Here is a 115343-nt window from a genome sequence, read left to right as displayed (position 1 = left end):
TCCGTTGACTAAGCAAAAAATAGACTGTATAATAAAATCAGCAAGTGAAACAAATTTGCAAACGGCAACACAGTCCTTAAAAAGAATTAGAGAGACTGTAACTTACGAGAATAGGAGAGTTGTTTATGTTTGTCAGAGAAGTAATGGTAAAGAATCAGGTTGGACTTCACGCAAGACCCGCAACCTTCTTTATTCAGAAGGCTAACGAGTTCAAGTCATCGATCTGGATCGAAAAGGAAGAGCGCAGAGTAAATGCAAAGAGTCTGCTTGGCATTCTTTCGCTCGGTATTGTTGGCGGTACAAACGTTAAGGTTATCGCTGACGGCGCTGATGAAAAGGCTGCAGTTGATGCTCTTATCGAGCTTGTTGACAGCGGTTTCAGCGAGGAAAATAGATAATCAGACAAAAAACTCGGGGCGTTACCAAAAGTAACGCCCATTTATTTTTTTACAGCTCAGAAGCCATATTTTCCGCAAAAATACCGTATCCCTTTGCTGGCTCGCCCACAAAAACATGAGTTACCGCACCTATGAGCTTGCCGTTCTGGATTATAGGACTGCCGCTCATGCCCTGAACTATGCCTCCTGCCGCGTCAAGAAGCCGCCTGTCGGTTATGCGTATCACCATGTTTTTCGAGCTTGTGCCGCTGCTGTAGTCAACACTGACTATCTCGGCAGAATACCTCTCGGGAGTATTTCCCGAAACTGTGGTGTATATCTCGGCTTCGCCCTCGGTTATCTCCTGACGGAAAGCCATGGGGAACTCCTCGCAGTCCGCGGTCATCTCCGCAAGAGCCTCGCTATTGAGCCGCCCGTAGATACCGCTGGGCTTGTTCCGTTCAAGAACGCCGAAGCTGTCAGACATGGCGAATTTGCCCCGAAGCTCCCCTGCCAATCCGCGGGCGCCCCGCTTTACCTCGGTAATTTCCACAGGCACAGCCTCACCGCTGTGAACAGGAACTACTCCGCCCGTATCGGAATCGCAGATAGGGTGTCCAAGTCCTGCAAAACAGCCTGTTTTCGTGTCAAAAAAAGTCATCGTACCAATTCCTGCTATGCTGTCACGGACCCACATACCGCCTTTCCAGCCGCCGCTTCTGCGCGAGAGCACGGGCTGGAGCTCCATGGCTATATCCTCATCGCCGCGGCGCACCGAAAGTTCAAGGACGTTTCCGCCAGAATCGGCTATTTTCTGCTGTAACTGGTCGTTTGAGGTGAGTATCTCGCCGTCTGCAAGACGTATTATATCTCCCTTTTGCAAGCCTGCGTCCTCGGCAGGACAGGTCAGCGAGCCATCCTGACACTCCACGTCGCCAAGTCCTGTGACCATGACGCCCTCCATGAGCAGCTTTATGCCGAAGGGACGCCCTCCCACAGCTAAAACGGGAGCTTCTGTTTTTCGGACTTCAACATTTTTGACGGGGATAGCGCCGAAAAGCGAAAAAGTCACCTGCTCCCCGTCTGAGCAGGTACCTGCGGCAGGTATGGCGAGCTCAGGCGCAGCAGAGCAGCTGAGCTGCGGAAAAGACGCTATTTTCAGGTCATCTGCCGACGAAGCGCTTATCACCGCAGGCAGTTGTGCGGAATAATAGCCTGCTGTTCCGAATAATCCCACAAAAGCTGCAAATAATAGCGTTGCAGCAGATCTTACAATTTTTCTTTTAAAAAACATTTTGTTATCCTTTCCTGTTCCGTGGAACATATTGCTCCGCAAATACGGGAGCAATAATTATTATGCTTCGGCTGAGTGCTTTTATAGATGTGAATTCCACACAGCCGAAAACTACATAGGGAGTAAAAAATGAGCAAAAAAAACACAAAAAAGCTTCCTGAAAGGCGCTCGCCCCTGATGACGGTATGCAAGGTCGTGACTTTGCTGCTGAGCTTATGGTTTTCGGGAGCTATGACCGCACTTTCGGGGGCAGGTCTCATATATAACGGAGAAAGCTACGGCGCAGAGCTGAAAAATACGGGAGTTTTTCTAATAATATCCGCAGTTCTTATGGTTTTCGGAGCTTTTCTGTGCCTTTTCAGGAAAAAAACGCCGAATATTCTGGCAATTATTCTTGCTCTGGGCGGACTTGTCCTGTGTCTGGTGATGCTGAAGCAGCTCACAGACCACGCCGATTCAAGCGGCTGGACGGATAAATACACCATGCTGCCCGTCAGCGATATGTATATGCGGAGAATTCTGCCAAGTATAGCGCCCTGTGCGCTTACGGCAGCCATAGCCGCAGTACAGCTTAGGCGCTTTGGCGCAGTTGAGAGTTGAGAGTGCAGAGTTGAGAGTTAATGTGTTTTATTCGCTCATTTTATTAAAATCTTGTCGCCAACGGCGACTCCATAACTTTCAACTCTCAATTCTCAACTCTCAACTTTTTGCCCGTGCAAAATAAGATTATACAACAAGGTCGGTCTCGAAAACCGTCCTTTTTTGCGCTTAGCTAAAATTATGATATCTCCGAACGTCATTTTTACCAATTTTCCGTGATTTCTCTTGCAAAAACTATTTTTTTGTGATACAATGTTATCAACATTACCGAAAGGAACACTCGACTATGAACGTAAAATCCGAATTGCTCGCCTCCCTTGCAGGCGCAGAGGGCGATTATATCTCGGGAGCTGCCCTTGCAGACAAGCTCGGCGTAAGCCGCAATGCTGTGTGGAAAGCCGTAAAAGCGCTTGAAACTGAGGGATTTTCCATCAGCTCAGTGACCTCCAAGGGCTACAAGCTCAACGATGACAACAACAGACTTTCGGCAGACCTTATCACTCCGTTTCTGAAAACAAAAGAGCTGGGACGCAACCTCAGCGTGTATGATACAGTTGAGTCCACCAATAATATCACCAAGGAACAGGATTCAAACAACGTTCCCAACGGTACTACCTCCGTTGCCGACCGACAGACCGCAGGCAGAGGACGTATAGGCAGGAGCTTCGTTTCACCTGCCGGCAAGGGACTATATATGAGTACTCTTGTACGCCCCGAATTCAGCCTTGAATACGCTCCAATGATAACAGGAGCGGCAGCCTGCGCAGTTGCAGAAGCTATAGAATACTGCTGCGGTCAGCCCGTTATGATAAAATGGGTGAACGACCTCTACATGAACGGCAAAAAAATATGCGGCATACTGACAGAGGCTTCATTCGGACTTGAAATGCGCACTCTTGACTGCGCCGTTATCGGTATCGGCATAAACGTCCGCAGTATAGGCGACAGCTTCGATGAGGAGCTACGCAAAAAGGCTACATCTATCGAGGACGAGACGGGAGTTGCCGTAAACAGGAACAGGCTCTGCGCAGAGGTGCTCAACCGCCTTGAAATATATATGCATAAAATAGAGAACCGCAGCTTTCTTTCCGCATACAGAGAGCGCGAGCTTCTCACAGGAAATATAATAACCGCAAATGTGGGAAACAAGCAGATAATCGGTGAAGCTACGGGCATTGACGACAATGCCAACCTCATAGTGCAGCTCCAGTCGGGTGAGACTATCCACCTCAACTCGGGAGAAGCCAATCTGTGCAGGATAAAAAATGTTTAAAAGCGGTAATTCCGCTGAATATAATAAAATGTTAAGGAGGGTATGTCTGTATGAGATATACGATTATTGGTCAAACAGTACCGGCAGTAGAATGCGAGCTTAACGCAGGAGAATCAATGTTCACACAGTCAGGCGGAATGATCTGGCAGTCACAGGGCATCAAGATGAGCACAAATGCAAGAGGCGGTCTCGGAAGAAGCCTCGGAAGAATGTTCACAGGCGAATCCATATTCATGGCTAATTACACAGCTGAAGTTCAGGGCGCAAAGATAGCTTTCGGCGCTACAGTCCCAGGTTCTCTCGTTCCTGTAAATATCTCCAACGGCGGTCTTATCTGCCAGAAGGGCGCATTTCTATGCGCTGAACAGACAGTAGACCTCAAGGCAGTTTTCACAAAGAAGATACTCTCGGGATTCTTCGGCGGTGAGGGCTTCATTCTCCAGCAGCTCTTCGGAAGCGGCATGGCTTTCCTCGAAGTTGACGGAGATATGGTAGAGAAAACTCTCGCTCCAGGCGAAATACTCAAAGTAGATACAGGTAACGTCGTTGCTTTCGAGCCCACTGTACAGTACGAGATAGAGACTGTAAAGGGACTGGGAAATATATTCCTCGGCGGCGAGGGACTTTTCCTCACAAAGCTGGTAGGTCCGGGTAAGGTAATACTCCAGACACAGAACTTCAACGACTTTGCAGGCAGAATTCTTTCTCTCGGCGTAAAGAAGTAAATCATGAAGCACTGGCTCATCGCTGCCGCCGTTGCGGCAGTATACCTATTATTCAGCGTATTCACAGGACTCTGGGCAATATCATGGATAATATGGGTATTCTACGGAATATACAGGATAGCTGACTATATAAAGTCGCAGCAATAGCAATGAGGTGACGTTTATGTTTATATTCGGTTTTCCCGTTGTGGGCTTGCAGTATATGACCAACGGCGAAGCGCTTTTCCGCATGGCTGCGGAGAACAAGGCTGCTCCCGTGTGGAACGGCGATAAATGGCGCTGTGTATGCGGAACGGAAAACAGTACCAATTTCTGTCCCGAATGCGGCATGAAAGCGCCCGTAAAGCCGTGGAAATGCAGCTGCGGCAGGGACTGCACCAGCAATTTCTGCCCCGACTGCGGAAGTAAAGCTCCTTGAGCTGTAGGGGCGAATTCCGCTCGCCCGAATAAAATGACACAAATACTTACGGGCGCCTGTTAGGCGCCCTCCCCTGCAATTTCAATTTGCAAAATTTATGCAAATGCTTGACAAATGCTGTTTTTCATTGTATAATACAGTTAATAAATTGAAAATGCTATGAAGGGAAACAAAGCTTGTGTGAGTTTTCACAGAGAGCCGACGGCTGGTGAAAGTCGGCAGACAAATACAGGTCATAACTCCTCCCCGAGCAGCCGTCCCAAAGGCGCAGACCGCGTCAAGTAGGCACGGACGGGCTCTCCCGTTACAGAGATATGCGTTGATCCGACGCAGATGAGTGGGTGTATTCTTACATCAAGAAGAGTGGTACCACGGAGTATATTGCAGCTTCGTCTCTTCCATGCCGTGCATGGAGGAGATTTTTTATTACCCTCCTGCGAGGCAAACGGATCGGAATGGAGGTTTTGACATGAATAACGTAAAAAAGTACACAAGACAATTCTTTGAAGCGCCGAAAACTGCCATGAAATGGACGGAAAAGTCCTATATCGACAAGGCTCCACAGTGGTGCAGCGTCGATCTCCGCGACGGAAATCAGGCTCTTATAATACCCATGAGCCTCGGCGAAAAGCTGGAATTCTTCCGCAGACTGGTTGATATCGGCTTCAAGGAGATAGAGATCGGCTTCCCTGCCGCTTCCGAGACCGAGTACGACTTCTGCCGCACTCTTATCGAGCAGGATCTCATTCCCGACGATGTGGCGATACAGGTTCTCACCCAGTCCCGTGAACACATCATCGAAAAGACGTTTGAAGCCCTCAAGGGCTGCAAGAACGCCATAGTTCACCTTTACAACTCCACCTCTGTGGCTCAGCGCGAGCAAGTCTTCCGCAAGAGCAAGGAGGAGATAATAGATATCGCGGTCAGCGGAGCAAAGCTCCTTAAAGATTACCGCGAGAAGTACGAGGGCAATTTCCGCTTTGAGTACTCCCCCGAGAGCTTCACGGGTACAGAGCCCGAATTCGCGCTGGAGATATGCAACGCCGTTCTGGACGTGTGGCAGCCCACACCCGAGGACAAGGTCATAATCAATCTCCCCGTAACGGTACAGCTCTCAATGCCCCATGTTTACGCAAATCAGATAGAGTATATGTGCGAGAACCTGAAATACCGCGAAAACGTCATAGTCTCCCTCCACCCCCACAACGACCGCGGCTGTGCGGTGGCTGACACGGAAATGGGACTCCTTGCAGGTGCAGAGCGCGTCGAGGGAACTCTCTTCGGCAACGGCGAGCGCACAGGAAACGTGGATATCATTACTCTCGCCATGAATATGTACTCGCAGGGCGTTGATCCCGAGCTGGATTTCAGCGATATACCGTCGCTGTCCGAGGACTTCTCCCGTCTGACGAGAATGGGTATCTACGAGCGTCAGCCCTATTCTGGAAAGCTGGTATTCGCGGCGTTCAGCGGCTCTCATCAGGACGCTATCGCAAAGGGCATGAAATGGCGCGAGGAACACGGCGATACTGTCTGGAACGTGCCCTATCTGCCTCTTGATCCTACGGATATCGGCAGAGAGTACGAATCCGACGTTATCCGCATCAACAGCCAGTCGGGCAAGGGCGGAATCGGCTACATACTGGAGACTCGCTTCGGCTACGACCTGCCAAAGAAAATGCGCGAGAGCGTGGGCTACCTTGTCAAGGGCATTTCAGACAAAAAGCACAAGGAGCTTCTCCCCGACGAGGTCTACTCAATATTCAAGAGCAACTATGTGGATATAACCTCGCCTATAAACATCACGGAAACTCACTTCGTACAGCGCAACGGTATCGAAGCAACTGTAAGCTTCGATTACAGCGGCAGACGAGTTACTGTCACCGATACAGGTAACGGTCGTCTTGACGCCGTCAGCAACGCTATACGCTCATATACAGGCGCAGACTACAGTCTCAACAGCTACACCGAGCACGCTCTGGAAGTAGGCTCGGCTTCAAAGGCTGTATCCTATGTTGAGATAGTCACAAAGGAGGGCAAAAGCTTCTGGGGAACGGGTATCGACAACGATATCATCACTTCTTCAGTCAAGGCTCTTGTCAGCGCGGTAAATAATATGCTCAACAAGCAGTAATGTAAAGGAAGTGTGGAAATATGGCAATGACAATGACTCAGAAGATACTTGCGGCTCATTCGGGCAGGGAGTCAGTCTGTCTGGGAGAGCTTATCCTGACAGACCTTGACCTCGTTCTCGGCAACGATATAACCTCTCCCGTAGCTATCAAGGAGTTCGCAAAGCTGGGTAAGGACAGCGTGTTCGACAGAAACAAGGTCACCATGGTCATGGACCACTTCGCTCCCAACAAGGACATAAAGGCGGCAGAGCAGTGCAAGATGTGCCGCGATTTCTGCACGGGAAAGGACATAACACACTTCTACGACGTTGGAGAAATGGGCATCGAACACGCCCTGCTCCCCGAAAAAGGTCTGGTCACCGCAGGAAACGTGGTCATCGGCGCTGATTCCCATACCTGCACCTACGGAGCTTTGGGAGCTTTCTCAACAGGCGTTGGCTCAACGGATATGGCTTGCGGAATGGCTACAGGCAAGGCGTGGTTCAAGGTACCCGAGGCTATCAAGGTAGTCCTCACAGGAGAGCTCCGCAGATTCGTGTCGGGCAAGGACGTTATCCTCCACATTATCGGCGAGATAGGCGTGGACGGAGCCCTTTACCGCTCTATGGAATTCACAGGCGAGGGACTTGCCTCCCTGACTATGGCTGACCGCCTTTGCATGGCGAATATGGCTATCGAGGCAGGGGCAAAGAACGGTATTTTCGAGGTTGACGATATCACCCTCGACTATATCCGCACACACGGCGGCGCAGAGCCTGTTATATACAAAGCTGACGAGGACGCAGACTACGACGAGGTGCTCACCGTTGACCTGTCGGAGATAGAGCCTACTGTGGCTTTTCCTCATCTTCCAGAAAATGCACGTACCTTCGCCGAAATAGGCGATGTAAAGATAGACCAGGTGGTAATAGGCTCATGCACCAACGGCAGGCTTGAGGACCTTATCGCCGCCGCTGAGATAATGAAAGGACGCAAAGCCGCAAAGCACGTCCGCGTTATCGTGATACCTGCAACTCAGCAGATATACCTTGACGCTATGGAAATGGGGCTTATCCGCACATTTATCGAGTTCGGCGCAGTAGTGTCAACTCCTACCTGCGGACCGTGCCTTGGCGGATATATGGGCATTCTTGCCGCAGGCGAGAGAGCCGTAACGACTACGAACCGCAACTTCGTGGGACGTATGGGGCACCCCGAGTCCGAGGTATACCTTGCAAGCCCCGCAACTGCGGCGGCAAGCGCCGTAACAGGCAGGATAACAAGTCCGTGGGAGGTAATGGAGCTATGAAATACACAGGAAACGCTATAAAATACGGCGACAACGTGGATACAGACGTTATTATCCCTGCACGTTACCTCAATACAAGCGACCACAGGGAGCTTGCGAGCCACTGTATGGAGGATATCGACAAGACCTTCGTGAGCCGCGTAAAGCAGGGCGATATAATGGTTGCAGGACAGAATTTCGGCTGCGGCTCGTCCCGTGAACACGCTCCCATAGCCATAAAGGCAAGCGGAATCTCCGTTGTCATCGCCAAGAGCTTCGCCCGAATCTTCTACAGGAACGCTATAAATATCGGACTTGCTATCGTGGAATGTCCCGAAGCTGCCGAGGGTATCTCCGAGGGAGATAATGTGGAAGCTGACCTCGATAACGGAATTATCCGCAATATCACCACGGGCAGAGAGTACAAAACAGCGCCTTTCCCCGAGTTTGTACAGAAAATAATCGAAAACGGCGGACTTATGCAGGCTATCGCCAATGGCATGATATAATTGTAGGGGACGGCGTCCTCGACGTCCCGAATTGAGAATGTATGGGCGGCGTTCCGCCGCCCGTATCAGGATTTCCAACACTCCCCAAAGGAGATAAAATGATAGCAAAAATAATCGTAAAATGTATAATATACAACCCCAAGCTCAACAGATTCCTTCTGATAAAGCGATGTGAAAATGACGATATCGGCGCCGGTTCATGGGAGAATACAGGCGGAAACATCGAAAGCGGCGAAACTCCCGAGGACGCTGTTATGCGCGAGATACAGGAAGAAACAGGCATTACGGATATCAGGATAGGAAATATCGCTTATGTTGCCGTTCTGGAACGGGAGCTCCCCGACCTGCTCATAGTATATCTCTGCGAAACAACGACAGAAGCCGTAAAGCTGAGCTTTGAACATCAGGACTATGTGTGGGCGGACGAACAGCAATGCAGGACTCTTCTCCCCGACGCCATAATCCGCGATTTTGAAAAGAACAATGTATTTGATATCCTGCGCCGCAATGAGCATTGAGAATGTAGGGACGCGCATTGCACGTCCGCAAAAACGGTCAAATTAATATAAACTTTGTTTTATGGGAGCTTCACATGGATAAAAATAAAGTAAGAGTAATAAAAATAAGCAAACAAGCGTTAATGGAATTCATTTATGAAAAGTTCGTTGAAAATCAAAGCGATTATTTAGATATCAACGCAGCAGAAGCAGCAGATTATTTTGAATTTGACCTTGAAAACGGTGAATTTATTTTCTGTGCCATAAAATCGGAAGATGAAAATGGGAACTTTTTATCATTGCCAAAGGATATTGACTTGAAAAAAGTTATAAAAAAGATTCCTGACACAACTGACTCTATGTTTTCTCCAAACAAAACATATTATAAAGAATACACTAAAGAAGAACTGATAAAAATATCGGAAGTTTGATTTATTCTGCATTCCAAATTATGCTAACGGCTAAAGGCTAAATGAAAAGGACGTTTTAATATGAAAATATCAGGTGCAAAGATAGTCGTAGAAACCCTCATCGAGCAGGGCTGCGACACTATATTCGGCTACCCCGGAGGTCAGGTCATCGACCTCTTTGACGAGCTCTACATCGCCCGTGACCGCATAAAGCACATACTCACTGCCCACGAGCAGGGAGCTGCCCATGCTGCGGACGGCTATGCCCGTTCAACAGGCAAGGTGGGAGTTGTAATAGCTACCTCGGGCCCGGGGGCTACAAACCTCGTAACAGGCATAGCTGCGGCATATCTGGATTCAGTGCCAATGGTTGCTATCACGGGAAACGTCTCCTGCGACCAGATAGGCAGGGACAGCTTCCAGGAGGTAGATATTGTCGGCGTGACCATGCCTATCACCAAGCATAATTTCATTGTCAAGGACATAAACGAGCTTGCGGACACTCTTCGCACAGCCTTTAAAATAGCCAAATCGGGCAGACAGGGACCTGTTCTTGTGGATATCCCCAAGGACGTCCAGACGGCGCTCTGCGAGTACGAATCCAACGCACAGCCTGTTATCCCCTATCCTCTGACCTTTGCTTCGGAAACAAAGCTTCAGAAAGCGGCAGAGCTCATAAACAGCGCCCAGAGACCGTATATCTACTTTGGCGGCGGCGTTATCAGCGGCAAGGCTTCACAGCAGGTGACAGCTCTTGCGGAAAAAATAGACGCACCTATGGGCTGCTCACTCATGGGGCTCTCAGCCGTTCCCTGCGACCACCCGAGATTCCTCGGTATGCAGGGTATGCACGGTCATTACGCTTCAACTGCTGCCGAATATGAAGCCGACCTCGTCATTGCTCTCGGAGTACGCTTCAGCAACAGGTCCACAGGCGAAAACAGCCGATTTACCAAGAATTACCGCATTATCCACATAGATATCGACGGCGCGGAGCTCAACAAGAATATCCCTGCCGACCTCACTATACGCGGTGACCTCCTCGACTCCGTGGAGCGCCTTACCGCCATGGTAGAGGAGAACAGACACCCCGACTGGGCGAAGCATATCGCGGAGCTGAAAGCACAGGAAGAAAAACTCACAGAAGAAGCAGCTGACAGCACAAGGAAAAAAATAACAGAAAAGGGCGGCTCTCCAAAGCTCAGCCCATATGAGATAATCGACATAATCAGCGCCCGTGCAGGCGAGGACGTTATCATCGCCACCGACGTGGGACAGCACCAGATGTGGACGGCTCAGCGCTATCCCCTCAAAAAGCCCCGCACATTCCTTTCCAGCGGCGGTCTCGGAGCTATGGGCTACGGACTGGGCGCAGCTATCGGAGCTTCAACAGCTACGGGTAAGCGCGTTGTACTGTTCACAGGCGACGGCAGCTTCGGCATGAACTTAGGCGAGCTTGCAACTGCGGTATCTCAGGATATCCCCGTGGTCATCGTCGTTATGAACAACGGCGTACTTGGAATGGTTCGTCAGCAGCAGACGCTTTTCTACGACAAGCACTACTCCAATACCACTCTTGACCGCAGGACGGACTTCGCAAAGGTGGCTGAGGCATTCGGTGCAAAGGGCGGTCACGCTTCAACGGCTGAGGAGCTGAAAAAATTAGCAGAAGCCGCTTTCGCAAGCGACGTACCTTTCGTTATCGACTGCGCAGTTGACTGCGACGAGCTGGTACTGCCAATGCTGCCGCAGGGCGGTTCGGCAGAGGATATAATCACATCAGTAAAGTGAGGTGACATTAATGGAACAGCAGTACGTAATAGGAGTTATAGTTGCCAATGTTTCGGGTGTTCTTTCCAGAGTTTCGGGAATGTTCACACGCCGCGGCTTCAACATCGACAGCCTTACCGTGGGCGAGACAGAGTCCAGCGGCTTTTCAAGAATAACTATCGCCTTTCACGGCGATGACGACATGAAAGAGCGTATATTGCAGCAGCTGCAAAAGCTCCATGATGTCAGAGAGGTCGAGGTGCTGGACACCAAGGACAGCGTTATCCGCGAGCTCCTGCTCATAAAAGTGAGAAACAAGGCTGAGATACGTCAGGATATAATGACCGCAGTTGAGATATTCCGCTCAAAGATAGTGGACTACTCCCCTACCTCCCTCACCTGCGAGCTTACGGGAGAGACCTCAAAAATAGACGCATTTATAGAGCTTTTGAAGCCATTCGGAATCATGGAGATGTGCCGCACGGGTATCGTAGCTATCGAGCGCGGCGAGAACTGTCTGAAAACAGTCAAATAATTGAGATCATGGTATCGCTGACGCGATAAATCTGTCCGCGAAGCGGACACATCCATTCTCAATTCTAAATTCTCAATTCATGCAAGGGAGGATTTGTATGGAGCTTAATATCGCACTTCTCAAGGGCGACGGCATAGGTCCCGAAATAGTGGACAGCGCCGTTGCCGTACTGGAAAAAACCGCAGCTAAGTTCGGACATAAATTCAATTTCACACCGTACCTCATAGGCGGCTGTGCAATCGACGAAACAGGTCTGCCCCTGCCGCAGGAGACCGTGGACGGCTGTTTAGCCTCCGACAGCGTTCTCCTCGGAGCTGTAGGCGGTCCGAAATGGGACGGTCTCGCAGGAGATATCCGCCCCGAAAAAGCCCTGCTGGGCATACGCTCGGCTATGGGACTGTATACCAATCTCCGCCCTGCAAAGCTCTATCCTGCCCTGAGAGGAGCTTCTCCGCTAAAGGACGAGATAGTGGGCGGCGGCTTCGATATACTCATAGTAAGGGAATTAACAGGCGGTATATACTTCGGCGACCGCGGCTACCGCGAGGGAAAATACGGCACAGAAGCTTTCGACACCGAGGCTTACAGCGTAACCGAGATAGAGCGCATAGGCAAGGCGGCTTTTGAAGCCGCAATGAAGCGCGGCAAGCGGCTTTGCAGCGTGGACAAGGCTAATGTTCTGGAGTCCTCACGGCTCTGGCGCAAGACCATGCATGAGATGGCTGAAAGCTATCCCGAGGTTGAATACAGGGATATGTTCGTGGACAACGCCGCTATGCAGCTTGTACGCGATCCCAAGCAGTTTGACGTCATCGTTACGTCCAATATGTTCGGCGATATACTGTCAGATGAAGCCTCGCAGATAACGGGCTCCATAGGTATGCTGGCTTCGGCTTCGCTGGGAGCTTCAAAGCGCGGACTCTACGAGCCTATTCACGGCTCAGCTCCCGACATTGCAGGCACAAACGCCGCAAACCCAATAGCTACCATACTTTCGGGAGCTATGATGCTTCGGTATTCATTCGGTCTTGCAAAAGAAGCCGATACCATAGAAGCCGCAGTTGACAAGGCTCTCAACGACGGTCACAGAACCGCCGACCTCATGGGCACTGACAAGGGTAAGCCCCTGACCTGCACGGAAATGACAGAAGTAATACTGAAAAATATTTAGGAGGAATCTATCATGATAAAGATCCACACAGAAAAGGCACCTGCGGCAGTAGGACCTTACTCACAGGCTATAGTTTCAAACGGAATGGTCTACACAAGCGGTCAGATAGCCATTGATCCCGTTACAAACACGGTAAAGGGCACTACTATCGAGGAGCAGACCGAGCAGATAATGCACAACCTGGGAGCTGTTCTTGCTACGGCAGGCTCAGGCTTTGACAAGGCTGTGAAAACTACCTGCTTCCTTGCAGATATGAACGATTTTGCCGCATTCAACGAGATATACGGCAAGTATTTCATATCTCTGCCTGCAAGAAGCTGTGTTGCGGTAAAGACTCTCCCAAAGGGCGTTCTTGCCGAGGTAGAGGTAATTGCAGAGAGCAATCTATAATGCATAATTGCAGGGGCGGATACTATCCGCCCTTTTTTGCTGCGATTTCGGGCGCACACTGTGCCCCCCTGCAAGCTAATGGCTAAAGGCTTGAAATTTTATCCCTTTTGTGTTATAATCAATAAAATGGGCAAATTGTATATTGATATAAATTTTACAACAAGGAGACCGCTATGAAACTTCTCGCAATCGACGGAAACAGCATACTTAACCGCGCTTTTTACGGCATAAAGCTGCTTTCAAATAAAAAAGGACAGTTCACCAACGCCATTTTCGGCTTTATGAATATCTATCTCCGCAATATCAGCGACGTAAAGCCCGACGCTGTGGCTGTAGCCTTTGACCTGCGCTCTCCTACCTTCCGTCACAAGGCTGTGGCGACCTACAAGGCTAACCGCAAGGGTATGCCTCCCGAGCTTGCAGAGCAGCTCCCCCGCGTAAAGGAGCTCCTCACCCTTATGGGCGTTAAAGTCGTGGAGTGCGAGGGCTTCGAGGCTGACGACGTACTTGGTACACTCTCAAAGCTCTGCTCCGACAGCGGCAACGAGTGCTTCGTGCTGACGGGAGACCGCGACAGCTTGCAGCTCATCGACGACAAGGTCACTGTTATCCTTGCCACAAACAAGGAGAATATATACTACACTCCTGAACGATTTACCGAGGATTACGGCTTCGAGCCCATAAAGCTTATCGACCTGAAAGCCCTCATGGGCGACAGCTCCGACAATATCAGCGGAGTTGCAGGCATCGGTGAAAAGACCGCTTCCGCTCTTATCAAGGAGTACGGAAGTATCGAGAATCTTTACGAGAATTACGAGGATTCCACCCTCACCAAGGGCGTTAAGGCTAAGCTTGCCGCAGGCGCAGAAGCCGCCAGGGAGAGCAAATGGCTGGCGACTATCGTCCGCAACGCACCCATAGATACAGACCTTGACAGCTACAAGCCGAAAGCTCCCGACAACGGCGCTATCGGACGTATGCTCAGCGAGCTGGAGATGTTCAAGCTCCTTGACAAGCTGGGTATCAGCGCGGCTGAGAGCACAAATTCCGCCCCCGAGGTCAAGGCTGAGGAAGTCCCTGTTATCGCGGCAAAGGTCAGCGAGCTTACTGCGGATATCATCGGAAAGCTCAGCGAATGCGAGTACCTTTTCCGCGAGGATAAGCTCTCTGTACGGGACGGGGACAACGTTTACACGACTGATAACGAAGATATTATAAAGACGTTTTTCGGCTCTGAATGCGCTAAGTCCACCGATGACGGCAAGGCGCACTACCGCTGGGCAATGGCTCACGGCGGCGAGCTGAAAAATCTGAAAAGCGACGCGGCGATATGCGGCTATCTGCTGAATACCTCCGCTTCTGACTACGCCGTGGATAAGCTCTGCGCCGAGTACGGAGTGCATTTCTACAGCGAAAACGACGACTTGGCGGAGCTCCTTTCCCTTAAAGGGCTCATTGCAAAGCTCCGCGCAGAGATAGAGTCCGAGGGCATGACGGAGCTCCTTGAAACAGTGGAAATGCCCCTGACGGAAGTCCTCGCTTCAATGGAAGACACAGGCGTTCTTATCGACAAAAAGGGCGTTGAAGACTTCGGCGTGTACCTGTCGGAAATGATAGAGGAAACTCAGCAGATGATATACGACGAGGCAGGTCACGAGTTCAATATCTCCTCGCCGAAACAGCTCGGCACCGTCCTTTTCGAGGAAATGGGACTGCCGGCAAAAAAGAAAACAAAGAGCGGCTACTCCACCAATGCGGAGGTGCTTGAAGAGCTCCGCAATTACGCTCCAATCGTGGACAACGTGCTGAAATACCGCCAGTACACAAAGCTTAACTCCACATACGTTGTGGGACTTCTTGATAAAATCGCTCCCGACGGACGTATCCACACATGGTTCAGACAGACCGAGACCAGAACGGGACGTATAAGCTCCACAGAGCCAAATATGCAGAATATCCCCGTCCGCACGGAGCTTGGCGCACAGATGAGGAAGTTCTTCACCGCCGACGAGGGAAAAACTCTTATCGACGCCGACTACAGCCAGATAGAGCTGAGAGTTATGGCTCACCTCTGCGGCGACGAAAACATGACCGAGGCTTTCACATCGGGGGAGGATATCCACACCTCAACTGCGGCTCAGGTATTTGATATGCCCATATTTATGGTGACTCCCGAAATGAGAAGCGCCGCCAAGGCGGTAAACTTCGGTATCATCTACGGTATCGGAGCGTTCTCCCTCGCAAAGGATATCGGTACTTCCGTGGCAAAGGCCAAGAAGTACATCGCGGACTACCTTGCGAAATACCCCAAGGTAAACGAGTTCATGGAGACCACCGTGGACAACGCCTTCAAGGAGGGCTATGTTACAACCATGTTCGGCAGAAAGCGCCGTATCCCCGAGCTTTCATCGTCCAATAAGATGTTACAGGCGGCAGGCAAGCGCATAGCCATGAATACTCCCGTGCAGGGAACAGCCGCTGACCTTATAAAAATAGCCATGATAAACGTCTACAACCGCCTGAAAGCCGAAAAGCTCAACGCTAAGCTCATATTGCAGGTACACGATGAACTCATCATCGAGTCGGATATCGCCTGTGCGGAGAAATGCGCGGAGCTTCTCAAAGAGGAAATGCAGGGCGTTTACGATATGAGAGTTCCTCTTGCAGTGGACGTTCACACAGGACACTCATGGTATGACGCCAAAGGCTGAGCCCTTAGCCGTTAGCTTGTAGGGGCGCACATTGTGCGCCCGAGAAATACATTGCTGATAACAACGGGCGAACACTGTTCGCCCCTACAAATCAAGCATAAAAAGGAAGAAAATGAATATTTCTCAATTCTCAATTTTCAATTCTCAATTCAACTATGATGAGCTGTCCGAACTGGATAAGCTCTGCGTAGGCGCGGACGGCTGGTCTGCGGATTCCTTCCGCGAAGAGGCACAGCGTCCCGAGAGCATTATCCTTGCCGCCTACGACGGGGACACTCTTGCAGGCATGATAGCAGGCTTCACCGCCGCCGATACGGGAGAGATACTCACTGTTTGTACTGCTCCCCAGTACCGCAGGCAGGGTGTTGCAAGAATGCTTATGGAGGCTTTTTTAACAGCCGTGCCCGAAGATGTTGAAAGTATAGCCCTTGAAGTGCGGCAGTCCAATACCGCCGCCATAGAGCTGTACAAGAGCTTCGGCTTTGAAAAGGCAGGCGTGCGGAAACGTTTCTACCAGAATCCTGCCGAAGACGCAGACGTTATGGTCTGCAAGCTGAAATAAATAACGAAAGAAGATATAGTATGCTTATACTCGGAATAGAAAGCTCCTGCGACGAGACCGCCGCAAGCGTGGTGCGCGACCAGCGAGAGATACTCTCGTCGGTGATATCCACGCAGATAGAGGAGCACAAGAAATACGGCGGAGTTGTCCCCGAGATAGCCTCGCGCCGACACTGCGAGAATATCCTCGGCGTTGTCCGTCAGGCTCTCGACGAAGCGCAGGTAAAGCTCTCAGACCTTGACGGTATCGCCGTTACATACGCCCCCGGGCTTATCGGTGCTCTCCTTGTAGGAGTAAGCTTCGCAAAGGCTCTTGCAATGTCCTCGGGAAAGCCTCTGATACCTGTTCATCATATCGCAGGTCATATCGCTACCAATTATCTGACCTTCCCCGACCTTGAACCGCCTTACCTCTGCCTTGTGGCAAGCGGCGGACACAGCCATATAATCGAGGTGCTCAGCTATACCAAGTTCCGTGTAGTGGGAAGGACTCACGACGACGCGGCAGGCGAATGCTTTGACAAGTGCGCAAGAGCTATGGGATTCCCCTACCCGGGTGGAGTCCACATCGACAACGCCGCACAAACAGGCGACAGGAACGCATTCAAGCTCCCACACCCTGCCGTTGCAGGCAGCGAGTTTGATTTCAGCTTCTCGGGACTGAAGACCAACGTGATAAATCTGCTCCACAACGCCGAGCAGAAAGGCATAGATATCAACAGGAACGACCTTGCGGCAAGTCTCCAAGCAACTATCGCGGAGATACTCACTGACAAGACTATCCGTGCCGCCGAGGCTCTCGGCTACAAAAAGGTAGCTCTTGCAGGCGGAGTTTCCGCAAATACGGGAGTCCGCGAGACCTTGTCCGAGGCTTGCAGAAAGCGCGGCTTTGAGTTCTATATGCCATTGAAGAAGCTCTGCGGCGACAACGGCGCCATGATAGCCTGTCAGGGCAGCTATAATCTCCTCGCTGGCATAACCGCCGACGAGAGCCTGAATGCAATTGCGACATTATCAATGGAAGACATTTAATGTAGGAGAGCACATTGTGCGCCCGAGAATACAGCAACATTAGAAGCCGTTAGCTGTAGGGGCTGATGCCTACATGAGCCCGATTGGATTTGGAATTTAACGGGGCGATGTGGGCATCGCCCCCTACAAGATAAATGAAAGGAATATAAAAATGACTGTTCGTGAATTACAGGATAAGATAATCCAGCTCAAAAAGGAAACAAACACCGCAGTTCTCGCACACTGCTATCAGGCTCGCGAGATATGCGAGGTTGCCGATTTTGTAGGCGACAGCTACAAGCTCAGCGTTGACGCAAAGGGCGTATCACAGGAGAATATCCTCTTCTGCGGAGTTCATTTCATGGCTGAGACTGCAAAAATGCTCTCGCCCCAGAAGCGCGTTTACCTCTCCAACAAACACGCAGGCTGTCCAATGGCTGAACAGATGGACAAGGAGCTCATCAGCGCTATCCGCGCTCAGGAGCCTGACCGCACTGTTGTTGCCTATGTTAATACAACTGCGGCTCTCAAGACCGTCTGCGACGTCTGCGTAACATCGTCAAGCGCTCTGCGTATCGTCAAGGCGCTCGACAACGACAAGATACTCTTTATCCCAGACTGCAATCTCGGCGACTACATAAAGAAGCAGTGCCCCGAAAAGGATATAAAGCTCCTCAGCGGCGGCTGTCCAACACACGCAAGGATAACCGCAAAGGAAGTCCTCGCCGCTAAGGAAGAGCACCCCGACGCTCTCTTTCTCGTACACCCCGAGTGTACTCCAAAAGTAGTTGAGCTTGCGGACTACGTAGGCTCTACCACAGGTATCATGGACTTTGCAAAGAAGTCCGACAAGACCGAGTTCATTATCGGTACGGAAAATTCTATCGTGGAACACTTGCAGTATGACTGCCCCGAGAAGAAGTTCTATCCCGTGAGCCGCGACCTTGTCTGTCACAATATGAAGCTGACCACCCTGCCCGATATTTACAACACTCTCCTCGCTATCAGCGGCAAGGGCGGCGAAGCCTTTGAGATACTCATGGACGACGAGCTCATCGCTCAGGCAAGAAAGTGCATAGACGAAATGATAAGGCTGGGCGGCTGACATGACGGAATTAGTCGAAAAGCTGTACCAAACAGGCGACCTGTCCGACGGAGAGTTCAAAAATCTCATCGAGACCGACGATAAGGAGTCAGCGGAGCTTCTACGCCGATACGCCGACGAGACAAGGCAGAAAAGCTACGGTAAAAAGGTCTTTCTCCGCGGACTTATCGAGGTCTCCAGCTACTGCAAAAACAACTGCCTTTACTGCGGTATCCGCCGCGGCAATAATGAAGCCGACCGCTACCGTCTGTCCCGTGAGGACATACTGAAATGCTGTGAAAACGGCTATGAGCTGGGCTTCCGCACATTCGTAATGCAGGGCGGCGAGGATTCGTTTTTCACTGACGACTTCCTCTGCCCCCTTATATCCGAGATAAAGGAAAAGTACCCCGACTGCGCGGTTACGCTGTCCCTCGGTGAGCGCTCCTATGAGAGCTACAAGCGTCTGAAAGAAGCAGGGGCGGACAGATATCTGCTCCGTCACGAAGCGGCTTCACAGGAGCTTTACTCAAAGCTCCACCCCGAGGAAATGAGCCTTGAAAACCGCAAGGACTGCCTATTTCAGCTGAAAGAGCTGGGCTATCAGGTGGGCGCAGGCTTCATGGTGGGAGCTCCGCACCAGACCACAGAGCACATAATAGCCGACCTGCGATTCTTGCAGGAGCTACAGCCCCAGATGATAGGAATAGGACCATTCGTCCCACATCATAAAACCCCATTTGCCGATGAAAAAGGCGGCACACTTGAGCTCACGCTGAGACTTTTAGGCATACTGAGACTGATGTTCCCGAAAGTCCTCCTGCCTGCCACGACAGCTCTCGGAACTATCGCTCCCAACGGCAGGGAGCTGGGACTGCAAACGGGCTGTAACGTTGTAATGCCCAATCTTTCGCCTGTTATGGTGCGTAAGAAGTACGACCTGTACGACAATAAGATATGCACTGGCGAGGAAGCCGCAGAGTGCCGATTCTGCCTGCAAAGAAGAATAGAGTCCGCAGGCTACGAGATAGCGCAGGAGCGCGGAGACTGCATAGATTAAATCAAATTTTGCAAGGCAAAATTTGAAGCCGTTAGCCATTAGCCTGTAGGGGGCGATGCCTACATCGCCCCGTTTAATAAATCACGGGCTGATGTGGGTGACTCCCTACAGTGTAGGGAGATGTCGCAAAGCGACAGAGGGTATGGGTGCCTGTTAGGCATCAGCCCCTACAATTTGAATCCGTCGCCGCAGGCGACACCATAACTCTCAACTCTACACTCTAAACTTTCAACTTATCATAATTTAAGGAGAATACTATGCGAGTACGTTTTCATCTGCCCGACTTTTCGGGAAATTTCAAGCTTAACCTGCTCTTTGCAGAGCTTCTGGAGCACCGTCCCGACCTCTTCCGCGAGGGCGTTGAGATAGCTTCGTTCTACGGCGTTTTTCCGCCGTCTATCTGGAACGGCGGCAGAACTCAGGGCGGCGTCTGTGACAAGACATTCGTGAAAAGCGTCATCAAGACCTTCAACGAAAAGAGCATTCCACTGAGATTTACCTTCACAAATCCTGCCCTCGAAAAGAAGCACCTCAGCGACCAGTTCTGCAACATGGTGCTGAATTTAGCCAATAACGGGCTCAACGAGGCTATCGTTATGTCTCCCATACTGGAGGACTATATCCGCAGGAATTTCCCGAAATACAAGCTGACGAGCTCCACCTGCAAGCGCCTCAATACAATAGAAGGACTTCTCGACGAGCTGAAAAAGGACTACCACATAGTCGTTATGGACTACGACCTCAACAACAGATTCGACCTGCTGGAGCAGATACCTATGGCGGACAGACCGCGTATCGAGTTCCTGTCAAATGCCTGCTGTGAGCCTAATTGTCCGCGCCGTTCTGCTCATTACCACTCTATCGGCGTCCAGCAGATAGCCTACAACGAGCATATCAAGAAGTACCCGAATCTGCCATTTGACGCTTCAAAGTACGATCCCGACCACTTCCGCGACTGCCCGTACTCACAGAGAGGTCTATTTGAGATAAGAAACCTCCGCACACATATCTCTCCCGACGATATCTGGGAAAAATACGTGCCTATGGGCTTTGAGCAGTTCAAAATAGAGGGACGAACAGCAAGTCCGCTGAACGTACTCGAAACATATATGTATTACATGGCTAAGCCCGAATACCGCGACGAAACGCGCTTCATGCTCCTCAAGGCTATGGAGAATTCGGGTGCGCTCTCATTCAAATAAACCACCACGACTTTCAATGAACTGAGGTGAATCACCATGAAGGCTGCTGCTGTTTTCAGCGATAACATGGTGCTGCAAAGAAACAGGAATATCCGAGTTTTCGGCACTTGCAGCAAAAACGAAAAGATAATAACCGTCCGCATACCCGAGCTTGAAAGCTTTGCCCGTGCCGTTGTCAAGGACGGCAGATGGGAAGCTGTTCTGCCGCCGCGAAAGGAGTACAGCTCATGTACTCTGGAAATATCCTGCGGCGCTGTGAAAAAGGTATTCCACAACGTTGCCATAGGCGAGGTCTGGCTGGCAGGCGGACAATCCAACATGGAGTTCGAGCTCCAGCACGAGCGCAAGGGCGCTGCGGCGCTGGCGAGCTGCTACAGCGAGAACGTCAGATTCTATTATACCCCCAAATGCTCAATACTCGGTGATGAGCTTGAACAAGCTGAAAAAGAGAGCTGCTGGCGCACGCCCTCTCCCGATAACGCAAAAGCATGGTCGGCTGTAGGCTACTACTTCGCAAGGGAGCTGAGCCGAAGGCTGGGCGTTACCGTAGGCATTATCGGCTGCAACTGGGGCGGCTCCTCTGCTTCTGCGTGGATAAGCCGCGACTATCTCAGCTGCGACAAGCGCCTGAGCCCCTACCTTGACGAATACGACGAAGCTATCAAGGGCAAGTCCGACGAGGAAATGATAGCCGAGTACGACGAATACAGCACCTATCAGTGGGCTTGGGAGCAGCGCATGATAAAATTCTGCGCCGAGAATCCCGGAGCAAAGTGGGACGAGGTGCTGAAAAACTGCGGCGAGAACCGCTACCCCGGACCTCACAGCATAAAGAACCCCATGCGTCCCTGCGGTCTCCATGAGACTATGGTGAAGCGTATCGCTCCCTATACTCTTGCAGGAGTGCTGTGGTATCAGGGCGAATCCGACGACCACCGCCCAAACACCTATGAGGTTCTGCTGAAGCTCCTTATCGAGAACTGGCGCGACCTCTGGAAAGACAAGGAACTGCCCTTTATGATAGTGCAGCTGCCCATGTTCAGATATATAGACGATCCCGACACCAAGAGCTGGGCGCTGATACGCGAGGCTCAGGAGAACGTTTTCAAGAGCGTAAAAAATACAGGTCTTGCAGTCTGTCTTGACTGCGGAGAGCTGAACAATATCCACCCCACAGACAAGTCTCAGGTAGCTCACAGGCTCTATCTTCAAGCTATGAGCGAGGTCTACGAGGTCATCACACGCCGCGATTCCCTGCCGCCTATGTACGATAACTTTGAGGTCATCGGAAACGCCATGCTGATACACCTGACCAACTGCGAAATGGGACTGGGAGGCAAGGACGAGCACTGTCTCGACGGCTTTGAGATAGCAGGCGAGGACGGCGTTTATTACCCTGCAAAGGCAACGGTAAGACTGCCCTATATCGAGCTTCGCAGCGACAAGGTGAAAATGCCTGCCGCCGCACGATACAAGTGGACAAATTACGCAGATGTGGGACTTTTCGGCATAAACGACCTGCCCCTGCCGCCTTTCCGCACGGACAAATACTAATTTCAAAGGAGATATAATATGCTTTTAGCAGTAGACATCGGAAATACCAATATCGTTTTCGGCTGTGTTGACGACAATGACGAGGTAGTGCTCTTTGAGCGCATAAGCACCAACCACAATGCAACTGCTGCCGAGTACGCTGTACTTATCAGGACTATCCTTGAAATGAACCGCTTCGACCTCTCGGATATCCATGACGCTATCATGTCATCTGTCGTTCCCTCGGTTACAAACACTGTAAAAGAAGCGATACGCAAGCTCTTTGACGTTGACGTAATGATAGCAGGTCCGGGAGTAAAGACAGGACTCAATATCCTCATCGACAACCCTGCACAGCTGGGAAGCGATCAGGCAGTAGACGCTGTTGCGGCTATAAATCAGTACCCTGTGCCCATGATAATCATCGACATGGGAACTGCTACAACTCTTTCAGTCGTTGACAGCAAGAAGAATTACCGCGGCGGACTTATCCTCACAGGCATGAAGGTAGCGGCTGACGCTCTTACAGCTCGTACAGCACAGCTCCCCAAGGTGAATTTTGAGGTGCCTGCACACGTTATCGGCACAAACACTATCGACTGCTTAAAGAGCGGTATCCTCTATTCAAACGCAAGCGCACTTGACGGTATCATTGACCGTATCGAGGAGGAGCTTGGCGAAAAATGCACAGCCGTTGCTACAGGAGGTCTCTCCGAGCTGGTAGTACCGCTTTGCAAGCGCGAAATTATCCTTGACAATAATCTCCTTATCAAGGGACTTGCTATTATTTACAAGAAGAATAAGAAATAAACGAGAAATCTTGCTTTTCCATGAACGGAATTCCAAAGGGACTGTGTTCCTTTGGAATCCCGTTCTTTGGTAAGGCAGCCTTTTATACATACTACAACGAGAAAAGCTCTGTTTCATTACAAAACAGAGCTTTTTTCGGTAATTGGAGAGAAAAATCCTTTTTTTATAAAGTGAGGTCTTTAGTTTATTTTTGTCCGTAATAGGCATTATCACCATGTTTACGGAAAAAATGCTTATCAAGCAATCGCTGAGGCATATTCGGAGTGTCGCTGCGGAGAGTCTTTGTTATCCACGCCATGGCGGAAAGCTCCTCCAGCACCACTGAATTGTGCACAGCCTCCATGCAGTCCTTGCCCCACACGAATGGACCGTGATTGGCAACAAGAGCCGCAGGGATATTTTCATAGTTCTTGCAGCACTCAACGATGACCTTGCCTGTTTCAAGCTCGTATTCACCGTTTACCTCTGCGTCTGTCATCTCGCGTGTACAGGGTATCTCGCCGTAGAAGTAGTCGCCATGAGTCGTACCGAGGGGCGGTATGCCCATGCAAGCCTGCGCAAATGATGTTGCGTAGCGGCTGTGTGTGTGGACTACTCCGCATATTCCGTCGAAGTTCCTGTAAATTTCAAGATGTGTAGGTGTATCACTTGACGGAGAGAGCTTACCCTCTACCTTTTTGCCGTCAAGCGTCAGGACAACTATATCGTCAGCCGTCATGGTGTCGTACTCGACGCCGCTTGGCTTAATGGCAATAAGTCCCGATTCGCGGTCGTATTCGCTGACGTTGCCCCATGTAAAGGTAACAAGCCCGTACTTCGGGAGAAGCAGGTTTGCTTTCAGGACACGTTCTTTCAGCTCCTTAACGTCCATAGATAACATCTCCGATCATGATATCGCGCTCAAGACCGTTCACTGTTGTATCCTTGTTGATAACAACAAGCTCTATGCCCATGATACGGGCAAAGCTTCTTACAGCCTCGTCTGATATGTCATAGGAGAGCACTGTATGATGAGCTCCGCCTGCAACTATCCAGCATTCGAGACCTTCAAGGAATGAAGGCGCAGGTCTCCACATAGTTCTTGCAACAGGGAGATTCGGCATGGACTGGAATGGCTTTACGCACTCAACGTCCTGTGAGATAAGTCTTAATCTTCCGCCGATATCGATAAGGGAGAGAGCCTTTGCAGAGCCTGCCTTGCCCTCGAATACTATTCTTGCAGGGGGCTCCTTGCCGCCGATACCCAGCTTGTGAACCTCTATGCGAGGCTTGTCAGCTGCGATAGAGGGGCAAACCTCCAGCATATGTGAGCCCAGAATGAGCTGCTGCTTGTAATCGTATGTATAGTCCTCCATGAATGAGGTATTTCCGTCGGGATACATTGCCTTGACAATAGCTGTCATGCCTGCTGTTTTCCAGTCACCCTCTGCGCCGAAGCCGTAGCCCTTGTGCATAAGGTGCTGTGTAGCAAGTCCCGGGAGCTGCTTCATGCCGTGAAGGTCCTCAAAGGTATTGGAGAATGCCTTTGCGCCCTCGCGGACAAGTATCTTCTCGATAGCTATCTCCTCACGAGCCTGATATCTGATAGTCTCTTCGTCTTCCTTCTTGTAGTCGTAGAGCTCAGCGTACTCCTTCATGAGAACGTCTATCTCTGCGTCTGTAACAGCGTTCATTATCTCAACAAGGTCGCCTACTGCGAAGGTATTTACCTGCCAGCCGAGCTTCAGCTGTGCCTCTACCTTGTCGCCCTCGGTAACAGCTACCTCGCGCATATTGTCGCCGAAACGAACTATCTTCAGGCTCTTGCTGAACATAACGCCTACAGCGGCACGCTGCCACTCTGCTATCTTAGCCTGTACCTCGGGATCCTGCCAGTGACCTGCAACGACAGCTCTCGGCATACGGAGTCTTGCTCCGATAAAGCCGTGCTCTCTGTCGCCGTGAGCGGACTGGTGAAGGTTCATGTAGTCCATATCTATAGCTTCATTTGGGATAGTCTCATTGAACTGTGTGTGGAAATGGAGCCATGGCTTCTGGAGAAGTGCAAGTCCGTTTATCCACATCTTAGAGGGCGAGAATGTATGGCAGAAAGTGATGATTCCTGCGCACTCGTCATCATAGTTGGCTTCCTTGATGATACGCTCGATCTCTCTTTCTGTCTTTACCGTACTCTTGTACTCAACAGGGAAAGGCAGCTTCAGTCCTGCAACTATCTTCTTTGAATCCTCGTCTACCTGTCTGAGAGTCTCCTCGCCGTATAAGAACTGGGAGCCTGTAATAAACCAAAATTTCATCCTTTATCAATCCTTTCAATCCTCGGAGGCTGCCGCTCTTACAGCTGAAAGTCCCGAGAGGTATTTCTTCATATAAGCATTGAGACCGTCAACGTCCTCCTTGTCGGGAGAAACCGTGCTGCCCTTCATATCCGCAAATACTCTGCCGCTGAGATAGTCGGTCAGCTTTTCGCCGCTGCTCCTGTTAGCCATATATGAAGCAAGAAGCGCTATTCCCCACGCGCCGCCCTCGCCTGCTGTCTGCATGAGAGTAACATCTGCTCCCAGTGCAGCTGCAAGGAATTTCTGCGTAGGTACAGGCGTCTTGAAGAAACCGCCGTGAGCATATATCCTTTCAAGGCTTACGTGCTCCTGTTCGGTGAGTATATCATTGCCTGCCTTTAATGCGGCAACGCATGAATATACAAGACTGCGCATAAAGTCTCTGATATTGAATGCAGTATCAGGGCTGCGCATAAGCAGAGGAAGTCCGTTTTTCACGCCTGTAACGGGCTCGCCTGCATAGTAATTGTAGGATATTACGCCATTGCAGTCGGGAGCGCCCTCTGCTGCAAGGCTGTAGAGCTTGTCGTAGAGCTGTCCCTTTGGCATATCCACGCCTATCTCCTTGAGGAATCCGCCGAAGATACCGAACCATGCGTCAAGGTCTGAGGTACAGCTGTTGCAGTGTACCATAGCCACGGGATCGCCGCAGGGAGTTGTAACGATATCTATTTCGCGGTGTACCGCCGAGAGGTCCTTCTCCAGAACTATCATGGAGAATATGGACGTACCTGCGGATACGTTTCCTGTCCTTGGAGTTATGCTGTTTGTGGCAGCCATACCTGTCTGTGCGTCGCCCTCAGGGGGACAGAAAGGAATATCGCCGCCGAATGTTCCCGTAGGATCAAGGAGCTTTGCTCCCTCAGCCGTAAGTCTGCCTGCGCACTCGCCTGCGGGGACTATACGGGGAAGTATATCAGCAAGCTTCCTGTTGAGAGCAGTGCCCTCTGCAAGCTTGTCGAACTTCGACATCATTGCGCTGTTGTAATCGCAGGTCTTTGAGTCTATTGGGAAGATTCCCGAAGCGTCGCCTGCGCCGATGACCTTTTCACCTGTGAGGATATAGTGAACATATCCTGCAAGGGTAGTCATAAATGCGATATCGCCTACATGAGGCTCCTTATTGAGCATTGCCTGATAGAGATGAGCTATGCTCCAGCGCTGGGGTATATTGAAGCTGAACTCCTCTGTAAGCTTGTCGGCAGCCTCCTCGGTCATGGTATTGCGCCATGTCCTGAAAGGTACAAGCTGCTTATCCTTTTCGTCAAATGCCAGATAGCCGTGCATCATAGCCGATATGCCTATTGCAGCGGCTGTCTCCAGCTTTATCCCGTATGCTTCCTCAACATTTTTCATAAGGTCGGCAAAGCATTCCTGAAGTCCTTTTCTGACGTTATCAAGAGAATATGTCCATACTCCGTCAAGCATTTCGTTCTGCCAGTCGTGAACGCCCGATGCCAGCGGTGAGTGGTCCTCTCCTATGAGGACCGCTTTGATACGTGTCGAGCCGAATTCGATACCGATGACCGCTTTGCCGTTCTTTATTTCATCTGCACTGCTCATGTCTTAACTCCTTTTGCTGCTGTAGGCTTTGTTGCTGCAAGATTAGCCTTCTTGCGGCGGGCGATGATGATACTCTGAACGATAAGGAATATGCAAAGCATAGAAGCGTTTGTGATTCCTGTCCACCATGCCTGGTCAAGTCCTACCGATGATACGATATTCTGAATAAGAGCAAGTGAAAGTACGCCGAAAAATGTTCCGATGATATTTCCGACGCCGCCCGTCAGCATAGTTCCGCCGATGATAGACGAAGCTATGGCGTTCATCTCAGCGCCTGTTGCGTGAGAAGCTGAACCCGAACCGACGTGCATAAAATAAACAAATCCGCCAATTCCGCCTAAGATTCCGCACATAAGGTATGCAAGGAATGTAGTTCTCTTTACGTTTACTCCAAGCATAAGTGCGCTCTGCTTATTGCCGCCTACTGCATAGAAGCTGCGTCCTGTCTTGGTCCATTTGAGGAAAACGAAGAGTGCGGCAACACAGATAAGTGCGATAACAACGCCGATCTCTATGTAAGCGTCGATATAATCGCCTCTTTTGTTGATAGAGCCCATTCCGGGGATTATTATTCTTGTTTCCTTGAGCTTTACGAAAGCCTCGTTCTGAACGTTGAAGGGGTTTGTGTTTACAATGGTGGTCATACCTCTTGCAAAGAACATACCCGCCAGCGTTACGATAAAGGGCTGTATGTCAAGGTAGGCTACAAGGAAGCCCTGTACCAGTCCGAATGCCAGACCGATACCAAGTGATATCATTATCGCGCCGAACACGCTGCCGCTGTGCATATCAAGAAATACGGCTGAGCACATACTTACCAGTGCAGCCATACCGCCAAGAGAGATATCAATTCCGCCTGTTATCATGACCAGTGTCATTCCGCAGGCAAGTATGATAAGCGCGGCATTTGCATTCAGCATATTGAAAAATGTCTGTGCCTTGAGAAATCCCTGTCCAAGACCGAAGATAGCGAATACATACATAAGTATGAACACTACTATGGTTATGGACATCAGTAAATTGGTATCAGAGATACCCTTTAACAGATGTCGGCGCGGTTTGCCGACAGCCATATCTGTTTTCGGCATATTTATTCCTCCATTCCACGCTTTGGTCTTCAGCTTTTACTCTCTGCTTTTGCAGGAGAACGCAGCTTCTTGAAGAGAGCTGCAAGTTTTTCTCTTACTATCGGTGCGCTCAGTACTACCAGAGCGATAACTACTACAGCCTTGTATGCAGGCAGAGCATCCGATTGTACCTGAAACTTGTAAAGCGTTGTGGTAAGGAACTGGATAACATATGCTCCGAGAATGGAAGCAGATATGTTGAATTTACCGCCGCTGAGGGAGTTGCCTCCGAGAGCGACTGCTAAAATAGCGTCCATTTCGATGTCCTTTGCAACTACCGAGTAGTTGATGGTGGACAGTCGGCTGACCTTGATGAATCCTGCGATAGCTACGCACAGACCAAGTATAACGTATGTAACGAACTTGATGAGCGCAGGATTAAGACCATTCAGACGCGAAGTCTTTTCGTTGATACCGACGGACTGAACATACAACCCGAGGTTGGTGAACTTCAGTGCCAGCCATGTCAGAATGAAGCAGGCTATGGCAATGAAAAACGGCGTCGGTATCGGTATGCCTGGTATATATCCCCCGAAATATGTGAATGTCCTGTCACTAACAACAGGCAGCTCATTGTTGTTTATCCAAGCGGCGATAGAACGTCCCGCTGTGAAGAGTATGAGAGTTGCTACCATTGGCTGTATCTTGAATACGGAAACGAGGGTTCCGTTAAAGGCGCCGAACGCCATTGCAACGAGACAGCTGATAAGGAATGCAACTATTATAGGAGCCTGCAATGTATCGGGGCGGGAGTTTGTTCCGCAGAGAACTCTGAGGACCACGCTTCCGCTGATAGCTATGGCAGCTCCCACGCTGATATCCTGTCCTCGTGAAGCCGCTGTTACCAGCGTCATTCCGATAGCAAGGATAGCAAGCTCTGAGCCGTAGTCGATGATAGATATGATATTTCCCGAAAGGATAGGATCACCCTCGCTGTTGTGTCCCAGCGTTACCTTAAAGAAGGACGGATCCACGATAAAGTTGAATATTGCAAGAATGAGCAGCGCAGCTATCGGTATGAATATCTGTCTTCTGACTATGCTTGCAAGAAACGAGCTTTTCTGTGCAGTCTGAGTCTGTACTTTCATTCCCGCTCACCTCCTGCTATAGTGTTCATGATGTTATTCTGCGTGAGCTCATCGCCCTTAAGCTCTCCTACAAGCTTTCTGTCACGCATAACAAGAAGTCTTGAACAGGTACGGAGCATCTCGTCTGTTTCCGATGATATGAAGGTAATGCTCATACCCTCGGAAGCAAGCTTGAGAACCAGCTTCTGGATGTCCACCTTTGTACCTACATCGATACCGCGGGTGGGCTCGTCGAGAATGAGATATTTCGGGTGAGTAAGGAGCCAGCGTCCAAGAATTACCTTCTGCTGGTTTCCGCCCGAAAGTGACTTTATGGGCGTATTTACAGAGGCTGTCTTGATATCGAGGAGCTTGATGTACTCCTCTGCGAACTTATTAGCCTCTGCCTTTGAGAACGGCTTGAAAAAGCCCTTCTTTACCTGTAATGCAAGGATGATATTGTCCTTTACGGAAAGGTCGCCGACGATTCCGTCGCGCTTTCTGTCTTCAGGAAGATAAGCAATACCGTTCTTCATTGCGTCCATCGGCTTGTTTATCTTGACTTCCTTGCCTTCTACTCTTACGATTCCGCCTGTTACCTTATCGGCGCCGAAAATAGCTCTTACGCACTCGCTTCGTCCTGAGCCGAGAAGTCCTGTGAAACCGTTTACCTCGCCCTTGCGGATATAGAAATTGAAGGGCTTGATGCCTTCAGAGCTGCAAAGCTGTGAGGCTTCATAAACGTATTCTTTGTTTTTGTCGTTGAATACGGGGATATCGTTCTTGATATCAGCCATATCGTCAAGCTCCTTGCCGAGCATTTTCGATACCAGCTGAACTCTGGGGAGATTTTCGATCTCATACTCTCCCACAAGCTGTCCGTCACGGAGAACGGTTATCTTATCGCAGACCTCGTATACCTGATCGAGGAAGTGGGTAACGAAGATTATACCGACTCCTCGTGATTTGAGCTGACGCATAAGGTCAAAGAGCTTTGCTACCTCTGATTCGTCCAGTGAAGAGGTAGGCTCATCGAGAATGAGCACGCTGCAGTCCATGTCAACGGCTCTTGCTATAGCTACCATCTGCTGTACAGCGATAGAGCAGCTTGCAAGCTGCTGTGTGGGCTTTACAGCTATGCCGAGAGAATCGAGTAGCTCTCCTGCCTTTTTGTTCATGGTACGCCAGTTGACCAATGCACTTTTGCCTCTGCCGAGGAAGATATTCTCTGCCACTGAGAGGTTGGGGCAAAGGGATATCTCCTGATAAACCGTACTGATGCCTAAATTCTGTGCCTCCTGAGGGGAATGTATCTGTACGGGACCTGAATGTCCTTTTATGTATATATTTCCCTCGTCCTTGATATGCACACCTGTGAGGACCTTGATAAGAGTAGATTTGCCCGCGCCGTTTTCGCCCATGAGCGCGTGTATCTCTCCTTCACAAAGCGTAAAATCAACATTCCTGAGCGCCTTAACTCCGGGAAAGGATTTATATATCCCACGCATTTCCAGCAATGATCTTTCCTGCATTGCTTTTCCTCCTAAGTGAGTTATATGTAGGGGATCTCCCTGTTTTCCGTTGGAAATCCCAATATTTTCTTAAAATTTATGCGGTGACACAGATCATTCACGAATGCGTCACCGCACTTATTTAATCTTTATAGTTTAGTGTCCTGTATACTAACTATCAGATACCGTACTGCTCAACGTCAGCGTCGGTGATTGTCTTTGCGTCAAAGCCCTTTTCGTCCATGATGATAGTCTTCTGAGAGAGAGTCTCACCCTTTTCGAGCTTGTCGATGATGTCCTTGATGTAAGATGACTGGAAAGGATTGCACTGTCCGTCGTAGTTCCAGTTGCCCTTCTTGAGCTCCTCAAGCGCCCACTTGTTGCAGTCGAAGCCTATAACGACTACATCCTTGTCAACGCCGTGTGAGATGTTAGCTCTGTCGAGAGCAGCAACTGCACCCTTTGCCATATCGTCGTTCTCTGCATAGATAACATTGAACTTCTTGTTAGCGTCGATAGCTGACTGAACGATCTGCTGTGCCTTTTCAGCATTCCACTCAGCTGTCTGCTGTGTAACGATGTTCCAGCCAAGCTCCTTAGCTGTAGCGTCGAGAGCGCCTGAACGTCCCTTCTGAGCTGCTGTGCCCATTACGCCCTGAAGGTGTATGATATCATATGTCTTGAGATCCTGACTCTTGAGCCACTCAACAGCCTGCTCGCCTTCCTTAGCCATATCGGAAACGATAGAAGCGTCATAGAGGCTCTCGTCAGCGTCGATAGTACGGTCAAAGAGGATAACTCTTACGCCTGCGTCCTTAGCGTCCTTGAGAACTGAATCCCAGCCTGCTGTATCAGCAGCAGAGAGGAGAAGATAGTCAACCTCGTCCTGAATGAACTTCTGAGCGTAGTTGATCTGCTCTTCATTCTTAAGGCTGTAAGCGAATGAAGCATCAAAGCCGTTTTCCTTTGTGAATGTAGCCTTGAGGTCGTTAACGTTTGCTGTACGATAGCCGGACTCGTTAGGATCGTTGTTGATGATACCTACCTTGATAAGTGAGCCCGATGAACTGCTGTTGTTGTCAGCTGTATCAGCCTTTGAAGATGCCTCAGGCTTCTTTGCCTCGTTATTTGATGATGATGAGCCCGAAGCTCCGCAGCCTGCGAACATTGCGCCGCAGAGAACTGTGCTTGCTGCCATTGCTAAGATCTTTTTGATAGTCATAATTAAAATTCCTCCATCCAAATTTACTTATCCCATTAACGTATACTCCGTTAACTTGTATTTACATTATAATCAATTTGTACATACATTGCTACCGAAATTATTTCACAAAATGTTTATTATTTTTTGAATATTATTTCCAGTATACAAAATTACGGACAAATATTTGCGCTGTTCTGGAATTGTCTGGGCGTCTGTCCCGTGTATTTCTTGAAAATCTGGCTGAAATAGCGGTAATCCCTGAAGCCTACATCATAGGCTACCTCATAGACCATTTTGGATGTACAGCACAGAAGCTCCCTTGCGTGGGAAATACGCGCTACTGCAAGATACTCGAACAGGTTCTGACCATACTCCTTTTTGAACTGTGTGCTCAGGTAAGAGGGACTGAGCCCCACAGCGTCGGCAACTACAAGGAGCGAAAGCTCGTCGTTCATGTAGTTCTGGTCGATGTAGTCCTTTGCCTTGGCGATTATGCTCCTGCCGCTTTCTTTTGCCGATTCTATGCGCCATTTGATACAGCCGCGGACAAGGTCATGGAGGAATTTTTTTGTATCCTCATTTGTCATCAGCTCAGCGCCTATCTCGTCGGCAGTTCCGAAGCACTCAAAGAACTTCTCGCTGCTTATGCCTATTTTCTGAGCAAAGGCGTGGGCTGCCACATAGATGTCCATACAGACGTAAAGCCTCAGCATAAGAGACTGTATCTCTGCGAACCCCACCTCGCCGAGCACAGAATCCAGCATAGCGTCGCAGTTTTCGAGACTTCCGCTCTGTAACAGCTCTTCTGTTTTCTTTATGTCAAGACGTTTGACGTCCTGCATTATCTTCGACTCTTTATTCATTTTAATACCCCACTATGATCGTCGCAAAACCTGTATCAAATGCTTTTTACAGAGTCGCGGAGCTTTAGCTCGGGAGTAAATATGATGTCTCCGTTGTCCGAAGAATAGGAGTTTATCATATCTATGAGCTTTTCCGCCGCCGCTTCGCCGAGTCTGCGCTGAGGGTGAGCCACCGAGGTCAGCGGTACGTCGCATATGGAAGCGTATTTTGAATCGTCTATACCCACGACTGAAAGGTCGTCGGGTACGCTTATATCGCGCTCCTTGCAGAACTGAAGAAGCTTGATAGCTATATTGTCATTGTAGCAGACAAACGCCGTAGATTCGCTGATAAGCTCCAGCAGTCTGTTGCTGCCCGAGGTAAAAACAGAGTTTTTATCCGAGGTAGCGAACCATAGTACGTTGTCCTCTGCGTTTCTGTGTCCGTGAGCGATACAGCTCTTGGTGAAGCCGCTGTAGCGCTTATGTCCCTGTATATCGTCGAGTGCGAATATTCCTGCCACTCGCCTGTGTCCCTGAGAAAAGAGATAATCCGTAGCTATCCTGCCTGCGGCTTCGTCGTCCATTGCAACACAGGGATAGTCCGACCATGGGTACTTCGCATTGAAGAAAACAACGGGGATATTCTTTCGTCTGAGTTCCTCATACAGCGCTGTATTGGGATTTGGCAGGGCACTCTTGGAGGGCTCGACGATAAGCCCGTGAACTCCGCCCGATATCATGCTCTGGAGAGCCTGCTGCTCCTCAGCTACCTTATTATGAGTAATGGCGAGCTGCATGGAAAAGCCCGAATCATTGAGCACGCTCTCGATGCCCGTTACTATATGTGGAAAAATGTAATCAGTAAAATATGTGGAAATTACGCCGATATTCCTTATCTGACCGACTGTATCGCCCTGTGCGTAGCCCGAAGCCACAAAGGCGCCGCTGCCCCTTACGCGGCTGATGACATTCTCATTTTCAAGGCACATCAGCGCCTGTCTGACGGTCTGTCGGCTGACGCCGTGTATCTCGCAGAGTTCCTTTTCGGTGAGGAAACGGTCCTTTGGCTTCAGTTTATGGGAGCTTATGAAGTTCTTGGACCATTCCACTATCGTCATATATTTATAGTCTTCCATAGATTCCTCCGATGGGATTCCGATATTATTCGGATTTTTCTTCATAATAACACAATAGTTCAGATTTGTAAATACAACTTTTGAAAAATGTTCACAAATTTGTATGTACAAACAAAACAGTCTTTCCCTCTTTGTGCAACCCGACAACAATTTGAATACAACTTCTTTCAACCAACAATACAACTTTGCCGCCCTTGACATTAAACGGGCAATGTTGTATGATTTTAGTAGCTTACATTCACACTTATCAAAGGAGCAAAATATGAAGAACAACATTCTTATTATAGACGACGATCAGGATCTTTCATTTGTAATTTCAGATATGCTTGAGGGCTACGGCTACAATGTGACCGCCGCCGAAAGCGCAGAGGAAGCCTTTTCACTGCTGCGTGAAAACAACTTTGACCTGCTGCTTCTTGACATAAATCTCCCCGATTCCACGGGCTTTGAGATATGCAGGGAGCTTCGCCGCGTATCCGACGTGCCTGTTATTTTCGCAAGCGCACGTACAAGCGAATCTGACAGGATAACAGGCTTCGACATAGGCGGCGACGACTACCTCCCCAAGCCCTACTCCATGGCAGAGCTCTTCTCCCGTATCAAGGCGCTCCTGCGCCGTGCCTACGGCGATTCCGACGAGAAGCCGACTATATCATTCGGCAATGTAAGGGTGGATATCTCCGCCCGTTCAGCTACAAAAAACGGCGAACCCGTACCGCTGTCACTCAAGGAATTCGACCTCCTCGCCTGCCTTTGCGAGCACATGGGCACAGCCGTGCCAAAGGAGACACTGCTGTCCGAGGTATGGGGAGCTTTCTCCGAAACAGAGCCCTCAACACTGACTGTACATATACGCTGGCTACGCGAAAAGCTGGAGGACGAGCCTGCTTCACCGCGATACATCAAGACCGTCTATAAGGTGGGCTATATACTGGAGGGAGACAAATGAAAAGCAGGATAATCGGCATTACAGTACTGTTTATGGCGCTTATCATAGGCGCTTCGGCGCTTTTTATACACAACGACAGGACAAATTACGTTCCCGACTCAAACGGCGAGCTCATAGTCGATGTAAACGAGATAGAGCAGCTTATAAAAACGGGTAAAACGGAAGAAGCTGCCGAAAAAGCCGCCGACTTCAAGGAGACTCTCCGCGGCTTTGAGCAGCCTGCTCCTGACAGCTCAAAGGCTTTACTTATATGTATAATGGGCTGTGCTTTCACGGCAGTTGTATTCGGGTATGTGTACTTCTCAATACTGCGCCCCTTCGACAAGATGAAGAACTTTGCCGAGAAGATAGCGCAGGGCAACTTTGATATTCCCCTTGACTACGAGCGCTCAAACTATTTCGGCAGCTTCACATGGGCTTTCGACAGTATGCGCCGCGAGATAACAAAGGCGCGAGCCTGCGAGCGCGAGGCTATCGACAACAACAAGACCGTCATAGCTACGCTTTCACATGATATAAAGACACCAGTTTCCTCCATAAGAGCCTATGCAGAGGGACTTGACGCAAATCTGGACAGTACCCCCGAGAAACGCAGGAAATATCTGTCCGTTATCATGCGCAAGTGCGACGAGGTCTCAAAGCTGACAAACGACCTGTTCCTGCACTCTCTTTCCGACCTTGACAAGCTGAAGATACAGCCCGAGAGGTTCGAGCTCACAGAGTTCATGGAAAGCGCTGTTAAAGAAATAGCCGCAGAGCATGACGACGTACACTTCATACGGGGCAGCTTCACCGCCGAGGTAAACGCCGATAAAAACAGGATAATGCAGATAACCGAGAACCTCATCAACAACGCCCGCAAATACGCTCAGACCGATATCACCGTTTCCATGGATAAGCAGGAAAACAGTGTTGTCATGCGCTTTACCGACTCCGGCAGCGGTATCCCCGACAGGGATATGCCCTTTATCTTTGAGAAGTTCTACCGCGGCAAAAACGCAGGTACACAGCAGGGCTCGGGACTCGGTCTGTACATAGTCAAGTATCTTACCGAAGCTCAGGGCGGCGATGTAAGCCTCAGAAATCTGCCCGAGGGAGGTCTTGAGGTCACGGTCTCCCTGCCGTTGTGCGGCACTGAAAATGTCTTAAGTACTTCTTAATAACTTTCGCTGTATAATAATGACAACAAAGCGAAAGGAAACTGCTAATATGAAAAAATCTATCATGACCGCAAAAGGTCTTTCAAAAAGCTTCGCCCACAACGGCGGACAGGTGCATATCCTGTCGGGAGTAGACCTCGATATCTATGAGGGCGACTTCACCGTTATAATGGGAGCTTCGGGCTCGGGAAAATCCACCATGCTCTACGCTCTCAGCGGAATGGACAGGGCTACCGCAGGCTCTGTGATGTACGGCGGAAAAGACATCGTAAAAATGAGCGAAAGGGAGCTTGCAGGGCTGAGACATTCCGATTTCGGATTCATCTTTCAGCAGATGCACCTTGTAAGCAATCTCACTCTCATTGAAAACGTCTCTGTTTCGGGCTATCTCAACAAGAAGCGCTCCGCCGCAGAGGTAAGGGAAAAAGCGGAGGGGCTCCTCAAACGCATGAACATAGACCATGTAAAGACAAATCTCCCCTCACAGGTATCGGGCGGCGAGCAGCAGCGCTGCGCCATTGCAAGAGCCGTTATCAACGAGCCTAAGCTCCTCTTTGCCGACGAGCCTACAGGCGCTCTCAACCGCAGAAATACCACCGAGGTTCTTGACCTGCTCACAGACCTTAACATAAACGGTCAGAGCATACTCATGGTAACTCACGATGTCCGCGCAGCCGTAAGAGCTACACGTCTGCTTTATCTCTCCGACGGAAGCGTTATGGGCGAGCTGAATCTTGCACGCTATGACTCCGCAGAGGAAAAAAGCCGCGAAGCTCAGGTGAATGCATGGCTGGCTTCTCTGGAATGGTGAGGTGAGAGCTATGGATATACTCACTCTGCTGAAAGCGAATATCCGCCGCAGAAAAGGCACATTTATAAGCATTGCCATTCTCACGTTCATCATCTCAATGGCGCTGACACTTATACTCAGCGTCAGCAAAAGCTGTATAACTTCATTCAATGCAGCTCATTCCGACGCCAAAAGCGGAGATGTCACCGCTATGATACGTGATATCGCTTTCAATGACGAAATGAAGCAGAAGCTGGACAATGAAACTATCATTGACCACTATGAGGCTACACCTGTGGCTGTTATGTCCAACGGAATGACAGCCGATAAAAGCAGCAATCATAATTCCTGCTTTTTCTCGGTCCTGCCCGACGGCTTAAAGCTGGTAAACAGAAATTGTACGGGCTATGAGGACAATATCCCTCAGCTCTCAAAGGGCGAGATCTACCTGAGCTACGGCTCAAAAACCGTACTCAAATGCGATATCGGCGATAAGGTGACAGCTCACTCAAACAGCGGCGACTACGACTTCACCGTAAAGGGCTTCGTCGTTGAGCCTACCTTCGGCGCTTCAAATATCGGCTGGAAATGGCAGTTCATCTCACAGGAGGACTATGACAGCATATACGCCGCAAACTTAGCGGCAAGCGATGATGACAAAAGAAACAACGGCTATATGGTAAAACTCTGCAAAGCCGACGGCTGCGGACTCTCCGACGGAAAATTCCGCAGACAGGTTAATCTTGACACGGATATCATCTCCAACTCATGGGGCTCTCTCACAAAGGATATGTCCATACACTATACAAATATCTATTCTGATAATGTACTGGGGATACTTCTGGTGTTCATTCTTATACTTGCCATAGTTGTGCTGATAGTTGCGGGGCACAGCATATCCACAGGCATCGAGCTGGACTACACGAACCTCGGCATACTAAAGTCGCAGGGCTTCGGCAGCGGCAGGATAAGACTTTCCATACTGCTGCAATACCTGTTAGCTGAGCTCGTCGGCAGTATCATCGGTATCTTTGCCGCGATCCCCCTTATCAGCGTCATTGCCAGCGTATTTGATCCCATATCGGGCTACATAACCGAAACTCACCTTGCTCTGGGACAAACTCTGCTTTACCTGCTGTGTATATTCGCAGCAAGCGCAGTATTCATAATCTTCATCACACATAAGGTTTGCAAAATATCTCCTATCCGCGCTATCTCGGGCGGACGCAGAGAGATATACTTCGACAGCAGATTAAAGGCTCCCATAAGTGCGAAGTTCCTGTCATCGACTATTGCACTGAGACAGTTCACCTCAGCCAAGAGAAGATACCTCGCCTCTATAGTGATAGCAGCTATACTGGTGTTCTTCATGCTCATGGTAAACGCTCTCAGCAGCGCCACAAACTCCAAAAAAGCCGCAAAAATGATGGGCATAGACTACTGTGACCTGTTCATAAACTTCGACAAAGCAAAAAGCAAGGAGGAGCTCGACGGCATACTTGACACGGTCAAGAACGACATAAAGACAAGATACTTCCACGGCGGCCGTTATATATCCATTAACGGCGAGGAGATACACTGCAATATCACCCTTTACCCCGAGGATATATACGTGACAAAGGGCAGAGCTCCCATATATGACAACGAGATGCTCATTACCGAAATAGCTGCCGATGAGCTCGGTCTGAAGCTCGGCGACAAGGTGGACGCAGCGAGATACGACAAACACGAAGAATTCATCATCTGCGGCTTCTATCCGTCTCTCAGCGATACCGGCATGGCTACCGCGATAAACGGAAAAGCAGGCGAAAAGCTGGGTGTCAAGCAGGAGACAGGCGGCGGAGCTTTAGAGCTGAAGGACGCCGAAAGGTCAAATGCGGTAATAGAAGCCCTTGAAAAGAAATACGGCGATGATATAGAGGTCACCATAGCCGATGACGACGAAGCAATGGACATTTACGACTCGGCGATATTCGCTATGAAGGCTGTTATCTACTCATTTTCGCTGTTCTTTGCGCTGATTGTAGTTATCATGGTCAGCTCAAAGGCTTTCACTCAGGAGAAAACAGACATCGGCATATTCAAGTCTCAGGGCTTCACCACAGGCAAGCTGAGGATACAGTTCGCGGTGAGATTCCTTATCGTATCCATAATAGGAGCAATACTTGGAACGCTCCTAGGCAGGCTGTTTATAAACAAGCTGCTGTCGGTAATGCTCAGAGGTATCGGTATCACGAATTTCTATTCAAGCTTTACCTTTGCAGGAGTGGCGGTCCCCGCGGCAGCGATATGCGTTTGCTTCTTCCTGTTCGCACTTCTTGCGTCGCGTAAGATAAAAAAAGTCGGCATACGCCAGCTTGTAACCGAATAAAGCAACAGCCGTACAGGAGCCAAACTCACTGTACGGCTGTTTTTATTTGCCTGTGCCCGAATCTCTCCTTATATCCTGATAGAAAAATCCGTGCTTTGTGCAGTACCATACCAATCTTCCCGAGCGGTAATACGGCAGCGTTATCTGCAAATTCCACTCGGGATACTGCTTGAATATCATGGCGGAGCTGTCCGTCACATACGCTGCAAAGGAGATATAGTGCTCCTTTTTCATCTCATGGTCCGAGGATATGAACCACTCGCCGCCGAGGTCCTCGGTTCTGAGCATATCCGCTCCCTCAGCCTTTACGGGCTCAAGGGCGGTGAGCTTGTTTCCGCAGCAGGTCACAGCCGCCTCTGAGGTAGCCGTGATGATATTGCCGCACTCCTTACACACGTAAAATTTCAGCTTTTTCATGTTGCCTTTCTCGCTTTCGTTTTTATTTATACCGCCCGACAGCAAAGTCTGCACGTCCGTGCCGAATACAGCGGAGAGCTCCGCAAGCAGGGATACGTCGGGACAGCCGTTGCCGCACTCCCATTTTGATACCGCCTTGTCGCTGACGCAGATAGCCTCTGCAAGCTGCTTCTGCGTCATTCCCGAATCCAGACGAAGCTGTCTGATAAGGGCTCCTGTTTTTATCTGATCCATGATAATCACCTCTGCCATAGTCTGTTCTATGCTTTAATTGTAGCGTGATATCGTGAAAAAGTCAATCTACGCTCCGTAGATAAAACAAGGCGGTGATATATCACCGCCTTAGTTGAGAGTTGAAAGCTATGGAGCCGCCTGCGGCGGCATTATATTGTGAGCAGAGCGAACACATAAACTCTCAGCTATTATACGTATAATTATTCAGCCCTGCGGAAGAAAAGTCCCTCGGCGCTGACAAGCTGTGAGATAAGCTCCGCGGCTTCGCCATGTGCATTGTAGACTGTCATATACAGGTCATCGCTGTTGAGCGTCAGCAGTACCTCACATTCGGGAAGAAGTATATTCACATAGCTGACACCGCCGCTGAAGCAACTATACAGAAGCGTGACAAACTCCTCTGTATCGGGATTTTTCACGGAATTGTCCGCTGTAACTGCGGTCATGTCGTAATAACAGTAAAGCTTTAAAATTATATTTGTGAGCTTGCGGTCAAGGTCAGCCCTGTTTCGCTGAAAGTATTTCTCCGCGTCAAAATATCGGTCGTCTTCTTTCTGCGGAACTGTCATGGGGAAGATGTCTATAATGTGTGGTTTTTTATTCAGAAGCTCTTCAATAAGCGGATATATATTCATTTTTACACTCCTTTTCCTGCGTTTTTTCACTGATAACATTATACTCCGCCACGGATAAAATTTCAATACTTCTGTGATATTACAAAAAGCTTATTGTTTTGTGAATAATGTGTAAAAATTTTCGATTCCGTTGACATTTGTTTGTTGTCATGGTACAATTACAGTAGGATATTATTGGAAAGGTTGTAATAAAATGGAGAAAACAAAAATTATTGAAGAACTAAAGCAAAAAAATGAGATACAACCTACAGAATTTGACGGAACTTACAGCTCGGTGTGCGAAGCCGTGGAGTGCTACGCAAAGCTGAAAAAAACCGCTCTCATAGACTATAAGGACCTCGACCTGCTGTACTATCTCTCGCTGGGATTCTGGACAGGCGATAAAAACGAGCTGAAACAGCATATCCAGAACAGCCACCTGCTCCACATTGACAAGCATATGCTTTATGAGACTGTCGAAAAAATATGGAACAAGGGCGCAAGAATGCTGTTCACTCACCTTGTGGACCAAAACGAGATGAGCTTCCTTACAAAGCCCATTACGTTCAAAAACTCGCTCATCGCCGAAAAGCCCGAAGCCATACAGTTCTTTTTCAAGATGTGCATAAACCTCTCGGGACTGGAAAACGACAGCAAGGTACTCGATACTGCACATAAAATGCTAAATCCCCTGATAAAGGAATCGGGAATGCCTGTTTTCGCTTTTTCGAGGATACTTCACTGCCTTAAACCTGCTACTTTCCCGATACTCGGCGAAAGCATGACCAATTCTATGGTTTTCAGGGAGATAGGTGTAGGAATAAAGAATGTTGACGATATTTCCCATTATATCTTCAACTGCCGAAAGATAATAGATTATCGCAATTCTCATTTCAAGTTCAAGAATATGAGGATATTCGATGTCATGTCATGGAAGCTGTTGGCTGAGTTCAAAACCGAGACCGAGAACAAGTCCGATACTGACCTTACGCACCGTAAGCATTCAAAGTCAGAGGCTTCGCTGAATCAGATACTGTACGGACCTCCCGGCACAGGTAAGACATATAACGTTGTCAAATACGCAGTGCAGCTCATCGAGGGAAAAAAGAACGACGACGAGCCTTATTCCGCTATAAAGGAAAGATACGAAAAGTATGCCAATTCAGGTCAGATAAAGTTCACAACATTTCATCAGGCTTACAGCTATGAGGAATTTGTTGAGGGTATCCGCCCTGTTGTAGTTGACAGATACGGCAACGATACCTCTGTTGCACATGAGGATACCACAGTTATCTACAGACCGTTCAACGGCGTTTTCAAGTCTCTCTGCGAAAAGGCGTCAAAGAGCCCTCATATGAAGTTCGTTTCTATCATAGACGAGATAAACCGAGGCAATATCTCAAGGATATTCGGTGAGCTCATCACCCTTATCGAGAACACAAAGCGCGGCAGTTCGGTAATCCTGCCCTATTCGCAGTCAGATTTCTTCGTGCCGTCAAATGTGTATATACTGGGCACTATGAATACTGCCGACCGTTCTATCGCCATGCTGGACACCGCTCTTAGAAGACGTTTTGACTTCGTTGAGATGATGCCTATGCCCTCACTGCTGGGCGAATGCGGCGGTGTTGACCTGTGCGAGCTTCTCACTGCGCTGAATGAGCGCATAGAGTATTACTACGACCGCGAACACGCTATCGGTCATGCTTATTTCATGAACGCCGACGGCTGTATAAAGACTCTCGACGAGCTGAAAGAGGTCTTTGCTACAAAGATAATCCCCCTGCTTCAGGAGTACTTCTTCGATGACTATGAAAGAATAAAGCTGGTGCTCAACGATGACAATACCTTCATCGAATGCATTACTCCGAAATACATCAAGAAATTCGATTCGGGACAGAAACTTTACCGCCTCGGCAAGCCCGAAAACTGGAGCAAGGAGCACTTCATAAGGATATACAAGGATATTTCATGATGAACGGAGAATACAATGTACACCAGACATATTTGCGTATCAGCCAACGAAAAGATAGCGGACATTTCGGCAAAAAACGGCGAGCTGGGCATGATGCTCGGCGAGTTTGCGGAGGTCTGCAGGGCTGACGGCAGAAAAGCTGTCTCTGCGGCTGAAAAAAACGGAAATAAATATATCACAGCAGGCTCCTACTGCGGCTTTATCTGCCTTGCCGACGGTACTCTTATCGAGATACTCCCCCATTCAGTGGACGGCACTGAAAGCGCAAGAAAAGCACTCTGCGAGGAGTTCTGCGACAGGTGCGGATACGAATTCCGTCCCATGAGCTTCGATCCCGATATGAACTTTTTTGAGTACTTCGTTTCCGTGTTTGCAGGAGAGACAATGAAGATAATCAAAAGCGGCGTTCTCTCCGCCTATGCCAGCCGCGAGGAAAATCTGAACTCTGTTCAGGGCACTATCCTGTTTTCCGAGAATATACGCAGAAATCTCGTTCACCGCGAGCGCGTTTTCGTGCGGCATGAAGTGTTTACTCCCGACCGCGCCGAAAACCGCATTATAAAAGCGGCGGCGGCAAAGCTCATAAAGCTCACCGCAAACCCAAACAGCTCCCATATTCTCAAGGAGTCGCTTTCCTATCTCGAAGAAGCCCGTACTCCCCTCAATATAGCCGCGGAGTTCAGCAAATGCATCAATACCAGAAATACCAAGAAGTACAACACTGTACTTGATATTTGCAGAATGCTCTTTGATAAAAAAGAGGGTACTGCCTTTTCGGGAAAATATGTGCTCTGCGCTCAGCTTTACCAAATGGAGGAGGCAGAAGCGGCGGTGTCTGAGCAAAAGTCAGCAGAAGCACCCGAAGCCGCTGAAAAAACAGCTCCGAAGCCTGCTCCCCAGAAAAAGAAAACTAAAACAACAAGGAGAAGAAAATAAAACATTCAAAGCCGCAGATATACTGCGGCTTTTTTGCTGCATGAACATTTCAACATTTCTTTTGTATATTTTCAACTATATGTTGACAAATCTGTTGAAATATGATATAATAAATATATAGTAAACAAGGCTTTTCAGCTTAGATGAGGTGATTCAGATGTTCATTGGATAACATATCCCGATATTAGTGTACAAACTCCCCGAACATGGCTATTTCAAGCCTATAAGAAGGAGGATCCGTTATGTGTGCAGCTGTTTTTGATTATAATGACAATGATTTTATAACAACGTTCGACGGTAAAATGGGCGTTGACTCCAAAGGCAACTTAATGCGCCGATTAGATGATTATGTTGCCCTTGATATGAATTCAGGCAAGTTTCACTATACATCTCCGTGGACGGAAGATGATGATAATAAATAGTATTGATATAAAAAGGCTGGAACTATAACCGTAATACTCATATAGAAGCTTATAGTTAATTATGGGGGAAACCTTTCTGAGGAAAGGTTCTCCCCCATACCCCTTTCCAAAGACTTTTATCTGTTTTTTTCTCAGATAGGGCGCTCCTGCATTTTGCAGGACTTTTTTATTTTATAAAGCGCTCTATCTGAGAAAAAACAAAACGAAAGTTTTAGGGAGAGAGTTTGAGAGTGACTCCCCGCAGTGCGGGGAGATGTCACGCAGTGACAGAGGGGACGTCCTCCGTAAGAGGAGCCCTTTTTCAAAAAGGGTTCTCTCAATAATAAGCATAAAACTTCTTTATACGTACTACGGTTAATACTTCCAGCCTTTTGTTTTTTGCATAAATGAATTGACTTTTCTTGCAGAAGTGCTATAATTGAAACAGACAGTTATTTTTAACGGAAGGAATGATACATCATGGATAAAACAATAAACGCAGTACCCGACGGAATAACAGCGGCAGAAGTCGGCGATTCCGTCTGCGAGCTTGGGAATATAGTTCCCGACCGTACAGAGGATTATGATATAGTAGTCGTAGGCGCAGGAGCTTCGGGAGTCCCTGCGGCAGGCTGGGCGGCTGAGCTTGGAGCAAAGACTGCCCTGCTGCAAAAGGAATCAACTGTAATTTCTCAGGGCAACTGCGGCTCTGCCATAATAAAGTCACGCTCCACCGAAGCAGGCATTGCCAAGTGGATACACCACACCAACAGTCTATGCGACTGGAGAGCCGATACAAAGCAGCTCCGCGCATACGCCGAGCATTCCGAAGAGGCTATGATGTGGTTCCTCAACCGTGCAGGACTCACAAAAGAGACTGAGTACGGCGACGGCAGCAAGGTGGACAACAACGCCGAGAGTGCAAAGCTCCTCAATGACGGGGACAAGCTCTGCGCTTTCAGAAGCACCAGCGGCGACTTCACGGGCGTATGGAAAGACCGCATGAACAGCTACGATTACGGCGACGACCACTGCTATTTCTGGGCACCGTGGATAGGTCCAAAGCCGCTGAATGTGGGAAATGCTCTCCACAATGCCCTCAATAACATCATGGAAAAGCATGATAATCTCCACGCATATTTCTCAACTCCTGCGGTGAAGCTTGTCATGGACGGCAAGCGTGTAACAGGCGTTATTGCCAAGGACAAGGACGGCAAATACATACAGTTCAACGCTTCAAAGGCGGTCATTCTCGCTACGGGAGACTACACCAACAACGCCGCTATGGTAAAGCGCTGGTGTCCCGATATAGCGGAGTTTGACAAGAAGCAGTTTGGCAAGACAGGCGACGGTCATATCCTCGCCATAAGCGCAGGCGCGAAAATGGAAAATCTCGGTCACACCAAGATGATGCATGATTTTGACTCCGCTCTCATGTTCGAGGAACCTTTCCTCTATCTGAATATGAACGGAGAGCGCTTCACCAACGAGTACACGGGCTTTGTGTATATGGGCAACCTGCTGAAATATCAGCCCAAATTCAAGGGCTCTATGCTGGACGCCGACCACAAGGACGGCTCAAAGGGCTGGTACTGCGCAATATACGACAACAGCTATACCGAGTGGGATAAGGACAGCTTTGTGGACGGCTGTGTTCCGCCATTCGTAATGGAGAAGTTCATTCCCGGAGCTGTAGAGGAGCCACAGGGCGTTTTCAAGAACCTCATCGACCTCCACAGGTGCGATACTCTTGAGGAACTGGCAAAGGAACTGGGTATCCCCTATGACAAGATGAAAGCTTCCATAGACCGCTACAATGAGCTATGCGAAAAGGGCGCAGATACGGACTTCGGCAAGCCTGCGAAGTATATGCACAAGATAGAAAAGGCTCCGTTCTGGGGAGCAAGAAAGCATATCCGCGTATCGGCTGAGGTATCGGGAGTCATCACCAATGAGAACGCTCAGGCTCTTGGCTCCGACGGCAAGCCTATCGAGGGACTTTACTGTGCAGGAAATCTGGGCGGTCCCTTCTACGGCGGAGCTGATTATCCATTCCACCAGACAGGTCTTTCCCTTGGACGCTGCTACACATTCGGAATGATAGCCGCCAAGCACGCTATGGGAATGCTGCGCTGAGGAACATTAACGTATATTCACCTGTTGAACTGCAAGAAAAACGAACCAAATAATAAAATGAAGACCGCAGACTCATCACCTGCGGTCTTTTTTACAGCAAGAAAATCGTTTCCGCTCAGCACTTTCTAATACAAAAGCCAATAGAAAAAGTCAGATTGCTATGTCCAATCGGATTCATCTTATATAATTTTTTTGATACTCGATTATTTTTTTGAAAAAAGGTATTGACAAACATTGATACAGGTTATATAATACTAACAATAAGTAAACAGCGTTCACTAAAGGAGGTGCAAAATGCCGAGAGACAAAACCGAAGCACATGAAAAAATCATAGCAGCGGCAGTCAGTGAATTTACGGAACATGGCTTTGAAAATGCATCTATGCGCAGGATAGCTTCAGAAGTCGGACTGACTGTGGGAGCGCTTTACAGGCATTTTCCAAACAAAGAGGAAATGTTTGCGGCGCTTGTAGAACCGACGATAAGCAAGCTTATGGCGAAGTATCAGGAGTTCTGCGAGCATGGCTATGAGGTCATGAAATGCGGCGATGTTCAGCAGCTCTGGAACGAAAGCGAAAGCGAGACAAAGTGGCTGATGAGCTTTATTTACGACCATTTTGATATTTTCAGGCTGCTGGTCTGCCGTTCTCAGGGAACAAGATTCGAGAGCTTTGTTCACGATATGGCACTGCTGGAGGAACGCTCTACCCTTGACTACTTCGAGCGCATGAAGCAGTACGATATGACCGTCAACGAGCTTTCAAAGCAGGAGTTCCATATGCTGGTGACAGCGAACGTCTCGGCACTGTTCGAGGCGGTGATACACGGTTTCAGCCGCGAAGAAGCAATGCATTACGCTGAGACTCTTGACGCTTTCTTTTCGGCAGGCTGGAAAAAAATACTCGGCATATAACGCCGAATATTTTTTAGCTTCATGTTAGCTTATACTAATATTTTAGGAGGATAATTTATGGAAAAACAACAGCGAAAACGCTCCACTCTCAGTTGGGTGGCTGAATTTGCAGGACAAAAGAGACCGAATTATATACTCAGCGTTCTGCTTGCGATGATAAAGGTCGTCTGCGGTATCATGCCATATGTTTACATGGCGGATATCGTGGATAAGCTTCTGAAAATGCACAGCGGAGCTCTGGAAAAGGATATGAGCCTGCTGACCGCAAGCATTGTAAAAATGGCTGTGTTCTGGCTTATATGCCGTATATGTCATGCGATATCCACACCCCTTTCTCATGCGGCGACCTTTGAAGTTCTCGCAAATATACGCCGACAGCTCACCGAAAAGCTGTCAAAGCTGCCCCTCGGTTCGGTACTTTCTCAGTCCAGCGGAACATACAAGAACATCATCTGCGAGCGCGTGGACTCCATTGAAACTACCCTTGCACACATTATTCCCGAGGTGCTGTCCAATGCTTTTGTGCCTGTGGCGCTCATAATATATATGATGACCATAAACTGGAAGCTTACCCTCATATCTCTGGTATGCGTACCAGTCGGAGCAGCATTCTTCATGCTGATGATGGTGGGCGGTCAGGAGAGCTACAACAACTGCGTTACCAAGACAAAGCACCTGAATGATACCGCCGTCGAGTACATCAACGGTATCGAAGTCATAAAGGCTTTCGGCAAGTCAAAAACTTCCTATGAAAAATTCGTCATTGCCGCAAAAGAGGGCGCTGACTGCTTCATCGACTGGATGAGAAGATGTAATCTGTGGCAGAATATCTCCCTGCTGATAATGCCCTATTTTCTGCTGGGACTGCTGCCATTCGGAGCTATGTTCTATATGAAAGGCAGCATTTCGGGCTCCGACCTGCTAATGCTGATTATCCTTTCTCTTGGCTTGGTATCGCCGTTTATGACTATCGCCTCTTACTGGGACGGCATTGCAAAAATGGGAACCGTTATCGGTGAAGCTACGGAGATCCTTGAGCGCGAGGAGCTTATCCGTCCAGACACTATGACCGAAAAGCCAAACGGTACGGATATTGTTCTGAGAGATGTGCATTTCGGCTACAAAGACGAGGAGATACTCCACGGTATCAGCCTGAATATCCGACAGGGAACAGTCAATGCTCTCGTCGGTCCTTCTGGCTCTGGAAAATCAACTATCGCAAAGCTTATCGCTTCATTCTGGGACGTTGACAGCGGCAGTATCACCTTTGGCGGCGTTGATATCCGCAAGATACCGCTGGAGCAATACAACAAGAATATCGCCTATGTTTCGCAGGATAACTACCTCTTTGATGAGACCATAATGGACAATATCCGAATGGGCAGTCCTAATGCAAGTGATGAGGACGTTATCAATGCGGCAAAAGCCTGCGGCTGTCACGACTTTATCATGCAGCTCGAACACGGCTATAATACAGTTGTCGGCGGTGCAGGCGGTCATCTTTCGGGCGGCGAAAGGCAGCGTATCTCCATTGCAAGAGCCATGCTGAAAAACGCTCCCGTCGTTATCCTTGACGAAGCAACTGCTTACACTGATCCCGAAAACGAGGCTCTTGTGCAGTCCTCTGTTGCGAAGCTGGTACAGGGAAAAACTCTGCTCGTTATCGCGCACAGACTGTCAACTATCGCTTCTGCCGACCAGATAATACTGATAAATGACGGCAAGGTGGAAGCTGTTGGAACACAGCAGGAGCTTCTGAAAAAATCGCCGCTGTACACGCAGATGTGGAACGCTCACATGGCAGTAAGGGAGGGAGCATAATGTTTACTACACTCAAAAAATTCTTTGATTTCTGCAACGTTGAGGACAGAAAAAAGCTGTATACTGCAATAGGTCTCGGCGTTGTAAAAAAATGATAATTAAAGAATAGCCAGAAGCTAAAAAGGAGTTGGGTGTGCCAACTCCTTTACAGATTATTTATCAAGTAACCAATCCAGAACATACTTCTGTTTGATTCCATTATATGATACAGGCGGATCGTTATCCATAGTCAGAAGTATCTTTGTATTATGGTCGTTGATGTTTTGCAGCGGTGAGAGTTCTCGTTCAAGAGTCTTTTCATCACGAACAGTCCATGATACCTGATAATACTCAGTATTTCCATCATAGTCAACAGCTACGAAATCAACTTCCGTATTGCCGTTTTTTCCGACATATACTTCATAACCTCTGCGAATAAGCTCCAGATATACCACATTTTCAAGGATATGTCCGTTATCTGCATTATTAGTACCGAGAAGATAATATCTGAGACCGACATCAGCTGTGTAGTATTTATCAAGCAGTTTCAGATATTCTTTCCCTTTTATGTCATATCTTCCGACACGGTACATAAGGAGGCTATCGGTAAGACCTTCAAGATAATTCTCTACGGTATGATTGGATATTTTTCTTCCTGCACTTGTCATTGAATCAGCTATCTTCTTTGATGAACAGGGACTTCCGATATTATCGAACAGATATTTTATAACGCTTTTCAGCATAAGCGGATCCTGTATTTTCTTTCTGGTGACAATATCGTTTAAAACGATAGTATTATATAAACCGTCAAGATATGTTCTTATGTTTCGCCTGTCATGAAGTTCAGTTGTATAAGGGAAGGAACTGTTATACACATAATTCCTGTAGAGTTCTTCTTTGCTTATTCCTTCAAAAGCACTTGCATACTCCTTGAACGACAGAGGGAGCATTTTCAGTTCAACGTATCTGCCTGATAACAGCGTTGCAAGCTCGCCTGACATAAAATAAGCGTTTGAACCTGTTATATAAACGTCGGTGTTCTTTTTTACGAACAGGCTGTCAACAGCTTTCTGATAATCTGTTACGCACTGTATCTCGTCCAGAAAGATATAATTTGTTTTATCAGGAAGCATACGAGATGTTATATAGCTGTACATTTTATGCCAGCCATGGAGTTCTTCATTCTCAGCTTCTTCAAAATTTAAAGATATTATCTGGTCGTCACTGACGCCTTGTTTTCTAAGCTGTTCCCAGAAAAGCTCAAATAGCGTGGATTTTCCACATCTTCTGATGCCGGTAATAACTTTGATTATTTGTTTATCCTTCCACTCGTTCAGAAATCGGAGATATTCAGGGCGATCTATCATAGTAATCAACTCCTTCTGCCATTTAGTATATGATTTTCTGGAATTATTATACCATATTTGTTTTAAAAAGTCAACAGTTGGAAATATAATTCCAACTATATTCGCGAGCGTATAGAGTTGGAATTATGTTTTTTGTTGATGAAATATAACGATGTTCAAATTAGAACGAAAACACTTATCATTCCATCATTGACTTTGCAGATTTATTTTAAGATATTATATGTCATTCGGAAACGGTTCACTGAAATCACTCACTATCATCAGTATTACTACCTTTTACTGGCTGCCCGTTTATATCCACCTCTATCATACCGTGTTTTTGCGGCTCAAATCCTTGTGGAAATATAGTTGCATAACACGGATCAAGGCAGTATTCTGCATCTTTTAAAATGTTTTTTTCAAGTTTTGTTCCACGAAGATTTGCATTTGAAAAATTAACTTTATTAAAGACTGCATTATCGATAGTTGCATTTTGAAGATTTGCTTCTCGAAAATTAGCCAAATCAAACCAAGTATCATTTAAAATAGCATCAGGCAATTTAGCTCTTTTTAAAAACGCTCCCCTTAAATCGGCATTATTTAACTTTACACCTTTCATTTTTGCGAGATATAGGCTTGTGGCAATTAAGGTTACATTTTCAAGATGCGCCTCTGTTAAATCAGCTTTATCAAATGAACAGTCTGAAAGAATTGCACAATTTAATCTAGCATGATTTAATTCTGCAGATTTAAACACCGAACCAATAAGGCAAGTGTTTCTTAAATCGGCATATTTAAGGAACCAACCAGAACAGTTTACCCTGTGATCCATGCCAAGATCTCCAATAAGGTCTTTATTTATCATGCATTTGTTTTTTTGTTCTTGGTTTTTATAACCGTGACCTGTCAGAAACCATGTCAGATTACGATAAGCACAAACTAACTGATTGTTTACAGTGAGATTTTCAACGTTATACTCCTCTGCTGCCTCAGAAATACCAATCTTACTGAGTATATCCTGTTCCATTCCTTGAATATAGAAATTCTTGAACAATTCAAAATCAAATCCTGCTTCCTCACTCTCAGTGCCGTTATAAGCGGAACGAGTCATTTCATTAAGATAATCGAAGACAGCAGTTTCATTTCCGATACCCTTGTATCTAAACGCTTCGATTATATTTCCCCAAATTTCTTTTAAGTTTTTCTCAGATTCTGTATCTGTGAAACGCTCTTTGTTTATCATTGAGAAATAATCCTCATATAATTTAACGGCAGCGAAGTACTCATATACGGTCTTATGTACGAATTCTATGCCTTTTTCTTCGCCCTTTTTATTTGCAAAGTGTGAAACCGCCAGATAAAGATCGTCATCAATCTTATAGTCAGTGGGAATATCCTCACCGTGTCTGTTCAACTCAGAAATGGTGCGATTCTTGGCAAATTCTATTCTGTCCTTCCCTTTGCTGTCGCAATTCGTTAATGTCAGTTTGTCGGTTAGGTACATCTGGTATGCAAGCTCCTTGGTGTACTGCCAATTGATAAGCTTTATCAAGCGTTCGTGATCTACTCCATCAAAAACACTGTTTGATTTTTGCATTGAAATGTGTTTGCGTTCGATGATACTGCGGAATACCTTGTCATAGAATTCACCAATGGAATTATTATCTGAAATGATAGTATTACTCTTGCAGGCAAGATAAAGTATGATTGGCAAACTAAACATTTCCAATCGTTTATCGTTTGGCGCTTTTTCTATCATTTCAGAATATGTTGCCTTGAAGCTTTTGCACCATTTTTTTTCTGTTGTGTCTGTAGTAAGATCGCTGAAATTGTCGCACCATTCACTTATTTGCGTTTTAGTCCAGTATAAGTTGATGCGATTAAGTCCTTTCATATCGTCTATTTCTTTTATCGGACGTAACGTTATCAATACCTTGATATTGTTGGCATTAAGGTCTTTTTGTAACTTTTTTATAAACTCACTGCATTTAAAATCTTTGGAAAGAACATATAATTCATCAAGTCCATCAAGAACTATTAAATGCCCTTTCAAATTTGCAATAGGAATATCAATGATATCCTGTATAATTTTCAAAGCAGAATAGGCATCTTTTTTAGCCTTTTCCGCGATTTCGCAAACATGATCTCTCAGGATAATAGGGTGTATCTCTTCTTTTGTTAGTCCTAGGATATTCTCTTCTCCCGATATTCCATACACATCGCTGATTATTTTTGTAACAAGACTTGTTTTACCTATACCTGCTGCTCCGAAAACAAACAACATTTTTTCATTGCTACGATACCAATCGTTGATTGCTTCCATTGCGTTTTGGTTACTTTTCTTATCCATCGCTTCAAGATATATTTTTCCGAGTGTAATGTTTCTGCCTTCTTCCAAGAATAAGGGACGACTATAATTATCAATGTATTCAGATGTTTCATCGTCAGGAATGTCATCGTTCTTATCTGACATAAGAAGCTCAATTATCCTATCTAATTTTTTATCATGATTCCTTTGATTCTTCTCTATAAGCCATCTTATGCCAATACTTTTATCTTCGAGAATTTTATCCTCAAAATTAGACCTTAGTTCTTTTGCTGATATACGAATATTTTCTAAGATAGCTGGATCATCTCTGCCAGGATATCCAAATTTATCAGAAATAATTGCAGTAATAGCTTCATCAGAATAAATATCGGTGTTTTTATCATTTTCAAGAAGATATGATATAACATCAGAGTAATGAAGAGAACAGTAACTATGATAACGCGCAAAGGAGCAGTATTCCGAATCGTCCTTTTTCCCTTTTCGCAACATATTTTTCAGCTCGTCTCTAAGGATGTCAGCCGTCTTTTTACCGTAAGAGCCTTCGCTGAAAAGACTTCCCGTGATTTTATCGGAAAGAGCATCGCTACCGTTTTTTACAATTACACCCATTGCGGTCAGTGTAAATGGAAGAGACCAAGGCGCAATAATAGTTACTAGAGTGCTTGCGCCCACTGCTGCTGCTTCAGCACCGATATCTAATCCAAGTTTACAAAAAAATTTCTTAACCTTACTGTCCGATGTAGAAAAAAAGCCATATTCTTCAGATTCGGAAACATCCTTACCACAATTATTGCATACAATTTTTTCACCGTCTTTTTTAAAATGCATACTTCCACATTTACAGGTATATCGTTTCATTTAAACCACTTCCTTTGAACAATTTCGATTGAGAAAAATATAGCTTTATTATAGCATACTACACTGTGATAGTCAACGAATAAACGATTGAACAAACATTCAGTCTAACTGGAACCATAGGTATACTTTTATAAAATATAGAGAAAGAAGCAAATTCTTCCGATATTTATGAAAGAACTTGCTCCATTATTAGTTTTTTACCGAGTAACATCTTTTTATTCTCTCTCAGGCTCTTTTTTGCTGATTGCGCCATAATCGGGACGAAACAATCGTCCCGATTATTTTACTTACATATTATATATTTTCTACCATAAACTTATTATATAACATCTCAAGTTCTTTTATTAATCGCCTTTCAAGTAATTCTTCATCACATTCTGCATCATTATATTTTTTTTGCAAAATAGCATATCCTGCTTCTGCACACTGTTCACACAGATCAGTACTTGCTTCAAAATTCGCATATGAATCAATTTCATCATTGTTTTTAACTGTCCCAAGAAGTACACTTGCCATTAATGCTCGATCTGCTGTTTTTAAGGCAGTAAATAGTGAAAGGTCTGTTTGCCTTTTATATTATGATGCAGGTGTAGATAATCCAAGTGCAACTGCTAATATAAAAATTTCTTTATTCTCAGCAATTCGAATTCCAAGCACGTCTTTTCCTTTTAATCCGTTTATGACGGTTTTATAATTATTACTTACATAAATAAGCTGCAGTGTTACTCTTTTTAACTAAACTATTTTTGATGATTTTTAGAATTACAATAAAATTCTATGTCTAACACGCTTTGTAAATCGTTCGAGAATTTTTCGTATTTACTGATTTGCCAATTATCAAAAAATGAAAAGACTGAAACAAAACTAATCGCAATTGAATATATACATAGAAAAATAATCAAAAGTGAAACTATATTACTTATTATATCATTTAAATCGGTTTGTGAGTTTATAATACTATTAGCAACAGCCAAAATAATAGGAATTATTAGAATTTGTAGCCATTTTTCAGCAGATTCTTTTCTTGATTTTGACTTTGCTTTAGCTTCAGCAACTATATTATTAATTCTTTTTTGCATGATTGATATCTGTTCTTCCTGGAGAAATTCAAAGCTTTCAAGCCATATTCTAAGTTCTTTACAGTAATTCTTAAAATTCTGAAATTTTTGCGGACTATTATCAATATGCATTTTTTCAGAATGAATAAAGTTTATAACACCTAAAGCTAATTCAATTATAATAAAAATAAAACTTATTATTTCTGAAAAGAATAACATTATAAAAGAAAGTAACCCACTTGTAATCATAAGAATAATGGCGATTTTTGAGAGTAACGGAAATTTCAAAAATTTATTAAATGTATCATTTTTTGACTCTTTTTTCCATTTTAAATAATTGTAAAACATATATGTTTCCATTTTTATCACCTGCAACTTAAACTTAATTTTTCATTGAAAGACGAATTACAACTCATAATTTCCCGATATTATATATGGAATACAACGTTAAATTATAATCCTCTTAATATCTCGTTAATTTCAACATTATTCATATACTCCTTTTTGTTCTCAATTTCATCTTCGATATATTTTTTGTGATTTAAAAAATCCAAACCATTCAGCAGTGGCAAAAGGCGATTTAAGTAATCAATACGCTTTTGAATTAATGGAACTTCACTACCGGACCACATCATAGAATATGATAACAGTTGCCATGATTTGAAAATTTTAAAATCCTTATTATATGATAGAAATAGCGTTATATATTCAATCCGTTTGTCTTCGTCAAGTCCTAAAATGGCTTTAGATATCATACGCATCCTTTGTTCATCGTTATAGTAAGTTCTGATAAAGTGATTGATCCATTTATCTGGTCTGTCCCTATACTGTTCATCCAAATTGCCGATTGAGACTAAACTCTTAAGTTCATCTTCCTGAAAAAATAGAGTTCCTTTTTCACACTTAATTATTGTATCAATAATACCATCAAAAATGGAACAGTAATCATCAAGTTCAAATAATTTGCTCAATTTGGTAGTATCATCGTGTGTTAAGAACGAATCATCATTCTTCCATTTTTCAAATAATAGATTTAGTATATCGGGATACTTTTCATATAGGGCTTTTAGTAGAACTCCGTGATAGTCCTCTTGACTCCTTTTTGAAATGTTGAACAGGTACAATTCGCTCAACAGGTCATAATTCCCATAAAAAATCGTAATTGTTTCTTGTACCGATTCTGGCAATGGATTCAATAGTAAATCAATATAGATTTTTACTATATATTCAGAATATTTGCGCTTAGATAAGATAATATTACAGCTTTTAATAATTACTTCATTATCAATATCGGCATATTTTTTTAAGAATAAAAGATGTCTGTTTGAAGATGAAGGAATGTATTTATCTGAATCATCTTTCAAAAATTCATACCATTTCTGTAGATGTTCAGAGTCAATATATCTCTCGGGTAATGCCTCAAAGTAGTGATACTGCCAGATATTTCTGATACTGTCGGGAGTATCCGATAATAAAGACCATATATCACTATCTGAATATACCTTAAACATCAATGAGACCTGTGTATATGGATTAAGAGGTGATTGTTTGTATTGTTTATTAAAGTAATATTTCAAGGCATCAAGATAATAGTCTGAGTGATTTAATATATACTCGAATGCATAATTGATTGCATTAATATTGTAATGGTTTAAATTTGCTTTTGAATCACAGAAAAAGTCGATAATATGATAAAAATCTTCTTTGCCAAGAGAAGAGACATATTCTTCAACATTCCTTTTTAATTCATCATATTTTTCTAAATAATCTAAATCATCATCGTCACTTTTTCCAAATGTCTTGTATTGACCAAATGATTTTGAATGAAAAAAAGCAATGAATTCTTCAGATGGAGTTATGTCAGAATATTTATAGATACTTTGAAGATGACTTAGAATACAACAGAAATAATAGGACTCTTTATTTCTGAACAGATTAAGCAGATTAAAAATATATGGTTGATCGTTTTCTATTATTTCTTTACTTTTTTTACTGCTCGGATTTCCATAATTATACAGAATATTTTCAATAGCTTCCACTTCTATACCATGAGAGTACATTTCTTTAAGGTTATTCCATATCATGCGTCGGTACTCAGTTACCCCCTTGCTATTAACTAATTCTAAGCGAAACCATACTCCACTATATTGACGTCTGGTTTCAAGTCCGTCAAAATGAAATCTAAGGAAATATTTAGCGATACTTACGAATAATCTACATATGTATCTATTTCGCCAATTATCAGATTTTTCAATTAGTTGTTCAATATACAGTTTCAAGGTGTAAAAGTCAAATTTATATGAATCTTTATCTACTCCATAGTAATTTTTGCCGACATTATAAAACTGATCTATCAAATCAGGTCTCTTCTCATAATATAAGAAGTATAAGTCAAGAGCTGTTGATAGATCATTAGTATTTGAAAATCCGCCTAAAATTTCAAGTATATCATCGTTAACAGAATTGTTTCTATCATCAATTTTCAAATCTTCAACGGCTGTATTAGCCTGCGGAGTATTATCGATTTTGTCTTTTACTAACAATAAGGCTTCTGTAGGATTGGCTCTATAAAACACTTTAACGTATTCCCAGAAAAAAATAGGATCTTTTTCTGATAATTCGTTCCATAATTCTTTAACTTCCGAAAACAGGTAATCTTGGTTTTCGTGATTAATAAACAAGTTAGTAATAACATTTATTGAAGTGATAGTTTGTGTTTTATTGACCTTAAATGAATATCTAATCATATCAGAGAGTTTTATCCACTTTTCTTTAATAAAAACATAGAAGAGAAGATAGTTTGATAGGCACTGATCTGCAAACCTGACAGCTTTTTCTTTGTAAATATTGATTATTTCTTCCTTATGAAGCTTGAAAAGCGCTTCTTTGAATTCCTCAACTGTTAAATTACAAAGAGATATAACATCAATCAATTCATTAAGGTTATCCAAGTGAATAGCACCTATAAAGGCAGCTACAGCTGCAGCTGAAAACAGTTTCTTATCCGCATTTTTGATGTTTGATAAGTATTTTCCGTAAAATGAAGAATAAATATCTGTTACGTCGTTTATAGCTTCTAACGAATCAGTATCTATTGCGATTTTTCCTGCCCAAAAAGCTATTCTTGCATTTCCTTCAGCTATTTTAGTTATTCGATCAAGATAAAACTGATTGGTAATGCTAAATTCACTCTTAATCAGTTCCTCGATTTCGTCGTCTTTCATCAGTGAAACAGTTTGAACTTTAATATTAGTAATGGGCTTTAATTCAGTAATTACACTTTGAAGAGCATAATTTCTTACGGTTAGAATGATTTTAAAATCAGAGCCGTCATGCTCGTTAAAGAAGTTTATTATCGTTTCGAGTTGTGTAAGTTCATTTGCATCGTCAATAAGAACCATATATTTGCCTGATGTTTTAAAGAATAAATGAAGATCATCATAGATATTAAGGTTGTTGTTCCTGATACAAAAAACTTCATAGCTGTTCTTTTCGGCATATCTATGACAGCATTCTAAAGCAAGTCGAGTTTTACCCACACCAGGAGCACCACATAGTAAAACTGCTTTTTGATCATCTAATGCACTAAATATAGATTGTATCTCTTCTGTTCTGAATTTAAAATCGGTATCAATTGGAGCTGCTGTTTTGGCTTTATTATAATTCCTGATATAATCATCATACGAAAGAATTTGGTCTGTAGCAATAGTTATACCGAGGTGCTGTTTTACAAGGTATCTATGATTATTAAGGAGTTCATTTGCCAACCAATCTATACCATATATTCGTAACAATATTCCTTTAGATTGGCAACGCTCTTTTAATTCTTTATCTTGTTCTGGAGTAAGATTTGATGTTGTATGGAAGTATAGAATTTCAGCTATGTTATCATGTTCTATGTGTGTATACTCTTCGTTAAGACACTTATCTATATCCAATGAAACTTTGTTGTATATGGAGTCTTTCTTCGTTGTATATTCGATAAATATATACTTGCCACTTTTGTCAATGCAACAATAGGTATCAGGTGTTCCGGAAGTTGTTTTATTTGTACCAGGTTTTGAGCCTAAACATACTATATTGTTGTATCCACATTCATTTAAGTATTCGTCGCATAGATTTTGAAATGCTCCGCCTTCAAGTTGCAAAATCGCATTTTGAATATCTGTTTTATAGGACATATTTGCCTCCCTATTTAATGTCAATTCACTAAAAAATTATAAATAATTAAGATAATCGAACAGATTTCTCATGCAACTGCATTATTATTGATACTTTCGATAGCTTTCTTGATACTCTGCCAGATACTTAAATCGGAAAATATCTCCACTACGCTGCCATTATCAGTGAACGGGGATTCCTGAAGAATCGACAAGTCTTTCATAACGCCATTGCGAACGATATACTCAACTATCTGATTAACGAAGTATATCTGCTTACTGTCAAGCGCGGTATTATTAAGAAATACGGAAAACGCTTCCTTTGCAGCATTCATATCAAGTCCGACTATGCCTCTTACAAATTCGCCGAGAGGCTTGTCCCCATACTCATTAGCATAATCCTCATGAGTACCAACATTGCTCCAAAGTATCTTCTCAAGAGCAGCAACATCTTCAGCATTCAAAGGCTGATTGGTTTTCAGCTTTGCAATAGCCGCTTCGTCCTGATGCTTGCGGATATATTCCTCTGCCTTGTATTTGCAGCCTTTCAGATCATCATTATCAAGCTGAGATTCATTCCACTGCGGATCCATTATCTCGTCGTCAAAATTGGTCTCGTATATGATCTTTCCGACAGGAATGTACTTTATAAGTCCGCGTATTTTTTCTCTTATGTTTTCAAAATCCTCAATGCCGCCACGTTCAATGAGGTCAGTATTGAGTATCCTGTCAATAAGGTCTTTCTGTGCGGTGATCTCGGGGATATTACCAACGCTTGCAACTGCACTGACCTTTTTGTACAAATCAGTCTTGCGCCTTGAGTATGCCTTGCCCGCCAGTATTGACAGCTCAATTCCGTATATCAACGCATCAAATCGCACAGCTTTCGGGTCATCATCGTAGGAAAGGATAAGCGGGGCTATTTCATCAGCAACTATAAGCGTATCCTCAAACTTTAATGATGAATAATTCTGTATATCGGAATACTGCTCAACATATTTCAGATGCTGTCTTACGGCAAAGTTTTCCCTGTTAAGCGCTCTGACTCTTTCAGCCATATCATCAACGAACGACTTTCTGAGAGAGATGAAATAATCCGTCTGGTAAGCTATATCCTGGAGCTTATACGCCATCTGGAATTTCAGCGACCATACCGCTCCCTGTAAGCAAATAAGGTTAGGTGTAGCCTTGCCTTTGTTCATGCGGAAAAACTCAAAGTTACCGCAGAAGTCAAAGATATAGAATTTGTTTTTGTCAACACCGTCTATAAGGTTCGGGCACAGTCTTGTTCCTCTGCCGATCATCTGCCAGAACTTAGCCTTACTCATCACCTTCTTGAAGAATACGAGGTTAAGTATCTCAGGCACATCAATACCGGTATCGAGCATATCAACAGAAATAGCTATCTGTGGGAGTTTCTTAGGATCAGAGAACTCATCGATAAGTGACTGAGCGTAATTTATCCTGTTATCAATGACCTTGGCATATCCTGCAAGTTTCGGATATTCGCTGTTGAATATTTCAAGTATCCTTTCTGCGTGATTATGATTGGCTGCGAAGATGATAGTCTTTCCGATTTTCTGACCATAATCAATCTTCAAACCATTTTTCATAATGAGGTCAAGTGCTTTCCTGATAGTATCCGTATTCATTACCCAGTTGTTAAGTGCTGACGGAGCTATCTTTTCGGGAATGTCACCGTCCTCATCGACAAATGTATTTTCATACTGTTCCTTGTCCTCGTCAGAGAGCTCATCGTAAACGATTCCTTTTGTCAGGAACTTCAGCTCGGTCTCAACTGACAGAAAATCGACAAGATAGCCGTCCTGAACAGCCTGTGCCAGCTCATAACCATATGTTGGAGAACCATTTCCAAGCTCGAATATCTCATATGTATTCTTGTCTATCTCGTCCTTTGGAGTAGCGGTCAGACCTACCAGCGGAGCATCAAAATATGTGAAAATATCGCGGTATTTATTGTATATGGAGCGATGTGCTTCGTCGCAGATTATAAGATCAAAGTGACCGCAGGTAAACAGCTTTCCCTCCTCATCGTGAACGGAATCAATACAGTTCATCATTGTGGGATAGGTCGAAAAGACACAGTGCGCATTATAGTTGTCCTTATCTTCGCAGAGATTGGTAACAGAGAGTTCAGGCAGCAGATTAACAAAGCTGCGCTTTGCCTGCGTGACAAGAGCGTTTCTGTCGGCGAGGAAAAGAATATTCTTCACCCAGCCTTTTTTCAGCAGAACATCGCAGAGTCCCACAACTGTTCGTGTCTTGCCCGAGCCTGTTGCCATAACAAGCAGTGCCTTACGTCTGTGTTTGTTATCAAAAGTATCACATACCGCCTTGATAGCGCCCTCCTGATAGTATCTGTCTGCAATATCTTTATTGACCATTACATTCGCAAGGCTCTCACGCATTTTCTGGAGGTTGAACAACTTTTCAAGGTCTCGCTTGGAATAGATATTCGACACCTTTCGCTCGGGATATACATTGTCAGTTATCCTCGTTTCAAAGCCGTTTGTCAGGAATATCACAGGACGTCTGCCGAACTTCTTTTCAAGGATGTCTGCATAGAGCTTCGCCTGCTGACGTCCCTTTGACACGTCCACGCAGGTACGCTTTGCCTCGACTACTGCCAGCGGACGGCCGTCGTCACCGTAGAGAACATAGTCCGCATAACCGACCTCGGACTTGTTAGGCATACCGGGCAGCTCCACCTCGTTGAGCCAGTCGCTGCCCTCAGTCCAGCCTGCATCCCGGAGCATAACGTCGATATACAGCTTTCTCGTCTTGTACTCGGAGAGCTCCAGCGGCTTCTTGACATAGGTCTGCTCACGGTCGATACGCTGAGCGGTGAGCTGCTCGCGAAGCTCGGCATTTTCGGCTTTGAGGGCTTCGAGGTCAACATCGGGAAGGACAGGGGCAGAGCCTGCACTATGGGACTTGCAAAGCTCGGCATTGAAATCACTGCCGCTGTAATCCTCACCGTAGCAATAGGCGAGGAAGTCCGTGAACACAAACAGATTTTCAAGGCAGAGCAGAGCTTCCTCCTCGGTGCGCTTGGAGTTATCATGCACAGCCTTGTTGCCGCATTTGCGGATATAGTCGAGCCTGCGCCAAATATCATCGCCTGCGATATCGCGGAAATCCTCGTTGTTAATGAGATTATTGAGCCTGTCATCGTAAGGCGTTTCTAGGTCGGAATCGGCGGAGTACATCCATTTGACCGCAAACTCCATAGCGCTGCGGCAGGTCTGGACGCAGATATTCGCGTCGATACCGAGCGTTTTCTCGGCTACTATTGCTGTATCGGCGAAAGCCGTGAACTGCGGCTCGTTTTTGAGAAAGTCGAAGTTGGTCATGGATGTCACGCTCCTTTATTAGAACTATTCTTACATCAGAACCGTTTAATGATTATTAAACTTTATCATTCAAATACATTTTTTATAAATCTGACAATAACTTGCGGCGTTGATTTTTCATAAGAAAATTTATAATTTAACATTTGTTCATCAATTGGGACATCACTTTTATAAAGAATCAAAAATATAAGGCTTTTAACATTACTGTTTTCAGAGTAAAAATTCTTCAGTCCATCTAAAGTTTTTAATACTTCAGCCTTCTTGCTAGAAGTGTTGATCCATTTAGCTTCAATAACAATTTTATTATCAGCTATTCCGAAATCCGCATATTTTTTGGCTCCATCAATTGTAATCATTAAATTTTCGGGGCAAATATCAGGGTATATTGGGCGAAGTATTAAATGAATCATATTCTGAAAATCATATTCATTATTGATTTTGATTGTATCAAAAGAAAAGGATTTTGCATTTCTTTGAAAGTTTAATGGCTTTTTCATAGCGATTTCTATCATTTTGGTAATACTGTCTGCTATTTCTTGCCATGTGCTACCTGCAAAATATGGTTTTATTCCTGAAGTTGCAAGATTTGCCAGAGCTTTATTCAGTGTTTCGGCATTATTGTCCATTGGGAAAGACGGAATGATACTCATTTTAAAGTCGATATCCTTTAAAGTTTGAATTTCCCAATTTGAATATTCTTCCGAGAAACCGTTGTCTTTTTCCCAAAGCAAGATTGCATCCAGTTGTTCAATAAGGTTAGAATTTTTACCGTCATTTCTGAATACAACATTACTTCCGTTTATAACTGATGAAGCAACCTTTTCGTCATATGAAGTAAACAAATCCACAGGAGGATATTCATCATGCAACCATGAATTAACATCCGATGTAGAAATGACACCATCTGTAAAAGCCAGTAAATCAATATCAGATCTGTAACTTCCCGTTTTATAAGCGCGGGAACCAAATAAGTAAACTGCTTTGATTTCCGGATGATGTGCAACCAAAGTATTTATTATATCTTGTAAATTCCATAATATCAATGCTGAATTTTTCATATTATTTCTCCTATATTATCCGAAGTATTCCTGCATAAGTGCTTTTTTCAGCGTTTCAGCCTTTTCAAGCACCTGCTTGACTGCCAATTTCGATTTGTCGGTCTGCTCTACAAAGGCGGCGAATTGTTGTTGTAGGTTTATTGGTGGTAACATCAAAGGTATTTTTTTTAATTCAGTTTTTGTGATTGACTTTGTAACAGCACCATTTATGCATCCCGAAATCAATAGTTCTCCGTATTCTGTATGCAAATACTGATACAAATAAGGCATTAAAATCTTATCATTTATTCTTACCATAATTTGATTCAAGCCTAATGATACTGGTCTATTAAGATATGGCATAACATAATTTAAACCAGCACTTCCGATTTTACAAAACACTAATTCACCACCAAATATCTGCGATTTTTTGAAAAAATCATAGGATTCTTTTGATATATATTTTACGTCCTGAGAAAAATCATTTTTAGTAAAATTCAAGAATCTAACCATTAAAGCATAATCTTCTTCGTCTTTCATATTCAAATGCTCAACAACTACTTTATTAGCACCATTTGAACCAATATCTCCCATGTACTGCACAACATTTTCAAATGGTACTATAGCAAATTTATTTGGATTAGCACTTGGCTCCCCAAACATCTCCACAAACCGTGATTTGACAAGCAGGTCAAGCTTTTCAAGGATAGCGTTGCAGAGGTCTATGGTGTGGGTTGCTTTGTCGAGGTTGGCTACAATTTCTAACTGCCTTTCTATGCTTGGCAAGGGAATAAGCATTTTTCGCATAGTAGCTTGATTAAGCTTTTGTCTTGTGGCACCGTTGACCATTGAACTAACATCATAAAACATTATAGAATAGCAAAGATAGTCAACATCAATGCAGTCCTTAGCTTTCAAAACATGAGCATGATTATTTACCCAACACTTTCCCGATACACGATAAGCTATCGGTCTGTCTTTCGAGCCAAAATTACCGCCGTCTTCGGCAAGCAACACTAATTCATCATCAAAGATATAATCATCAACATAATCTTGTATTCCATTTGCTCCATAGTATGGATATATCCCCTTCGTACGGTCTTTTGCTGTCACTGGGACTCTTTGACTATCAAGAATGTCGCATACATCTTCTAAAAACGCTATTTTAGCCATTCAGCAATCCTCCCAACTCCGACAGCACACCACCGAGTTCCTTATAAAGCCCGTCAAGGTCTGCCATTATCTCACCCGTGGGAGGGTACTCCACAGCCACATATTCCGTCTTCTTGTACTTGTTTATGGACAGGTCGTAGTCGTTATCAACTATCTCCTGCTTAGGTACAAAAAAGCTCTGCTCCGTGCGCTCCCTGTCCTTTTCACCGTCGAGATTATGGAAACGGGAAATAATATCGGGAATATCGTTCTCGGTTATCTCCGAACGCTTGTCATCGAGGGAGAATCCGTCCGCCTTCATATCGTAGAACCACACGTTATCCGTGCCGCCGTGACCGGTCTTCGTGAATATCAGCACAGCCGTGGAAACGCCTGCATAGGGCTTGAATACGCCGCTGGGCATAGAAATAACAGCTTCAAGACGGTTTCGGTCGATGAGTTCCTTGCGTATGTCCTTGTGAGCCTTCGACGAGCCGAAAAGCACACCGTCGGGAACGATACACGCACAGCGTCCGCCAATTTTCAGCATTTTCAGAAACAGCGAAATAAAGAGTAGCTCGGTCTTTTTAGTCTTGCACATTTTCAGCAGGTCAGCTGAAACTATATCAGCGTCGAGACTGCCCTTGAACGGCGGATTTGCCAGGATAAGTGTGAACTTCTCACGGTCGGGATTCTGGTCGGAGAGACTGTCCCTGTACTCGATTTTTGGATTAGCAACGCCGTGAGTCATCATATTCATAGCGCCGATACGCAGCATAGTTCTGTCCATATCGAAGCCTGTGAACATTTCGTTCATATAGTGGAACTTCTTCTGTGCGTTGTAGAATATCTCTTCTTTGCGGTTATCTATCAGCCATTCGCCTGCCGCAACAAGGAAGCCGGAAGTTCCGCAGGCAGGATCGCAGATGACCTCATCGGCAGTGGGCTGCATAAGAGCAACTATCATTTTGATGATGTGTCGGGGAGTTCTGAACTGACCGTTCACGCCTGCTGTGGACAGCTTCGAGAGCAGATACTCATAGATGTCGCCGCGAGTATCGGAGTTGAGATCTTTCTTTGACTGCTCGAATATCTCGTCAAGCTGATCAACGACCTTCGAGAATAGCTGCGGTGTTGGAACTTTGAAGATAGCGTCCGCCATGTACTTGGAGTAAGCTCCGTTTTTGTCATCGTGGAGGTTCTTGATGAACGGGAAAACGAACTCCTGCACTGTGCTGTACATCTTCTCCGCAGGAAAGTCGTGGAACACCGACCACTTGAGCACGCTGCCGTCAACTTCTCTGCCGCCGATGTCGATATTGCCATCAAACATGGACTTATACGGCAGATCGAGCATGATAGCTTCCTTGCTCTTGGTGTTGTCGATGTCATCGAGGTCATGTATGAACATGAGGTAGGTTATCTGTTCGATGACGTCCAGCGGATTGGTAAGTCCGCCCGTCCAGAAAGCCTCCCACAGCTTGTCTATCTTATTTTTTATAGTACCTGTGATCATATTGCTCTCCTAAAATGCTTATATTTATTTAATTATACCATATTTCGCACAATTAATCAATAGATAGGCTCGAATAAATGTGAATATTATCAAAACAAAAGCTGCTTTTGTAAGATAGCTACCCTTATTACAGCACAGGCAGGAACAAGAGTAGCAATCTCAAATTCGTTAGCATTTTATAACCATTTTATGCAATCATCCCTATCATGAAAGAGTAAAAATGCACAATAAGAAAATGCCTATTCTACGTTGGTAATAGCCCTTACCTGTTGCAGCCTCACTGTAATAAAACTACAAATATCTCGTTACATATTTGTGTAAACCTCACACGAACATTTGAACAGAGAGAAATATATGTACGTAAACATTTGTTCTGTTTCAATATATAAAACAAATGTTCTGTACGCGCTTTATGACACATTATACAATTGACTCCTCCCTATCAGAGAGGGCAGATATTCTCGGAAAATCGCAATTTTCCGAGAATTTTTTTCTTGCATTCTGCCAATTGATTATTCATTTTCAATGAACTATAATGGTTATACGTTTTCAGGTTCAAAGGCATTTTCTTCGTCAATTGAATCAAAGAAGAACAGTATCTTGACAATTGAATAGTTCCCGAAATGCATATCGGATACCTCGTTGTTATTATTGTAAGCATAAAGAATCGTATCAAAACGCTTATACATACAGCTAAAAAGTGTATGTCAGCAGCAATGCTGATCTTATTTAAAGGAGGTCATGAAAATGACTACACCAAAAAGAAAAGTGCTTACAATCAAAGAGGCGGCGAAGCTTATCGAGGGACTGACGGAATACCGTATCAGGCAGATGTGTATTTCGGGAGACCTGCCCTGTTTCAAGGCTGGTAAGAAGTACCTCATTTCCGAAGAAGCTCTCATGAAAGCTGTTTTCGGACACTATGAGCCGGAAGGCGGTGATGCTGCATGAACATCTTTGAAAAGATTCGTGAAAGTGTTACCATGCAGCAGGTGGCGGAACTGTATAGTATCGACACCTGCAGAGGAATGATAAACTGTATCTTTCATGATGACAAAACTCCGTCCATGAAGCTTTACGACGACCACTATTATTGCTTCGGATGCGGAGCTCACGGTGATGCAGTAGCTTTTGCGGCTCAGGTAACGGGACTGTCTCAGTATGAAGCAGCAAAACAGCTCTGCTCTGCCTTCGGTATCGTACACAGCAGCAATGAACCATTCATAAAACCCGTGATACAGAGGGAGACACAGCGTGAAAAAGAGGGAAAAGCCTTCCGTGTATTGTCTGACTATTATCATTTGCTGTGCAGATTTCGTGAAGAATATGCTCCGAGGTCACAGGGAGAAGAACCCAGTCCGCTGTTTGTAGAAAGCTTGAACAATCAGGACGAATATGAGAATTACTGCAATATTTTCATCAGCGGAACACAGGAAGAGCGAAAAGACTTTATCGAGAACAGGAAAGAGGTGTTGGAACGTGCAGGAAAGAGAGTCAGAGAATATTATGGAAATAGTACCGCAGGACGAAGCAGCGAATATGTCATTTCCTGATGAAGAACCGACTATAATAGACGTTGAACCTGAGGAGCTTACTTCGGACGGTGCTACTGAAACCGCATATACTGCCATCGAAGAACAAAGTTACTCCGAATCATATTCAACTTCTGATACTACTTTTGCCACAGATACAGCTCCCGTATGGCTTGATGACAAGAGCGTAAATGAGATAATCTTCTGTGAGGAATTTTTATCCGAGCACAGGATAATCTGCATCAACAATCAGTTCATTGGCTTTGACGGAGTTATCGAGGATATCTATATTGAAAAGCTCATCTATGAGAAGCTGAAACCGTATATCCAGAAAGGTGTCGCAGGCAAGGTAAAGCAGCTGTGTCAGGCTCTGAAGCTGGACGCACATTCCGAGGAAATAGTTCCCGACATGAATGAGATACACTTATTAAACGGAACATTAAATGCAGCAACCTTGGAGTTCACTTATGAGAAAAAGTTCTGCTTCGGACGTATCAATAACAGCTATAATCCTGGTGCAGCTCCGCCAGAAAAGTTTCTGTCATTTTTGTCGGAGCTTCTGATACCTGAGGATATTCTTACGTTACAGGAATGGTTCGGATATCTGCTGATACCAAGTACAAAGGCGCAGAAGATGCTTACCATGATAGGCAACGGCGGAGAGGGTAAGAGCCGTATAGGAGTTCTGCTGAAAAACATCTACGGCAGGACAATGTCAACGGGAAACCTGTATACTCTTGAAACAAATCGCTTTGCCCGTGCCGCACTTGAGAACGCATATCTTTTCCTTGATGATGACATGATAATGGACAAGCTCTCCGAGACAAACGTGCTGAAAACAATTATCACAAACGAAGGGAAAATGCTTATCGAGAAGAAAGGCATACAACCTTATTCAGCAAACATCTATGCTAAGCTGATGTCATTCGGAAACGGTTCACTGAAATCTCTTACGGATAAGTCCGACGGCTTCTTCCGCAGGCAGATAATTATTACCACGAAACCTAAACCCGAAAACAGAGTTGATGATCCTTTCCTTGTGGAGAAATTTATTTCCGAAAAGGAAGGAATACTTCTGTGGTCACTTGAAGGTCTGCGGAGACTTATGGATAACAATTTCAGCTTTACTATCAGTGAGAGGACAGCAGAAAATCTCAGGAACAGCATGAAAGATAACAGCAACATTATCAGTTTCCTTGAGGACGAACAATTTGTAAAATTTGATCCGTTACTGGAATGCTCCACAGCAGATTTGTACAGCGGTTATTGTCACTGGTGTGCTCTTAACAGCACTGAACCTATGAAAAAAGATCCGTTTAATCAATGGCTGAAACAGCATCACAGTAAATATGAACTTGAATATTGTACAAATGTTCAGAGCCATGATGACTGTAAAAGAGCTAGAGGTTATCGCGGGCTCGATACGACCTACAGAAATAATCTCAGATGAAATTGAAAAAATGCCGTGTAGGTGTGTAAAAAGTCAGTTTTTGCCTATTTTACGGCATTCCTTTTACACACCTCGTGTACAGCAGTGGTGCAGGCATGATGCAGCAGGTGTGTAAAATAAACCGCGATATATAGGCGATTACACACCATGTGCAGCATACACAGCATTTTTGAAATCCATTTCAGAATTTTCAGAAAGGGCAAATGAACTCCCAAAGCTGTGTTCTGATGCTTATCAGGCTGAAAAAATGTTAATTTCTCTTTTGGGCTGAGCAACAGAAATGATATTTTTTATTGAAATAGCATTCTGAAGTTTTCAGAATATCCCGAAAAAGCAGTCAGGCACTAAGTGCATTCAGGTGATTAGCAAGCATCGCCTGTGTCATTACACTTTCGATTTTTCAAGAAAATCGTATCACAGGCAGCACAGCTTGCTGGGAGATTCCCAGACCCTTTTATCCGAAGTTTACAAACATTTTTATGAGGAGGCATCTATGGCAAACCGTGTAAGAAAACACATGATAAATTTCTATGTTGATGACGACGAGCTTGCAGCTATCAGACTGAAAATGGAAAAAATCAATATGAACAATCAATCGCTCTATCTGAGAAAGATGGCACTTGAAGGACGTATCATAAAAGTGGATTATTCTGTTTTCAATGATATTGGGAATTCCATATCAGGCGTATCAAGAAATATCAATCAGATAGCAAAACGTATCAATGCTACCGATAACATTTATGCAGAAGATATGAAGCAGATAAAACAGACACAGGAGGAAATATGGCAATTACTAAAATCCATAGAATTACGACTACTCTGATCCATGCCCTCAACTATATTGAGAATAAAAGTAAGACAGATGATAATCTGCTTGTAACAGGTTATGGATGTTCCCCCGAAATTGCTGCTATAGAATTTGAACAGGTCCGCAGAAATGCAATGAAGCCCGGCGGCACTCTTGCATTTCACCTTATCCAATCATTTGCACCGGGTGAAGTTGATTATGAAACTGCTCATAAGATCGGAGTTGAACTTGCAGACAAGGTTCTGAGAAATCGTTTTCAGTATGTAGTTGCGACGCATATTGACAAAGATCATATCCACAATCATATCGTTTTCAATTCTGTGAGTTTTACAGATTATAAAAAATTTCATTGTACAGCTTCGGTCTATCGGTATATCAAAAGGCATAACGATATTCTTTGCAGTGAAAACGGATTGTCGGTCATCACTATTCCTCAAAGCAAAGGAAAAAGTCATTATGAACATCTGCTTGACAAGAAAGGTCAGAGCTGGAAGTCTAAGCTCCGTAAGACTATTGATTATTGTATCTTGAAAGCAAGAAACTGGGACGAGTTCCTGTTCCTTATGGATAAGGAGAAATATGAGATCAAGTGCGGTAAGTATATTTCTTTCCGCGCCGAAGGTCAGGAGCGTTTTACACGTTCAAAGACACTTGGCGATCATTATACCGAGGAAAGTATCAGAAAAAGAATTGCAGGCGAATCCGTCAGGTTATCATCTAAAGAGCCTGATATTAGAAACAGCCTTGTTATTGATATCGAAAATAATATAAAAGCTATGCAATCCAAAGGATATGCGAACTGGGCAAAGGTATTCAACCTCAAACTTGTGGCTGAGACTGTAAACTATCTTTCGGAAAACAATATTTCCGATATTTCCACCCTTGACTCAAAAATATCCGAATTGTCAGATAAGCTATATAAGAAAAAAGAAAGATCCAAAGCAAATGAAAAGCGCATAAAGGTTCTGGAAGAACAGATAAAGGATATCGAAGTTTACAGGAAGACCAAACCTGTTGTTGAAGGTGTTCCAAAGCATTTCGGCAAGGAAAAGTACAGGCACGAACATGAAGCTGAGTTTATCCTTTATGCTGCCGCCGAGAGGTCAATTAAAAAGGCTTTCGGAGATAAAAAGCTTCCGCTTATCAAAGAACTCAGGGCAGAACAGAAAAAACTGAAAACAGAAGCAGACAAGCTCTGGGCTGAGATAAAAAACGAGAGACCACAACTTGATGAACTGAGAAAGATGAAAAATAATATCGATCGCTTTCTTAACTCAGATAACCAGCATGATCGCAGTCGTGACAGGAAACGCTCTTATGAGCTTGAATAACCATAATCAGGCAAAAGAATTGTTAAATGAAAAATATTATGTAAAACGTCTTGACAGTTCCACGAGTTAATGCTATGCTTTAAAGCGATAAACTACAAGTAAAAACCTATCATTTATGTAAGGAGGATACTATGGCAAGAATAGAAGAACGTCGTAATAAAAACGGCGAAGTAACAAGTTACAGATTTCGTGTTTCTCAGGGATATAACTCTGACGGGAAACAGAATGTTATAGTAAAAACATGGAAACCGCCGAAAGGACTTACAAAGGCTCAATTAAAAAAAGAAGTTCAGAAACAAGCAGCGCTGTTTGAGTCTGAATGCGATCTCGGACTTACAGTTGACAGCAGTATTACATTCAGACAACTGTATGAAATGTGGTTAAGGGAATATGCTGAGGTAAGCTTGAAAAAGACAACTCTGGCAAGCTATAAGGCAATGCTGAAGAATGTTCTGAAAAGCATCGGTCACATTAGTCTGAACAAGATACAGCCGCATCACTTGAGCGACTTTTATGCTTCATTGCTTGGAAGGGCAGTTAAAACAAACGAAGCTGTAACACCTACTATTGATTTCAAAAAATATATCCTTGTTTATGACGGAAAGAAGTATAAACATGAGCGAATAACACAGTCGGAGCTTTCCAGAAAAGCAGAGGTTTCTCTGACTACTATAAAAGTGCTTCTTAAGGGCAAAGCAATCAGTGTAAAATGTGCAAAGAAGATTTCAGATGCCCTTGGACTGGAATACAAAAAGGTTTTTAATGATGTAAAACGAGATAATGTTAGTGTGGCGACTGTAAAAAGATATCACGCTATTATATCAGGAATCTTTAAACACGCAGTAACTCAGAATATTGTTCCTGTAAATCCATGTACAAGAGTCAGACTTCCTAAAGCACCAAAACCTGAAGCAGTGTTTCTTGACGAATCAGAAGCACTTCGCCTCTTAGATGAACTCGAAGATGCACCTGAACCGTTCAGAACGGCTACGATGCTATGTTTGTTTACGGGAATGCGAAGAGGAGAGCTCTGTGCCCTGAATTGGAAAAATATAGATGAAGATGCACTTCTTGTATGCGTAAGGAAAAATCTTACCTATACGAAGGAATTCGGACTTGTTGAAGGAACTCCAAAGACAAAATCTTCTATCAGAGATATAAAGATATCTGATAACGTCATAGAAATGCTGCATGAATACAAGAAATGGCAGGACGAGTACAAGTATAACCTTGGAAATAAGTGGATTGAAACAGGAAAGGTATTCACCAATGATTTTGGCGGTTGGCTGAGACCTGATACGTTTTCAAGCTGGTTCCGTAAATTCTGTAAAGAACATCATTTTGATAAAGTTCACGTACACACTCTGCGCCATACCGCAGCAACTATTATGATCATGAACGACATTCCTCTGAAAGTAGTTTCTCAGAGGCTCGGACACAACAGCACTACCGTAACGAATGATATTTATACCCATGTTATACAGAGAGCAGACGAAATGGCAGCGAAAGCGATGGATCTGTCATTGTTCTCAAAGAAAAAGAAGGATAAATCCGCATAAAGAATTGGCAGCAGCCAGAGAAGTATTATCTCTGGCTGCTGTCTTTTTTTATTGTGATTTATATTGCGTAAGAACCAATAAGAACCAAATAAGAACCAAACGCCTATTTGGACAAATAGTGTACTGGAAGAAAATACTCATATTTTTGGTTCTTACGTAAGAACCAAAATGACATTTTTAGAGAAAAACGGTATATAAAATTTTAACCACGCAGTCCATAAACCGCGTGGTTAAGCCATTTGCTTGGAGCTTGTGACGGGACTCGAACCTGCGACCTGCTCATTACGAAGACGAACAACCGTATATAGTAATTATGAATAACCGCTGTTAAACTACGGTATTACGCGGATTTTAGAACTTTTAACTATTGTTGTTTCAGGTAATTTCAATTGATTTTCAGCAGTTATTTTTGATTTTGTTGACCATAAGTTGACCGTGATTTTTTGGATAATTCGACATTTTATAAGATTTTGTTGACCAAAGAAGCAAATATAAAGAGTTTAGAACAAGGTTGTAACCTATAAAAAATTCAAAGCACAATCATAATTGTTTGTATAGTATAACAAATTTCGATTGGTTCTATTGACATTAAAAGATCTCTGTGATAATATATACAACGGTGCAAATACAGCAAGGAGCGATGATAAGCTCTTTGCTTATTATTTGACATAGCAGTTAGCTCAACATAACAAAAGGAGAATATTAATGAAAAGATTAGTAACTATATCAGCAGTTCTGGCAATGGCGGTATCATTATGTGCCTGCGGCTCTGAGAGCAGCAGTTCTGACTCTGTTAAAACAGAGGCAACGACTGTAGCCGAAAAGCTTTCGCCTGCGGATCAGCTTCTTGAAGATGTAAAGGGCACTTATGACGAGCTTTTTACTGTTATCTGCGATCCAAAATACGATCAGATATGGCTCGATAACTGCGGAAAATTCGTAGGCAAGGATATGGCTGAAAGTACAGCTGAAATGCTGAAAAACTCCTGTACGGGTAATGTTTATGGCGAAGAAGCTGTAAAAGCTTATGCAAACACTGAAAATATTCAGTTCGACTGCTTTTTCATTAACGGCGTAAAGCAGTTCGTTTTTAACGGCAGCAATATCTCAGGACTTGATGACAGCGGCAAAAAGGTGTTCGAGCATGAATATAAATTCGTTAAGAACTTTTCTTTAGGTGGCATGATGGACGGTTATCTCTATGAGACCTCAGATAAGGACGCAGGCGAGTTCAGATACTTTCTGATGATGCCCGATACTCCTGCTTCAACATATCACATTGAATTCCGTTACGGAAGTGATATGGACGCTCTTGCTGAGTACGACAAGGGCGCTTATGCTTACTGGCTGGCAGCAGGTATACCTGCCGACTGCGATGAAAAGCTCATCACCGATTGTATCACACTTTTCGCCGAGGAAAATCTTTCCGAAATGACTGAACAGAAAAGCGGTGATAAGATTGAAATAGGAACTGCCGAGGAGCTCACAGCCTTTGCAAAGAGCGTCTCTGACGGTTCAAAGGACGGATATGCAGGGAAAACTGTTGTACTTACCAATGATATCGACTGCACTGATATTGAATGGACTCCTATCGGCACAATGAATCTTGAGAACATGGAAGATCATTCCTGTATGTTTCAGGGCGTGTTCGACGGCCAGGGACACAAGATATCAAATGTAACTTATACAACTAATACTCCTGTTTGCGGTGCAGGCATAATCGGTATGAATCTTGGCGAAGTAAAGAATCTTACTGCCGAAAACATCAATATCCGCTGCACTGATACTTTTTCAATGGCTGTTGGCGCCGTTGTAGGCTACAATATGGGTGAAATACACGATGTTGTCCTTACAGGCGAAAACGAAATTGCAGGTGTAAATGCTGTAGGCGGTATTGCAGGCGGTTCTACAAAGCACGTTCACGACTGTAAGGTGGACGGCACTACAGTAAAAGTTCTCGGCGATAATGATTTCTCATCAGGCAGGATAATCCAGTGTGATGTTGCGGAGTGCGGCGGTCTTATCATAGGAGGAAGCTTCGGCGGTACTATGGAAAACTGTACCGCAAAGGGAAAGATAGTTGCAGAGGGCAATGAACCTGTAGGTCTTGGCGGCATTGCAGGCTGCCTTGAAATGATGGACAGTGTCAGCGATTGTACGGCAGATGTTGAGATAATCTCAGCAAAGGGCGGTCACGCTATCGGCGGTCTCTGCGGATACAGCGGAACACATTCAAAAGGTGATGTAGCTCTTAAAACTGAGGGTATTGAAACCCATGAATATCCCGGTATTATCAAAAACTGCAATATCACTGTTAAAATGAATGTAACGAATGCAACTCATGTTGGCGGACTTATCGGTACTGGACTTTATTATTACGGAGAAGAAACTGCTTTCAAGATAATTGACTGCTCTGTGAATGGTGAAATAGTAGGTGCAGTAACTCCCGGCGCAGTTGCAGGCCGTGCTGAGAACAGCGTTATCGAAAGCTGTGAGGCAAGTATTACATATGATGGTTCCGAACTTACAGATAAAATAGGAAAGACCGATAAGATGTACGAAAGTGCCGATCAGGGAGAGAATGAGGAAGAAAAATCAGCAGCCTGACCTAAAGGATATTATAAACGATAAAAGAGCTTATGCGGAAGTATAAGCTCTTTTATCTGATTACGAACGGAGAAAAGCATGAAAACAGAAAGCAACCCTAAAGTAATGAAAATTCTGAACGAATATGCAGGCGGACACAGACACCTTATCACTGTCGGACGTATACTTGCGGCGGTCAGTGCGTTTATGGGACTTGTTCCTTTTTACGATCTTTGGAAGATAATCCGTATAGCTGTAAAGGGCGAGGAATTATCAAAGATCGCAGGTATAGCATGGCAGGCAGTAGGCATAACTGTGGCTGCTCTGCTTGTCTATATTGCCGCCCTGATGTGTACTCATATCGCGGCATTCCGTGTTCAGGCTAATATGAGGAGCAGACTTATGCGACGTATCCTCACTCTGCCACTCGGAGTATTCGATGAGGACGGTACGGGTAAAATACGCCGTACCGTCAATGAATCAACTGCCGCAACAGAGAGCTTCATTGCACATAATCTTCCTGATAAAGCTGTTGCAGCGGCTACTCCTGTGGGATTGCTGATACTTCTCGGAGCGTTCAACTGGAAGCTCGGACTTATCTGCCTTATCCCTGCACTTATCGGCTTTTGTTTTATGATGAGCATGATGGGCAAAGGAATGCAGGAGAAAATGGCAGAGTACCAGAACGCACTTGATACCATGAGCAGCGAAGCTACGGAATACGTCCGCGGAGTGCCTGTTGTAAAGGTGTTTGGTCAGTCCGTACATTCATTCCGCCGCTTCAAGGAGGCTATCGACGGCTACAGCAAGTGGGTAACTGCCTACACTTTAATGCTCCGTATGCCTATGACCATGTTTATGACCTGCATAAATGCGGTATTTGCCTTTCTTGTTCTCGGAGCTTATGTGCTTTCAAAGGGCAGCGTTACCTCGGAAATGATACTCAACGTGATGTATTACATCATAGTAACTCCGCTTCTGACAGTTACTCTAACAAAAATAGCCTATTCGGGAGAGCAGGAAATGGTGGTCGTAGACGCACTGAAGCGCATGGATAGTATCCTCGATATACAGCCTCTTGCAGAAGCAAAAAAAGCGGAGCTGCCCAAAGATAACTCAGTTGAGCTTAAAAACGTGAGCTTTAAGTATAAGGATTCTGCGGATTATGCCGTAAAAGACTTGAATATAAAAATCGGCAGCGGTGAGCACATCGCACTTGTTGGTCCCTCGGGCGGAGGAAAGACCACAACCGCGGAGCTTATAGCCCGTTTCTTTGATGTTACGGAGGGTTCTGTATTCATAGGCGGCGCGGATATCCGAAATATCCCGCAGGAGGAGCTTATGAAGCAGGTTTCATTCGTTTTTCAGGACAGCCGCCTGCTGAAAGCGTCAATACTCGAAAATGTGCGTCTTGCCCGTCCCGAAGCCACAGAAGCAGAGGTAATGCAGGCTCTCGAAACGGCACAGTGTATGGATATCATCGAAAAGCTGCCGCAGGGTATACATACAGTCATAGGTGCAAAGGGCATATATCTTTCGGGCGGTGAGCAGCAGAGAATATCAATTGCAAGAGCTATACTGAAAAACGCTCCTATAATCATTCTTGACGAGGCTACAGCCTTTGCCGATCCCGACAACGAGAACAAAGTGCAGGCGGCTTTCGGTGAGCTTGCAAAGGGCAGGACCGTTATCATGATAGCCCACAGGCTAAGCACAGTTGTGAACACCAACTGCATTTATGTACTGAAAGACGGCAGCGTCTGCGAGCAGGGCTCTCACAGTGAACTCATGGAGCAAAACGGACTTTACAGGCAGATGTTTGACGAATACAGCCGTTCTATAAACTGGAAGGTGGGTGCGTGAAATGAAGATAATTGAAAAATTACAGCATACATTCGCCCTTTCCCGTGAGGGCGCGGCTGATATGGTAAAAGCTTGCATCAGCGTTACGGTCACGAATATGTCATTTATGATGACAGCAGGCGTACTGTACACGCTGATAAAGGATATGCTGAATGATAATCTTACAAAGGAACGCATACCCTTTTATGTGATTGCCTCAATAATTGTTCTTGCACTTATCGCACTGACGAATTTTATCCAGTACAACGCTACATTTCTTTCTACCTACAAGGAAAGCGGTATAAGAAGAACTTCTCTTGCGGAAAAGCTTAGAAAGCTGCCACTTTCCTATTTTGGCAAGAAGAATATAGCTGACCTGACAACAACTATCATGGCGGACTGCGCTATGATCGAGACGGCTTCCAGCCACTGGATACCCGAGCTTATCGGTGCGATAATTTCAACTTCACTTGTGGGAATAAGTATGTTCATCTTCTTTGACTGGCGCATGGTTCTGGCAAGCTTCTGGGTAATACCTGTTTCATTTTTGCTTGTATGGGCTTCGGCAGGCTATCAGAAAAGAGCTGTCAGGAAGAACAACGGCGTTAAACTGGAGCTTGCAGACGGCATACAGGAATGCCTTGAAGCTGTCCGCGACCTCCGTGCAAACAACGCACAGGACAGCTATATGGAGGGACTTGACGTCAAGATCAAAAAAGTGGAAAAAGAAGCCCTTTTCACGGAATTGAAGCTTGCGGTATGCGTAAATTCGGCAGCGATTATTCTAAAGCTTGGCATAGCGACTACTGCCCTTGTAGGTGGAGTATTGCTTGCAAAGGGAACTATCGACCTGCTGACGTTTTTCATGTTCCTCATGCTGGTATCGAGACTTTATGATCCTATGCAGATAACATTGCAAAATTTTGCGGCTATAATTGCAACTTTGGTACAGTGTGAGCGCCTTGACGAAGTACTTTCACATGAGGTACAAACGGGCTCAGAGCAGATGACTAATAAGGGTTATGATATCACATTCGACCACGTTTCATTTGCATACAATGACGATACGGCAGTTCTTGACGATGTATCGTTTACTGCAAAGCAAGGCGAGGTAACAGCTTTGATAGGTCCGTCTGGAGGTGGTAAGACAACGGTTTCACGGCTTGCGGCAAGGTTCTGGGACGTTACTGGCGGAAAAATTACTCTCGGCGGCATGGATATCTCAAAAATTGATCCTGAAACGCTTTTCTCTGCTTATTCTATTGTATTTCAGGACGTTACCCTGTTCAATCAGAGCATAATGGACAATATCCGCATAGGCAGAAAGGACGCAACTGACGAGGAAGTAATACAGGCAGCAAGACTTGCCAACTGCGAGGAGTTCGTATGCCGCCTGCCGCAGGGCTATGATACTGTTATAGGCGAAAACGGCAGCGAGCTTTCGGGCGGCGAACGCCAGCGTATCTCAATTGCAAGAGCATTCCTCAAGGACGCTCCCATAATACTCCTTGACGAAGCTTCGGCAAGCCTTGACGTGGAGAATGAAACCGCAATACAGACGGCTCTTTCACGGCTTATCAAGGACAAGACCGTCATGGTAATTGCTCACAGAATGAGAACAGTTTCAGGAGCAGACAAGATAGTTGTCCTGTCAGACGGAGTTGTAAAAGAGTCGGGCAAGCCTGAGGAGCTTATGCAAAAGAACGGCATATTTGCTAAAATGGTAAAAACTCAGACAGAGGATCAGAAATGGGTTTTCAGCTAATCAGAAAATATTATTGATAATTTTTCAGGAGGTTATAAAATGAACGACAAGAAACTTAAAGCAAAGGATTTTATTACAATAGGCATATTCTCGGCGCTTATCTTTGCGGTCGAGTTCGCCTGCGGAATGTTGGGCTTCATTCACCCGTATATCGTTGCCGCTTACGTGGTGCTGATACCGCTGGTAGGCTCGATACCAATGATGCTATTTTATACCAAGATAGAAAAGTTCGGTATGCTTACTATCATGTCAGTATTGCTGGCGATAGTAATGTTCGTAACAGGTATGGGCTGGCTCGGCGGACCGCTTATAATCGCAGCAGGCTTTGTTGCCGACCTGCTTGCTAAAAAGGGCAATTATAAGAGCTTCAAGCTCATCGCCATCAGTCACGGAGTATTCTGCCTGTGGATATGCGCTAATTACTTCCCTGTCATCGTCACAGCAAAGGACTACCGCAAGAATATGCTTGAGGGAGGATATTCCGCAGAATACTGCGATAATCTGTTCAGAGCCATAAACGGAAAGACTATCGGTGTACTGCTTATTCTCTGCTTTGTTTTCGGAGTCATCGGCGCATTTCTCGGCAAGGCAGTTGTAAAAAAACACTTTGAAAAAGCAGGAATAGTATGATAAAAATAAGCCTTGATCCGCGCACAAAGCTTTTTATGATATTTGCGGTATCATTTATCGTCATGGTCAATGCGATAACTCCCCTTGAATGGGGCATACGCATTATGGTAACTCTGATACCCATACTTCTGCTGGTAACAGAAGGGAAATACGCCTCAGCCTTTCGTTTTACGGTGTTTTACGGAGCCTCTTTACTTCTGCTGAAATACTGCATATCGGAAAGTTCCACAGGCATATTCTCCGCCATACTTGTGGGTTACTGCGGAATAGTAGCCCAGTTCCTGCCTGCTATGATAACCGCATGGTATGTCATAAGGACAACAAAGATAGGCGAATTCATGTCGGCTATGCAGAAAATGCACGTTCCCGACGGGATATCAATTTCACTTGCAGTTGTTATGCGCTTCTTCCCGACCATAAAAGAGGAGTATTCTTCAATAAACGACGCTATGAAAATGCGCGGGATATCACTGGGCGGCGGAAAGGTCACGAAGATGATAGAATACCGTATGATACCGCTGATGTTCTCATGCATAAGCATAGGCGAGGAGCTGTCTGCGGCGGCAGTAACAAGAGGTCTAGGAGCTCCCGTAAAGCGTACAAGCCCCTATGAGCTGAAAATGAAAGCGGCGGACTTCATTATGATAGGGATATTTGCGGTGAGCGTTATTATTTTTATCACAGCAAAGTATTTCAGGTGATAGTATATGATAGAGATAAAAAATGTGGATTTTCAGTATAAGGGCTCGGAAGAAGCAGGGTTGCATGACGTTTCACTGAGTATTAAGGACGGCGAGACCATTCTGCTCTGCGGTGCTTCGGGCTGCGGAAAGACTACCATAACAAGGCTTATCAACGGGCTTATTCCGCATTACTACAAAGGGGAGCTGTCGGGCAGCGTTACTGTAAGCGACAGGGATATTGCCCAAACTGAGCTTTACGACCTTGCAAGCGTGGTTGGAACTGTGTTCCAGAATCCGAGAAGTCAGTTTTTTGCAGTCGATACTGACGGTGAGATAACCTTCGGTACGGAAAATATCGGACTGCCGCCTGCGGAAATATGCCGCAGAAAGGCTGAAGTTGTAAATGAACTTGAACTTGAAGCTCTGCTTGAAAAGAGTCTTTTTGCGCTCTCAGGCGGTGAAAAACAAAAGATAGCCTGCGCCAGTGTATCTGCATTGATGCCCGAAATCATCATACTTGACGAGCCGTCTTCTAATCTCGATTGGAAAGCAATCGGCGAGCTGAAAAATGTTATCCGCAAATGGAAGGAAAACGGAAAAACTATTATCATTTCTGAACACAGATTATGGTATCTGAAAGACCTTGTTGACCGCGTTGTTTTTCTTGAAAACGGAAAAATAGTACACGAATGGAATAAAAATGAATTCAGTTCACTGACATCAGAGGAGCTGCAGCAATACGGCTTGCGTCCCATAAAACTGGAAGAAAAGTACATACGCGAATTCGGCGGAGAGATGTTCTCTCCAGAAAGCAGAAGCTCCGACACAACCTTTGAAAAAGCGGTCACTATACGGGATATGTACTTTACCTATAAGCCGCAGAAATATGTGCTTTTCAGAAAGAAGCTCACTGCTGAGAGTTCCGATAAATACACCATTTCCATTCCCAAACTGCGTTTGCCGCAGGGCAGCGTTACAGGCCTTATCGGAAGAAACGGCGCGGGAAAATCAACATTTCTGCGCTGTCTATGCGGACTTGAAAAAAGCTGTCCCGTAAAACTTGACATTGATAATGAAAGCATCTCTGGCAAAGGCATACTGAAAAAGTGCTACATGGTCATGCAGGACGTAAATCACCAGCTTTTCACGGACAGCGTTGAAGCGGAAGTGCTGCTGTCAATGAAAAGCGAGGATAAGGAGTATGCGGACAAACTGATAGCTGAGCTTGGCTTGGCAGGCTTCGAAAATACTCACCCGATGGCATTGTCCGGCGGACAAAAACAGCGCACGGCTATTTGCTCAGCACTTGCCGCAAATGCTGAAATACTTCTTTTCGATGAACCTACCTCGGGACTTGACCACAGACACATGAAAATAGTCGGCGGTCTGCTGCGAAAGCTTGCAGAACGAGGAAAAACAGTGATTGTTTCTACTCACGATCCCGAACTTATTTCCTTGTGCTGTCAGTACCTGATGTGCCTTGAAAATGGACGTATCAAGTATTTCCGTAAAGTATGATAAATGAAAACCCGCCTGAGTTTTGAAAACTCGGACGGGCTTTTCTATACTTCTGTCTGATTTCATTATTTGATACAGGTGGATCGTTGTCTATGGTCAGAAGTATCTTTATAAGAATCTAAATAAGAGTCACTTACAGTTTCAGGCTACGACGTCCCATTCTTACGCATCACCTCGTCTTTAACGCTTTCAGTAAATTTTTTCTCCTTTTAATTTCTCCAGCCCGTGCTGACTGCTCGTTTTGTCACCATAGAATGATAAATGCCGCCCTTTTGCATAAGGCTGTCATGACTGCCCGACTCACCTATCTTTCCGTCTTTGATGACCATGATGTTGTCTGCACCGACAATGGTATTGAGCCTGTGTGCGATTACAAGCAAAGTCTTGCCTTTGCAAAGCTCCGAGATAGCCTGCTGGATATAGCTCTCGTTGTCGGCGTCAACGCTTGCAGTCGCCTCGTCAAGAATGACAATCGGCGAGTCCTTGAGGATACACCTTGCGATAGAAAGGCGCTGTGCCTGACCGCCCGAAAGCGAAGCTCCTCCCTCACCGATGACGGTATCAAAACCGTCGGGCAGTTCCATAATGAAATCATAACACCGTGCCTTTTTCGCTGCTTCAATGATCTCCTCACGGCTTGCATCAGGTCTGCCGAGAGCGATATTGTTATAGACCGTATCCTGAAACAGATAAACCCTCTGGAAAACCATACTTATATTATCCATAAGCGTAGCAAGTGGTATATTGCGGATGTCTGTACCTCTCAGCAGTATCTCACCTGACTGTATATCCCAGAACCGTGCCAGCAGACTTGCAATTGTGGATTTTCCACCGCCGGACGGTCCGACCAGTGCGGTCATCGTACCCTTGTCAGCTTTGAAGGATACGTCTTTGAGGACATCCTTTTTATCGTAAGCAAAGGTCACATTTTTGTATTCGATCTCTGGTGCAATGCTGTCCGTCAGCGTTTGTGTACCGCTGTCATCAAGCTCATTCTCAGCAAACAGAGCCTCTATTCTGTCCATGCAGGCACTCATAACCGTCAGCCTCGCTTCCTGATCATAGAAGGTCTTGATTGGAACAAACAGATCGAAGAGAAACAGCAGCATACCGATGTAGTAATTCAGAGGCATAGCTCCTTTGAAATACAAGAATGACGAAAGTGCCAGCACCAACACAGTACCCGCAGCGTATATCATGTTCACTCCGCGCGCCCACGGAGCATGTTCCTCCTCAAATTCAAGGTTGACCTTGCAGTTGTGTTCAAAGCTGTCTGTCAGCTCCTTTGATTTTTCACCGAGCAGATTATAGGTCTTGATTATGCCGATGCCTTCAGTGAAATCCAGTACCGCTTCGGTCTGTGTCTCAGCGGCATCCTGTCTTTCCTTTGAGTGTGAAAGGTCGCTTTTTATCATTCCTCTGCCGAGCAGCATCATGCAGCATGTAACTGCAAGCGAGGCTGATCCCAATCGCCAGTCAAAGAAGAACATGAACACGATCATGATTATCTGCGAGAACAAATAGCTCATCATATCCGCAAGAACTGCCATACAGTTTTCCTCTATGAATACCATATCCGTTGACAGCACTGAGCTGATGCGTCCGATGTTGCCTTCTGTGAAAAATCCCATTGGCATACGGCGGAGATGCTCTCCCAGCTTCATACGCATATCCGCGAAAATCATATATCCCGCTGCACTCTGTAACCTGTCGGCGATATTCTGAAATAGTGCCTGTACTGCTACACTGCCCACAAGCGCAATAGCTGCATAAACACAGGCTTTCTTTGAAAGCTTGCCGTCAATGAAAGCAGATACGATCAGAAATGTTGCAATCGCAGGCACCTTCATCAGCATACCTTTAAAAAATGACAGAACCATTGCTCCGTATATCCTACCCTTGTATTTTCCTGAAACATCAAGGATTCGCTTTATCATACCTATCATGCTCTCACCTCATTTCCGATAGTCCAGTTAGCTCTTGCTTCACTGCTGTTCCAGAGCTTTTCATACTCATCACAGCTCTGCAGAAGCTTTTCATGTGTGTCGGCGGCGATAATATTTCCGTTCTTCATCACGCATATTTTGTCAGCATTAACTATAGTCTGCAGGCGGTGTGCGATGACAAGAACTGTTTTGCCCTTGATGATCTCAGCAATAGCAGCATTCATTTTTTCCTCATTCTCCGGATCTATGAATGCCGTTGCTTCGTCGAGGACGATTACAGGAGCATTTTTCAGTATTGCTCTCGCAAGAGATATGCGCTGACGTTCGCCGCCGGAAAGCATTTTGCCGCCGTCACCTGCCATTGTGTCGATACCTTTCGGCAGACGTTCAAGGAACTCATTGCACTGAGCTTTTTCAGCAGCCGCTAAGACATCCTCACGTCTTGCATCAGGCTTACCGATAAGAATATTTTCATACAGCGTTGTATTGAATAAAAACTGCTCCTGCGAAACATAGGAGATATTGTCGTTCAGCGCTTCAATGCTCATATCCGTGATGTCCTGACCGCCAAGTGTGATCGTTCCGCCGTTCAGGTCGTAATAATGCACCAGCAGCTTTGCAAGGGTAGATTTGCCGCTGCCTGATTCCCCCACCAGAGCAGTGAACGTACCCTCACCAAGTTCCAATGAAACACCGTGCAGAACTTCCTGTTCCTTATAGGCAAAGCGAACGTCATCAAATTGTACGATATGCGAACTGCCTGTAAACGAGTTGCCGTTGGAATGCAATGGTTCATTGTCCATAGCCTTTTCAATCTCATCAACTTTGTAATTAAGCTGCGGAAATTTGCCAGCAAAGTTCAGCGCTTTCAGCAGCGGCACACCTATAGACAGCGTCAGGCAGAATACCAATACCAGATCAGCCAGAGTAACCGAACCGTTTATGACCATCAGTGTACCCACAGGCAGCATAACTAGTGCTACGCACGGAATGAGCGCACTGTAAAGAGCCATCCACGGCCAGCAGATCTTGTACCACGCAAGGGTAAAATCCCGGTAGCTTTTGATATCGCTCTCGTAGCGCTTGTATGATTCTCCGTCCCGACCGAAAACCTTGACGACTTCCATACCATTTACATACTCTATGATCGTTGAATTCATCTTTGCGGCGGCAGTATAGTAATCGTTCATTTTCGCCATACCGGCCTTGAACATCATACCCATTGCAAACAGGCCAAACGGCAGAGAACAAAGGGACAGCAGTGCAAGCTTCCAGTTGGCAAAGAACATGCAAACTATTGCGATAAGTGCCATAGATAGATTTGCTATTCCCTCCGGTATAGCGTGTGCAAGCAGTAGCTCGACCTGATCAATATCATCAGTAAAAAGCTTTTTTATCCTACCGTTTCCCATATCCTGAATCGTGCCAAGCGGCTGACGTTCCAGCTTTTTCTGCAATGAAATACGGAGATTTTTCAATGTATTGAATGCTGCAATATGTGAGAACTTAAGCCCCAGAACATATAAGATAGCATATGCTAACATACATATAAAAATTAAAACGATATGACCTGTATAATACGCTGCTGATAGCTTTTTACCATCAAGCAACGGCTGAATGATACGATATATCAGAAAAAAAGGTACAGCTGATGCGATAAGTGCTATTAACATTGTCGCCAGTGCCGCATATGTATATTTGATATATCTGCCCATATAGGGCTTGATCTTACTGAACATTGTCTTTTCCTCCTTCTATAATTATAACATCTCTCCAGTTGAAAAATCTGCACATTACGCGGCAGTGTTCCTGTATTTTCTTCCATGACATCTTATGGATAAAAGGTTCGCATACGCAGGTCCAGTATGAGGAAATGAGAACATGGAATTCTTCCCGTGTAACATCAGCCTTTGCGAGTCCGCGTTTTTTAGCTTCGTCATAGAATTTCTCGTAGGCGTAACTAAGCTTTGCCACAAATTCATGACTGAAATTTTCATATCTTGTTCCTGCCGCTTTATCAATAAGCAGGGTGAATGTGACTCTGTTGTCATAAAGCAGCTTGAACATCGGAATAAAATTCTCATACGTCATAGTCCAGGACGCAATTATATCTTCATTGCTGAGTGCAGAAAAATCGATATCCGATCTGCTGTCTACAAAAGCGTTAAGTTCATACACTATGCCGCTGACAACAGCACAGAAAAGTTCCTCTTTACTTTTGTATCGCTTATATAGCGCTCCTGTTGTGATATCTGCATTTTCACATATAGTTTTGAGCTCGGCCTTTATAAATCCATTTTTGCTGAACTCTTCTTCCGCACTTGCAAGCAATCGCGGATCAATACTTGTATCAGGTGTTGACATTTCTTCGCTCCTTTGATATTTGAATTATCGATAATCCAATTATCATTTTAGCATATACTAATATTTTTGTCAATAGTAAAGAATAAATACTCAGTCTCGTTTTGTAACACCATAGATCAAATGACTTTATAATGAGCCTGCCCGACGGATATGATACGGTTATCGATGAGGGCAGTGCAAGCCTTTCGGCGGCGGAAACAGCGTATTTCCATTGCAAGAGCTATAATGAAGGACTCTCCTGTTATTATTCTCGATAAAACAACTGAAGAAGACTTTAATTATCAATTCATTTCGTTATCCGAAGCTAACATATATTGACAAAACTTTATCAATGTGGTATTATAACATTGATAAAAAAATAACAAAGAGGCGATTCAATAATGTTCAACGCATGGCAAAAGGAATGGGACGGCTTTACAGAGGGCCGCTGGAGTCATACTTCTGTAAACGTCAGAGACTTCATCAAAAAGAATTACACTCCTTATGAGGGCGACGAAAGCTTCCTCGCACCTCCTACCGAGGCAACAAAAAAGCTATGGGACAAGGTCATGGATCTCTCCCGACAGGAGCGCGAAGCAGGCGGAGTCCTTGACATGGACACCAAGATCATATCAACAATAACTTCACACGGCGCAGGCTACATTGAAAAGGATCTGGAGCAGATAGTAGGTCTCCAGACGGACAAGCCCTTCAAGCGCGCATTACAGCCCTTCGGCGGTATCAGAATGGCTCAGCAGGCCTGCAAGGAATACGGCTACGAGGTCGATCCCTCTGTAGTCGAGATATTCACAAAGTACAGAAAAACTCACAATCAGGGCGTTTTCGACGCATACACTCCCGAGATGAGACTTGCACGTCATTCGGCTATCCTGACAGGACTTCCCGACGCTTACGGCAGAGGCCGTATCATCGGCGACTACAGACGTGTAGCACTCTACGGTGTTGATCTCCTTATCGAGGACAAGAAGCACCAGATAGATACTTCACTGGTAAGAATGACTTCCAAGAATATCCGTCTCCGCGAGGAACTTGCAGAGCAGGTCCGCGCATTGCAGGATCTCAAGAAGCTGGGCGAGATATACGGCTTTGATATCTCAAAGCCTGCCGCAAACGCTAAGGAAGCAGTTCAGTGGCTCTACTTCGGCTACCTTGCCGCTGTCAAGGAGCAGAACGGTGCGGCTATGTCACTGGGAAGAACTTCCACATTTCTCGATATATTCATTCAGCGTGACCTTGACAAGGGTATTCTCACCGAGGAACAGGCACAGGAGATAATCGACCACTTCATTATGAAGCTCCGTATCGTAAAGTTCGCACGTACTCCTGAGTACAACGAGCTTTTCTCAGGTGATCCCACATGGATAACAGAGTCTATCGGCGGCGTTGACGTTGACGGTCACCACCTCGTTACAAAGAACAGTTTCAGATACCTCCACACACTGGAGAACCTTGGCACAGCTCCCGAGCCGAATATGACTATTCTCTGGTCAACAAAGCTCCCGAGGAAGTTCAAGGAATACTGTGCTAAGATGTCGATAAAAACATCTTCTATCCAGTATGAGAACGACGACATGATGAGAGTAGTTCACGGCGACGACTATGCTATCGCCTGCTGCGTATCCTCAATGGTAGTGGGCAAGGAAATGCAGTTCTTCGGAGCAAGAGCAAACCTTGCAAAGTGTCTGCTCTACGCTATAAACGGCGGTGTGGACGAGCGCCTCGGCATACAGGTTGGTCCGAAGTTCAGACCTGTTGACAGTGAGTACCTTGACTTTGACGATGTATGGGAAAAGTACATAGATATGATGGAGTGGCTGGCAGGACTTTACGTCAACACTCTGAACGTTATACATTATATGCATGATAAATACAGCTACGAAAGACTTCAGATGGCACTCCACGACCGTGATGTAAAGCGTTACTTCGCAACAGGTATCGCAGGACTTTCGGTAGTTGCCGATTCACTCTCAGCAATAAAGTATGCTAAGGTTAAACCTATCCGCAGGGATATCGAAATAAAGGACAAGGCAGGCAACGTTACAAGCATTGCAAAGAACGTGGTAGTCGACTATGAGATAGAGGGAGACTTCCCGAAGTACGGCAACAATGACGACCGTGTCGATCAGATAGCGGTAACTGTAGTCCGCAAGTTCATGGACTGCATAAGAAAGCATCACACCTACCGTGACAGTGTGCCCACAATGTCAATTCTTACAATTACTTCAAACGTCGTATATGGCAAGAAAACAGGAAATACTCCCGACGGCAGAAAGCAGGGAGTTCCGCTGGCTCCGGGAGCTAACCCGATGCACGGCAGAGACACTCACGGCGCTGTAGCTTCGCTCTCGTCTGTAGCTAAACTGCCTTTCAGACACGCACAGGACGGTATCTCCAATACCTTCTCCATAGTTCCAAATGCTCTCGGTAAGGACATGGAGGTTTTCGCCGGAGATCTTGATCTGGACAAGCTCAAAAAACAAATCTGATACGGAGTATAAAAGGAGGAATTTTATGAATAATGAAAAACAGATAGACAACCTTATAGAGCTTCTTGACGGCTACGTTGAAAAAGGCGGACACCACCTCAACGTAAATGTTTTCACCCGTGAAACTCTCCTTGACGCTCAGGCTCACCCTGAGAAGTACCCACAGCTCACAGTAAGAGTTTCGGGCTATGCAGTAAACTTTGTAAAGCTCACCAAAGAGCAGCAGGACGACGTTATTTCCCGTACATTCCATTCACATCTGTGATAATAAAAATCAAAACGGAGGTAAATATGAATAAAAAGAATTATGAAATAGTTGACAGCACGGAAAAGCTTGAAAAAGCAATCGAAAAAGTAAGGCAGGCGCAAAAGCAGTTTGCGGCATTCACTCAGGAACAGGTAGATAAGATATTCCTTGCAGCTGCAACTGCGGCAAATAAAAGCAGGATACCCCTTGCAAAGCTTGCAGTGGAAGAAACAGGCATGGGCATTGTAGAGGACAAGGTCATCAAGAACCATTATGCGTCCGAGTATATCTATAACGCATACAGAAACGTAAAGACCTGCGGTATCATTGAGGAGGACAAGGCTTCGGGAATAACTAAGATTGCCGAACCTATCGGCGTTATCGCGGCTGTTATCCCCACTACGAACCCAACTTCTACAGCTATTTTCAAGTCCCTCATCGCGCTGAAAACAAGAAACGGAATAATTATCAGCCCTCACCCGAGAGCAAAAAAGTCCACTATCGAGGCGGCAAAAATCGTTCTTGAAGCAGCCGTTGCGGCAGGAGCTCCCGAGGGAATAATCTCATGGATCGACGTTCCCAGCCTTGAAATGACCAATCTTGTTATGGCGGAGGCTGATATTATCCTCGCAACAGGCGGTCCCGGAATGGTAAAGGCTGCTTATTCCAGCGGTAAGCCTGCTGTGGGCGTAGGCGCAGGAAACACTCCTGCTATCATCGACGAATCCGCGGATATCATACTTGCGGTAAACTCAATTATCCACTCAAAAACTTTCGATAACGGCATGATCTGCGCGTCAGAGCAGTCGACTATCGTGCACAAGAATATCTATAACAAGGTCAAGGCTGAATTTGCCGCAAGGGGCTGCTATTTCCTTACAAAAGCCGAAAAAGAAAAAGTCGGTAAGACTATCCTTATAAACGGAGCTCTCAACGCTAAGATAGTCGGACAGAGCGCCTGCAAAATAGCAGAGCTTGCAGGGGTTAAAGTTCCAGAGGGCACAAAAATACTCATCGGTGAAACGGTCAGCACAGAGCTTTCCGAGGAATTCGCTCACGAGAAGCTCTCCCCTGTCCTTGCAATGTACAAGGCGGAGGATATACACGACGCATTCAATAAAGCCGAAAAGCTCATTGCCGACGGCGGTTACGGTCACACCTCATCAATTTATCTTGACACTATCACACAGCAGGACAAGCTCGAAGAATTCCGCAGCCGAATGAAGACCTGCCGTATACTTGTAAACACTCCATCATCCCAAGGGGGTATAGGCGACATCTACAACTTCCGGCTTACTCCGTCCCTTACCCTCGGCTGCGGCTCATGGGGAGGAAATTCCGTAAGCGAAAACGTCGGAGTAAAGCATCTGCTCAACATCAAAACAGTTGCCGAAAGGAGAGAAAATATGCTTTGGTTCAGAGCTCCCGAAAAGATATACATGAAGCGCGGCTGCCTGCCGACAGCACTTGACGAGCTGAAAACCATTATGGACAAGAAGCGTGCATTCATCGTAACGGATAAGTTCCTCTACGAAAACGGCTTCACAAAGCCCATAACGGACAAGCTTGACGAGCTGGGCATACAGCACTCTTCATTCTTTGATGTAGCTCCCGATCCGACTCTCGCCTGCGCTAAGGAAGGTGCAGCGCAGATATCCGTATTCAAGCCCGATGTTATCATCGCAGTGGGCGGCGGTTCTGCTATGGACGCCGCAAAGATAATGTGGGTTCTCTATGAACACCCCGAGGCTGATTTTGCGGACATGGCAATGCGCTTCATGGATATACGCAAGAGAGTTTACACCTTCCCGAAAATGGGCGAAAAGGCATATTTTGTGGCTATCCCCACATCTGCGGGAACAGGCTCCGAGGTAACCCCTTTCGCAGTTATCACCGACGAGAGCACAGGGGTAAAATACCCCCTTGCTGATTATGAGCTCCTGCCGAATATGGCAATAATCGACACCGACCTCCACATGAGCGCTCCTAAGGGACTTACCTCTGCTTCGGGCATAGACGCGGTAACTCACGCTCTCGAAGCATACGCCTCTGTAATGGCGACAGACTTCACAGACGGTCTGGCACTAAAGGCTCTGAAAATAATATTCGAGTATCTCCCCCGTGCCTACGACAACGGTCCCAACGATCCCGAAGCAAGAGAAAAAATGGCTAACGCCGCAACAATGGCTGGTATGGCTTTTGCAAACGCATTCCTCGGCGTAAGCCACTCCCTTGCCCATAAGCTGGGAGCTTATCACCATATCCCCCACGGTATCGCAAACGCCCTCGTTATCGAAGATGTACTGCGCTTCAACGCGGCGGAAACTCCTGCAAAAATGGGTACTTTCCCTCAGTACGACCACCCTCATACTCTTGAACGCTATGCAGAAGTCGCAGACTATCTGGGACTTGGCGGAAAGACTTCAAAGGACAAGCTGGAAAAGCTTATCGCCGCTATAAGAGAGCTCCGCCATAAGATCGGCATAAAGGATACTATCGCAGATTACGGCGTTCCCGAAAAGGATTTCATGGCTACTCTCGACGAAATGACAGAAAACGCATTCGATGACCAGTGCACAGGTGCAAATCCCCGTTATCCGCTTCTCAGCGAGATAAAGCAGATATACCTCAACGCCTACTACGGCAGAACATTCACCGAAAAAGAGTATCCAAAGGCTTGAAAGGAGACAATGCTATGAAACTTGATAATTGTATCTCAGAAAGAATAAACAAGAAAATATTCCGCGACGGAAACAAGTGCATAAAGCTGTTCGATAAGGTCTATTCAAAGGCTGACGTTCTCAATGAAGCTCTCAACCATGCAAGAGTTGAGGAAACGGGACTGAACGTCCCCGAGCTTTTCGAGGTCACACGCATTGACGGAAAGTGGGCTATAGTTTCGCAGTTTATCGAGGGCGAAAGGCTCTCGGACCTTATTGCGGCAAATCCTAAAAAATACGATGAATATATGGAAATGTTCGTGGATATACAGCTTGATATCCAGTCCAGAAATTGTCCGCTTTTAAGCCGTCTGAAAGACAAAATGAACCGCAAGATAGACCTTACCGACCTTGACGAGACCACAAAATACGACCTCCACACCCGTCTTGACGGCATGAAGAAGCACAACAAGCTCTGTCACGGCGACTATACTCCCTCAAATATAATCATAACTCCCGATAACAAGCCATATATCCTCGACTGGGCTCACGCTACCCAGGGCAATGCTTCAGCAGACGCAGCAAGGACTTATCTTACTTTCTGCCTTGAGGGAAATATCGCAGGCGCAGACAAATATCTCGATCTTTTCTGCAAAAAGAGTGCGACTGCAAAGAAATACGTCCAGTCATGGATGCCCATAGTTGCAGCTTCGCAATCTGTGAAGAAAAAAGACAAGGAAAAAGACATTCTCCTTTCGTGGGTGAATGTGGTCGATTATGAGTAAAAACGTCAGAAAATACACCTCTCTCAGCCTGAATGCAGTGCTTTCGGGCATAATGATAAGCGTCGGCGGTGCGGTATATCTGCTGTGTGAAAATAAGATAATCGGCAGTTTCCTTTTCAGCTTCGGTCTTTTTACCATAGTTCAGAGAGGATTTGCTCTGTATACAGGAAAAGTCGGATATATCCCCGAAAACGCTCCCATTTATATAATCGAAGTCCTCGTCACACTTATCGGAAATGCCATAGGTACTGCATTTGCAGCAGTTATGTTACAGCAGACGAGGTTCTCGCAGACGCTTTGCGAAAAAGCCGAGCTGTGCATTACCGCAAAGACAAGCGATACTATCGTCAGCCAGCTTATCCTCGGAGCATTCTGCGGAATGCTCATGTACCTTGCAGTGGACAACGCTAAGGAATGCAGAAAAAGGAATGCTGATATATCCTTGGTTTTCGGCATTTCCATACCTGTGATGATATTCATAATCTGCGGCTTCAATCATTCGATAGCAGACGCATTTTATATGTTTACGGCAGGGACTTTTCCAAAGGATATACCGTACATACTGACAGTCGCGGCAGGCAATGCCATAGGAGGCATGACACTGCCGTTTATAAAAAAGATATCCTCAATCTGATACTTCCGTATATACAAAACAAGGCAGGGATTTTTATTCCCTGCCTTGTTTGTTCCTGTGTAATTATTCTTCCTTACGTCGTATTTTCATACTGCTTTTTAAGCAAATTATTCCTAATCCAAGCATTGTCATTGCAATGGTCATTATAATGATATGCGTAAGGGAATTATCGCCTGTCTGAGGCAGGTCAACAACCTCATTTGAAGAAGTTGTGCCCTTTCCGGTTTTAGGATCGACAGTGTATTTTTCAAGTGCCTTACCTGTGCTGTCATAGATGGTTATCTCGCGATTTCCGTCGCTGCTGTGCTTTATTGTAATATCTGTACCGCCTACATTATTCTTGCGGAGGTAATCTTTCAATGCCCAGCTGCCAAGCACCTCGTCAGAGGCAATATTGCTCTTATCGTCATCTGTCTTTGTTTCGCTGCTGGTTTCAGTTGTGAATACAGGCGACTTCTCACCTTTGCTCCAGCTGTTGAGGTCTGTTCCGTCCTTTGTATAGAACAGCAGATGTGAAAGGCCTTCCTTGTTATTGGACATCATATCATCGAGATATGCGCTTACTTCTTTAAGAATAGCAGGCATATTCGCTTTATTTGCATTCAGAGCAGCTGCAAACTCATCAGAAGCCATTTCTGCGGCAGTTTTTGAAGCTGTTTTCAGTTCTCCGCCGACTACGGTACCCGAAGCTGCCTTTTTATCGAGCTCCTTGCCTGCTGTCTTATAGACTGCGCTTCCATTGTAATAGCACTCGTAATCAAGTGAAATACCGGCGTTTCTTCCGTTTATGCCGCCGACATCAATAGTTGTGATGAGTGATTCAACATTTCCGTATGTAAAACAGTTTATATTCGTACCGCCCGACATACCTGTAAGTCCGCCTACTATTGCCTTGTTGTTGCTTTCTGCATTGGCAGAAATATTGCCGAGAGTAAAGCAGTTAACCTGTGCGGAACGGTTCGTCATTCCTGCCAGACCGCCTGCATATACTGTCGAAGTTCCTGTAGCAGCGTTTATCTCAATATTTGTGCAGCAATCTGTGATAGTGCCGCGGAGAGTACTGCCAACAAGTCCGCCTATTCTTGCAAAGGATTCTCTTGTTTTGGCATTGATGCTGCCTTCAACGGAGCAGTTGTCAATAACAAAGCCGTTCTGAGCCCATGCAATGAGTCCGCCCACATTCGCTTCATAGCGTGAATCAACATTAATGGAGATATCCCTGAGCTTGATATTTCTGATAGTAACAAGCTTTTCATCAGCTTCGGGAGTAAGATTTGTATCATGCTCGCCAGTCGCTAATCCGAATAATCCTGAAAGGTATATATCCGCAGGAGCGTCCTTGCTGCCTATTGTAAGACCTGTTATAGTATGGTTTCTGCCGTCAAAGTTTCCTCTGAACGGATATACGGAAACATTTTCCTTCTGTCCGTTTATCTCTGCCTGAATAGCATGACCGATAGGGAACCAGTCGCCGCCTGTAAGGTTGATATCGCTGTCAAGTGCGAACCATATGCCCTTCCAGTCAACGTCGTCATTCATAGACTCGGCAACGTAACGAAGCTGTGCTTCTGTTTTGATAAGATACGGTTCTTCCTCTGTGCCCTTGCCGCCTGCGAATTTTGAAACATCGGCAGAAGCGTATGTTGTCGTGTCATTATATGTTGACTTGTCCTTTGCGGTTTTAAGTGCCTCATCGTAAGCTTCACCATTAGTTGAACCGTCGGAGGAAACTGTCTTTGTTACCTCTCCGTTCTCAACTGTAATAGTGACAACAACCTTTTTGTCCTTGTCACGTCCGTACCATGTACCGTCGCTGAGCTTCGGCTCCTCTTTTTTCACTATCTCAGCTTCGGGCTGTACATAGGAAGCTTCTGCATAATCGTCTGCAAATGTTACCTCGTTATCGTATTTCCATGATTTAAGAGAATTATTCGTGATCCCGAACTGCGTAAGCTCAGCAGGGAACGCCTTGAAATTAGCATTCAGCTTCTCAGCAAGCTTGCTGTAATCCTTTGAGGTATAAGCCGCGTTGCCGTATACAACTCCGCCTGTGTAAGCCATACCCTCGTCGCTTACGCCCGATGAAACTCTCGTTCCCACATCAGCGACGGGATCAACTGTCTTATCGCCTATCTTCATTGAAGCTTCGCCGTTGTAATAGCAGTCGTATGTATGACCGATACCTGTTATCCAACCTGATACAGCTCCAGTATATATCGAATAATCATTTGTTTCATGCTTACCTGCGCCGTAGCAGTTCACCAGATAGCCTGCATTTACAGCAACAAGCGAGCTTATAACAGCCATACCCTCGTCCTCACGGTTTCCGCTGCCGTAAACATTTCCAAGAGAGTAGCTGTTTGCAACAAGGCCTCTGTTCACAAGTGCGGCAAGACCGCCTGTTTCGCCGAACGAGCCGCCCTTTGTCACGGTGCAGTAAGCGTCAACATCAGTCATGCAGTTGATGATAGCACCCTTGTAAACGTATGAAGCGATTCCGCCTACGAAATTATTGCCCTTGTCGGAGGTCAGTGTAATTTTACCTTTAACTGAGCAGCTGTCGATCAACGCTCCCTTGTAACCTTCGCCCTCGGAGTTCATAACTGCTGCGATACCGCCTGCATATGCGCTTGAATTATAGGAAATATTGATAAGCACATCTGTAAGCTTCACATTCTTTACAACTGCATTAGTGCCGAGAACGCTGAAAAATCCGGTATAATTCTTGCCGTCCTCAAGCTTTTTAGCAGTATCGGTGCTGCCGACTGTCATACCCGATACGGTGTGTCCCTTTCCGTCGAAGCTGCCGTTGAAAACATAGTCGCTGTCGCCGATAGGAGTCCACTCCTTGTCGGATACGTCAATATCGCTCATAAGCTCGATGAAAACGCCCGAATAGTCAATGTGTTCGGAGAGCGACAAAGCAAATGCGCGAAGCTGGTCTGCTGTTTTCAGCATATATGGCTCCTCAGCAGTACCCTTTCCCGATTCGAATATGGAAGTATCAATAACATCATTTATGAAAACTTCGTCCGAAAGTGTTATCTTTCCCTCGTCTGAGAGCTTCCAAAGTTTGAACTCCGTATCACCAAGAGTTTTAGCAATATCATAGAGATTGTCATTGAGGGCCTTTACGAATTCTGCGCTGTTTATTTCTGCGACCTTTTCAGCGGCAAACGTACCCTCTGCGTTCATAGAGCCTGCACCGTGAGATACAGCTTCAACTGCTGATGCAGAACCAGTCTCGTTTACATAATTCAGCTTAGCGCTTTCTGCGTAATAATCATATTTTCCCGAAGCCGCAGGCATAAGAGCGCCGTTGATGATACCTGCGCAGTTTGCGGCGTCTGCTTGTGCTATCGTTCCAACTGTAATATTTCCTGCCGAGAAGCAGTTATACTGCGCCGAAGTCATCATGCCAGCAACACCGCCTGCATAAAGGGAAAGTCCGCTTGCTGTCATAACCTTTACATCGCCTGTATCAGCGCAGTTTACAATGTATGTGTCGTTGCCTGCCATGGAAACGATACCGGCGCCGTATGCAATTTTAGTGCCTGACGATGACTCAACGCCTGCTTCTGATATGCAGTTTGAAATAGTTGCATTTCCTGCCGCTCTGCCAACTACACCGCCTGTCATTACCATAGCTTCATTTGTCTTTGCAGATACAGAACCGCTGACACTACAGCTGTCAACTACTGCGTGACCGTCCGTCTTTGAAACAGCCCTGCTTGTGATATCACCTGTGATTCCGCCGACCCTGACCACCTTTGCTCCGTAAACACTGATATCAACGTTTTCAAGCTTTATTCCCGAGACATTTGCTGTGCTGAGAAGCGTTGAGAACAAGCCCACATTGGTTTCTTCAGAATAGGGAGCTTCTTCATTTGTTTTGATATTGAGTCCTTTAATGACATGACCTCTGCCGTTGAAATTGCCTGCAAATATCTTATCCAGATTCTTGCCTGCCGCGCCCTCAGCTCCTATAGGATTCCAGTTTTCGATTTCCGACAGGTCGATATCCGCGTCAAGCACGATATACTTGCCCAGATAGTTTTCGCCCTCGTCAACGCTCTTTGCAAAAGCAGAAAGCTGAGCAGCCGTCTTTATCACAAAGGGTGAATTTTCACTGCCTGTTCCGTCCTCAAAGCACTCGGGAGCATTGCTTTTTGCAAGAGCATTGTTCACAGCGTTTATTATACCCTCGCTGCTGTATGTTGCTCCACTTACAGCGTCAATGCCTGACGTGCCGTTTGCAGCTATGATATCGGGGATTATCACCTTTGCCCTCTCCCAGTATGAAGGAGTATCCTTTTGGTCTGTAACGTCTATGGCGGATATAGAACCGTCCTTGATTGTTACAGAAACTGTGATATCTCCGTTGAAGCCGCCTGCCGTACCTGTGTACGCTCCGTCTTTATAGGCAGAAGCTCCGCTGGCAGCGGCAAAATGAACGGAATTCGTCATCAGCGCCGCAGACAGTACAGCGCATAAAAGACGGTTGTTGCGTAGTCTGTGTTTCTTCATTTTTATGACCTCACTTTATTGTATATTGATAATAATTTAACAGTTGAATATAAAAACAACTGTTAGTAATTACTAACACAATTAGTATAGCACTCTATATTGCTTATGTCAACAACTTTTCCAAATAATTCATATCAAGTTTAGTACCCCGATAAGTCCGAACATAGAAAGTCCGAAGCTCGGCATGATGATTCCGGGAAGATCCTGAAATTTCACAGGATCGATTTTACGGCAGGTCGTTCCAATGATCAGGAACACGATCGGATTCAACAGTACGCATATCTTTGGTACATCAAGTGCGCCGTTCAGAATAGCGATCATCACAAGAACTGTCGGTACTAAAAGCGTTGCATAGCCTAAAAGGAATGTCGGTATTATCTGTTTGTATATCTTTTCGAGTATATCATCAGCGATTTGCAGATTGCCGTGTATCATTGCACCTTTGTAGATAAGCGCCTGAACACAGAGAAAAGCATGAATGAAAATGCCTGCCATTGCCCCGAAATATCCGAAGCCTATCGTCAGATAGCCGAGCAGCGAATGCGTTTCAGCTATCTGCATACCGATAGAATAAAAACCAAGCCCTACCAATGCATCACCTATCATAGCAAGAGCGATTGAAAGTCCGAATCTCCAATCTGCCATTTTGCTCCAGTTGCTGTCAATATTCTTTGAAGTTCCGAGCTTTTCATTTCCTTTGCCTTTCAGGTCAAAGAGAATATCTACCGTACAGCAAAGCAGACCGCCGATCAGACCTAATATTGAAAAACTAAATACATAAAAAACTCCTATTTTACACTTTTTCTTACAACACAATGCAGACGGCAGAAACCTCGTTTTTCAAAGGATTCCATGTGAAGTCCCGAGCCGTCGCACAGCTTTTTAATGTCATCTCTGCCGTAGATCTTCACATCACCCTTGCCTGCAAGATTTACAAGAGGAAGCTCAATATGGTTAAACAGCCACCTCTTTACCGACGAATTAACTGTCATATCACGCAGGATAAGTCTGCCGTTTGGACGGAGAACACGATATACGCTGTTGAAGAAGTCCTGCGGATTGGGATAGTGATGAAAGCTCTCGCAGCATATGACCACATCGAAGGAATTCTCTGCAAAGGGCAGCTTTTCGCAGTCACCGACTATGAGCTCCACGTCTTTCATGTTTTTCCTTTTTGCGACCTCTATCATCTTCGGCGTCAGGTCAATGCCTGTGTAATGCTTATCGGGATATTTCTTATGTAGCAGCGTCAGCATAGGACCTGTTCCGCAGCCGCAATCCAGAAGATCGGTAAACGGCTCCTTTTCAAGCTCTGCCAGTACATCGGGATAATCCTTTTTGCACATATTATATACGCCTGCGTTATCCGATTCATAGATCTCGGCAGCTTTTGTAAACTCCTTTATTGATAAGTCTTTATATTCTCTTGGTGTCATAAAATACTCCTTTTACTTTCTTTTAAATGGTATACATCTGTTTACGCATTTGCAGTAGTCATCGTACTCCTGCCCGTAAAGCTCATGCAGCCATTTTTCTTCAGTTGCTTTCAGTACAACTGTCATAATGCCCCAATTGATGACGATCACGGGAATCAGAAAGATATTGCGCCACATCAGGCTGATACCTGTGATCAGCATCCACCAGCCGCTGTACATGGGATTTCTTACCCATGCATATATTCCATTTGTTTTCAGACAATTTTCTTTTATATTATCGTCCATTCCGGACCGTACAGCACCAATAAACCAAACGATCAGACCTGCGATGATAAGTGCAATTCCAATGGCTATCAACATCGTCGCAGGAAATACACTGACGGTTCCAAGATGTAAAACATAACTGAATACAGCAATCGCAATGGCAGCAACAACTGCCATTCCGACTACAAGAAACGGTCCGATACCAAAAATCGGTAAATGCTCTTTATTCTTCATTTTTCTCTCTTATCCAAGTGCAACATCCAATATCATCATCAGAGTAAAGCCGACAGAAAACAGGATAACACCGATGTTTGAATGCTCTCCTTCAGACATTTCGGGAATCAGTTCCTCTACCACCACATATATCATTGCTCCTGCGGCAAAGCTCAGCAGATACGGCATTATAGGCAGTAATTGACTTGCAAATAGTATCGTGAGGAGTGCGCCGACCGGTTCAACTGCTCCTGATAATACACCGCCCGCAAACGCCTTCCATTTGCTTTTTCCCTCCACATGAAGCGGCATTGAAATGATAGCTCCTTCAGGAAAATTCTGTATTGCAATTCCGAGAGCCAGAGCGAGCGCTCCGCCTGCGGTCATATCAGCAGAGCCTGATATAAAGCCTGCATATACGATACCAACAGCCATACCTTCGGGGATATTATGTAGCGTAACTGCAAGCACCATCATTGTTGTACGTGCCAGCTTTGACGGCAATCCCTCCGCTTTTTCTTCATTCATGTGCAGATGTGGTATCAGACTATCAAGCAGCAAAAGGAAAAGAATGCCGCACCAAAATCCGACAACCGCAGGAAGAAAAGCGAGTTTTCCCATATTCTCTGACATATTCATTGCCGGAATTATAAGACTCCATATCGAAGCGGCTGTCATCACGCCTGCTGCAAATCCTGTCAACGCCCGCTGAACACATCTGCTTAGGTTGTGCTTCATGAAAAGCACACAGCCTGCGCCAAGTGCGGTGCCGAGAAAAGGAATCAGAAGTCCAGATAATATTTCTGTTTTCATTTTCTGCCCACAAGCAACGACGAGCCGCTCAGTCCAAGAACTTTTGCTTCTCCCTTTGACATGAACATACCGTTTGTAGTGTCAATCAGCTCAACGACTTCATAGCCCTCGTTATACAGTTCACTGATAAACTGCTGCATATCGCCGTAACGAGCCTTTGACATAATGTCATGTATTGCAAATGTGCCGCCTTTTTTCAGCACACGCATAGTTTCACGGAGAAGTTCCTGCTTGTTTACTCCTGTGATATTATGGTAAACATAATTGCTCGTAACTGCGTCAAAATATTCATCAGGATAATCAAGCTTGCAGGCGTCACCCTGATGAAATTCCGTATTCTGAACACCCTCAGAATCAGAATTATCCTCGCAAAGCTGCTGACTGAACGACGCATACTCCATGCCCCAGCGGTCTATGCCGACCATTCTGCCCTGAGGATTTCGCTTTGCACAAGCAATGGTCAGCGCACCGCTTCCGCAGCCAACGTCAAGTCCGATGCCGCCTTCGGGCAGCGTAATATATTTCGCAGTACCCTCGACAATCGCTTTGGATAGCTGTCGGTTGCCGTTATATGAGAATTTACAGTGTGCATAAATGCTCCATGCTGTCATCGCACCGCAGGCAAGTGTGCCTGCGCCTGCCGTTCCGACAAGAGCCATTTTCAGCTTTGGACTCATCTTAGCACACATAAGCGCTGCTGTTCCTGCGCCGAGAATAGCCGTTCCTGCGGTCAATGCAGTTATCATTCCGTTTGGTACCCAGTTTTTATAATTTGCACTCATTTATAACACTCCTTTAACAGAAAAATCACTTTTCAAATCTAAATAGTTTTTTCGTTATAGTGTAAATCACAACAGCAACAGCTATTCCGATTATCAATACAACAGGAAATGCCCATGCAGGGCTGCAATTCATAAGTGTATCCGCATAACCGCCTGGCATCTCATCAACAGCACACTTGTATGTATAATCACGATTGAACCATATCTGTCCATAGTATCCAAATGTAGAAAATGTCATAATGACTGAAGCAATCATGTTGCCTGCTGAGCTATACTTAAATATCATGCGGATAAATTCCGCAAGCACTGCAATAACTATGACAGGTACACAGTGCCACAGATTTGCGTCCTGCATCGCAAAGAAAGCAAGAAGCATACCACATGATAAACACGCCGCAACTCCAAAAGCTCTTATTTTATCAAATGCTTTTGCTGCTACTCCAGTTACAAGCAATCCGGCGGTTATCTGATAGCAAACGAAGAAAAATGGATGTATCGCCCCAAATGCGCAAACGATCACCGACGTCACAACGTAAATGACAACATAAAGCAGCATCCATAAAGCGTTCTTCGGGCTCCATTTCTTTTCAGTTCTCATACTCTTTTCTCCTTTTTGAAATAGTTTTGTATCAGCCTCATCACTTCATTAAATGCAGGCTTGCAGCCAGGAATAAAGTATTGCAGTGCATAGCAGTGATGCATACCTTTTCCAACATGAATAATACACTTTGCACCTGCTTTTCGGTAGCTCTCTGCATAGCTCGGTGCAAAGGCATACAGCGTTTCAGCACTTCCGTAATAAAAATGCGTCATGGGAGCATTGCGGAAATCTCCGTGTGCCGTTGCAAGGTATATTTCAGGAATATCTCTGCCGTGACACATTATATCATGGGCAGTATACATATACTCGGCAGGTATCATGATATCCCTTTTATCGAGCACCTTTATTTCTGCTTTCTCCGTTTCTGTAACTGGAACGCTCCCGGGCGAAATAGGTATAAGCATTCCCGGCATTGGAATACTGCTTCCGCTGTCATTCAGCTCATTGATATATGTGATAAGGTCGAGTATCAGTGCTCCGCCCGATGAAAAACCAAGAAATACAATATTTTCAGCTTTATAAAACTTAAGCATTTTCGCATAGCATTCAAATATCATCTGCACATTTTCAAGCATATCATGTTCATGGCAGAGGGGATAATACGGAAACCACACATCAGCATTTGCAGTTTCTGAAATTTTTCTCGAAATTCCCACATCTCCCTTATCCGAGCCGAGTATCATTCCACCGCCAAATACGAACAGCACCGCTTTCTTCCGCCGTTTCTTTTCTATATCAATTTCAAGGCAGTGATAATTTCCATATATCAGATGATCAGTGTAATGAGCCTTGCTGTCATCGGGCATGATGAAATGTCGGTTTTTTGCATTCATTTTCGCCGCTTTTGCAAGGACTTCTTCTTTTGTACCTACAAGGCTGTTCCTGATCTTTGCAGCCTTCACCACTGCTTTTATCAGCTTATACAGCGGATTATTCAAAGCATCGGGAGCTTTTACTACCTTATCATGTTTATCGAATTTCATATTATAACCACCTTAACGCAACAGATTTATCAGCTTGTCATGACAGTTGCATCAATCTCATTGCAGGTGCTCCTTTACATGAAGTTCAGATACAATTTTTTCTAGTTCATGCCGACTATGTCTATGACCGTGTACGGCATCGCTAACGTAATGTAAATGGCTGTGATCGTGCGTGATCGTATGTGTATGTGTTGTTCCGCCGTGGGTGTGTGTAAAAGTATGCTGATGCTGATGAGAATGATAATGCGCAAGTGTATCAGCAGTTACAAGTGCTGTTCCGACAAACATCACAAGAAAAGCAGCCAGATAAACCACTGTCAGCTTTTCATGCAGAAATACAAAAGAAAGAAACGCAGCGATAAAAGGAGCAACTGCGTAATACGCACTGGTTTTCGCAGCACCGAGTTCTTTCTGAGCGCGGATATAAGTAAAGATACTAAGTCCGTATGCAACAAATCCAAGCACGAGTGCAGGCAGAAGATATTTTGCAGACGGAATGCGCTCACCGAGTAATGCTGCCACAATCAGCGAACCTGTTCCCGAACCGATGCCTTTTATCGTCACGATCTGATAGGTGCTTTTTTCAGAGATACTCTTTGTGCAGTTGTTTTCCATTCCCCAGCATACAGTCGCACCAAGAACAAAAAGTGAACCGATAGAAAAATGCAGACTTCCGATATTTCCAAACGACAGAATCAAACTTGCCAATGTGATGAGTCCGACAGCCGCCCACACTTTTTTACTGATCTTCTCTCTGAAAAGAATAAAAGCGATCATTGTTGTTGCGACGATCTCAAAATTTCCAAGTAAAGAAGCACCTGACGCTGTACCGTATTTTACGCCAATCATCAGAAGAATCGGTGCTATGATATCAAGCAGTATCATTCCAATCGTATAAGGCAGATCTTTTTTTGCAAGACGTTCGGAGGATACTTCTTTTTTTCGATGAAAAAGATACATGATACCAACACCGAAGCCTGCACCAAAATAAAGAAATGCCGCCATAACTGTCGGTTCAATATGAGCAAGCAGCAGCTTTGAGCAAGGAACATTCAATGCATAGAATACTGCTGCCGCCAGCGCATACAAAACAGCGATATTTTTATTTTTTTCATACATAGTATCTATCTCCTGCATTTATCATCGTATCAGCATCACAATCAAACCAACAATCACAGCCGGTATCAGGGCAAACATCAATCCGGGAAACAGCATTCCTTTCAGGTGAAACCATTTTTGATGATACGCCTTGTCCATGTGCTCGGTGCCTTCAAGACGAAAATGCTTCATATTAGCGAAAAGAACCCAGTCAATAAAGAATGTATCATATGCTCCGATCCACGCCATCATGCCAAATGCAAACAGAAATCCCTGTGTAAAGGATTTTGCTCCGGCGATAAGCGCCATAATAATGAGTATTACAGCAAAGCCAATCAGTGCGATTGATTTTGTTATGACTACTCTCTTTGAAAGCGGCGCAGTCGGTACCTGTTCATGTGTTTTGAAGTATTCCTCCTGAATATCAGGGGGATAGTTTTCTACCTGTGTTGTATTGTTTCGTCCTGTTGTTTTGAAGCACATTATCGTAAACAATACAGCAAATATAGCCATTTCTATGATAATGACAGGGATGCTCATATCAGTTCACGCCTTTCTTGCTGTACATCAGGTCATATATCTTACAGCCCGCCGCAGTTCGTGTCTGAACGAGCTTCATTCCGAGATGTACATAGCGGTCGCATTTCCCCTTTGCGTCTGTATCAAGTATGCAGGGACAGCCGTTTTTGTCTGCCATTTTATATGCGAACTCCATAAGCTTCCGCATATAGCCCTGTCCCTGATACTGCTCTGTCACGATCAGCATTTCAACCTTGACATAGGGCTTCTTCTGCTTTTTCATCTGTATCTCAAGGGGCTTGATGTCACAGCCGCTGTTTGCCTGTTTCAGAAATGAAAACAGTTTGCTCCAGCCGCCAAGCGCATTTTTCATTCGCCGTACCATTCTGACAATGCTTCGGAAATTCGGGTGATTGCCTTTCGTATCGGTGATGAGGATATAGCCCTCGCCGTTATCGGTGCAGTAAAACGTTCCGCTTTCTATGCCTGCAATAACAAAGGCCTTCATGTATTCGGTCATCGCTGCTTTTGACGGAAAGAAAGGCTTCAATCCGCCTTCATTGGGTTCATAGGGAAAATCCCAGAACGAAGCTCCGATTAGCGCGGATATTTCATCTATTTTCTCTTTTGATAATGAGCGTACTTTTTTCATTGCTGTTCCTTTCCTCTGTGCATGGTCATTCTCTGAAATAATCGTAACGTTACCATCTGAAAGTCGCCCAGCGATCATTCATCTTAGGCAGTAACAGCGCAAAAAGCTTTGCCCGTATGCTGTACTTCTTCATCTCTTCATTGAAGCTGTGTTCCTCCACAAATTCTATTCCCTCTGTAAGATCAGCGATCTCCTTTCCCGAATCAGTGCCGGACATGAAGTGCGCATTTGTATTTTTTACTGTATCGTGATGCTTTTCACTTTTCTGCATTGCCTTGCAGTTCTGCTCAGCGATCAGTATACCGCCGTCAGGAAAGTTGTTTTTCAGAACTTCAAGAAAAGTACGGATCTGATCGAGTGTCAGGTACATAAATAAGCCCTCAGCAATAAAAACAGGCTTGGATTCTCTGCCCACAAGCGCTTCCTGTACCGTTTTACACCAGTCGCTTTCCAGTGCATTTCCTGCAATCATCGTTACACGTTCACGTTCAGGAAAAGCCTTTCTTCTTGCAGCGATAGAATCGGGAAGGTCAAGATCAAACCACAGTATCTTGCCATTATCCATTCTTTCAAATCGGTTGTCAAAGCCTGCACCTACATTTACAATTACAGTATCAGGGGCTTTCCTGATTATTCCTTTCAGCTGACGGTCAAGCATAATTGTTCGTGCAATTACTCCTTCATGAGACATGAACTTATCATACGGAGTGGTATCAATATTCAGTGTCTTTATGATCTCCACTGCTTTCCTGTCTTTGACACGAGCGTTTTTTCTGAGTGTTTCATTTGCTTTTACAGCAAGAGGGATAAGTGCAGTAGTCTGCACATCGCCTAATCTTAATTCCATAATAATTACTCCTTTAATATTTATTCCATACCTTTCAGCACTTCGACCATGTCTATCTTCTTTATCCTGCGCGAGAACATAAAGCTGACAAGTACGGATACAGTCATTACAAATATTGCCGCAATTATATATGTTGTCGGTGCAATATAGCACGGCCAGTCAACTGCGTCGCCGTTGGAGTCCATCATTGCCTGCAATGGTACACGTCCGAGGGGGAGTCCCAATATGCAGCCGATAATGGACAGCCACAGGTTTTGTGTAGAGAGTAGTCGACGTATAGCGCTGCTCTTAAAGCCAAGAACTTTAAGAGTTGCAAATTCCTTTTCGCGCTCATTGAATGAAAGATTACCCGAATTGTAGAGAACTATGACTATCAGCAGAACCGAGAATACCACCATGAAATATACCAGCAGATTCATTATCTCCATCATCTTGTCAAAGGCAGCGATAAGGTCTTTCATACTGTGAACAGCGGAAACACAGTCGTTATCGGCAGTATTTTCACAGTTGTTCCTCGATACCAGCATTACAGGTCGGAAGTCCATTCCTACTGCCTCGTAATCCTCACGCAGCATGGTGATTCCCGTAATATTCGGGTGGCGCGATATAAGTCCTATTTTGCTCTCGTTCCATTCAGAACCTGTCGCTGTTTTCCAGTAAACCTTGTCTCCCTCTGAAAGTCCAAGTTTTTTTGCCTGTTTCATAGTCAGAGCAACAGTGCCTTTCCTTATGGGAGTTGTTCTGAGCTCTGTATCCGATACGCAGTAGAGCTGCTCTCCCTCGGTAACTGCCAGTTTACAGCTTATGATACCATCGGAAGTCGGGTGTTCCTTTGCAGCTATGGATATCGCTTCCATAGCTATAAGCTCACCGCCTGTCTCGATTTTTAACTCTTCAGCCTGTTCGGGAGTGCAGCTGTCATTGAGCAGCACCTGATACTCATAATTCTGGATATCATGGAAATACCAGTCACGGACATAATCTACTGTGTCATAGGCACCAAGTCCAAGCTCCATTATCATCATACCCATGCAGGTGCCGAAAACTCCCATAAACGCTCTCATTTTAGAACGTGATATATCGCGGAGATTATACCTTACATTGAAACTGAGCTTCTTCCAGAACGGCAGCTTCTCAAAAATGCAGGGCTTTGCAGTCTTGGCAGCCGCAGGTCTGAGAGCCTCCGACGGGTGTATCTTCAGTATCTGCTTGCAGCTAAGATAAGACGTTCCCGTACATATAAACACAAGAACCGCCGCAACTATGATACTCTTGTAGCTGAATCCGGGCTGCCAGTTCGGAAGAGTGTAGAACTGACTGAACATATTCACCATAAGTCTGCCGAATGTCAGTATACCGAGTATTATTCCAAGGATACAGCCAATCGTCGACAGTACAAAGCTGTAACTGAGATAATGAAACAGTATCTTTCGCTTTTTCATACCCAGAGCGTTGAGCGTACCTATCTGCGTCCTCTGCTGTGCTATCATTCGTTTCATGGTGGTAATGATAACCAGCAGTGCTATGGCTACAAACACGAATGAGAATATGTATGAAAAACTGTCATGCTGTGCCAGTTCATCCGAAAGCTGATACCAGCCGCGAATGCTGTTCCTGTCGGCAAAATATGCGTAATTATCACCAAGAGCATTTGCGATATCCTTTTCGTAGCTGAGTGCCTTACCATTGCAAGTGAATATCAGTTCGTTGCTGATACGCATTCCCTCTGGCAGGGCTTTCTGCGATAAATAAGCAAATCCTATGTTATGAAAGTCAGTATCAGTATCAGTCGAGGCGCAGGCAAATTCGTATTCGGGAGTAACGATAAGTCCCTTGACTTCTTTTCCAATGTCAAGTCCCATAACATGAACTGTGAATTTGTCACCGACTTTTATTCCCCATGTCTCGGCAAATCTGCTGAACAGCCACAAACCGTTCTCGTCGTCTGCATTGAAGTCAGCACCTTCAACTGTACGCGGGATCGTAACATCAGCACTGTTCTGAAAATAGCAGTACATTTCCGCAGTATTGTATTTTTCATCAGCTTTTCCGAGAACCTCGGTTCGTCGCTGCACGTCTTTGATACCGCTGATAGCTGCAATTTTCTTCGCCTGTTCCTCGTTGAAATCCGCACCGTATATCCAGCCATCAGCAAAGTTTGAACTGCTTTCAAAATCGTTTCTTGCTTTGTTGCCTCCGATGACATTTGCCTGAAATCCCGTATAGCACCACATTGCTATCAGAGACAGTATCATTATTGAAAAGAACTGTGCAAAGTTAGCCTTGATGTCACGAAGCATTTTCTTTCTGAGCATTGCTGTCACCTCACCAGTCGATATCGTTTACAGACAGCGGATTCTCATTGGTCTTTACAGACTTTATCTTACCGTTCCTCATGTGGATTATGCGGTTCGCACACTTTGCGATATCCGCATTATGGGTAACAAGAATGACGGTATTTCCATGCTCGGTAGAAAGCTTTTGCAGCAGGTCTATGACCAGCTTTCCCGTTTCCGAATCAAGTGCGCCCGTAGGCTCATCGCCGAGGATTATCTTCGGATCTTTGGCAAGAGCTCTTGCAATAGATACTCTCTGCTGCTGACCGCCTGACATCTGTGTCGGAAACTTATTCTTCTGGTCAGCAAGCCCCACGCGCTCAAGCATTTCATCCGCACTCAGCGCAGATTTCTTTATGTCCTTGACAAGTGCTACATTTTCGTAAGCGGTAAGTCCCGGCAGAAGATTATAGAACTGGAATATGAAACCGATAGTATCAGCACGGTATTCCGAAAGCTGTTTATCGCTATATGAAGATATATCCTTGCCGTCAACGATCACCTTGCCCTCCGTCGGTACGTCCATTCCACCCAGCATATTCAGCACAGTGGACTTTCCTGCGCCCGACTGTCCGAGTATGACTACAAATTCTCCTTTTTCTATGGTAAAGCTCACATGGTCAACCGCTATCTGCTTTCCCTCACCTTTACCATAAATTTTTACTACGTTCTCGAATTCAACTGTTTTCATATATATCCCTCCAATTTGTTAGCTTTTGCAAACTTAATATCAAAAAAATAAATCCTTCAATCTGTTATTTTCTTGCGATACTATCTCAGGATGCTTTTGAAAGAAAAAATCAAAAAGTGCTTTATATGACTCGTCGCACATACTATGCTCCATTTTACACGCATCGATTTTTGCATTTTCTTCTCCCACGCCCAGATATCTTAGCATATAAAAGAAAAAATAATACCTTCCTTTTATCTTTCTGGCAAGTTTCATTCCTTTTCTTGTCAGAATAATATGAGAACCGTTTATGCCTTCAATGTATCCTTCTTTCTCAAGTTCATGAACAGCTATACTGACCGTTGGCTTTGAAACGCCAAGTTCTCCGACTATATCAATACCTCTGGCACTGCCGCACGATTCCTGAATTTTGAGTATAGTTCTAAGATAATTCTCCGTTTTTTCCTTACCAAGCACTAAAACACCTTCTTTAATTGCATAATAATAGTTAGTACGTAATAACTTCATATTAAGATTATACCACTAAATATTTGTATTGTCAATATGAAGCATTAAATCTGAGAGAAAGTAAATATAATATTGACGAAATTATCGTTTTCTAATCTTGACATAAAACACTACTTCCTTATCTTCTCTCTGTATACCTCCAAATCTATCTCACCATTTTCAGCCTTATCTCTCAGTTCAAGAGCATAATCAGCCCATTCAGAGAATTCAGCCTGCGACATTTTCTTTTTCATGTATCGGGCGTAGTGCTGCTTGTAAGCCTTGCTGTAAATATTCCAGTAAGGATTTGTTTTAACCTTATCAGCGTATTTCTTTCTGTGTCCCATATCACGGCATATCCTGCCGTCCATCCCTTCTACTGGTCTTGTGCAGTAGTCAGAGAAAAGACCTGCTGTGAGAAGAAAATATTTTCCGCAGTAACCGCATTTCTTTGGAAGGTAATGTAGTTCCAGACCTTTGAACAATTCAATATATAGATAGCCTCCGAGTGTTGTGAAAGTATAGTGCTGACACAGCTCGAAGGCTTTTCTTTGCCTCAGAACCTTATAGGATAACTGCATATTCCCTGAAGACTCTAAGCGTTCATACGGATAGAGTCTGTTTTTAGGTATGTCGTTAAAGTTTGCAAGAACCTGTGCTGTTTCATTGTTGTCAAGATAACGGCTTTCACTGTGTATTTTCTCTAAGAATGGTTCAAAGGTACGCTTTACCCTGAGAATATCTTCTATGAAGGTACGCATTTCTGCTGCAAAGGCTTTTAACTGATCATTAAGTATGTAAATATCCCTGAGAAGTTCTGAATCTTCCATATCACCTGAGCCAATACGAACATAGAAATGATAATGCTCTTCTGTATCAATGTCATCAAACTCATCTTCATCAAACGCCCAGCTATGCTCATTGAGGATCGTCCGAAGCGTATCGCGCTGTATATCCATAGAGCTGTACGGAGGAGTATTAGCTATCATCTGCTCTATTTTATCATAGAAAGAGATCGCTCCCTGAAACAGCTCTTCACTTTCATCAGCTTCGCGCATATCCTCGGGATAGTGCAGTATAGCTTCATATCGCCTGCATTCCGAATAGAGCTTATCGAGCTCACGGTAACGCTTATCCAGTATCTTTTCAAGTATCTCGCCCAGTACATATTTCTTTTTTCCGTTTATGTATACGGTATTCCCGTTAAAATACGCTGAAAAAGCTGTCATAGCAATTCTCCTTTAGCAGTTGTTTTATTCATTGTATCACATCTACTATCTATAGTCAACTCAGAAGAATTACATCAAAAAAATAATTTCTGTCAGTTTTTGTTAGTAGGGACTTTTTTTAGACGCTGGATTTTACGATAGAAAAATAAAAATCAGCGTAATAAAGCCGTTTATGCTATATATTTTCTAAAATAGATGTTACATCTGAAAAAGTAGAGTATATACGAAAATAGATGTAAAATAGTTGTAAATAGAGTATGCATGTCACATCTATTGACTTTGCTGTTTTGGTTAGCTATAATGGGATTGCAACGTTGCAGAAGAAACCTGAAAACATAATAAATCACAGTGGGCTAACAAATGATAGTTCCTTTCGCCGTCTTGTAATACATACTGCTTAAAGCGTATGTCAGCAGCAATGCTGATCTTATTAAAAGGAGGTCATGAAAATGACTACACCAAAAAGAAAAGTGCTTACGATCAAAGAGGCGGCGAAGCTTATCGAGGGACTGACGGAATACCGTATCAGGCAGATGTGTATTTCGGGAGACCTGCCCTGTTTCAAGGCTGGCAAGAAGTACCTCATTTCCGAAGAAGCTCTTATGAAAGCTGTTTTCGGACACTATGAGCCGGAAGGCGGTGATGCTGCATGAATATATTTGAAAAGGTTCGTGAAAGTGTTACCATGAAGCAGGTGGCGGAACTGTATAGTATCGACACTCGCAGAGGAATGATAAACTGCATTTTCCATGACGACAAAACTCCGTCCATGAAGCTCTACGACGACCACTATTATTGCTTCGGCTGCGGAGCTCATGGTGATGCAGTAGCATTTGCGGCTCAGGTAACGGGACTGTCACAGTACGAAACTGCAAAGCAACTCTGTTCCGCATTCGGTATCGTACACAGCAGCAATGAACCATTCATAAAACCCGTGATACAGAGGGAGACCCAGCGTGAAAAGGAAGGAAAAGCTTTCCGCGTATTGTCTGATTATTATCATTTGCTGTGCAGATTCCGCGAAGAATATGCTCCGAGGTCACAGGGAGAAGAACCCAGTCCGCTGTTTGTAGAAAGTCTGAACAATCAGGACGAATATGAGAACTACTGCAATATTTTCATCAGCGGAACGCAGGAAGAGCGGAAAGATTTTATTGAGAACAGGAAGGAAGTGTTGGAACGTGCAGGAAAGAGAGTCAGAGAATATTATGGAAATAGTATCACAGGACGAAGCAGCGAATATGTCATTTCCAGATGAAGAACCGACAATAATAGACGTTGAGCCCGAAGCGCTCACTTCGGACGGTGACACTGAGAGCGAATATACTGCCATCGAAGAACAAAGTTACTCCGAATCATATTCAACTTCTGATACTTCTTTTGCCACAGATACAGCTCCCGTATGGCTTGATGACAAGAGCGTAAATGAGATAATCTTCTGTGAGGAATTCTTATCTGAACACAGGATAATCTGCATCAACAATCAGTTCATTGGCTTTGACGGAGTTATCGAGGATATCTATATCGAAAAGCTTATCTATGATAAGCTGAAACCGTATATCCAGAAAGGCGTCGCAGGCAAGGTAAAACAGTTGTGTCAGGCTCTGAAGCTGGACGCACATTCCGAAGAAATAGTTCCCGATATGAACGAGATACACCTTTTAAACGGTACGCTGAATGCTAAGACGGGCGAGTTCACTTACGAGAAAAAATTCTGTTTCGGACGTATCAATAACAGCTATAATCCTAATGCAGCTTCACCCGAGAAGTTCTTATCATTTTTGTCGGAGCTCCTTATCCCTGAGGATATTCTCACCTTGCAGGAATGGTTCGGCTACTTGCTGATACCGAGTACAAAGGCGCAGAAAATGCTGACCATAATAGGCAACGGCGGTGAGGGCAAGAGCCGTATCGGAGTTCTGCTGAAAAACATCTACGGACGTACAATGTCAACGGGAAATCTGTATACTCTTGAAACCAATCGCTTTGCCCGTGCAGCACTTGAGAACTCATATCTTTTCCTTGACGACGATATGATAATGGAAAAGCTTTCTGAGACAAATGTGCTGAAAACAATTATCACAAATGAGGGAAAAATGCTTATTGAGAAAAAAAGCATACAGCCATACTCAGCAAACATTTATGCAAAGTTGATGTCATTCGGAAACGGTTCACTGAAATCACTCACAGATAAGTCTGACGGTTTTTTTCGCAGGCAGATAATTATTACCACGAAGCCTAAACCAGAAAACAGAGTTGACGATCCTTTCCTCGTTGAGAAATTTATTTCCGAAAAAGAGGGAATATTGTTGTGGTCACTGGAGGGATTAAAAAGATTGAGGAATAATAATTTCAGCTTTACTATCAGTGAGAGGACAGCAGAAAATCTCAGGAACAGTATGAAGGACAGCAGCAACATTATCGGTTTTCTTGAGGACGAACAGTTCGTGAAGTTCGGAAAAGAACTGGAATGCTCCACAGCCGACTTGTACAGCGGTTATTGTCACTGGTGCGCTATTAACAGTACCGATCCTATGAAAAAGGAAATGTTCAACTTCTGGCTTAAGCAGAATCACAACAAGTACAATATCGAATACGGTAACAATATTCAGAGTCACGGAAACGCGAAGAAAGCCAGAGGATATCGCGGACTGGATACCACCTACAGAAATAATCTCAGCTGAATTTAAAAAATGATGTATTTGGTGTATTCGGTGTATTCATATACGGTGTTAAGCCATTTTCAAGCTGTTTTTTAATACATCAAAATACACCGCGAATACACCTTGAATACACCGACGCTGTATCAGATGTATTTTGAAACGTCGTAATACAGGCAAATAGACACCAAATACATCAAATACACCGATTTTGAAATCCATTTCAGTTTTTCAGAAGGAGAATAATTCTTCAGAAGCCGTGCTCTTGTGATGTAACAAAAATGATATTTTTCATTGAAAAAGTATTCTAAGCTTTTCAGAAATTTCCGAAAAAGTTATCAGGCACTGAAGTGCATTTTGGAAGGGAGCAAGCATAGCCTTTGTAAAGACACTTCGGCGGTTTCTGAAGAAACTGTACTTGCTCCTTTGGCGGGGAGCAAGCAACGCCTGTGTCATTACACTTTCGATTTTTCAAGAAAAATCTCATTAAAGGCAGCAGACATTACTGGGAGATTCCCAGACCCTTTTATCTGAAGTTTAAAAACATTTTTGTGAGGAGGCAGATATGGCAAACCGTGTAAGGAAGCACATGATAAATTTCTATGTTGATGACGATGAACTTGCAGCTATCAGGCTGAAAATGAGTAAAATGAATATGACCAATCAATCACTGTATATGAGAAAAATGGCTCTTGAAGGCAGGATAATCAGAGTGGACTATTCTGTTTTTAATGATATTGCAAGTTCCATTTCAGGTGTATCAAGAAATATCAATCAGATAGCAAAGCGTATCAATGCTACTGATAACATTTATGCAGAAGATATGCAGCAGATAGAACAGACTCAGGAGAATATCTGGAAGTTATTGAAAAAGATACTTTCTAAGCTTCTATAAGCTAAAGCAACATTGTTAAATGAAAAATATTATAAAAACATCTTGACAGTTTCATGCGATAATGTTATGCTTTAAAGCGATAAACCGAGAGTTAAAACCTATCATTTATGTAAGGAGGCTAATATGGCTAATATCACAGCTAGAAAAAACAAAAATGGTGAGATAACAAGTTATCGTATCCGTGTATTTACAGGCAGGGATATTGATGGTAAGCAGAAAATGAAAACTTTGTCCTGGACTCCTCCTGAAGGAATGACACAGTTTCAAATCAATAAAGAAATAAAAGCTATTGCAGCAGATTTTGAAAAGAAATGCAATAACGAAACTTCAATTGACGATAATATAACTTTTAAAGAACTTACTGATATATGGATAAAAGATTATGCAGAAACGAATTTGAAAAAGACCACTTTTTTAAGCTATAAACAGCAGCTTATATATGTTAATAAGGAAATCGGGCATTTGAAGATCAATAAGATTAATCCAATAACACTTTCATCACTGTATGCTAAAATGTTGAAGAAAAAAGTTACCGTTAATATGACTTGTTCGCCTGTTATAGATTTCCAGAATTATATTTATACCTATAACCGTGATAAAGGCAGAAAAACCGTAACAGATAATTCTTCTCTTATGACACAGAGTGAACTTTCCAGAAAATCAGGAGTTTCACTTGCGACCATAAAATCAATCTTAAAAGGTAACAACATCACAATTGAATGTGCTAAAAAAATATGTGATGCTCTGAAACTGAATTATAAGAAGTCTTTTTCAGAGACCGAGAAGAAAACGATGGAGGCAAGTACAGTCAAGCGATATCATGCCATGATATCTTCAATAATGTCCTTTGCCGTATATCAGGGAGTTATAGAGAGCAATCCCTGTTCCCGTGTACGTCCACCAAAAGTTGAGAAGAAGGAGGCTGAGTATCTTGAGGAAGATGAAATGGTAAACCTGATGGATGCTCTTGATAAATATGCTCCGGAGCATTACAAGACACTTATACCTTTTCTTCTGTTTACGGGACTCAGACGAGGAGAGATGAGCGGTCTTGAGTGGAGAGATATCGATTTTGATAATAACATAGTCCATATCAGAAGAAACGTCATTTATATGAAAGAGACAGGAATATATGAAGATACCCCTAAGAACAAGTATTCCAACAGAAAGATAAAGGTTTCTGATTATGTAATGCAGATGTTAATGAAATACCGTGAATGGCAAGACTATCAGCGTGAGAACGTAGGCAGTAAATGGATAGAATCAGGAAAGGTGTTCACAGGTGTAACAGGAAAACCGCTGCATCCGTCTACTCCAAGCAAATGGTTTCGTTCCTTCAATCTTAAATATGGACTGAAACCGATACACCTTCACACACTCAGACACACATCAGCCACAATGATGATTATGAACGGCATACCGCTGAATGAAATATCAAAGCGACTCGGACATAACTGTGCAAGCACAACAAGCAATATCTATTGTCATGTTATTGAAGAGGCGGATCAAAAGGCGGCAGAAGCACTTGACAATGCTATCCTGTCAAAACTGAAAAGGGCATAATGTACAATCAAAATCATAGAACGGCTTGTAATCATATAGGTTACAAGCTGTTTTTTTAATAAGCATTTGCGATTAAATGTACAGCACTTCTTTTTAAAAATATCGCAGCCAACAATTAGTTGACCAAAAGTTGACCACGCTCATTCTAAAAAGATAAACGCGAACTAATGTTTTCTTAGAAAATACTGTGATTTTTGTTGACCAAATCTATTGTGGTCAACAGAAAAATGCGAAAAAAATAACTACGCAGCCATTAAACTGCGTA

Annotated in this window: 96 protein-coding genes, 1 pseudogene and 1 other annotated feature; of the genes and pseudogenes, 56 read left to right on the top strand and 41 right to left on the bottom strand. The window is 44.8% G+C overall.

Annotated features, from left to right (window positions below; genetic code table 11):
• The first annotated feature begins 125 nt into the window (after positions 1-125).
• On the top strand, positions 126-398 hold the full coding sequence (locus tag BT105_RS05945) for an HPr family phosphocarrier protein (RefSeq protein WP_019679940.1): 273 nt from the start codon (positions 126-128) through the stop codon (positions 396-398).
• Positions 399-447: 49 nt separating this feature from the next.
• Here the strand turns inward: BT105_RS05945 and spoIVB are convergent, their stop codons facing one another.
• Positions 448-1614 (bottom strand): SpoIVB peptidase, encoded by a 1167-nt coding sequence (spoIVB, locus tag BT105_RS05940; protein WP_242940094.1) that lies wholly within the window; start codon positions 1612-1614, stop codon positions 448-450.
• Between the two features lie 186 nt (positions 1615-1800).
• On the opposite strand from spoIVB, the gene BT105_RS05935 reads away from it, so the two are divergent.
• The 22 genes from BT105_RS05935 to BT105_RS05835 all read left to right on the top strand — a co-directional run bounded on the left by BT105_RS05935 (position 1801) and on the right by BT105_RS05835 (position 23343).
• On the top strand, positions 1801-2271 hold the full coding sequence (locus BT105_RS05935) for a hypothetical protein (protein ID WP_072299882.1): 471 nt from the start codon (positions 1801-1803) through the stop codon (positions 2269-2271).
• A gap of 286 nt (positions 2272-2557) precedes the next feature.
• Positions 2558-3544, top strand: a complete 987-nt coding sequence (locus BT105_RS05930) for a biotin--[acetyl-CoA-carboxylase] ligase (protein ID WP_072299881.1) — start codon at positions 2558-2560, stop codon at positions 3542-3544.
• 50 nt (positions 3545-3594) lie between these two features.
• Entirely contained in the window at positions 3595-4269 is a 675-nt protein-coding gene (locus BT105_RS05925) for a TIGR00266 family protein (protein WP_072299880.1), read from the top strand.
• 3 nt (positions 4270-4272) lie between these two features.
• Positions 4273-4416, top strand: a complete 144-nt coding sequence (locus BT105_RS15000) for a WxxxWxxW domain-containing protein (protein WP_177243939.1) — start codon at positions 4273-4275, stop codon at positions 4414-4416.
• A 16-nt stretch (positions 4417-4432) separates the two neighbouring features.
• Positions 4433-4687, top strand: a complete 255-nt coding sequence (locus tag BT105_RS05920) for a hypothetical protein (RefSeq protein WP_072299879.1) — start codon at positions 4433-4435, stop codon at positions 4685-4687.
• A 150-nt stretch (positions 4688-4837) separates the two neighbouring features.
• Positions 4838-5087 (top strand) — a binding site (T-box leader).
• A gap of 69 nt (positions 5088-5156) precedes the next feature.
• Positions 5157-6821 (top strand): 2-isopropylmalate synthase, encoded by a 1665-nt coding sequence (locus tag BT105_RS05915; RefSeq protein ID WP_072299878.1) that lies wholly within the window; start codon positions 5157-5159, stop codon positions 6819-6821.
• Positions 6822-6841: 20 nt separating this feature from the next.
• Positions 6842-8110 (top strand): 3-isopropylmalate dehydratase large subunit, encoded by a 1269-nt coding sequence (gene leuC, locus BT105_RS05910; RefSeq protein ID WP_072299877.1) that lies wholly within the window; start codon positions 6842-6844, stop codon positions 8108-8110.
• The gene (gene leuD / locus BT105_RS05905) at positions 8107-8598 is read left to right on the top strand and encodes a 3-isopropylmalate dehydratase small subunit (protein WP_072299876.1); all 492 of its coding nucleotides are present in this window, start codon (positions 8107-8109) and stop codon (positions 8596-8598) included. The genes leuC and leuD overlap by 4 nt, the downstream gene beginning before the upstream one ends.
• Positions 8599-8696: 98 nt before the next feature.
• Positions 8697-9116: an NUDIX domain-containing protein gene (locus tag BT105_RS05900; protein ID WP_072299875.1), complete on the top strand. Its 420-nt coding sequence runs from the start codon at positions 8697-8699 to the stop codon at positions 9114-9116.
• Positions 9117-9190: 74 nt separating this feature from the next.
• Positions 9191-9526, top strand: a complete 336-nt coding sequence (locus tag BT105_RS05895) for a hypothetical protein (RefSeq protein WP_072299874.1) — start codon at positions 9191-9193, stop codon at positions 9524-9526.
• A 60-nt stretch (positions 9527-9586) separates the two neighbouring features.
• Positions 9587-11296 (top strand): biosynthetic-type acetolactate synthase large subunit, encoded by a 1710-nt coding sequence (gene ilvB / locus BT105_RS05890; protein ID WP_072299873.1) that lies wholly within the window; start codon positions 9587-9589, stop codon positions 11294-11296.
• Positions 11297-11306: 10 nt separating this feature from the next.
• A complete protein-coding gene (gene ilvN, locus BT105_RS05885) occupies positions 11307-11810 on the top strand; it encodes an acetolactate synthase small subunit (protein ID WP_072299872.1) in 504 nt (167 codons plus the stop codon).
• A 97-nt stretch (positions 11811-11907) separates the two neighbouring features.
• Positions 11908-12981 (top strand): 3-isopropylmalate dehydrogenase, encoded by a 1074-nt coding sequence (gene leuB / locus BT105_RS05880; RefSeq protein ID WP_072299871.1) that lies wholly within the window; start codon positions 11908-11910, stop codon positions 12979-12981.
• A gap of 12 nt (positions 12982-12993) precedes the next feature.
• The gene (locus tag BT105_RS05875; protein ID WP_072299870.1) at positions 12994-13371 is read left to right on the top strand and encodes a RidA family protein; all 378 of its coding nucleotides are present in this window, start codon (positions 12994-12996) and stop codon (positions 13369-13371) included.
• A 173-nt stretch (positions 13372-13544) separates the two neighbouring features.
• Positions 13545-16082 (top strand): DNA polymerase I, encoded by a 2538-nt coding sequence (gene polA / locus BT105_RS05870; protein WP_072299869.1) that lies wholly within the window; start codon positions 13545-13547, stop codon positions 16080-16082.
• A 112-nt stretch (positions 16083-16194) separates the two neighbouring features.
• Positions 16195-16644: a ribosomal protein S18-alanine N-acetyltransferase gene (gene rimI / locus BT105_RS05865; protein ID WP_072299868.1), complete on the top strand. Its 450-nt coding sequence runs from the start codon at positions 16195-16197 to the stop codon at positions 16642-16644.
• Positions 16645-16664: 20 nt separating this feature from the next.
• Positions 16665-17675 carry a tRNA (adenosine(37)-N6)-threonylcarbamoyltransferase complex transferase subunit TsaD gene (gene tsaD, locus BT105_RS05860; RefSeq protein WP_072299867.1) on the top strand — a complete coding sequence of 337 codons (1011 nt, stop codon included), beginning with the start codon at positions 16665-16667 and terminating at the stop codon, positions 17673-17675.
• A gap of 151 nt (positions 17676-17826) precedes the next feature.
• Complete coding sequence (gene nadA / locus BT105_RS05855; RefSeq protein WP_072299866.1) at positions 17827-18759, top strand: quinolinate synthase NadA; 933 nt, start codon at positions 17827-17829, stop codon at positions 18757-18759.
• 1 nt (position 18760) lies between these two features.
• On the top strand, positions 18761-19798 hold the full coding sequence (hydE, locus tag BT105_RS05850) for a [FeFe] hydrogenase H-cluster radical SAM maturase HydE (RefSeq protein ID WP_072299865.1): 1038 nt from the start codon (positions 18761-18763) through the stop codon (positions 19796-19798).
• 257 nt (positions 19799-20055) lie between these two features.
• Positions 20056-21000, top strand: a complete 945-nt coding sequence (locus BT105_RS05845) for a hypothetical protein (RefSeq protein ID WP_072299864.1) — start codon at positions 20056-20058, stop codon at positions 20998-21000.
• A gap of 36 nt (positions 21001-21036) precedes the next feature.
• Entirely contained in the window at positions 21037-22554 is a 1518-nt protein-coding gene (locus BT105_RS05840) for a sialate O-acetylesterase (protein ID WP_072299863.1), read from the top strand.
• A gap of 18 nt (positions 22555-22572) precedes the next feature.
• On the top strand, positions 22573-23343 hold the full coding sequence (locus tag BT105_RS05835) for a type III pantothenate kinase (protein WP_072299862.1): 771 nt from the start codon (positions 22573-22575) through the stop codon (positions 23341-23343).
• A 184-nt stretch (positions 23344-23527) separates the two neighbouring features.
• Here BT105_RS05835 and BT105_RS05830 read toward each other — a convergent pair whose 3' ends face one another.
• From BT105_RS05830 to BT105_RS05790, 9 genes are all read right to left on the bottom strand, one after another.
• Complete coding sequence (locus BT105_RS05830) at positions 23528-24214, bottom strand: L-ribulose-5-phosphate 4-epimerase (RefSeq protein ID WP_072299861.1); 687 nt, start codon at positions 24212-24214, stop codon at positions 23528-23530.
• Positions 24204-25637: an L-arabinose isomerase gene (gene araA, locus BT105_RS05825; RefSeq protein WP_072299860.1), complete on the bottom strand. Its 1434-nt coding sequence runs from the start codon at positions 25635-25637 to the stop codon at positions 24204-24206. Before araA ends, BT105_RS05830 begins: the two co-directional genes overlap by 11 nt.
• Positions 25638-25652: 15 nt before the next feature.
• The gene (locus tag BT105_RS05820; RefSeq protein WP_028514150.1) at positions 25653-27242 is read right to left on the bottom strand and encodes a xylulokinase; all 1590 of its coding nucleotides are present in this window, start codon (positions 27240-27242) and stop codon (positions 25653-25655) included.
• Positions 27239-28330, bottom strand: a complete 1092-nt coding sequence (locus BT105_RS05815) for an ABC transporter permease (RefSeq protein ID WP_072299859.1) — start codon at positions 28328-28330, stop codon at positions 27239-27241. Before BT105_RS05815 ends, BT105_RS05820 begins: the two co-directional genes overlap by 4 nt.
• A 29-nt stretch (positions 28331-28359) precedes the next feature.
• Entirely contained in the window at positions 28360-29457 is a 1098-nt protein-coding gene (locus BT105_RS05810; protein WP_072299858.1) for an ABC transporter permease, read from the bottom strand.
• Positions 29454-30968, bottom strand: a complete 1515-nt coding sequence (locus BT105_RS05805) for a sugar ABC transporter ATP-binding protein (protein WP_028514148.1) — start codon at positions 30966-30968, stop codon at positions 29454-29456. The genes BT105_RS05810 and BT105_RS05805 overlap by 4 nt, the downstream gene beginning before the upstream one ends.
• 157 nt (positions 30969-31125) lie before the next feature.
• Positions 31126-32169 carry an ABC transporter substrate-binding protein gene (locus BT105_RS05800; protein WP_072299857.1) on the bottom strand — a complete coding sequence of 348 codons (1044 nt, stop codon included), beginning with the start codon at positions 32167-32169 and terminating at the stop codon, positions 31126-31128.
• Positions 32170-32321: 152 nt separating this feature from the next.
• A complete protein-coding gene (locus BT105_RS05795; RefSeq protein WP_072299856.1) occupies positions 32322-33014 on the bottom strand; it encodes a helix-turn-helix transcriptional regulator in 693 nt (230 codons plus the stop codon).
• A 35-nt stretch (positions 33015-33049) separates the two neighbouring features.
• On the bottom strand, positions 33050-34132 hold the full coding sequence (locus BT105_RS05790; RefSeq protein ID WP_072299855.1) for a GntR family transcriptional regulator: 1083 nt from the start codon (positions 34130-34132) through the stop codon (positions 33050-33052).
• Positions 34133-34394: 262 nt separating this feature from the next.
• Between BT105_RS05790 and BT105_RS05785 the strand changes: the two genes are divergently transcribed.
• From BT105_RS05785 to BT105_RS05770, 4 genes are read left to right on the top strand one after another with little or no spacing between them, the layout of a single operon-like run.
• Positions 34395-35081, top strand: a complete 687-nt coding sequence (locus BT105_RS05785; RefSeq protein ID WP_072299854.1) for a response regulator transcription factor — start codon at positions 34395-34397, stop codon at positions 35079-35081.
• Positions 35078-36241, top strand: a complete 1164-nt coding sequence (locus BT105_RS05780; RefSeq protein WP_072299853.1) for a HAMP domain-containing sensor histidine kinase — start codon at positions 35078-35080, stop codon at positions 36239-36241. Before BT105_RS05785 ends, BT105_RS05780 begins: the two co-directional genes overlap by 4 nt.
• A 49-nt stretch (positions 36242-36290) precedes the next feature.
• Entirely contained in the window at positions 36291-37052 is a 762-nt protein-coding gene (locus BT105_RS05775) for an ABC transporter ATP-binding protein (protein ID WP_072299852.1), read from the top strand.
• A complete protein-coding gene (locus BT105_RS05770; RefSeq protein WP_081367812.1) occupies positions 37024-39402 on the top strand; it encodes an ABC transporter permease in 2379 nt (792 codons plus the stop codon). The genes BT105_RS05775 and BT105_RS05770 overlap by 29 nt, the downstream gene beginning before the upstream one ends.
• Positions 39403-39444: 42 nt before the next feature.
• On the opposite strand, the gene BT105_RS05765 is transcribed toward BT105_RS05770, so the two are convergent.
• Positions 39445-40053, bottom strand: a complete 609-nt coding sequence (locus tag BT105_RS05765) for a helix-turn-helix domain-containing protein (RefSeq protein WP_072299850.1) — start codon at positions 40051-40053, stop codon at positions 39445-39447.
• 200 nt (positions 40054-40253) lie between these two features.
• Positions 40254-40688, bottom strand: coding sequence for a hypothetical protein (locus tag BT105_RS05760; RefSeq protein WP_072299849.1), 435 nt, complete (start codon positions 40686-40688; stop codon positions 40254-40256).
• 193 nt (positions 40689-40881) lie between these two features.
• On the opposite strand from BT105_RS05760, the gene BT105_RS14805 reads away from it, so the two are divergent.
• From BT105_RS14805 to BT105_RS05730, 6 genes are all read left to right on the top strand, one after another.
• Positions 40882-42642, top strand: a complete 1761-nt coding sequence (locus tag BT105_RS14805) for an McrB family protein (protein WP_072299848.1) — start codon at positions 40882-40884, stop codon at positions 42640-42642.
• A 15-nt stretch (positions 42643-42657) separates the two neighbouring features.
• A complete protein-coding gene (locus BT105_RS05750) occupies positions 42658-43578 on the top strand; it encodes a 5-methylcytosine restriction system specificity protein McrC (RefSeq protein WP_072299847.1) in 921 nt (306 codons plus the stop codon).
• Positions 43579-43820: 242 nt separating this feature from the next.
• Positions 43821-44000, top strand: a complete 180-nt coding sequence (locus BT105_RS05745) for a hypothetical protein (protein WP_028514141.1) — start codon at positions 43821-43823, stop codon at positions 43998-44000.
• Positions 44001-44459: 459 nt separating this feature from the next.
• Complete coding sequence (locus tag BT105_RS05740; protein ID WP_072299846.1) at positions 44460-46115, top strand: FAD-dependent oxidoreductase; 1656 nt, start codon at positions 44460-44462, stop codon at positions 46113-46115.
• Positions 46116-46409: 294 nt separating this feature from the next.
• The gene (locus BT105_RS05735) at positions 46410-47027 is read left to right on the top strand and encodes a TetR/AcrR family transcriptional regulator (protein ID WP_072299845.1); all 618 of its coding nucleotides are present in this window, start codon (positions 46410-46412) and stop codon (positions 47025-47027) included.
• Positions 47028-47084: 57 nt separating this feature from the next.
• The gene (locus BT105_RS05730; protein WP_072299844.1) at positions 47085-48848 is read left to right on the top strand and encodes an ABC transporter ATP-binding protein; all 1764 of its coding nucleotides are present in this window, start codon (positions 47085-47087) and stop codon (positions 48846-48848) included.
• A 152-nt stretch (positions 48849-49000) separates the two neighbouring features.
• Here the strand turns inward: BT105_RS05730 and BT105_RS05725 are convergent, their stop codons facing one another.
• From BT105_RS05725 to BT105_RS14990, 10 genes are all read right to left on the bottom strand, one after another.
• Positions 49001-50194, bottom strand: coding sequence for an ATP-binding protein (locus tag BT105_RS05725; RefSeq protein ID WP_072299843.1), 1194 nt, complete (start codon positions 50192-50194; stop codon positions 49001-49003).
• Positions 50195-50441: 247 nt separating this feature from the next.
• Positions 50442-53360: a pentapeptide repeat-containing protein gene (locus BT105_RS05720; RefSeq protein WP_072299842.1), complete on the bottom strand. Its 2919-nt coding sequence runs from the start codon at positions 53358-53360 to the stop codon at positions 50442-50444.
• A 294-nt stretch (positions 53361-53654) separates the two neighbouring features.
• On the bottom strand, positions 53655-53876 hold the full coding sequence (locus BT105_RS05715) for a hypothetical protein (RefSeq protein ID WP_072299841.1): 222 nt from the start codon (positions 53874-53876) through the stop codon (positions 53655-53657).
• A gap of 224 nt (positions 53877-54100) precedes the next feature.
• The gene (locus tag BT105_RS05710; protein ID WP_072299840.1) at positions 54101-54778 is read right to left on the bottom strand and encodes a hypothetical protein; all 678 of its coding nucleotides are present in this window, start codon (positions 54776-54778) and stop codon (positions 54101-54103) included.
• 92 nt (positions 54779-54870) lie between these two features.
• Positions 54871-58599 carry an nSTAND3 domain-containing NTPase gene (locus BT105_RS05705; protein ID WP_072299839.1) on the bottom strand — a complete coding sequence of 1243 codons (3729 nt, stop codon included), beginning with the start codon at positions 58597-58599 and terminating at the stop codon, positions 54871-54873.
• A 68-nt stretch (positions 58600-58667) separates the two neighbouring features.
• Positions 58668-61952 (bottom strand): DEAD/DEAH box helicase family protein, encoded by a 3285-nt coding sequence (locus BT105_RS05700; protein ID WP_072299838.1) that lies wholly within the window; start codon positions 61950-61952, stop codon positions 58668-58670.
• 65 nt (positions 61953-62017) lie between these two features.
• Complete coding sequence (locus BT105_RS05695) at positions 62018-63010, bottom strand: PD-(D/E)XK nuclease domain-containing protein (protein ID WP_072299837.1); 993 nt, start codon at positions 63008-63010, stop codon at positions 62018-62020.
• A 15-nt stretch (positions 63011-63025) separates the two neighbouring features.
• Positions 63026-64162 carry a restriction endonuclease subunit S gene (locus BT105_RS14995; RefSeq protein ID WP_072299836.1) on the bottom strand — a complete coding sequence of 379 codons (1137 nt, stop codon included), beginning with the start codon at positions 64160-64162 and terminating at the stop codon, positions 63026-63028.
• Positions 64155-65657, bottom strand: coding sequence for a class I SAM-dependent DNA methyltransferase (locus BT105_RS05685; protein WP_072299835.1), 1503 nt, complete (start codon positions 65655-65657; stop codon positions 64155-64157). The genes BT105_RS14995 and BT105_RS05685 overlap by 8 nt, the downstream gene beginning before the upstream one ends.
• Positions 65658-66196: 539 nt before the next feature.
• A complete protein-coding gene (locus BT105_RS14990; RefSeq protein WP_177243938.1) occupies positions 66197-66346 on the bottom strand; it encodes a hypothetical protein in 150 nt (49 codons plus the stop codon).
• Between the two features lie 58 nt (positions 66347-66404).
• Between BT105_RS14990 and BT105_RS05680 the strand changes: the two genes are divergently transcribed.
• The 12 genes from BT105_RS05680 to BT105_RS05625 all read left to right on the top strand — a co-directional run bounded on the left by BT105_RS05680 (position 66405) and on the right by BT105_RS05625 (position 81361).
• Positions 66405-66608, top strand: a complete 204-nt coding sequence (locus BT105_RS05680; protein ID WP_242940092.1) for a helix-turn-helix domain-containing protein — start codon at positions 66405-66407, stop codon at positions 66606-66608.
• Complete coding sequence (locus BT105_RS05675) at positions 66605-67210, top strand: CHC2 zinc finger domain-containing protein (RefSeq protein ID WP_072299834.1); 606 nt, start codon at positions 66605-66607, stop codon at positions 67208-67210. Before BT105_RS05680 ends, BT105_RS05675 begins: the two co-directional genes overlap by 4 nt.
• Positions 67164-68639, top strand: coding sequence for a DNA primase family protein (locus BT105_RS05670; protein WP_177243937.1), 1476 nt, complete (start codon positions 67164-67166; stop codon positions 68637-68639). Before BT105_RS05675 ends, BT105_RS05670 begins: the two co-directional genes overlap by 47 nt.
• Positions 68640-69132: 493 nt before the next feature.
• Positions 69133-69462, top strand: coding sequence for a plasmid mobilization protein (locus BT105_RS05665; RefSeq protein ID WP_072299833.1), 330 nt, complete (start codon positions 69133-69135; stop codon positions 69460-69462).
• Positions 69423-70778 (top strand): relaxase/mobilization nuclease domain-containing protein, encoded by a 1356-nt coding sequence (locus BT105_RS05660; RefSeq protein WP_072299832.1) that lies wholly within the window; start codon positions 69423-69425, stop codon positions 70776-70778. Before BT105_RS05665 ends, BT105_RS05660 begins: the two co-directional genes overlap by 40 nt.
• A 131-nt stretch (positions 70779-70909) precedes the next feature.
• The gene (locus tag BT105_RS05655) at positions 70910-72337 is read left to right on the top strand and encodes a tyrosine-type recombinase/integrase (RefSeq protein ID WP_072299831.1); all 1428 of its coding nucleotides are present in this window, start codon (positions 70910-70912) and stop codon (positions 72335-72337) included.
• A gap of 705 nt (positions 72338-73042) precedes the next feature.
• Positions 73043-74944 (top strand): GLUG motif-containing protein, encoded by a 1902-nt coding sequence (locus BT105_RS14800; protein ID WP_072299830.1) that lies wholly within the window; start codon positions 73043-73045, stop codon positions 74942-74944.
• Between the two features lie 78 nt (positions 74945-75022).
• Complete coding sequence (locus tag BT105_RS05645; protein WP_072299829.1) at positions 75023-76786, top strand: ABC transporter ATP-binding protein; 1764 nt, start codon at positions 75023-75025, stop codon at positions 76784-76786.
• Positions 76787-76793: 7 nt separating this feature from the next.
• Entirely contained in the window at positions 76794-78530 is a 1737-nt protein-coding gene (locus tag BT105_RS05640) for an ABC transporter ATP-binding protein (protein WP_072300050.1), read from the top strand.
• Positions 78531-78569: 39 nt separating this feature from the next.
• Positions 78570-79160, top strand: a complete 591-nt coding sequence (locus BT105_RS05635) for an MptD family putative ECF transporter S component (protein WP_072299828.1) — start codon at positions 78570-78572, stop codon at positions 79158-79160.
• Positions 79157-79861: an energy-coupling factor transporter transmembrane component T gene (locus BT105_RS05630; protein ID WP_072299827.1), complete on the top strand. Its 705-nt coding sequence runs from the start codon at positions 79157-79159 to the stop codon at positions 79859-79861. Before BT105_RS05635 ends, BT105_RS05630 begins: the two co-directional genes overlap by 4 nt.
• A gap of 6 nt (positions 79862-79867) precedes the next feature.
• Complete coding sequence (locus BT105_RS05625) at positions 79868-81361, top strand: ABC transporter ATP-binding protein (RefSeq protein WP_037324620.1); 1494 nt, start codon at positions 79868-79870, stop codon at positions 81359-81361.
• A 209-nt stretch (positions 81362-81570) separates the two neighbouring features.
• On the opposite strand, the gene BT105_RS05620 is transcribed toward BT105_RS05625, so the two are convergent.
• Genes BT105_RS05620 through BT105_RS05610 form a run of 3 tightly spaced genes read right to left on the bottom strand, consistent with a single transcriptional unit; the run spans position 81571 to position 85671 of the window.
• The gene (locus tag BT105_RS05620; RefSeq protein ID WP_072299826.1) at positions 81571-83307 is read right to left on the bottom strand and encodes an ABC transporter ATP-binding protein; all 1737 of its coding nucleotides are present in this window, start codon (positions 83305-83307) and stop codon (positions 81571-81573) included.
• Positions 83304-85046: an ABC transporter ATP-binding protein gene (locus tag BT105_RS05615; protein WP_072299825.1), complete on the bottom strand. Its 1743-nt coding sequence runs from the start codon at positions 85044-85046 to the stop codon at positions 83304-83306. The genes BT105_RS05620 and BT105_RS05615 overlap by 4 nt, the downstream gene beginning before the upstream one ends.
• The gene (locus BT105_RS05610) at positions 85036-85671 is read right to left on the bottom strand and encodes a TetR/AcrR family transcriptional regulator (protein ID WP_072299824.1); all 636 of its coding nucleotides are present in this window, start codon (positions 85669-85671) and stop codon (positions 85036-85038) included. Before BT105_RS05610 ends, BT105_RS05615 begins: the two co-directional genes overlap by 11 nt.
• A 113-nt stretch (positions 85672-85784) precedes the next feature.
• Here BT105_RS05610 and BT105_RS15270 point away from each other — a divergent pair.
• The 6 genes and pseudogenes from BT105_RS15270 to BT105_RS05585 all read left to right on the top strand — a co-directional run.
• Positions 85785-85935 (top strand): annotated as a pseudogene (locus BT105_RS15270) (ATP-binding cassette domain-containing protein); the annotation flags it as partial.
• A 116-nt stretch (positions 85936-86051) separates the two neighbouring features.
• Complete coding sequence (gene pflB / locus BT105_RS05605; RefSeq protein ID WP_072299823.1) at positions 86052-88157, top strand: formate C-acetyltransferase; 2106 nt, start codon at positions 86052-86054, stop codon at positions 88155-88157.
• Positions 88158-88182: 25 nt separating this feature from the next.
• Complete coding sequence (grcA3, locus tag BT105_RS05600) at positions 88183-88422, top strand: autonomous glycyl radical cofactor GrcA3 (protein ID WP_028515057.1); 240 nt, start codon at positions 88183-88185, stop codon at positions 88420-88422.
• A 26-nt stretch (positions 88423-88448) separates the two neighbouring features.
• The gene (adhE, locus tag BT105_RS05595) at positions 88449-91085 is read left to right on the top strand and encodes a bifunctional acetaldehyde-CoA/alcohol dehydrogenase (protein ID WP_072299822.1); all 2637 of its coding nucleotides are present in this window, start codon (positions 88449-88451) and stop codon (positions 91083-91085) included.
• Positions 91086-91099: 14 nt separating this feature from the next.
• A complete protein-coding gene (locus BT105_RS05590; protein WP_072299821.1) occupies positions 91100-91849 on the top strand; it encodes a phosphotransferase in 750 nt (249 codons plus the stop codon).
• Positions 91842-92483, top strand: coding sequence for a formate/nitrite transporter family protein (locus BT105_RS05585; protein ID WP_072299820.1), 642 nt, complete (start codon positions 91842-91844; stop codon positions 92481-92483). Before BT105_RS05590 ends, BT105_RS05585 begins: the two co-directional genes overlap by 8 nt.
• Before the next feature lie 63 nt (positions 92484-92546).
• On the opposite strand, the gene BT105_RS05580 is transcribed toward BT105_RS05585, so the two are convergent.
• The 16 genes from BT105_RS05580 to BT105_RS05505 form a co-directional block, all read right to left on the bottom strand.
• Positions 92547-97010 carry an FMN-binding protein gene (locus BT105_RS05580; protein ID WP_072299819.1) on the bottom strand — a complete coding sequence of 1488 codons (4464 nt, stop codon included), beginning with the start codon at positions 97008-97010 and terminating at the stop codon, positions 92547-92549.
• A 129-nt stretch (positions 97011-97139) separates the two neighbouring features.
• Positions 97140-97826: a DUF6796 family protein gene (locus tag BT105_RS05575; protein WP_347496870.1), complete on the bottom strand. Its 687-nt coding sequence runs from the start codon at positions 97824-97826 to the stop codon at positions 97140-97142.
• Positions 97799-98446 carry a class I SAM-dependent methyltransferase gene (locus tag BT105_RS05570; RefSeq protein ID WP_072299817.1) on the bottom strand — a complete coding sequence of 216 codons (648 nt, stop codon included), beginning with the start codon at positions 98444-98446 and terminating at the stop codon, positions 97799-97801. Before BT105_RS05570 ends, BT105_RS05575 begins: the two co-directional genes overlap by 28 nt.
• A gap of 12 nt (positions 98447-98458) precedes the next feature.
• Complete coding sequence (locus tag BT105_RS05565; protein WP_072299816.1) at positions 98459-98944, bottom strand: methyltransferase family protein; 486 nt, start codon at positions 98942-98944, stop codon at positions 98459-98461.
• A 9-nt stretch (positions 98945-98953) separates the two neighbouring features.
• Entirely contained in the window at positions 98954-99736 is a 783-nt protein-coding gene (locus BT105_RS05560; protein ID WP_028515068.1) for a ZIP family metal transporter, read from the bottom strand.
• Entirely contained in the window at positions 99733-100518 is a 786-nt protein-coding gene (locus BT105_RS05555; protein ID WP_028515069.1) for a class I SAM-dependent methyltransferase, read from the bottom strand. Before BT105_RS05555 ends, BT105_RS05560 begins: the two co-directional genes overlap by 4 nt.
• Before the next feature lie 25 nt (positions 100519-100543).
• Positions 100544-101116: an MptD family putative ECF transporter S component gene (locus BT105_RS05550; protein WP_072299815.1), complete on the bottom strand. Its 573-nt coding sequence runs from the start codon at positions 101114-101116 to the stop codon at positions 100544-100546.
• A complete protein-coding gene (locus tag BT105_RS05545) occupies positions 101113-102102 on the bottom strand; it encodes an alpha/beta hydrolase (protein WP_072299814.1) in 990 nt (329 codons plus the stop codon). The genes BT105_RS05550 and BT105_RS05545 overlap by 4 nt, the downstream gene beginning before the upstream one ends.
• 57 nt (positions 102103-102159) lie before the next feature.
• A complete protein-coding gene (locus BT105_RS05540; RefSeq protein ID WP_072299813.1) occupies positions 102160-103221 on the bottom strand; it encodes a DMT family transporter in 1062 nt (353 codons plus the stop codon).
• 21 nt (positions 103222-103242) lie between these two features.
• A complete protein-coding gene (locus BT105_RS05535; protein ID WP_242940093.1) occupies positions 103243-103683 on the bottom strand; it encodes a hypothetical protein in 441 nt (146 codons plus the stop codon).
• 58 nt (positions 103684-103741) lie between these two features.
• Positions 103742-104371, bottom strand: a complete 630-nt coding sequence (locus BT105_RS05530) for a GNAT family N-acetyltransferase (protein ID WP_072299811.1) — start codon at positions 104369-104371, stop codon at positions 103742-103744.
• Positions 104372-104420: 49 nt separating this feature from the next.
• The gene (locus tag BT105_RS05525; protein WP_072299810.1) at positions 104421-105218 is read right to left on the bottom strand and encodes a class I SAM-dependent methyltransferase; all 798 of its coding nucleotides are present in this window, start codon (positions 105216-105218) and stop codon (positions 104421-104423) included.
• A 20-nt stretch (positions 105219-105238) separates the two neighbouring features.
• On the bottom strand, positions 105239-107533 hold the full coding sequence (locus BT105_RS05520; RefSeq protein WP_072299809.1) for an ABC transporter permease: 2295 nt from the start codon (positions 107531-107533) through the stop codon (positions 105239-105241).
• A 10-nt stretch (positions 107534-107543) separates the two neighbouring features.
• Positions 107544-108245, bottom strand: a complete 702-nt coding sequence (locus BT105_RS05515) for an ABC transporter ATP-binding protein (protein ID WP_072299808.1) — start codon at positions 108243-108245, stop codon at positions 107544-107546.
• 39 nt (positions 108246-108284) lie between these two features.
• Complete coding sequence (locus tag BT105_RS05510; protein WP_072299807.1) at positions 108285-108752, bottom strand: metal-dependent transcriptional regulator; 468 nt, start codon at positions 108750-108752, stop codon at positions 108285-108287.
• Between the two features lie 110 nt (positions 108753-108862).
• On the bottom strand, positions 108863-109960 hold the full coding sequence (locus tag BT105_RS05505; protein ID WP_072299806.1) for a DUF6076 domain-containing protein: 1098 nt from the start codon (positions 109958-109960) through the stop codon (positions 108863-108865).
• A 449-nt stretch (positions 109961-110409) separates the two neighbouring features.
• Here BT105_RS05505 and BT105_RS05500 point away from each other — a divergent pair, with 449 nt between their 5' ends.
• The 5 genes from BT105_RS05500 to BT105_RS05480 all read left to right on the top strand — a co-directional run bounded on the left by BT105_RS05500 (position 110410) and on the right by BT105_RS05480 (position 115078).
• Positions 110410-110613 (top strand): helix-turn-helix domain-containing protein, encoded by a 204-nt coding sequence (locus BT105_RS05500; protein ID WP_242940092.1) that lies wholly within the window; start codon positions 110410-110412, stop codon positions 110611-110613.
• Positions 110610-111218 (top strand): CHC2 zinc finger domain-containing protein, encoded by a 609-nt coding sequence (locus tag BT105_RS05495; protein WP_072299804.1) that lies wholly within the window; start codon positions 110610-110612, stop codon positions 111216-111218. Before BT105_RS05500 ends, BT105_RS05495 begins: the two co-directional genes overlap by 4 nt.
• Positions 111169-112644, top strand: a complete 1476-nt coding sequence (locus tag BT105_RS05490; protein ID WP_177243936.1) for a DNA primase family protein — start codon at positions 111169-111171, stop codon at positions 112642-112644. The genes BT105_RS05495 and BT105_RS05490 overlap by 50 nt, the downstream gene beginning before the upstream one ends.
• 541 nt (positions 112645-113185) lie before the next feature.
• Positions 113186-113515 (top strand): plasmid mobilization protein, encoded by a 330-nt coding sequence (locus BT105_RS05485; RefSeq protein WP_072299803.1) that lies wholly within the window; start codon positions 113186-113188, stop codon positions 113513-113515.
• 123 nt (positions 113516-113638) lie between these two features.
• On the top strand, positions 113639-115078 hold the full coding sequence (locus BT105_RS05480; protein ID WP_072299802.1) for a tyrosine-type recombinase/integrase: 1440 nt from the start codon (positions 113639-113641) through the stop codon (positions 115076-115078).
• Positions 115079-115343: the final 265 nt, after the last annotated feature.

Source organism: Ruminococcus flavefaciens, assembly GCF_900119075.1.
GTDB lineage: Bacteria > Bacillota > Clostridia > Oscillospirales > Ruminococcaceae > Ruminococcus > Ruminococcus flavefaciens_Q.
The sequence above is the reverse complement of the archived record's forward strand: the minus strand, read 5'-3'. Positions and strand labels throughout refer to the sequence as shown.

Coding starts and splice junctions, on each gene's coding strand:
- BT105_RS05505 (WP_072299806.1), bottom strand. CDS start 109,960: ATGACAGCTTTTTCAGCGTATTTTAACGGGAATACCGTATACATAAAC.
- BT105_RS05900 (WP_072299875.1), top strand. CDS start 8,697: ATGATAGCAAAAATAATCGTAAAATGTATAATATACAACCCCAAGCTC.
- BT105_RS05620 (WP_072299826.1), bottom strand. CDS start 83,307: ATGATAGGTATGATAAAGCGAATCCTTGATGTTTCAGGAAAATACAAG.
- BT105_RS05580 (WP_072299819.1), bottom strand. CDS start 97,010: ATGAAGAAACACAGACTACGCAACAACCGTCTTTTATGCGCTGTACTG.
- BT105_RS05545 (WP_072299814.1), bottom strand. CDS start 102,102: ATGAAATTCGATAAACATGATAAGGTAGTAAAAGCTCCCGATGCTTTG.
- BT105_RS05490 (WP_177243936.1), top strand. CDS start 111,169: ATGGAAATAGTATCACAGGACGAAGCAGCGAATATGTCATTTCCAGAT.
- BT105_RS05585 (WP_072299820.1), top strand. CDS start 91,842: ATGAGTAAAAACGTCAGAAAATACACCTCTCTCAGCCTGAATGCAGTG.
- BT105_RS05630 (WP_072299827.1), top strand. CDS start 79,157: ATGATAAAAATAAGCCTTGATCCGCGCACAAAGCTTTTTATGATATTT.
- BT105_RS05830 (WP_072299861.1), bottom strand. CDS start 24,214: ATGGACGTTAAGGAGCTGAAAGAACGTGTCCTGAAAGCAAACCTGCTT.
- BT105_RS05660 (WP_072299832.1), top strand. CDS start 69,423: ATGGCAATTACTAAAATCCATAGAATTACGACTACTCTGATCCATGCC.
- BT105_RS05720 (WP_072299842.1), bottom strand. CDS start 53,360: ATGAAACGATATACCTGTAAATGTGGAAGTATGCATTTTAAAAAAGAC.
- leuC (WP_072299877.1), top strand. CDS start 6,842: ATGGCAATGACAATGACTCAGAAGATACTTGCGGCTCATTCGGGCAGG.
- BT105_RS05510 (WP_072299807.1), bottom strand. CDS start 108,752: ATGAAGTTATTACGTACTAACTATTATTATGCAATTAAAGAAGGTGTT.
- BT105_RS05785 (WP_072299854.1), top strand. CDS start 34,395: ATGAAGAACAACATTCTTATTATAGACGACGATCAGGATCTTTCATTT.
- hydE (WP_072299865.1), top strand. CDS start 18,761: ATGACGGAATTAGTCGAAAAGCTGTACCAAACAGGCGACCTGTCCGAC.
- BT105_RS05570 (WP_072299817.1), bottom strand. CDS start 98,446: ATGACACCAAGAGAATATAAAGACTTATCAATAAAGGAGTTTACAAAA.
- BT105_RS05685 (WP_072299835.1), bottom strand. CDS start 65,657: ATGATCACAGGTACTATAAAAAATAAGATAGACAAGCTGTGGGAGGCT.
- BT105_RS05815 (WP_072299859.1), bottom strand. CDS start 28,330: ATGCCGAAAACAGATATGGCTGTCGGCAAACCGCGCCGACATCTGTTA.
- araA (WP_072299860.1), bottom strand. CDS start 25,637: ATGAAATTTTGGTTTATTACAGGCTCCCAGTTCTTATACGGCGAGGAG.
- BT105_RS05750 (WP_072299847.1), top strand. CDS start 42,658: ATGTACACCAGACATATTTGCGTATCAGCCAACGAAAAGATAGCGGAC.
- pflB (WP_072299823.1), top strand. CDS start 86,052: ATGTTCAACGCATGGCAAAAGGAATGGGACGGCTTTACAGAGGGCCGC.
- BT105_RS05645 (WP_072299829.1), top strand. CDS start 75,023: ATGAAAACAGAAAGCAACCCTAAAGTAATGAAAATTCTGAACGAATAT.
- BT105_RS05945 (WP_019679940.1), top strand. CDS start 126: ATGTTTGTCAGAGAAGTAATGGTAAAGAATCAGGTTGGACTTCACGCA.
- nadA (WP_072299866.1), top strand. CDS start 17,827: ATGACTGTTCGTGAATTACAGGATAAGATAATCCAGCTCAAAAAGGAA.
- BT105_RS05800 (WP_072299857.1), bottom strand. CDS start 32,169: ATGACTATCAAAAAGATCTTAGCAATGGCAGCAAGCACAGTTCTCTGC.
- BT105_RS05615 (WP_072299825.1), bottom strand. CDS start 85,046: ATGTTCAGTAAGATCAAGCCCTATATGGGCAGATATATCAAATATACA.
- BT105_RS05775 (WP_072299852.1), top strand. CDS start 36,291: ATGAAAAAATCTATCATGACCGCAAAAGGTCTTTCAAAAAGCTTCGCC.
- BT105_RS05590 (WP_072299821.1), top strand. CDS start 91,100: ATGAAACTTGATAATTGTATCTCAGAAAGAATAAACAAGAAAATATTC.
- BT105_RS05500 (WP_242940092.1), top strand. CDS start 110,410: ATGACTACACCAAAAAGAAAAGTGCTTACGATCAAAGAGGCGGCGAAG.
- BT105_RS05740 (WP_072299846.1), top strand. CDS start 44,460: ATGGATAAAACAATAAACGCAGTACCCGACGGAATAACAGCGGCAGAA.
- polA (WP_072299869.1), top strand. CDS start 13,545: ATGAAACTTCTCGCAATCGACGGAAACAGCATACTTAACCGCGCTTTT.
- BT105_RS05795 (WP_072299856.1), bottom strand. CDS start 33,014: ATGAATAAAGAGTCGAAGATAATGCAGGACGTCAAACGTCTTGACATA.
- BT105_RS05765 (WP_072299850.1), bottom strand. CDS start 40,053: ATGGATCAGATAAAAACAGGAGCCCTTATCAGACAGCTTCGTCTGGAT.
- BT105_RS15000 (WP_177243939.1), top strand. CDS start 4,273: ATGAAGCACTGGCTCATCGCTGCCGCCGTTGCGGCAGTATACCTATTA.
- BT105_RS05925 (WP_072299880.1), top strand. CDS start 3,595: ATGAGATATACGATTATTGGTCAAACAGTACCGGCAGTAGAATGCGAG.
- grcA3 (WP_028515057.1), top strand. CDS start 88,183: ATGAATAATGAAAAACAGATAGACAACCTTATAGAGCTTCTTGACGGC.
- BT105_RS05725 (WP_072299843.1), bottom strand. CDS start 50,194: ATGATAGATCGCCCTGAATATCTCCGATTTCTGAACGAGTGGAAGGAT.
- ilvN (WP_072299872.1), top strand. CDS start 11,307: ATGGAACAGCAGTACGTAATAGGAGTTATAGTTGCCAATGTTTCGGGT.
- BT105_RS05610 (WP_072299824.1), bottom strand. CDS start 85,671: ATGTCAACACCTGATACAAGTATTGATCCGCGATTGCTTGCAAGTGCG.
- BT105_RS05760 (WP_072299849.1), bottom strand. CDS start 40,688: ATGAATATATATCCGCTTATTGAAGAGCTTCTGAATAAAAAACCACAC.
- BT105_RS14995 (WP_072299836.1), bottom strand. CDS start 64,162: ATGGCTAAAATAGCGTTTTTAGAAGATGTATGCGACATTCTTGATAGT.
- BT105_RS05655 (WP_072299831.1), top strand. CDS start 70,910: ATGGCAAGAATAGAAGAACGTCGTAATAAAAACGGCGAAGTAACAAGT.
- BT105_RS05485 (WP_072299803.1), top strand. CDS start 113,186: ATGGCAAACCGTGTAAGGAAGCACATGATAAATTTCTATGTTGATGAC.
- tsaD (WP_072299867.1), top strand. CDS start 16,665: ATGCTTATACTCGGAATAGAAAGCTCCTGCGACGAGACCGCCGCAAGC.
- BT105_RS05895 (WP_072299874.1), top strand. CDS start 9,191: ATGGATAAAAATAAAGTAAGAGTAATAAAAATAAGCAAACAAGCGTTA.
- BT105_RS05560 (WP_028515068.1), bottom strand. CDS start 99,736: ATGAAAACAGAAATATTATCTGGACTTCTGATTCCTTTTCTCGGCACC.
- BT105_RS05700 (WP_072299838.1), bottom strand. CDS start 61,952: ATGACCAACTTCGACTTTCTCAAAAACGAGCCGCAGTTCACGGCTTTC.
- BT105_RS05805 (WP_028514148.1), bottom strand. CDS start 30,968: ATGCAGGAAAGATCATTGCTGGAAATGCGTGGGATATATAAATCCTTT.
- BT105_RS05915 (WP_072299878.1), top strand. CDS start 5,157: ATGAATAACGTAAAAAAGTACACAAGACAATTCTTTGAAGCGCCGAAA.
- BT105_RS05495 (WP_072299804.1), top strand. CDS start 110,610: ATGAATATATTTGAAAAGGTTCGTGAAAGTGTTACCATGAAGCAGGTG.
- BT105_RS05810 (WP_072299858.1), bottom strand. CDS start 29,457: ATGAAAGTACAGACTCAGACTGCACAGAAAAGCTCGTTTCTTGCAAGC.
- BT105_RS05705 (WP_072299839.1), bottom strand. CDS start 58,599: ATGTCCTATAAAACAGATATTCAAAATGCGATTTTGCAACTTGAAGGC.
- BT105_RS05840 (WP_072299863.1), top strand. CDS start 21,037: ATGAAGGCTGCTGCTGTTTTCAGCGATAACATGGTGCTGCAAAGAAAC.
- BT105_RS05695 (WP_072299837.1), bottom strand. CDS start 63,010: ATGAAAAATTCAGCATTGATATTATGGAATTTACAAGATATAATAAAT.
- BT105_RS05875 (WP_072299870.1), top strand. CDS start 12,994: ATGATAAAGATCCACACAGAAAAGGCACCTGCGGCAGTAGGACCTTAC.
- BT105_RS05770 (WP_081367812.1), top strand. CDS start 37,024: ATGCATGGCTGGCTTCTCTGGAATGGTGAGGTGAGAGCTATGGATATA.
- BT105_RS05935 (WP_072299882.1), top strand. CDS start 1,801: ATGAGCAAAAAAAACACAAAAAAGCTTCCTGAAAGGCGCTCGCCCCTG.
- BT105_RS14805 (WP_072299848.1), top strand. CDS start 40,882: ATGGAGAAAACAAAAATTATTGAAGAACTAAAGCAAAAAAATGAGATA.
- BT105_RS05530 (WP_072299811.1), bottom strand. CDS start 104,371: ATGAAAAAAGTACGCTCATTATCAAAAGAGAAAATAGATGAAATATCC.
- BT105_RS05680 (WP_242940092.1), top strand. CDS start 66,405: ATGACTACACCAAAAAGAAAAGTGCTTACAATCAAAGAGGCGGCGAAG.
- BT105_RS05480 (WP_072299802.1), top strand. CDS start 113,639: ATGGCTAATATCACAGCTAGAAAAAACAAAAATGGTGAGATAACAAGT.
- BT105_RS05515 (WP_072299808.1), bottom strand. CDS start 108,245: ATGAAAACAGTTGAATTCGAGAACGTAGTAAAAATTTATGGTAAAGGT.
- BT105_RS14800 (WP_072299830.1), top strand. CDS start 73,043: ATGAAAAGATTAGTAACTATATCAGCAGTTCTGGCAATGGCGGTATCA.
- BT105_RS05710 (WP_072299840.1), bottom strand. CDS start 54,778: ATGGAAACATATATGTTTTACAATTATTTAAAATGGAAAAAAGAGTCA.
- BT105_RS05555 (WP_028515069.1), bottom strand. CDS start 100,518: ATGAGTGCAAATTATAAAAACTGGGTACCAAACGGAATGATAACTGCA.
- BT105_RS05835 (WP_072299862.1), top strand. CDS start 22,573: ATGCTTTTAGCAGTAGACATCGGAAATACCAATATCGTTTTCGGCTGT.
- BT105_RS14990 (WP_177243938.1), bottom strand. CDS start 66,346: ATGTATAAGCGTTTTGATACGATTCTTTATGCTTACAATAATAACAAC.
- BT105_RS05565 (WP_072299816.1), bottom strand. CDS start 98,944: ATGAAGAATAAAGAGCATTTACCGATTTTTGGTATCGGACCGTTTCTT.
- BT105_RS05670 (WP_177243937.1), top strand. CDS start 67,164: ATGGAAATAGTACCGCAGGACGAAGCAGCGAATATGTCATTTCCTGAT.
- leuB (WP_072299871.1), top strand. CDS start 11,908: ATGGAGCTTAATATCGCACTTCTCAAGGGCGACGGCATAGGTCCCGAA.
- BT105_RS05535 (WP_242940093.1), bottom strand. CDS start 103,683: ATGTGCTTCAAAACAACAGGACGAAACAATACAACACAGGTAGAAAAC.
- BT105_RS05745 (WP_028514141.1), top strand. CDS start 43,821: ATGTGTGCAGCTGTTTTTGATTATAATGACAATGATTTTATAACAACG.
- BT105_RS05540 (WP_072299813.1), bottom strand. CDS start 103,221: ATGTATGAAAAAAATAAAAATATCGCTGTTTTGTATGCGCTGGCGGCA.
- BT105_RS05715 (WP_072299841.1), bottom strand. CDS start 53,876: ATGGCAAGTGTACTTCTTGGGACAGTTAAAAACAATGATGAAATTGAT.
- BT105_RS05930 (WP_072299881.1), top strand. CDS start 2,558: ATGAACGTAAAATCCGAATTGCTCGCCTCCCTTGCAGGCGCAGAGGGC.
- BT105_RS05635 (WP_072299828.1), top strand. CDS start 78,570: ATGAACGACAAGAAACTTAAAGCAAAGGATTTTATTACAATAGGCATA.
- BT105_RS05820 (WP_028514150.1), bottom strand. CDS start 27,242: ATGAGCAGTGCAGATGAAATAAAGAACGGCAAAGCGGTCATCGGTATC.
- ilvB (WP_072299873.1), top strand. CDS start 9,587: ATGAAAATATCAGGTGCAAAGATAGTCGTAGAAACCCTCATCGAGCAG.
- BT105_RS05845 (WP_072299864.1), top strand. CDS start 20,056: ATGCGAGTACGTTTTCATCTGCCCGACTTTTCGGGAAATTTCAAGCTT.
- BT105_RS05625 (WP_037324620.1), top strand. CDS start 79,868: ATGATAGAGATAAAAAATGTGGATTTTCAGTATAAGGGCTCGGAAGAA.
- BT105_RS05520 (WP_072299809.1), bottom strand. CDS start 107,533: ATGCTCAGAAAGAAAATGCTTCGTGACATCAAGGCTAACTTTGCACAG.
- BT105_RS05920 (WP_072299879.1), top strand. CDS start 4,433: ATGTTTATATTCGGTTTTCCCGTTGTGGGCTTGCAGTATATGACCAAC.
- BT105_RS05790 (WP_072299855.1), bottom strand. CDS start 34,132: ATGGAAGACTATAAATATATGACGATAGTGGAATGGTCCAAGAACTTC.
- BT105_RS05525 (WP_072299810.1), bottom strand. CDS start 105,218: ATGGAATTAAGATTAGGCGATGTGCAGACTACTGCACTTATCCCTCTT.
- BT105_RS05730 (WP_072299844.1), top strand. CDS start 47,085: ATGGAAAAACAACAGCGAAAACGCTCCACTCTCAGTTGGGTGGCTGAA.
- adhE (WP_072299822.1), top strand. CDS start 88,449: ATGAATAAAAAGAATTATGAAATAGTTGACAGCACGGAAAAGCTTGAA.
- BT105_RS05675 (WP_072299834.1), top strand. CDS start 66,605: ATGAACATCTTTGAAAAGATTCGTGAAAGTGTTACCATGCAGCAGGTG.
- BT105_RS05550 (WP_072299815.1), bottom strand. CDS start 101,116: ATGAGAACTGAAAAGAAATGGAGCCCGAAGAACGCTTTATGGATGCTG.
- BT105_RS05735 (WP_072299845.1), top strand. CDS start 46,410: ATGCCGAGAGACAAAACCGAAGCACATGAAAAAATCATAGCAGCGGCA.
- leuD (WP_072299876.1), top strand. CDS start 8,107: ATGAAATACACAGGAAACGCTATAAAATACGGCGACAACGTGGATACA.
- BT105_RS05780 (WP_072299853.1), top strand. CDS start 35,078: ATGAAAAGCAGGATAATCGGCATTACAGTACTGTTTATGGCGCTTATC.
- BT105_RS05665 (WP_072299833.1), top strand. CDS start 69,133: ATGGCAAACCGTGTAAGAAAACACATGATAAATTTCTATGTTGATGAC.
- rimI (WP_072299868.1), top strand. CDS start 16,195: ATGAATATTTCTCAATTCTCAATTTTCAATTCTCAATTCAACTATGAT.